The sequence below is a fragment of the Thioclava indica genome (assembly GCF_000714545.1).
Taxonomy (GTDB): Bacteria; Pseudomonadota; Alphaproteobacteria; order Rhodobacterales; family Rhodobacteraceae; genus Thioclava; species Thioclava indica.
In genome coordinates, this window is the sequence record NZ_AUNB01000011.1 from 1 (window position 1) to 86,355 (window position 86,355).

At 58.6% G+C, this 86,355-nt stretch carries 82 protein-coding genes and 3 tRNA genes; 44 read left to right on the forward strand and 41 right to left on the reverse strand.

Features of this window, described 5'->3' with window-relative positions; all coding sequences use genetic code 11:
• The coding region (locus DT23_RS03660; protein ID WP_240473536.1) for a Rossmann-fold NAD(P)-binding domain-containing protein at positions 1-1,020 on the forward strand (1,020 nt) is incomplete at its 5' end.
• Here DT23_RS03660 and DT23_RS03665 read toward each other — a convergent pair.
• From DT23_RS03665 to leuC, 5 genes are all read right to left on the reverse strand, one after another.
• Entirely contained in the window at positions 984-2,144 is a 1,161-nt protein-coding gene (locus DT23_RS03665) for an endonuclease/exonuclease/phosphatase family protein (RefSeq protein ID WP_081846903.1), read from the reverse strand. The two genes, DT23_RS03660 and DT23_RS03665, sit on opposite strands and share 37 nt — an antisense overlap.
• Entirely contained in the window at positions 2,030-2,830 is an 801-nt protein-coding gene (locus DT23_RS03670; protein WP_240473537.1) for a hypothetical protein, read from the reverse strand. Before DT23_RS03670 ends, DT23_RS03665 begins: the two co-directional genes overlap by 115 nt.
• A gap of 296 nt (positions 2,831-3,126) precedes the next feature.
• Positions 3,127-3,645: an HdeD family acid-resistance protein gene (locus DT23_RS03675; protein WP_038128355.1), complete on the reverse strand. Its 519-nt coding sequence runs from the start codon at positions 3,643-3,645 to the stop codon at positions 3,127-3,129.
• A 113-nt stretch (positions 3,646-3,758) separates the two neighbouring features.
• Positions 3,759-4,364 carry a 3-isopropylmalate dehydratase small subunit gene (gene leuD / locus DT23_RS03680; protein ID WP_038128357.1) on the reverse strand — a complete coding sequence of 202 codons (606 nt, stop codon included), beginning with the start codon at positions 4,362-4,364 and terminating at the stop codon, positions 3,759-3,761.
• 10 nt (positions 4,365-4,374) lie between these two features.
• Positions 4,375-5,799 carry a 3-isopropylmalate dehydratase large subunit gene (leuC, locus tag DT23_RS03685; RefSeq protein ID WP_038128359.1) on the reverse strand — a complete coding sequence of 475 codons (1,425 nt, stop codon included), beginning with the start codon at positions 5,797-5,799 and terminating at the stop codon, positions 4,375-4,377.
• Positions 5,800-6,055: 256 nt separating this feature from the next.
• Between leuC and DT23_RS03690 the strand changes: the two genes are divergently transcribed.
• The 8 genes from DT23_RS03690 to DT23_RS03725 all read left to right on the forward strand — a co-directional run bounded on the left by DT23_RS03690 (position 6,056) and on the right by DT23_RS03725 (position 13,805).
• Positions 6,056-7,399 (forward strand): mechanosensitive ion channel family protein, encoded by a 1,344-nt coding sequence (locus DT23_RS03690; protein WP_051697027.1) that lies wholly within the window; start codon positions 6,056-6,058, stop codon positions 7,397-7,399.
• 132 nt (positions 7,400-7,531) lie between these two features.
• Positions 7,532-7,915 (forward strand): ribosome silencing factor, encoded by a 384-nt coding sequence (gene rsfS / locus DT23_RS03695; protein ID WP_038128484.1) that lies wholly within the window; start codon positions 7,532-7,534, stop codon positions 7,913-7,915.
• A 13-nt stretch (positions 7,916-7,928) separates the two neighbouring features.
• A complete protein-coding gene (gene rlmH, locus DT23_RS03700; RefSeq protein WP_038128360.1) occupies positions 7,929-8,396 on the forward strand; it encodes a 23S rRNA (pseudouridine(1915)-N(3))-methyltransferase RlmH in 468 nt (155 codons plus the stop codon).
• Positions 8,397-8,428: 32 nt separating this feature from the next.
• Positions 8,429-9,145 carry a class I SAM-dependent methyltransferase gene (locus DT23_RS03705; RefSeq protein ID WP_051697028.1) on the forward strand — a complete coding sequence of 239 codons (717 nt, stop codon included), beginning with the start codon at positions 8,429-8,431 and terminating at the stop codon, positions 9,143-9,145.
• Between the two features lie 72 nt (positions 9,146-9,217).
• Positions 9,218-10,738: a 2,3-bisphosphoglycerate-independent phosphoglycerate mutase gene (gpmI, locus tag DT23_RS03710; RefSeq protein ID WP_038128362.1), complete on the forward strand. Its 1,521-nt coding sequence runs from the start codon at positions 9,218-9,220 to the stop codon at positions 10,736-10,738.
• On the forward strand, positions 10,735-11,880 hold the full coding sequence (locus DT23_RS03715; protein ID WP_038128364.1) for a murein hydrolase activator EnvC family protein: 1,146 nt from the start codon (positions 10,735-10,737) through the stop codon (positions 11,878-11,880). Before gpmI ends, DT23_RS03715 begins: the two co-directional genes overlap by 4 nt.
• Positions 11,881-11,882: 2 nt before the next feature.
• Entirely contained in the window at positions 11,883-13,289 is a 1,407-nt protein-coding gene (locus DT23_RS03720) for a S41 family peptidase (RefSeq protein ID WP_051697029.1), read from the forward strand.
• A gap of 30 nt (positions 13,290-13,319) precedes the next feature.
• A complete protein-coding gene (locus DT23_RS03725) occupies positions 13,320-13,805 on the forward strand; it encodes an RNA pyrophosphohydrolase (protein WP_038128365.1) in 486 nt (161 codons plus the stop codon).
• Positions 13,806-13,809: 4 nt separating this feature from the next.
• On the opposite strand, the gene nadC is transcribed toward DT23_RS03725, so the two are convergent.
• From nadC to DT23_RS03760, 7 genes are all read right to left on the reverse strand, one after another.
• Positions 13,810-14,646, reverse strand: a complete 837-nt coding sequence (gene nadC, locus DT23_RS03730; RefSeq protein WP_038128366.1) for a carboxylating nicotinate-nucleotide diphosphorylase — start codon at positions 14,644-14,646, stop codon at positions 13,810-13,812.
• Position 14,647: 1 nt separating this feature from the next.
• Positions 14,648-16,198, reverse strand: coding sequence for an L-aspartate oxidase (locus DT23_RS03735; RefSeq protein ID WP_038128369.1), 1,551 nt, complete (start codon positions 16,196-16,198; stop codon positions 14,648-14,650).
• Positions 16,195-17,247 (reverse strand): quinolinate synthase NadA, encoded by a 1,053-nt coding sequence (gene nadA / locus DT23_RS03740; protein WP_038128373.1) that lies wholly within the window; start codon positions 17,245-17,247, stop codon positions 16,195-16,197. The genes DT23_RS03735 and nadA overlap by 4 nt, the downstream gene beginning before the upstream one ends.
• Before the next feature lie 103 nt (positions 17,248-17,350).
• Positions 17,351-18,046 (reverse strand): DNA polymerase III subunit epsilon, encoded by a 696-nt coding sequence (gene dnaQ / locus DT23_RS03745; protein WP_038128374.1) that lies wholly within the window; start codon positions 18,044-18,046, stop codon positions 17,351-17,353.
• On the reverse strand, positions 18,039-18,638 hold the full coding sequence (gene coaE, locus DT23_RS03750; protein WP_038128377.1) for a dephospho-CoA kinase: 600 nt from the start codon (positions 18,636-18,638) through the stop codon (positions 18,039-18,041). Before coaE ends, dnaQ begins: the two co-directional genes overlap by 8 nt.
• On the reverse strand, positions 18,635-19,474 hold the full coding sequence (locus DT23_RS03755; RefSeq protein ID WP_038128380.1) for a shikimate dehydrogenase: 840 nt from the start codon (positions 19,472-19,474) through the stop codon (positions 18,635-18,637). Before DT23_RS03755 ends, coaE begins: the two co-directional genes overlap by 4 nt.
• Complete coding sequence (locus DT23_RS03760; RefSeq protein WP_038128383.1) at positions 19,471-20,064, reverse strand: Maf family protein; 594 nt, start codon at positions 20,062-20,064, stop codon at positions 19,471-19,473. The genes DT23_RS03755 and DT23_RS03760 overlap by 4 nt, the downstream gene beginning before the upstream one ends.
• 400 nt (positions 20,065-20,464) lie before the next feature.
• Here DT23_RS03760 and DT23_RS03765 point away from each other — a divergent pair, with 400 nt between their 5' ends.
• The 7 genes from DT23_RS03765 (at position 20,465) to DT23_RS03795 (ending at position 27,847) form a co-directional block, all read left to right on the forward strand.
• On the forward strand, positions 20,465-20,929 hold the full coding sequence (locus DT23_RS03765) for a CopD family protein (protein WP_038128385.1): 465 nt from the start codon (positions 20,465-20,467) through the stop codon (positions 20,927-20,929).
• Positions 20,930-21,065: 136 nt separating this feature from the next.
• Positions 21,066-22,337, forward strand: coding sequence for a transcription termination factor Rho (rho, locus tag DT23_RS03770; protein WP_038128388.1), 1,272 nt, complete (start codon positions 21,066-21,068; stop codon positions 22,335-22,337).
• Between the two features lie 33 nt (positions 22,338-22,370).
• The gene (gene mnmE / locus DT23_RS03775; protein ID WP_038128389.1) at positions 22,371-23,654 is read left to right on the forward strand and encodes a tRNA uridine-5-carboxymethylaminomethyl(34) synthesis GTPase MnmE; all 1,284 of its coding nucleotides are present in this window, start codon (positions 22,371-22,373) and stop codon (positions 23,652-23,654) included.
• An 11-nt stretch (positions 23,655-23,665) separates the two neighbouring features.
• Positions 23,666-25,528: a tRNA uridine-5-carboxymethylaminomethyl(34) synthesis enzyme MnmG gene (gene mnmG, locus DT23_RS03780; protein WP_038128491.1), complete on the forward strand. Its 1,863-nt coding sequence runs from the start codon at positions 23,666-23,668 to the stop codon at positions 25,526-25,528.
• Positions 25,525-26,151: a 16S rRNA (guanine(527)-N(7))-methyltransferase RsmG gene (gene rsmG, locus DT23_RS03785; RefSeq protein WP_038128391.1), complete on the forward strand. Its 627-nt coding sequence runs from the start codon at positions 25,525-25,527 to the stop codon at positions 26,149-26,151. Before mnmG ends, rsmG begins: the two co-directional genes overlap by 4 nt.
• Complete coding sequence (locus DT23_RS03790) at positions 26,144-26,959, forward strand: ParA family protein (RefSeq protein ID WP_038128392.1); 816 nt, start codon at positions 26,144-26,146, stop codon at positions 26,957-26,959. Before rsmG ends, DT23_RS03790 begins: the two co-directional genes overlap by 8 nt.
• A gap of 3 nt (positions 26,960-26,962) precedes the next feature.
• Entirely contained in the window at positions 26,963-27,847 is an 885-nt protein-coding gene (locus tag DT23_RS03795) for a ParB/RepB/Spo0J family partition protein (protein ID WP_038128393.1), read from the forward strand.
• On the opposite strand, the gene DT23_RS03800 is transcribed toward DT23_RS03795, so the two are convergent.
• The 4 genes from DT23_RS03800 to rph all read right to left on the reverse strand — a co-directional run bounded on the left by DT23_RS03800 (position 27,848) and on the right by rph (position 30,827).
• Positions 27,848-28,204, reverse strand: a complete 357-nt coding sequence (locus DT23_RS03800) for a YbaN family protein (protein ID WP_338064212.1) — start codon at positions 28,202-28,204, stop codon at positions 27,848-27,850.
• Positions 28,201-29,358, reverse strand: a complete 1,158-nt coding sequence (hemW, locus tag DT23_RS03805) for a radical SAM family heme chaperone HemW (RefSeq protein ID WP_038128395.1) — start codon at positions 29,356-29,358, stop codon at positions 28,201-28,203. Before hemW ends, DT23_RS03800 begins: the two co-directional genes overlap by 4 nt.
• A gap of 150 nt (positions 29,359-29,508) precedes the next feature.
• Positions 29,509-30,117, reverse strand: a complete 609-nt coding sequence (rdgB, locus tag DT23_RS03810) for an RdgB/HAM1 family non-canonical purine NTP pyrophosphatase (RefSeq protein WP_038128397.1) — start codon at positions 30,115-30,117, stop codon at positions 29,509-29,511.
• Entirely contained in the window at positions 30,114-30,827 is a 714-nt protein-coding gene (gene rph / locus DT23_RS03815; RefSeq protein ID WP_038128399.1) for a ribonuclease PH, read from the reverse strand. The genes rdgB and rph overlap by 4 nt, the downstream gene beginning before the upstream one ends.
• Before the next feature lie 120 nt (positions 30,828-30,947).
• Between rph and hrcA the strand changes: the two genes are divergently transcribed.
• Together hrcA and DT23_RS03825 are read left to right on the forward strand one after the other, a co-directional pair.
• Complete coding sequence (gene hrcA / locus DT23_RS03820; RefSeq protein WP_038128401.1) at positions 30,948-32,009, forward strand: heat-inducible transcriptional repressor HrcA; 1,062 nt, start codon at positions 30,948-30,950, stop codon at positions 32,007-32,009.
• Between the two features lie 5 nt (positions 32,010-32,014).
• Complete coding sequence (locus DT23_RS03825; RefSeq protein WP_038128496.1) at positions 32,015-32,563, forward strand: nucleotide exchange factor GrpE; 549 nt, start codon at positions 32,015-32,017, stop codon at positions 32,561-32,563.
• Positions 32,564-32,620: 57 nt separating this feature from the next.
• On the opposite strand, the gene mutS is transcribed toward DT23_RS03825, so the two are convergent.
• Positions 32,621-35,266 (reverse strand): DNA mismatch repair protein MutS, encoded by a 2,646-nt coding sequence (gene mutS / locus DT23_RS03830; RefSeq protein WP_038128403.1) that lies wholly within the window; start codon positions 35,264-35,266, stop codon positions 32,621-32,623.
• A 112-nt stretch (positions 35,267-35,378) separates the two neighbouring features.
• On the opposite strand from mutS, the gene DT23_RS03835 reads away from it, so the two are divergent.
• Both DT23_RS03835 and DT23_RS03840 read left to right on the forward strand, forming a co-directional pair.
• A complete protein-coding gene (locus DT23_RS03835) occupies positions 35,379-37,646 on the forward strand; it encodes an NADP-dependent malic enzyme (protein WP_038128404.1) in 2,268 nt (755 codons plus the stop codon).
• Positions 37,647-37,655: 9 nt separating this feature from the next.
• Positions 37,656-38,540 carry a ribokinase gene (locus tag DT23_RS03840; protein ID WP_038128406.1) on the forward strand — a complete coding sequence of 295 codons (885 nt, stop codon included), beginning with the start codon at positions 37,656-37,658 and terminating at the stop codon, positions 38,538-38,540.
• Here DT23_RS03840 and phoB read toward each other — a convergent pair.
• The 10 genes from phoB to tsaD form a co-directional block, all read right to left on the reverse strand.
• Positions 38,525-39,217 (reverse strand): phosphate regulon transcriptional regulator PhoB, encoded by a 693-nt coding sequence (phoB, locus tag DT23_RS03845; RefSeq protein ID WP_038128407.1) that lies wholly within the window; start codon positions 39,215-39,217, stop codon positions 38,525-38,527. The genes DT23_RS03840 and phoB overlap by 16 nt on opposite strands.
• A gap of 1 nt (position 39,218) precedes the next feature.
• Positions 39,219-39,920: a phosphate signaling complex protein PhoU gene (gene phoU, locus DT23_RS03850; protein ID WP_038128408.1), complete on the reverse strand. Its 702-nt coding sequence runs from the start codon at positions 39,918-39,920 to the stop codon at positions 39,219-39,221.
• A 10-nt stretch (positions 39,921-39,930) separates the two neighbouring features.
• Positions 39,931-40,728 carry a phosphate ABC transporter ATP-binding protein PstB gene (pstB, locus tag DT23_RS03855; RefSeq protein ID WP_038128409.1) on the reverse strand — a complete coding sequence of 266 codons (798 nt, stop codon included), beginning with the start codon at positions 40,726-40,728 and terminating at the stop codon, positions 39,931-39,933.
• A gap of 12 nt (positions 40,729-40,740) precedes the next feature.
• Entirely contained in the window at positions 40,741-42,093 is a 1,353-nt protein-coding gene (gene pstA / locus DT23_RS03860; RefSeq protein WP_038128410.1) for a phosphate ABC transporter permease PstA, read from the reverse strand.
• Positions 42,090-43,298 carry a phosphate ABC transporter permease subunit PstC gene (gene pstC, locus DT23_RS03865; protein ID WP_038128411.1) on the reverse strand — a complete coding sequence of 403 codons (1,209 nt, stop codon included), beginning with the start codon at positions 43,296-43,298 and terminating at the stop codon, positions 42,090-42,092. Before pstC ends, pstA begins: the two co-directional genes overlap by 4 nt.
• A gap of 95 nt (positions 43,299-43,393) precedes the next feature.
• Positions 43,394-44,425 carry a substrate-binding domain-containing protein gene (locus DT23_RS03870; RefSeq protein WP_038128412.1) on the reverse strand — a complete coding sequence of 344 codons (1,032 nt, stop codon included), beginning with the start codon at positions 44,423-44,425 and terminating at the stop codon, positions 43,394-43,396.
• Between the two features lie 452 nt (positions 44,426-44,877).
• Positions 44,878-45,300 carry an EVE domain-containing protein gene (locus DT23_RS03875; protein WP_038128413.1) on the reverse strand — a complete coding sequence of 141 codons (423 nt, stop codon included), beginning with the start codon at positions 45,298-45,300 and terminating at the stop codon, positions 44,878-44,880.
• Positions 45,300-45,569, reverse strand: coding sequence for a YciI family protein (locus DT23_RS03880; protein ID WP_038128414.1), 270 nt, complete (start codon positions 45,567-45,569; stop codon positions 45,300-45,302). The genes DT23_RS03875 and DT23_RS03880 overlap by 1 nt, the downstream gene beginning before the upstream one ends.
• Position 45,570: 1 nt before the next feature.
• Positions 45,571-46,527, reverse strand: coding sequence for an NAD(P)H-dependent glycerol-3-phosphate dehydrogenase (locus tag DT23_RS03885; RefSeq protein ID WP_038128417.1), 957 nt, complete (start codon positions 46,525-46,527; stop codon positions 45,571-45,573).
• Entirely contained in the window at positions 46,524-47,618 is a 1,095-nt protein-coding gene (gene tsaD, locus DT23_RS03890) for a tRNA (adenosine(37)-N6)-threonylcarbamoyltransferase complex transferase subunit TsaD (protein ID WP_038128418.1), read from the reverse strand. Before tsaD ends, DT23_RS03885 begins: the two co-directional genes overlap by 4 nt.
• A 79-nt stretch (positions 47,619-47,697) precedes the next feature.
• Between tsaD and DT23_RS03895 the strand changes: the two genes are divergently transcribed.
• From DT23_RS03895 to DT23_RS03910, 4 genes are all read left to right on the forward strand, one after another.
• Positions 47,698-48,420, forward strand: a complete 723-nt coding sequence (locus DT23_RS03895) for a uroporphyrinogen-III synthase (RefSeq protein WP_038128420.1) — start codon at positions 47,698-47,700, stop codon at positions 48,418-48,420.
• A 72-nt stretch (positions 48,421-48,492) separates the two neighbouring features.
• Positions 48,493-49,791 carry a COG4223 family protein gene (locus tag DT23_RS03900; RefSeq protein WP_051697030.1) on the forward strand — a complete coding sequence of 433 codons (1,299 nt, stop codon included), beginning with the start codon at positions 48,493-48,495 and terminating at the stop codon, positions 49,789-49,791.
• A gap of 10 nt (positions 49,792-49,801) precedes the next feature.
• Positions 49,802-51,277 (forward strand): heme biosynthesis protein HemY, encoded by a 1,476-nt coding sequence (locus tag DT23_RS03905; RefSeq protein ID WP_038128499.1) that lies wholly within the window; start codon positions 49,802-49,804, stop codon positions 51,275-51,277.
• An 87-nt stretch (positions 51,278-51,364) separates the two neighbouring features.
• Positions 51,365-51,440: transfer RNA gene (locus DT23_RS03910), tRNA-Thr, on the forward strand.
• Positions 51,441-51,746: 306 nt separating this feature from the next.
• Here DT23_RS03910 and DT23_RS03915 read toward each other — a convergent pair.
• Positions 51,747-51,831 (reverse strand) — tRNA-Leu (locus DT23_RS03915).
• Positions 51,832-51,991: 160 nt separating this feature from the next.
• Between DT23_RS03915 and DT23_RS03920 the strand changes: the two genes are divergently transcribed.
• The 8 genes from DT23_RS03920 to mtgA all read left to right on the forward strand — a co-directional run bounded on the left by DT23_RS03920 (position 51,992) and on the right by mtgA (position 63,350).
• Positions 51,992-52,981 carry a complex I NDUFA9 subunit family protein gene (locus DT23_RS03920; RefSeq protein ID WP_038128501.1) on the forward strand — a complete coding sequence of 330 codons (990 nt, stop codon included), beginning with the start codon at positions 51,992-51,994 and terminating at the stop codon, positions 52,979-52,981.
• Between the two features lie 46 nt (positions 52,982-53,027).
• Complete coding sequence (locus DT23_RS03925) at positions 53,028-53,828, forward strand: undecaprenyl-diphosphate phosphatase (RefSeq protein WP_038128422.1); 801 nt, start codon at positions 53,028-53,030, stop codon at positions 53,826-53,828.
• Positions 53,829-54,043: 215 nt separating this feature from the next.
• Positions 54,044-55,477, forward strand: coding sequence for an NAD(P)-dependent oxidoreductase (locus DT23_RS03930; RefSeq protein ID WP_038128424.1), 1,434 nt, complete (start codon positions 54,044-54,046; stop codon positions 55,475-55,477).
• 39 nt (positions 55,478-55,516) lie between these two features.
• Positions 55,517-56,227, forward strand: coding sequence for a hypothetical protein (locus DT23_RS03935; RefSeq protein ID WP_156023849.1), 711 nt, complete (start codon positions 55,517-55,519; stop codon positions 56,225-56,227).
• A 90-nt stretch (positions 56,228-56,317) separates the two neighbouring features.
• Positions 56,318-60,853 carry a glutamate synthase large subunit gene (gene gltB / locus DT23_RS03940; protein WP_038128430.1) on the forward strand — a complete coding sequence of 1,512 codons (4,536 nt, stop codon included), beginning with the start codon at positions 56,318-56,320 and terminating at the stop codon, positions 60,851-60,853.
• Positions 60,854-60,933: 80 nt separating this feature from the next.
• A complete protein-coding gene (locus DT23_RS03945; RefSeq protein WP_051697031.1) occupies positions 60,934-61,530 on the forward strand; it encodes a DUF1269 domain-containing protein in 597 nt (198 codons plus the stop codon).
• Positions 61,531-61,633: 103 nt separating this feature from the next.
• Positions 61,634-62,575, forward strand: a complete 942-nt coding sequence (locus DT23_RS03950; RefSeq protein ID WP_038128433.1) for a Hint domain-containing protein — start codon at positions 61,634-61,636, stop codon at positions 62,573-62,575.
• 31 nt (positions 62,576-62,606) lie between these two features.
• Positions 62,607-63,350 carry a monofunctional biosynthetic peptidoglycan transglycosylase gene (gene mtgA / locus DT23_RS03955; protein WP_038128436.1) on the forward strand — a complete coding sequence of 248 codons (744 nt, stop codon included), beginning with the start codon at positions 62,607-62,609 and terminating at the stop codon, positions 63,348-63,350.
• Here mtgA and DT23_RS03960 read toward each other — a convergent pair whose 3' ends face one another.
• From DT23_RS03960 to DT23_RS03975, 4 genes are read right to left on the reverse strand one after another with little or no spacing between them, the layout of a single operon-like run.
• Positions 63,351-63,920: a DUF3833 domain-containing protein gene (locus DT23_RS03960; protein WP_038128438.1), complete on the reverse strand. Its 570-nt coding sequence runs from the start codon at positions 63,918-63,920 to the stop codon at positions 63,351-63,353.
• Positions 63,921-63,923: 3 nt separating this feature from the next.
• Entirely contained in the window at positions 63,924-65,087 is a 1,164-nt protein-coding gene (locus tag DT23_RS03965; protein WP_038128506.1) for an SAM-dependent methyltransferase, read from the reverse strand.
• Positions 65,087-65,839, reverse strand: coding sequence for a DUF1365 domain-containing protein (locus DT23_RS03970; RefSeq protein ID WP_038128440.1), 753 nt, complete (start codon positions 65,837-65,839; stop codon positions 65,087-65,089). Before DT23_RS03970 ends, DT23_RS03965 begins: the two co-directional genes overlap by 1 nt.
• Positions 65,836-67,146 carry an NAD(P)/FAD-dependent oxidoreductase gene (locus DT23_RS03975; protein WP_038128443.1) on the reverse strand — a complete coding sequence of 437 codons (1,311 nt, stop codon included), beginning with the start codon at positions 67,144-67,146 and terminating at the stop codon, positions 65,836-65,838. Before DT23_RS03975 ends, DT23_RS03970 begins: the two co-directional genes overlap by 4 nt.
• A 190-nt stretch (positions 67,147-67,336) precedes the next feature.
• Between DT23_RS03975 and DT23_RS03980 the strand changes: the two genes are divergently transcribed.
• The 9 genes from DT23_RS03980 to DT23_RS04020 all read left to right on the forward strand — a co-directional run bounded on the left by DT23_RS03980 (position 67,337) and on the right by DT23_RS04020 (position 73,512).
• Positions 67,337-67,924: a sigma-70 family RNA polymerase sigma factor gene (locus tag DT23_RS03980; RefSeq protein WP_051697032.1), complete on the forward strand. Its 588-nt coding sequence runs from the start codon at positions 67,337-67,339 to the stop codon at positions 67,922-67,924.
• Positions 67,921-68,559, forward strand: coding sequence for a ChrR family anti-sigma-E factor (locus DT23_RS03985; RefSeq protein ID WP_038128446.1), 639 nt, complete (start codon positions 67,921-67,923; stop codon positions 68,557-68,559). The genes DT23_RS03980 and DT23_RS03985 overlap by 4 nt, the downstream gene beginning before the upstream one ends.
• A gap of 182 nt (positions 68,560-68,741) precedes the next feature.
• Entirely contained in the window at positions 68,742-69,356 is a 615-nt protein-coding gene (locus DT23_RS03990) for a ribonuclease D (protein WP_038128509.1), read from the forward strand.
• The gene (locus DT23_RS03995; protein WP_038128448.1) at positions 69,337-70,293 is read left to right on the forward strand and encodes a KpsF/GutQ family sugar-phosphate isomerase; all 957 of its coding nucleotides are present in this window, start codon (positions 69,337-69,339) and stop codon (positions 70,291-70,293) included. Before DT23_RS03990 ends, DT23_RS03995 begins: the two co-directional genes overlap by 20 nt.
• Entirely contained in the window at positions 70,293-70,895 is a 603-nt protein-coding gene (locus DT23_RS04000) for a hypothetical protein (protein WP_038128450.1), read from the forward strand. Before DT23_RS03995 ends, DT23_RS04000 begins: the two co-directional genes overlap by 1 nt.
• 7 nt (positions 70,896-70,902) lie before the next feature.
• Positions 70,903-71,391 carry a lipopolysaccharide transport periplasmic protein LptA gene (gene lptA / locus DT23_RS04005; RefSeq protein ID WP_081846904.1) on the forward strand — a complete coding sequence of 163 codons (489 nt, stop codon included), beginning with the start codon at positions 70,903-70,905 and terminating at the stop codon, positions 71,389-71,391.
• Positions 71,391-72,167 (forward strand): LPS export ABC transporter ATP-binding protein, encoded by a 777-nt coding sequence (gene lptB / locus DT23_RS04010; RefSeq protein WP_051697033.1) that lies wholly within the window; start codon positions 71,391-71,393, stop codon positions 72,165-72,167. Before lptA ends, lptB begins: the two co-directional genes overlap by 1 nt.
• 266 nt (positions 72,168-72,433) lie before the next feature.
• Positions 72,434-73,009 carry a ribosome hibernation-promoting factor, HPF/YfiA family gene (gene hpf / locus DT23_RS04015; protein WP_038128455.1) on the forward strand — a complete coding sequence of 192 codons (576 nt, stop codon included), beginning with the start codon at positions 72,434-72,436 and terminating at the stop codon, positions 73,007-73,009.
• Positions 73,010-73,047: 38 nt separating this feature from the next.
• Positions 73,048-73,512: a PTS sugar transporter subunit IIA gene (locus DT23_RS04020; RefSeq protein WP_038128515.1), complete on the forward strand. Its 465-nt coding sequence runs from the start codon at positions 73,048-73,050 to the stop codon at positions 73,510-73,512.
• A gap of 48 nt (positions 73,513-73,560) precedes the next feature.
• Here DT23_RS04020 and DT23_RS04025 read toward each other — a convergent pair whose 3' ends face one another.
• From DT23_RS04025 to cysQ, 8 genes are all read right to left on the reverse strand, one after another.
• A complete protein-coding gene (locus DT23_RS04025) occupies positions 73,561-74,961 on the reverse strand; it encodes a sulfotransferase family protein (RefSeq protein WP_038128457.1) in 1,401 nt (466 codons plus the stop codon).
• 4 nt (positions 74,962-74,965) lie between these two features.
• A complete protein-coding gene (locus DT23_RS04030) occupies positions 74,966-76,663 on the reverse strand; it encodes a DUF5927 domain-containing protein (protein WP_038128459.1) in 1,698 nt (565 codons plus the stop codon).
• Between the two features lie 12 nt (positions 76,664-76,675).
• On the reverse strand, positions 76,676-77,653 hold the full coding sequence (locus tag DT23_RS04035) for a glycosyltransferase family 2 protein (protein WP_205618211.1): 978 nt from the start codon (positions 77,651-77,653) through the stop codon (positions 76,676-76,678).
• Between the two features lie 186 nt (positions 77,654-77,839).
• On the reverse strand, positions 77,840-78,859 hold the full coding sequence (locus DT23_RS04040; RefSeq protein WP_038128462.1) for a glycosyltransferase family 2 protein: 1,020 nt from the start codon (positions 78,857-78,859) through the stop codon (positions 77,840-77,842).
• A 19-nt stretch (positions 78,860-78,878) separates the two neighbouring features.
• Positions 78,879-79,865 carry a UDP-glucose 4-epimerase GalE gene (galE, locus tag DT23_RS04045; protein WP_038128464.1) on the reverse strand — a complete coding sequence of 329 codons (987 nt, stop codon included), beginning with the start codon at positions 79,863-79,865 and terminating at the stop codon, positions 78,879-78,881.
• A 2-nt stretch (positions 79,866-79,867) separates the two neighbouring features.
• On the reverse strand, positions 79,868-80,761 hold the full coding sequence (gene galU, locus DT23_RS04050; RefSeq protein ID WP_038128466.1) for a UTP--glucose-1-phosphate uridylyltransferase GalU: 894 nt from the start codon (positions 80,759-80,761) through the stop codon (positions 79,868-79,870).
• A 193-nt stretch (positions 80,762-80,954) separates the two neighbouring features.
• Positions 80,955-81,755, reverse strand: coding sequence for a 3-deoxy-manno-octulosonate cytidylyltransferase (gene kdsB / locus DT23_RS04055; RefSeq protein WP_038128468.1), 801 nt, complete (start codon positions 81,753-81,755; stop codon positions 80,955-80,957).
• Positions 81,755-82,552: a 3'(2'),5'-bisphosphate nucleotidase CysQ gene (gene cysQ, locus DT23_RS04060; RefSeq protein WP_038128470.1), complete on the reverse strand. Its 798-nt coding sequence runs from the start codon at positions 82,550-82,552 to the stop codon at positions 81,755-81,757. Before cysQ ends, kdsB begins: the two co-directional genes overlap by 1 nt.
• 128 nt (positions 82,553-82,680) lie before the next feature.
• Here cysQ and DT23_RS04065 point away from each other — a divergent pair, with 128 nt between their 5' ends.
• A complete protein-coding gene (locus DT23_RS04065; RefSeq protein ID WP_038128472.1) occupies positions 82,681-83,502 on the forward strand; it encodes an ABC transporter permease in 822 nt (273 codons plus the stop codon).
• Between the two features lie 37 nt (positions 83,503-83,539).
• Here DT23_RS04065 and DT23_RS04070 read toward each other — a convergent pair whose 3' ends face one another.
• Positions 83,540-84,568, reverse strand: coding sequence for a LacI family DNA-binding transcriptional regulator (locus tag DT23_RS04070; protein WP_038128475.1), 1,029 nt, complete (start codon positions 84,566-84,568; stop codon positions 83,540-83,542).
• 261 nt (positions 84,569-84,829) lie between these two features.
• Here DT23_RS04070 and DT23_RS04075 point away from each other — a divergent pair.
• Positions 84,830-84,906, forward strand: a tRNA-Arg gene (locus DT23_RS04075).
• Positions 84,907-85,208: 302 nt separating this feature from the next.
• Positions 85,209-86,355: helix-turn-helix domain-containing protein (locus DT23_RS04080; protein ID WP_038128478.1), on the forward strand; the 1,147-nt coding region annotated here is incomplete at its 3' end.

Genomic DNA, 86,355 nt, shown 5'->3' on the forward strand with positions numbered 1-86,355 from the left:
CGTCGGCAGGCTTTCGCAGGTGTGAACGCAGATGACTCGCGCATTGCGATGGATCGGCGCATCATGGCGAAAAAGAGCAGACATAGAATGAGGGCGCAAATGAATCGCAGGGTGCTGATCCTGGGAATGGGCGGGCATTTTGGCTCGGTTGCGGCACGCGCATTTCGCGCCGCCGGCTGGAATGTGGATCGCTATCATCGCGGCACTGATATGGCGGTTGCAGCGCGCGGTGTGCGTTGGATCATCAACGCGATGAACCCGCCGAATTACCATGATTGGGCGCATCAGATACCCCAGATCACCAGTCAGGTTTTGTCAGCTGCGCGCGATAGCGGGGCCTCGGTGATGGTGCCCGCAAATGTCTATGTTTACGGTCGCGAGCCCAGTCCGTGGCGCGCCGACACGCCCCATCATCCCTGCTCGCGCAAGGGTCGCATTCGCGCCAAGATGGAAGAACGCTATCGCGAACACGCCGCCGAGGGGCGCTCGGTCGTTTTTCTCCGCGCAGGCGATTTCGTGAACCCGGAATCGCCGGACACCTTGCTGAACCGGGTGGTTCTGAAGAACGTGCGTAAAGGTCGAATCACGGCGATGGGCAAGCCCGAGGCGCAGCGTGTCTATGCCGATCTTGCGGATCTCACCCAGGTCGCTGTGTCGCTGGCCGATACGGCGGATTCCCTGCCCGGTCTGCTGGATCTGGGCTATCCCGGCACGAGGTTCTCGTTTCGCGAAATGGCGGATGAGCTCGCCGGGCAGTTGGGGCGCGAGATCGCGATCAAGCGCTTTCCTTGGACGGCGCTATTGCTGGCCTCGCCGGTCTGGGAATTGGCGCGGGAGTTGCGCGAGATGCGCTATCTCTACGACATGGACCACAGGATTGATGGCACCGATTTTGAGGCGCTTTTCCCCGACTTCGAGCCTAAAACCCTGCAACGTCTGGTGTTTGAGCATCTGTATATGCGCGGCATGAAAGTCGTGCCGGATCATGGTGCCAAGATGTCGACCCAAACAAGCTTGTGACGCGAGGCGCGTTCGGCGGCCTTAGCCAGCGGCGCGCCCGGAGCAGGCCACATGACGCCGGCCCCCGTCACCTGCAAGCGCGCGGATGGTAACACATAATCCACCCGCAAATTGCCCGGCCCGTTGAAATCTGCGGTGTCTTGCGACGGATCCCCCTTGTGATCCGCGTCCGCTGCAAGCTTGCCGCCGTCGCTTTGGGGACTGGCATCTTGTAAGCGCGGATCGCTTAACAGCGCGCGCAACGCGGCGCGCCGACCCTCGCCATCTTGCGGGTCTATATCAAAATCCCCCAACAAAACGAACGGGGCATTGGGTGGGGCTTGTGCCAAATCGCCATCCAGATAGCGTAGCCAAAACGCCGCCTCGTCATGGTTCCGCCAGCCGTTGCGATCCTCTGGCCCGTCAAACACGGGCGGGGTCGCGGCAAAAGCGAACAGATGCAGCGTTTGGCCATCCGGCATGGCAACCGGCACATCCCAATGCCCGACCGAGGACAGCCGTTGCACGGCGAGCGCTTCATTTGAGAGCTGCGCGTTGTTGACCGATGTTTCTGGCAAATCCCGCCATAATAGGGTCGAAAAGTTGTGTGTGTCGGTCGTTAGGATCGGCAAACGCGACACTATCGCCATGCCACCTTGACCCAGAAACCGACCATAGCCTTGGGCATCTCGCGCCTCGCCCAGCGCTCCGTTTCCATCAAGGTCAACACCGCTGGGCAAACCAGCATTCGGTTGGGGCGCGTAAAGATACGGGAAAGGCCGGGCAAGCGTTGCATTGAGCGCCGCAAGCGCTCGCCCGTCGTAATCCCAGTCAATGCCCATCAGCAACAAAACATCGGGATCAACGTGATCAAGAATCTCGCGCACCGCTTTGAGCTGGGGGTCTTTGCCCGCCGAGATATCGCGCAGCAACAACCCCGGCCCTTTGCGACTTAACTCGACATCCCAAGTCGCAACGCGCAGCGTTTCGGCGGAAACCGAAAGCGCGCTTGCAAACAGCGCCGCAACACTCAGGCCGGAGCGAAACCACCGCCTTCTTGCGCGCGCCGCTTTGCTTCGATCATCGTTGCCACCCGCCCCATCGCGATACCGCGCATGAACAGGCTTACGGGAAGAAAGGCCCATGCTGTCACCGTCCAAATCAGCGCATGCGGATTTTCCAGCGTGATCACCGAAATATTCATCGAAATCAGCTTGATTCCCGCAGGGATAAGGAAAGGCAAAAGGAAGCCCAGCGCAACATTAAACCAGGAATCGCGCCGCAGCCTCTCAACAACATCGCCGCCCGCAGTCGGATCAAAAGTCGGCAGATTCACCCAGACATTGAACGTGCCCTTGTCAAGCGGCCAGTTGTGAAGGCGCATGCTGATCACGAAATACACCAGCATGATAATCGTGATGAAATACGACGTCCCGACTGCCGTACGTACAGCCTCAATATGAGTCGGGCTGGAATAGTCTGGCAGCGCCAGCAAGAACAGACGCACAGGGCTGTAAGGCATATCGAGCGCGCGCGCGACCGTTTCGCTAAGCGCCCCTACGAACCGATTGAATGTATCGGGTTCGTATTGCGCATCGATGGCCGTCGACATCACGAAGATCATCAAGAACAGCGCCAAAAACCGAATGCGATTGAACGGCGGCGCATCGCGAAATTCAACAAGCCCCGGATAGACCGATACATATTCGAAGAACGTCAGAGCTGCGGCGAAAAAGGCGACCACGACAATGATCTGAGCTGTATCGACATTGGTATGGGGCAACATCAGCGCAGGGATGCACATCGTAAACCCAATAATTATCGCGCGCAAAAGCGCTCCTAATAGACGTGTAAACACTGTCCTACCCCTTCATCACGAACGGTCCCGATACGATGCCGGGGCCTTGTCTCGTGTGATGTCCACCGATTGTGATGGCGTGCCTCATTCTCGCCATGATTTTGCCCCCATCCCCCAACACTGGCAATCTTTCGTTAACAATAACAAACTGTTTCTGGCATTTTGGGGGAGGAACTGGTGCGGCTTTGCATCAAACTCGGTGCAAAACTGTGGCAGCCTTGGGGGCTTTACCAGATGTGGTTGATCGCTGTAATTGGCCTACTAAGACGCTAGGCGCGCGGGGGGCGCGCGCTTAGACCAAACGCAATCAACCCGATTCCATCAAGCAGAAGCTGCACGCCAAGCAACACGCCGAGCAAGCTTGTGGCAGCACTTTGGAAGTCAGAGAACACCAAGACCCCAATCACAACCGAGGCCAGACCGGTCAACAACAGGATCGGACGCAGCTTGCTTTGGGTCAGTTTGAACCCCATGATCAGCCGCACGATCCCCATGATCAGGAACAGCGCGCCCACCACGAGCGTCAACGAGACCGTGCCCGAAAGCGGATTGGCCAAAAGCCAGACGCCAACCACGATATTGAGCAGCGCAATCACGCCATGCGACAGGCGATGCCCCGCATCAAACGCCTTAAAGAATATCCAAGCCTGCGCGACACCACCAAGCAGGAACAATATGCCGACGAATGTCGTGACGGCCAGCGAGGCCGCAAAGGGATTGGCGAGTGCGAGGATGCCAAACACAGCCACGACTGCACCGGTTACGATCAACAAGGTCGCAGGTTTCATGGTGGACTCCGATCTAGCTATGTCAAATGCCAAACCCTTTTGCGCCTCAACGGTTCCGGCGTCTATGAAAAAGACCGCCCGAAGGCGGCCTTTCCTGTCATGATCTGCGCGACTTAGACCCAAGGGCGCGATTGGGCAGCCTGTGCTTCAAAGCTGTCGATAGCCGATGCCTTGGCCAGCGTCAGACCGATATCGTCCAGCCCTTCGAGCAGGCAGTGCTTCTTGAACGCGTCAACGTCGAAAGGAATGACATCACCTTCCGAGGTCGTGATCTGCTGGTTTTCCAAATCGACGGTCATGCGCGCGTTCGACCCTTTCTCGGCATCCTTCATCAACAGATCGACCTGCTCTTGGGGCAGCACAATCGGCAGCATCCCGTTCTTGAAGCAGTTGTTGAAGAAAATATCCGCGAAAGAGGTCGAGATCACGACCTTGATCCCGAAATCCGCCAGCGCCCACGGCGCATGTTCGCGTGATGAACCACAGCCGAAGTTATCGCCTGCAACCAACACCTGCGCCTCACGATATTGCGGCTTGTTGAGCACAAAATCGGGGTTCTCATTGCCGTTGTCGTCATAGCGCATCTCGGCGAACGCATGCACGCCCAGACCCGAGCGCTTGATCGTTTTCAGGAAGTTTTTCGGAATGATCATATCGGTGTCGATATTGACCAGCGGCATAGGGGCCGCGACCCCGGTGAGTTTTTCAAACTTGTCCATGTCGCTGTCCTTATGCCTCTTCCAGTTCCATCAGCTTGCGCACATCGGTGAGCTTGCCGGTGACCGCCGCTGCCGCCGCCATGGCGGGGCTCATCAGATGGGTGCGGCCATTGCGGCCCTGACGCCCCTCAAAGTTGCGGTTCGAGGTCGATGCGCAACGCTCTCCCGGTGCCAGCTGATCGGGGTTCATCGCAAGGCACATCGAACAACCCGCCATGCGCCATTCAAACCCGGCATCAAGGAAAATCTGGTCCAGTCCTTCTTCCTCGGCCTGCGCGCGCACAAGACCCGAGCCCGGGACGACCATGGCGCGCACGCCATCGGCCAGCTTACGCCCTTTCACCACTTCGGCAGCGGCGCGCAGATCTTCGATGCGGCCGTTGGTACACGAGCCGATGAAAACGACATCAATCGCGATATCTTCCAACTTGGTGCCCGGTTTCAGACCCATATAATCAAGCGAGCGTTGCGCCGCCTCGACCTTGCCGCCTTTGAAATCGGCAGCCGCAGGAACGACGCCCGAGATCGGCAACACGTCTTCGGGCGAGGTGCCCCAGGTCACGACAGGCGCGATGTCTTCACCGCGGATCGTCACGACCTTGTCGAAATGCGCGCCCTCATCGGTGAACAGCGTTTTCCACCAGTTCAGCGCGGCTTCCCATTGCGCACCTTTCGGGGCATGGGCACGACCTTTGACATATTCAAACGTGGTTTCATCCGGCGCGATCAGGCCAGCGCGCGCGCCGCCCTCAATCGCCATGTTGCAGACCGTCATGCGGCCTTCCATGCTCAGCGCGCGGATCGCCTCGCCACAATATTCGATCACATGGCCAGTGCCGCCAGCGGTGCCGGTCGCCCCGATCACCGAAAGCGTGATGTCTTTGGCAGTCACGCCGGGGCGCAGCTTGCCGGTGATTTCCACCTTCATGTTCTTGGATTTCGACTGGATCAGCGTCTGGGTCGCCAGAACGTGCTCCACCTCGGAGGTGCCGATCCCATGTGCCAGCGCGCCAAATGCGCCATGCGTTGCGGTGTGGCTGTCACCGCAAACCACGGTCATGCCGGGCAAGGTCCAGCCCTGTTCCGGCCCGACGATATGCACGATGCCCTGACGCACGTCGGACACAGGGTAGTAATGCACCCCGAAATCGCGCGCGTTCTTGTCGAGCGCGTTGACCTGAATGCGGCTCTCCTCGTTCTCGATCACACCCGATGCACGGTCGGTCGTCGTGGGCACGTTGTGATCGGGCACGGCGATGGTCTTGTCGGGCGCGCGCACAGCACGGCCAGTCATGCGCAGCCCTTCAAAGGCCTGCGGACTGGTCACCTCATGCACGAGGTGGCGATCGATATACAGCAGGCAGGTGCCGTCTTCGTCTTGCGACACGACATGCGCGTCCCAGATTTTATCATAGAGGGTCTTTGGAGCAGACATGGCTCTCACTTTCTTTGGATGGCTATTCGTCGAACATGGGGGCAGGCATGCGTCTGCCTGCAGGCTACCCGATCAAAGTCGGGCCAGCACCGAACGGCTTTCACCGTAGAAACGCTCGCGTAGGCGGGCGCGGTCATCCATGTCAAAAACACGCGTCATGGGCCGTTAAATAGGCGGTTGCGTGCAGGCTGGCAATCAAAAGAGTCGCTTTTGACCTGCTGCGCTGGTCTGATAGCGTGATCACAAAGGAGTGCATGTGGACTTTCTAAGCCCCGACACCGCCAAAACACTGACTGCGCTTTGGGCGCAGGTCACGATTTTCTTCAACTCGATGCTGCTGCCCTCACGGCTCTGGCAATTCGCGATCATCGTGGGCTGCTTTGTGCTGGCCCATCTTGGCCGGATCTGGCTGTCCCCCAAAGTTGATGACTGGGCACGTGGCCGCGACTTGAGCACGCGACGCAAGCGCTGGGTGATCTTGTTTCGCAAGCGGCTGCGCGGGATATTCTTCATTATATTCGCTTGGTCGTCGGTTCTCGTCCTTGATGCCGTCAAGGGGTTCTACTCCTGGCGCTTTTTGGTGGTGCTGGCCGCGACGCTTGTCACCGCTTGGCTTGTGGTTGGCCTGTTTGCGCGCTTGATCCGCAACTCATTCCTGCGCCGCATCGTTAGCTGGGGCGCGTGGGTCTGGGTGACGCTGTATTATTTGGGTTTTTGGGATGATACGGCGCGCGTCCTTGACTCCATCGCCATCGAACTGGGCGGGTTCCGCCTGTCTGCTTTGGCAATTCTCAAGGCGCTGGTGCTGACCACAGCCCTATTATCAATCGCGCGTATCATCACCGGTCAAACCACAGCGCGCCTGCGTCACAACGAAGATATCAGCCCGTCGATGACCGAGCTGGCGATCAAGACGATGCAGGTTCTATTATACGGTGCCGCCGTCTTTATTGGCGTCAAGGCTGTCGGCTTCGACCTCACCGGGTTGGCGTTCTTATCGGGCGCGATTGGCCTAGGCTTGGGCTTCGGGTTGCAAAAAGTCGTCTCTAACCTTGTGTCGGGCGTGATCATCCTGCTCGACAAGTCGATCAAGCCCGGCGACGTGATTAGTCTTGGCGAGACCTTTGGCTGGATCGCCTCACTTGGGGCGCGCTATGTCAGCGTCGTCACCCGAGACGGCAAGGAATACCTAATTCCAAACGAGGATCTGATCACCGGACAGGTCGTCAACTGGTCGCATTCAAACGAGTTCGTGCGCGTCGATCTGGAATTCGGCACCTCCTATCACGATGATCCGCATCTGGTGCGCAAAATCGCGATTGAGGCCGCGCTCTCGGCGGATCGTGTGCTCTCGAACCGTCCCGCAGTGTGCCACATCACAGGCTTTGGCGACAGTTCTGTTGACTATATCTTGCGATTCTGGATTACAGACCCCGTTGAAGGGCTTACAAATGTTCGCGGAGCGGTCTATCTGGCGCTGTGGGATTCGTTTAAGAAAAACGGTATCTCCATTCCTTTCCCGCAACGCGAACTGCGCATGCTCGACGGCTCAACACTGGTTGTGCAGAACAGCCCGCAAAAATCGCAGGGCGAAAATTGAAATCGTGCAGAAGCGATGTTACCTTAGTACTATGGCCTGCGCCGGGGCCGGACTGGCGTGCAACCTTTGGAGGACTATGTCCTGTCTCATCTCTTACGCGTGTCGGGCGACAGCGGCACAAAGGCGGTCGTTATGACAGCCCATACCCTCGGTGCTGACGCGACGAGCGACGAAATTCTTGCGCGCGTCATTTCATCTCTCGAAGATGATAAAGCCGAAGATATCGTCACAATTGATCTGCGTGGCCGCTCTTCTATCGGTGATTACATGGTTATCTGCTCGGGGCGTAGCTCTCGGCAGGTTGGCGCGATCGCTGAAAACCTGTCCGAACGGCTCAAGCAAGATTTTGGCCGCATCTGCAAAGTCGAAGGCAAGGATCAAGGCGATTGGGTTCTGCTCGACAGCGCCGATGTGATTGTTCACGTCTTCCGCCCTGAAGTGCGCGAATTCTACCAGCTTGAAAAGATGTGGATGTCGCCAAGCGTGGATAGCGTCCTGCTTGACGATGACGTCTGATCGCGGCTGATCGATGAAACTCACGATCTGCGCGGTCGGTCGCCTGCGCAAATCCCCCGAGCGCGCGTTGATCGACGACTACCTCTCCCGGTTTGAGAAATCGGGGCGAGGAATGGGCCTTGGCCCCGCGCAACTGATCGAAGTTGAGGATAAAAAAGGCTTGGGCCAAGAGGCCGAAGCGCAGCTTTTATCCCGCGCGATCCCCGATGGTTCCGTGATCGTCACCTTGGATGAGCGCGGCAGCTTGATCTCGTCACCCGAGTTTGCGCAAAAGCTGGGGTCATGGCGTGACAGCGCGCGCGATGTGACATTCGTGATTGGTGGCGCGGATGGCATCGCGCCCGATCTGCGTGCCAAAGCTGATTTCTCGATCTCTTTCGGCAAAATGGTCTGGCCCCATATGCTGGCCCGCGTCATGTTGGCCGAACAAATCTACCGCGCCGGGCAGATTATCGCAGGCACACCTTATCATCGCGCGTAATTTCCACGCCAATTCCCTTAAGGATCAAACAGATGACGCAAATTGACCTGACCGGAATTTCTTCCAAGGCAATTCCGACGCCTGCAATCGCGTTAATCGGCTTTCAACGCACAACGCAAATCAGCCGCAAATCCCGGCTGGCTTGGGAAGCTGGCGACCGTTCAATCCTCAATGCCGAAGCCGAAGCACGGCGCGACGAAATATTCAACGGCGCCTTGTCCGAGGTCTACGAAGAATTCGTGCCCCTGTGTGCGGGGCTGGCCAAGGCCGGACGCACGCCGCGCCACGTCATAGATATCGGCTGCGGTCAGGCGCTTAACGATGTGCTCATGGTCAAGGCCTACGACTCGCGTATCACATTGATTGATATCGAAGAAACCAGTGACCAATATCACCGTTGGAAAGAGAGCGGTGCGGGCTATGCCTCGCTCGCCGCAGCCAAGGCCTTTCTTGAGGATAACGGCGCGCGCGATGTGCAAGCGCTCAATCCGCGCCTTGATACTGACAGTTTGGCGGACGTATCGGGTGACTTAGTTACCAGCCTCATCTCGTGTGGTTTCCACTACCCGATCGGTGAGTATCTGGATCTGATGTTGCAGACGGTCAAATCGGGGGGCGCCGTGATTCTCGACGTGCGACCGTACTATCGTAACAACCCGGACGCGGCGCTGCGCACGTTACTTGCAGAAACAAAGCAAACCGTCATTAGCGATACCCCCAAGCGGCAACGCTTGCTATTCGCCCAGTAAGTCAATGGGCGAGGCGGTTGCTCGTTTCTCGCCAGACGCGTAAACAACATCAACAGCTAGCAGGAGGTGGCGATGAGCAATCCGAAACCGGTGATCTTGTGCATTCTCGACGGTTGGGGTGAACGCCCCGAGACCGAGGGTAACGCCCCAGCGCTGGCCAACACCCCCAATATCGACGCGATCTGGGGTAATGGCACGAAAGCGACGCTGGTCACATTTGGCCCCGATGTCGGTTTGCCAACCGGACAGATGGGCAATTCCGAGGTCGGTCACACCAATATCGGCGCGGGCCGGGTCGTAGCGATGGATTTGGGGCAAATTGATCTGGCGATTGAGGATGGTTCGTTTTTCAAAAACGAAGCAATCCTTAGCTTTATCGACACGCTAAAAGGCACAGACGGTCGCGCGCATCTGATGGGCGTTGTCTCGGATGGTGGCGTGCATGGCCATATCGAACACCTTCTGGCGGCCTGCAAGATGATCTCGGATGCTGGTATTCCGGTGGTCGTTCACGCGATTACCGACGGGCGCGATGTGGCTCCTGATAGCGCGAAACGCTTCATTGATGATCTGGTCGCACGGCTGCCCGAGGGCTGCACGATTGCGACTGTGATCGGGCGTTATTTTGCAATGGATCGCGACAATCGCTGGGATCGGGTCGGGCGCGCCTATGATGCGATGATGAAGGGGGAGGGGGAGCATGCCGCGACTCCTGCCGAGGCCGTGGCCCAAAGCTATGCGCTCAAAGAGATGGACGAATTCATCCAGCCCACGGTGATCGGCGATTACGCCGGGGCCAAGGATGGCGATGGTCTGTTCTGCCTCAACTTCCGGGCCGATCGCGCGCGCGAAATTCTCGCCGCCATTGGCGCGCCCGATTTTGACAGGTTTGACACGGGCAAGCGCCCGAAACTGGCGGCGATGCTGGGCATGGTGCAATATTCCGAGGCCCATAACGCCTATATGAGCGTCGCCTATCCCAAGCGCGAACTGGTTAACACGCTGGGCGAATGGGTGGCCAAACAGGGCAAAACCCAGTTTCACATCGCCGAAACCGAGAAATACCCCCATGTCACCTTCTTCCTGAATGGCGGGCGCGAAGAACCTTGGCAGGGCGAAGATCGCTTCATGCCAAAATCGCCGAAAGTGGCGACCTATGACATGCAGCCGGAAATGAGCGCGCCCGAAGTGACCGAGCATCTCATCGGCGCGATTGAGGCCGGTTACGACCTGATCATCGTGAACTACGCCAATGGCGATATGGTCGGTCACACCGGCTCGCTTGAGGCGGCGATGGCGGCTTGCGAAGAGGTGGATCGCGACATTGGCCGCGTCGTTGAGGCGCTGAACAAGGCGGGCGGTGCGATGATCATCACCGCCGATCACGGCAATTGCGAAACCATGATCGACCCGGTAACCGGCGGGCCGCATACGGCACACACGACCAATCTTGTGCCCGTGGCGCTGGTGGGTGGACCAAAAGGCGCCAAGCTGCACAAGGGACGGCTGGCTGATCTTGCGCCAAGCCTGCTAGAGCTGATGGGCCTGCCGATTCCGCCCGAAATGACCGGAAAGAGCCTGATCGAAACGTGATACGCGCCGCTCTTCTTGCCACTTTCCTGCTGACGGGCGCAGCCGCGCAGGCCGAAACTGCGGCCGACACGGCCATGTCCGCCGCCAGCGATCTGCGCAAGGCGATTACGGCGCTGGATGACGCAAACACCAAAGCCGACCGCGTGGGCGCGTTGACCAAAACGATCTCGGCCTATGAGGTTGGCTTGGGCGCGCTGCGTGACGGGCTGCGCCGGGCGGCGATCCGCGAAAATGAAATCAAACAAGGCTTTGATGCGAAGCGCGAGGAACTGGGCAGCTTGCTGGCTGTGATGTCGACGATGCAGCAATCAGATGGCCCGCTTTTGCTGCTGCACCCCTCGGGGCCGGAAGGGTCTGCGCGCTCGGGGATGGTGCTATCGTCGGTCGCGCCTGCGCTGCAACAAGAAGCGGAAGGTCTGCGCAAACAGCTTGATGAGATCGCTACCTTACGGAAATTGCAGGAAAATGCGCGCTCGGTGCTCGAACAGGGCATGACCTCGGTCACGCAAGCGCGCACGGCGCTGTCTGACGCGATATCTGAACGCACAAAGCTGCCTCAACGTTATCTTGAGGAACCCGAAGAGCTGCGCAAACTGGTCAACAGCGCCGATACGCTGGAAGGGTTCGCCACCGGCCTCAGCGGGATGGAAACCGATATCGGCCCGCCGATGGATGACTTCGCGGGCGCCGAAGGCACGCTGAAACTGCCGGTGATCGGTTCGCTGCTGCGCCATTTCAACGAAACCGATGCGGCAGGCATCAAACGTCCCGGGCTTGTGATCGCGACGGCCCCCGCAGCGCTGGTCACCACGCCCTGGCCTGCGACGATCAGATATCGTGGGCCATTGCTTGACTACGGAAATGTGATGGTGCTTGAGCCAGCGGAAGGATATCTTCTGGTTCTAGCAGGGCTGGGAACAGTCTATGGTGAGACGGGAGATGTGCTTCAAAAGGGGGCACCGATAGGTTTAATGGGCGGAATAGCGCCGGGAGCAAAGGAATTCGGCAAAGAATTCGTGCAAGCGGCGCAAGACGGCGGTAGCGCAGGGCAAAGCGCCACGCTTTATTTAGAGCTGCGAAAGGGCGACACGCCCGTGGACCCGGCCCCGTGGTTCACCCAGACGAAAGGCGACAAAGGTTGAGTATGAAAAAGTTCATGATGGCCGCGCTCGGCGGCACGTTAGCAGGCGCCGTTCTTTCGACACAGGTGGCTGCGCCGCTGATGGCGCAAGAGGCAAAGAAACCCGATTCAGTTTATCAACAACTGGATCTGTTTGGCGATATCTTCGAGAAAATCCGCGAGGATTACGTCGAGCCCGTCGATTCCAAGAAGCTGATTGAAGCCGCGATCAACGGCATGCTCAGCTCGCTCGACCCCCATTCCAGCTACCTGCCGCCCAATGATTTCTCTGATATGCGCGTGCAAACGCGCGGCTCGTTTGGTGGTCTCGGGATCGAGGTGACGCAGGAAGACGGTTTCGTCAAAGTCGTCTCGCCAATGGATGGCACGCCAGCCGCTGAAGCCGGGATCAAATCGGGTGATTTCATTACAGCCGTCGATGGCGAGTCTTTGATGGGCCTGCCCCTTGATGAAGCCGTGGACAAAATGCGCGGGCCGGTCGGTTCGGAAATCAAGATCACCATCGTGCGCGAAGGTGAAAAAGAGCCCTTCGACGTCACGCTGACCCGCGACACGATCAAGCTGACCGCCGTTAAGGGCCGTCACGATGGCGATACGGTGATCTTGCGGGTCACGACCTTTAACGACCAGACCTATGCGAACCTCGAATCCTCGATCAAAGAGCAGGTCAAGGAAATTGGCGGGATGGATAAGGTCGATGGGTTTATCGTCGATCTGCGAAATAACCCCGGTGGCTTGCTGACGCAGGCGATCAAGGTTTCGGATGCCTTCCTCGACAAAGGGGAAATCGTTTCGACCCGTGGCCGCAATCCGCAAGACAGTGAGCGCTTCAACGCAACGCCCGGCGATCTGGCGGATGGCAAGCCGGTTGTCGTGCTGATCAATGGCGGCTCTGCCTCAGCCTCGGAAATCGTGACGGGCGCGCTGCAAGACCATCACCGCGCCATCGTCGTGGGGACCAAAAGCTTCGGCAAAGGCTCGGTTCAGACGGTGATGCCGATCAAGGGCGAGGGTGCGATGCGCCTCACCACGGCGCGCTATTACACGCCCTCGGGTCGCTCGATCCAAAGCCTTGGGATTTCGCCCAATGTCGTCGTACCCCAGCTTGATACGCCGCAGGAAGATGAGGCCGCCAAAGACGATGCGCCGAAACGCAAAGTGACGTCGGAAGCAGATCTGAAGGGCGCGATCACCAATGACTCGATGACGGAAGACGAAAAGAAACAGGCTTTGGACGAACGCACCAAAGCTGGCGAGGCCGCCAAGCGCCGCCTCGAAGATTTCCAGATGTCTTACGCCGTTGATCTGATCCAAGGGCTTTCAGCGCTGTCTTCGGATCAGCAAGCAGATCAGCCAACGCAAAAGGCCGAAGCGACCCCTGCGAAAAAAGATGACACCAAGAAGAACTAAAGGAGAGGGGCCTTCGGGCCCCTTTTTCATATGACCCCAGAAGAAATTTCCAAACTTCCCTATCGTCGCAATGTCGGTGTGGTGCTGCTCAACTCGCAAGGCCGCGTCTTTGCCGGGCAGCGTATCGACAACCCCGGCCCCGCTTGGCAGATGCCGCAAGGCGGGATCGACAAGGGCGAGAAGCCCCGTGAAGCCGCGTTGCGCGAGCTGGAAGAAGAAACCGGAGTCACACCCGATCTTGTCGAACTGGTGGCCAAGACTTCGAAATGGATCAGCTACGAACTGCCCCACGATCTGGTGCCCAAAATTTGGAACGGGCGCTGGCGCGGGCAAGAGCAGAAATGGTTTCTCTATCGGTTCAACGGTCGTGACGATCAGGTCAAAATCGACACAGAACACGCCGAATTTTCGGTCTGGCAATGGATGAAATTTGACGAGCTGATCGACAAGATTGTGCCCTTCAAGCGCCACGTCTACGAATCCGTGCGCACCGAATTCAGGGACTATCTTCGCTAAAACCCTAGAAATCGAGTCCAAGATCAAGCGTTTGCGCCGAATGTGTCAGCGCGCCTGCCGAAATGTAATCGACGCCGGTCGCTGCAACCTCTGCGATCCGCTCCAGCTTCATGTTCCCCGAGGCTTCCAGCGTGGCGCGCCCCGCATTCAACGCGACCGCAGCGCGCAGCTCATCGCTGGTCATGTTATCCAGCAAGATCACATCCGCACCGCCGATATGCAGCGCCTCCTCCATCTGGCGCAGCGTATCCACTTCTAGCTCAATGCGCATCATGTGGCTGCGCGCCGCTTTCGCCGCCTCGAGCACCTGACGCACGCCACCTGCTGCCGCGATGTGATTGTCTTTGATCAGGATCGCATCCGACAGCCCGTAGCGATGATTGAAGCCGCCGCCATGGCTTACCGCCGCCTTTTCCAGCACCCGCAGGCCCGGCGTCGTCTTGCGGGTGCAGGTGACTCGCGCCTTGGTCCCCTTGGTTTGCGCCACGAATGCAGCCGTTTTCGTCGCAACACCACTCAGCCGGCCCGCGAAATTCAGCGCGACACGTTCGCCCATCAAGATCGACGCGGCCAATCCCTCAATCGTCATCAGCGTGTCGCCGGGCTTACACGCGGTTCCATCCGCCACGAGCACCTGCACCCGCAGCGCCGGATCAACCAACCGAAACGCCAGTGCGGCCACCTGCATTCCCGAAACGATGCCGTCTTCACGCGCATTCAGCCGCGCCGCATAGGTCTTGCCCGCCGGGATCACCGCCTTGGTGGTCGCGTCACCCATCGGCGAGAGATCCTCGATCAACGCAGCGCGCACAATCGGTTCAATCAACAACTCGGGCAGCATATCAATCCTCCAAAGCACGGGCGCGAATTTGCAGCGCCTCTTGCAGCGTCATTTTGGTTCTTTGGGCCATATTAGGGTCTGAGTCTGGGAAATCTGACCGAAAATGCCCACCCCGGCTTTCCTCGCGCGCCAGCGCCGCCGCCGCGATCAAAGTCGCGGTCGCCGTCATATTGCGCATCGTTTCGGTGCAAGCATGCGCCTCGACATCAGCAATGACACGCAGCGCCGATTTCAGCCCCGCCGCATCGCGCACCACGCCAACCCCATCGGTCATCGCGTGGCGCAGGCGCATCAGTTGCTCTTCGTTTACCGAGATATTGCCTTCGGAAAACTCGGGCGAGACCTCTTCGGCATCCTCAGTGTCACCCAATGCAGCCTCAATTCCCAGAGCGCAGATGCGCGCATAAACGAGCGCCTCAAGCAACCCGTTTGAGGCCAGCCTGTTCGCCCCATGCAGACCAGTTGAGGACGCCTCACCGCAGACCCAAAGTCGATCCAACGAACTTTGGCCCATCTCATCCGTATCAATCCCGCCCATGTGATAATGCGCGGCGGGGGCTACGGGAATGGGCTGTGAAACAGGGTCTATTCCGGCGCGTTTGCACGATTCCGCAACGGCCGGAAACCGGGTCAAAACCTCTGCGCCCAGCGCCGCGCGGGTATCGAGTGCAGGCTCGCGACCCGCCTGACGTTCAAGATACACGGCGCGGGCCACGATGTCGCGTGGCGCCAATTCTGCATCGGGATGCACGGCCAGCATAAACCGTTCACCCGCGATGTTGATCAGCGTCGCGCCTTCGCCGCGTAAAGCCTCGGTTGCCAGCGGGGCGGGGTCCTCACCGCTCGCAATTGCGGTCGGGTGAAACTGCACGAATTCGGGATCCGCGATACGCGCACCAGCCCGCGCCGCCATACCGATCACCTGCCCGCGAATACGCGGCGGATTGGTCGTCACGGCAAACAACCCGCCAGAGCCGCCGCCTGCCAGTAACACAGCGGGACTGCGGATCAACGTAGCGCCCGAGGGCGCATAGGCGCGCTCAATCCACACGCCGGTGACCGTGCCGTCCTTGACCTCAAGCCCTTGGGCTAGAACCCCCTCAAGCACTTGAATCGAAGGTGATTTCCGCACCGCACCGATTAGCGTCTGCATGATTTCGCGACCGGCCTGATCGCCCTTGACCCGCACCACGCGAGCCTGAGAATGCGCCGCCTCGCGCGACATCACATAGCCGCCCTCCGCGTCGCGATCAAAGGGCGTGCCAAGATTGGTCAGCTCCAGAATATGCTGGCGCGCCTCGTCAGTGACCAGTCGCGCGATCTCGGGCGATACCGTGCCCGCGCCTGCCGTGACCGTGTCGCGCGCATGGGCCTCGGCGGTGTCGCCCGCAGCCATTGCCGCGGCCACACCACCTTGCGCCCAAGCCGAAGACGCCCCTTCGCCCAGTGTCTCAGGCGAAATCACCAGAACCGGACGCGGCGCGAGTTTTAGCGCGGCATACAGCGCACCAAGCCCGGCGCCGACGATGATGATGCGATTGGTTTCGATCACTTGGCCAAAGCCTGCGAAAGCTCAATCATCCGCTCAACGGCGATTTTCGCCTTGGCGGCGATCTGGGGGTCGACCTCAACCGCCTCGGTGCCGGTATGCAGCGACCACAGGATTTTCTCGAGCGTGATCTTCTTCATATAGGGACACATGTTGCACGGCCCGGTGAAATCGACCTCGGGCAGGGCATCGGCGATGTTTGAGGCCATTGAGCATTCGGTAACCAACATCGCGCTGCCCGGCATTTCGCGCGTCACGTAGTCTATAATCCCCGACGTCGAGCCCGAGAAATCCGACACAGCCACCACATCAGGCGGGCATTCGGGATGCGCGATGATGCGGGTATCGGAATTGAGCGCGCGGAAAGCGTTAATATCGTCCTTGGTATATTGCTCATGCACGATGCAGGAACCTTCCCACCAGACGACCTTTTTCTGCGGCACCTCATTGGCGACATTCTGCGCAAGATATTGATCTGGCGTCATAATTACCACATCGCTATCCATTTCTGCAACGATCTGGGCCGCATTGGAAGAGGTGCAGCAAATGTCCGAGGCCGCCTTCACCTCGGCGGTGGTGTTAACGTAGCTCACGACCGGCGCGCCGGGATATTTCGCGCGCATCTCGGCGATCCCCTCGGCGGTGATCGATTCCGCGAGAGAGCAGCCCGCTTTGACATCGGGGATCAGCACAGTCTTGGCGGGGTTCAGGATTTTCGACGTTTCGGCCATGAAATGCACACCGCATTGCACGATGGTATCGGCCTGAACCTTGGTCGCCTCAATGGCCAATTGCAGGCTATCACCCACAACATCTGCCACGCCGTGGTAGATTTCCGGCGTCATATAGTTATGCGCAAGGATCACCGCGTTCTTCTCGCGCTTCAGCTTGTTGATGGCGCGGATGTAGGGCGCGTAACGTGCGAAGTCAGGAAGCGGAACGACCCGATCCATCTTGGCGTGGATATCGCGCATCTCCTCGGCCAGATCCATCGAGGGCGCAAGATCATAGATCTCGGCCAAAGTGGCACGCATCGTGGTCAGGTCCAGCATGGGTATCCTCCCTCAAGCTCGAAACAGGTCTTGGATGTAGGCACAGTTAACGCAAGGTTAAATGGGAAACACGGCGAAACCTGCGCAAAACACTGGTTTCCGCCTATTCAAACCGCTTCCAGATCGCGTTTTCGCCGATTTTAGCGACGAAAGCGGCGTGTGCTTCGGCTTCTTCGGCGCTAAGCAGGGGCGGTAAGGGCGTGGGGCGCGGTTGCGGACGCCAGTTGCTAGTTTGAGCGCCTTTGTCCTTGTTATCGCTGGCAAGTTGCAGGCCAAAGCCAGGCTGGCGACCACCGATCAGTTCAAGATAGACCTCGGCCAAAATTTCACTATCAAGCAATGCGCCGTGCAGCGTACGCGACGAATTGTCGATATTGAAACGCCGACACAGCGCATCAAGCGAAGCGGGCGAACCGGGAAATTTGCGCCGCGCGATGGCCAGCGTATCAAGCGCGCGCTCGTTCGCGATCAGCTCCATCTTTGCCCAGCTTAGCTCGGCGTTGAGGAATTTCATGTCAAATTTGGCGTTATGGATAACCAATTTTGATTCCGGGCCGATGAAATTAAGGAAATCTAATCCGATCTCGGCAAACCTGGGTTTGTCGGACAGGAAGTCATCACCCAGCCCGTGCACCTCGAACGCCGATTGCGGCATCTTGCGCTCGGGGTTGATGTATTGGTGATAGGTGCGGCCCGTCGGCATGTGGTTGAACAGCTCAATCGCGCCGATCTCGACAATGCGGTCGCCTTCACCCGGCTCAAAACCCGTGGTTTCGGTATCGAGAACGATTTCACGCATCGCGGGTCTCCCTGATCTGCGCAATCAGGTGTCGCACATCTGCGTGGGTTTGCTCAAGACTTTGGGTTTCGATGACATAGGTGGCGCGCGCGCGTTTTTGCGCATCGGGCATCTGGCGGGAAAGAATGAGATCAAGCTGAGCGTCGGTTATACCGGGGCGATCCAGAACACGAGCGCGTTGAATCTCGGGCGGGGCAGTGACCACAAGCGTTGCATCGCAGGCTTGATCGGCCCCGGTTTCAAACAAAAGCGGGATGTCGAGTAGGATCAGATCCGCGTTGGGATGGGCTGCAACAAAGGCCTTGCGCGATTGCGTCGTCAGCGGATGAACGATGGATTCAAGGCGGTTTAGAGCCTGTTTGTCTTGTGCAAGGCGCGTTTTGAGCACGTCGCGGCTTACTGCACCGTCACGAATTGCTTCGGGAAAGACTGCGGCGATTGGGGCGACGGCCGCTCCGTCTTTGGCGTAAAGATCATGCACGCAGGCGTCGGCATCCCAAACCGGCACGCCCTCTGCGGCGAACATCGCGGCGGTTGTGGATTTACCCATGCCGATCGAGCCCGTTAGGCCAAGCAAGAAGGGCCTAGTCATGCGTTCAAGACCGCTTCGCGCAACCCGTCGGTGACTTCGGGTCGATGGCCGAACCAGCGCTCAAAACCGGGCACCGCCTGATGGAGCAACATGCCCAATCCATCGACGATGGTACACCCGGCATCTTCCGCCTCTGTCAGGAACTTCGTTTTCAGTGGCGTATAAACAAGATCGCAACAGGTCGCGCCGGGGGTGAGGGCATCGAGTGGCACGCGAAATTCTTGTTTTCCGGTCATGCCAAGCGAAGTCGTGTTGACGATAGTCGTCGCGCCCTCAATCATATTACCGGCCTGCACCCAATCGTAAACGACGATGCGCGCACCAAATTCGGCACGCAGGGCATCAGCGCGCGCGCGGGTGCGGTTTGAAATGCGGATTTCAGGGGCGCCAGTTTCCAAAAGAGACGCCACGATAGCACGCGCAGCGCCACCCGCACCGAACACGGCTGCTGACCCGCTGCTTGCATTCCAACCCGGCGCATATTGCTTAAGGTTGGAGATAAATCCGTAACCGTCTGTATTATCGGCATGAATTTTACCGTCTTGGCGGAAGATCAGCGTATTCGCAGCGCCGATAAGCGCGGCACGGTCTGAAATCACATCGGCTATTTCAAGCGCGCGGATCTTATGCGGGATCGTCACGTTCACGCCAACGAAACCCGCCTTTGGCAGGGTGCGCAGGACGGTTTCAAGATCATCGGGTGCGACGTCTAGGGGCACATAATGACCGCGAACGCCGTATTGCTGAAACCAATGACGGAACAGGGCTGGCGAGCGCGAATGCGCGATGGGCGAGCCGATCACGCCTGCAATCGGTATTCTGGGATGATCGCTCATGTGCTCAGCTCTCCTCGTGCGCGTAGCCAGTTGAGAAATTCCATTAAGGGTAGTCCCAGAACAGCAAAATAGTCGCCTTCGACGCGAGAGAAAAGCCGCACGCCTTCTTCTTCGAGTTTGTAGCATCCGACCGCATGACGGATGCTGTCCCAATTGCGCGTAACATAGGCGTCGATGAACGGCTCGGTAAGCGGGTGCATAGTGAGGCGCACCTCTGCGACATGGCGCCAAAGCGGCTTGCCATCCCGGATCGCGACCAAGGCAGATAGCAGCTTGTGAGTCTGACCCGACAGCGCACGCAGCTGAGCGCGAGCGTCATCCGGTGTTTCAGGCTTGGCAAATATCTCACCTTTAAGGTCAAGCACTTGATCGGCGCCAAGGACGAGTTTTCCGGGCGCTTTGCCAGAGATCTTGGCCGCTTTCATTTCCGCCAGAAGGTCCGCAACGTCACGCGGATGCGCCGCCTCGGCTTGCAAGCCGTGACGGATCGCGTCTTCGTCAATACGGGCGGGTAATGCTGTGACATCCAGTCCGGCGTTGCGCAAAAGCTGCGCGCGGATCTCGGAAGCGGAGGCGAGGAGGATGTTCATAGCTGTGTGGATAACCCGATGTAGAACCCTAGGGATGGATCTGGGCATAACTGGCTTTGATGGATTTCTCCACCATCTCGTGGCGTTCCACGGTTGATCCACGAAAGTTGTCCACCTGTGGAACCCAAGATCGCGGGGATGTGCGCAAACGCCGCGACTGTGGTTTCATCCCAAGAGTTATCCACAGAAACGCTTGTAAGATATATCATTAATATTTAACTATATCATATAGTTACGTTTTTCTTGCTAAGAATTACGCAGAGACTTATCCCATCAGGATCAGCTGTGGAAAACCCCTTAACAAACTGTTAATCCACATAGTCCACAGGGCCTACATCATCATCATCTTTTCAATATCTATATTTATTTATTAAGAAGAGACCTGTGACCTGGAGGTAAAATGACCGATTTCCTGAGCAACTGGTATCCGTGGATCAAGGCTTTGCATGTGATGTCTATCATCACTTGGATGGCAGGTCTGTTCTATCTACCAAGACTGTATGTCTATCATGTTGAAGGGCTGAAGAAGCAGGGCGTCGTGCATGGCTCTGACATGGATAAGCTATTTCAGCACCAAGAGCGCCTGTTGCTTAAGGCGATTATGAACCCCTCGATGATTGCGAGCTGGCTGTTTGGGCTGATGTTGGTTTTCACGCCGGGGATCGTGGATTGGTCAAGTATCTGGCCTTGGACCAAGGCGGCGGCCGTGCTGGGGATGACGTGGTTTCACATGTGGTGCGCCAAAGAGCGCAAAGCGCTTGCGAGCGGCAGTAGCGTGAAAACCGGGCGGCAATACCGGATGATGAACGAGGTGCCGACGGTGTTTATGATCGTGATCGTGCTGTCGGTGATCGTGAAATTCTAAGTTTCATTGACTTTGGATGGGCTGGGGCGTATCTGGCGAATAAGCCCCGGCCGTCCTGGTCGATTGGTTCTTCTGCATGACATGATATGAAGCCCCGCCGGTTTTGCCCTGCGTGGGTTTGCACGACAGGTGAAATATGACCGAGACCCGCCTCAATCTTTTTGATCTCAAAGCGAAAAGCCCGAAAGAGCTGTTATCGCTGGCCGAAGAATGGGACGTCGAAAACGCCTCGACGATGCGCAAGGGCGAGATGATGTTCTCGATCCTCAAAGAGCATGCCGAGGATGATTGGGTCATCGGCGGCGATGGCGTGTTGGAGGTTTTGCAAGACGGGTTTGGTTTCCTGCGCTCGACCGAGGCGAACTATCTGCCGGGCCCGGATGATATTTATGTTTCGCCCGAGATGATCCGCCAATACAGCTTGCGTACGGGGGACACCGTTGAGGGCGTGATCCGCGCACCCGGCGAGAATGAGCGGTATTTCGCACTGACCACGGTTGAGAAAATCAACTTCGAAGAGCCGGAAAAAGCGCGTCATAAGGTGGCGTTTGACAACCTCACGCCGCTTTATCCCGATGAGCGTTTCAAGCTGGAAATCGAAGATCCGACGATCAAAGACCGCTCGGCCCGGATCATCGATCTGGTTGCGCCGATCGGTAAAGGCCAGCGTGCGTTGATCGTGGCTCCGCCGCGCACGGGTAAAACCGTGTTGCTGCAAAATATCGCCAATTCGATCGAAACGAACCACCCGGAATGCTATTTGATCGTGCTTTTGATCGACGAGCGGCCCGAAGAGGTGACGGATATGCAGCGGTCTGTGAAAGGAGAGGTTGTGTCCTCGACCTTTGACGAACCCGCTACGCGCCACGTTGCGGTATCGGAAATGGTGATCGAAAAGGCCAAGCGTCTGGTCGAACACAAGCGCGACGTCGTGATCTTGCTTGATTCGATCACCCGACTGGGACGCGCGTTCAACACCGTTGTGCCAAGCTCGGGCAAGGTGCTGACCGGTGGTGTGGATGCAAACGCTTTGCAGCGCCCGAAACGCTTCTTTGGCGCTGCGCGGAATATCGAAGAGGGTGGCTCTCTGACGATCATTGCGACCGCGCTGATCGATACCGGCTCGCGGATGGATGAGGTGATCTTTGAGGAATTCAAAGGTACGGGTAACTCGGAAATCGTTTTGGATCGCAAAGTGTCTGACAAGCGCGTCTTCCCGGCAATGGATATCTTGAAATCCGGCACCCGCAAAGAAGAGCTGCTGGTTGATCAGAAAGATCTGCAAAAGACCTATCTGTTGCGGCGTATTCTGAACCCGATGGGCACCACGGATGCGGTTGAGTTCCTGGTTTCGAAACTCAAGCAGACCAAAACCAATTCCGAATTCTTCGACTCGATGAACGGCTGACGCTGATTTGTCGTTTTCCCTCAGGGGGTTACGATGGACACGATCTTTGCTTTAGCAACCGCGCGTGGCAAGGCGGGGATTGCGGTGATCCGTATATCGGGGCCGCAAGCCTTTGCCGCAGCCAGTGCTTTGGCGGGCGATTTACCACAATCACGGGTCGCCGGCCTGCGCAAATTGCGGCTTGGCGCGGACGAATTGGACGAAGCGCTTGTGCTGTGCTTCGGGCATGGCGCGAGCTTTACCGGCGAGGATGTCGCGGAACTCCATATCCATGGAGCGATTGCGACGGTTAGCGCGGTGCTAGACGCATTGGGTCAACAACCGGGTTTGCGTTTGGCCGAGCCGGGTGAATTTACCAGACGGGCTATGGAAAACGAGCGGCTTGATTTGTCGCAGGTCGAAGGTCTGTCCGACCTGATTGAGGCGGAAACCGAGGCGCAGCGTAAGCAAGCGTTGAAAGTGCTGTCTGGTGCGGTCGGGGATTGCGTCGAGGCTTGGCGTTCGGATCTGGTGCGGGCGGCGGCCTTGATCGAGGCGACGATTGATTTCGCGGATGAAGAAGTGCCCGTAGATGTCGCGCCGGAAGTCACAGCGTTGATTGATCGGGTGGCTGCTGGGCTTAGCGATGAGTTGCGTCGCATCGATGCGGCAGAGCGGGTTCGCGAGGGGTTTGAGGTTGCCATTGTCGGGCGCCCGAACGCAGGAAAATCGACGCTTTTGAACGCTTTGGCCGGTCGTGAGGCGGCGATTACCTCAGAAATCGCGGGCACCACGCGCGATGTGATCGAGTTGCGGATGGATATCGCGGGTTTGGCGGTGACGTTGCTTGATACTGCGGGGCTGCGCGAAACCGAGGATACCGTTGAGGCGATTGGCGTCGCGCGCGCGTTGCAGCGCGCAGGCCAATCCGACTTACGGGTGTTCCTGTTGGACGGAGGCGAGGTGCCGCTGATTGCGCCGGAACCTGATGATATCATCGTTCATGGCAAGGCCGATCTTGGTTCCGTAGAGGGGTTCGCGGTGTCGGGAAAGACGGGGCTTGGTCTTGATCGTTTGATTGCGGAAATAGCCGAGCGACTGTCAGAGCGGGCAGCAGGTGCTGGCATAATGACGCGCGAACGCCACCGTCATGGGATTCGCGTTGCATTTGAGGCTTTGGAATCGGCGCGAGATGAGGTATTGCGCGGGTCTGAACGCAGTGAGTTGGCGGCGGAATCACTCCGACAAGCTGTATGGGCGTTGGAATCTTTGCTTGGCCGCGTGGATGTCGAGCATCTTCTGGATGAGATATTCTCCAGTTTCTGCATCGGAAAGTAGGAGTGTTTCACGTGAAACATTACGATGTCATTGTGATTGGCGGCGGACACGCCGGAACTGAGGCGGCGCATGCGGCTGCTCGTATGGGTGTGCAATGTGCGCTGGTGACGTTGCGCGCGGATGCCCTTGGAGTGATGTCGTGCAATCCGGCGATTGGTGGCTTGGGTAAGGGCCACTTGGTACGCGAGATTGATGCGCTGGACGGAGTGATGGGGCAGGCGGCGGATCGTGCGGGTATCCAGTTTCGCCTCCTTAATCGGCGTAAGGGTCCGGCAGTGCAGGGCCCGCGCGCTCAAGCGGATCGTGCGTTGTATAGACGCGCCATTGGTGAATTGACGGCGGCCCAGCCGAATTTAACGGTGATTGAGGGCGAGGTTGCCGATCTTATGATCAAGGGCGGACGCGTCGGAGGCGTTGTTCTAGCAGACGGTTCCGAGATCGGCGGAAATGCAGCGATCCTTACCTCTGGCACGTTCTTGAACGGCGTTATTCATATCGGCGATCAGCGTCAGCCGGGCGGTCGGATCGGGGACAAGCCGTCGCGCGCATTAGCCGAGCGCTTGAAGGCGCTGGGACTGCCGCTGGGTCGGTTGAAAACCGGAACGCCACCGCGTTTGGATGGAAAAACGATTGCTTGGGACCGGCTAGAGAGTCAGCCTGGCGATGACGACCCAACGATGTTTTCGTTCCTGAACCGCAGACCTTTCGTTCGTCAGATTTCTTGCGGGATCACGCATACGAATGAACAAACGCATGATATTATTAGAGAAAATCTAGAGAAATCGGCGATGTACGGCGGTCACATAGAAGGCGTTGGGCCGCGCTATTGTCCTTCGATTGAGGATAAAATCGTTCGATTTTCGGATAAGACGTCACATCAGATCTTCCTTGAGCCGGAGGGGCTTGAGGACGATACGGTTTATCCAAACGGGATTTCGACTTCGCTGCCCGAGGCGGTTCAAGAGGCTTATGTTCACTCGATCTACGGGTTAGAGCAGGCACGAATTTTGCAGCCGGGCTACGCGATCGAGTATGATTATGTCGATCCGCGCGCGCTGGATCTGACATTGCAGTTGCGCGATGTGCCGGGGCTTTATCTTGCCGGGCAGATTAACGGAACAACCGGATATGAAGAGGCCGCCGCGCAGGGGCTGGCGGCGGGTTTGAATGCAGCGTTGGCTGTGCGGGAGCAGGAGCCAGCGCATTTTAGCCGGACGAACAGCTACATTGGCGTGATGATCGATGATTTGGTGACGCGCGGGGTGACTGAGCCCTATCGCATGTTCACCTCGCGCGCCGAGTTCAGGCTCTCGTTGCGCGCAGATAATGCCGATCAGCGGTTGACGCCCTTCGGGCTTTCGCTGGGTTGCGTTGGCGCGGCGCGTCAGGATGTGTTTGCGCGCAAGATGGAGGCCCTCGACGTCGGCCGCGCCCAGATGGAGGCGGTTGTGCTAAGCCCAACCGAGGCGCAGGCGAAGGGGTTTCGCGTTACGCAAGACGGCACGAGACGCAGTGCGCTACAGCTATTGGCGTTCCCGGATATCACAATGGATCAGCTTCAAGACGCGATTCCGGACTTGTCGAGTATCCCGTCCGAGATTTGTGATCAGCTTGCCAAGGACGCGCTTTACGCCAATTACACGGCCCGGCAAGAACGGGATGCTGCCCTGATCAAGCGCGATGAAGGTTGGCTTCTACCGGCGGATTTCGATTACGGGGCACTTGTTGGGCTTTCGAATGAGCTAAAGCTAAAGCTGCAAGCGGCGCGGCCTCAGACGTTGGGGCAGGCGGCGCGGGTTGATGGGGTGACGCCAGCGGCTTTGACGCTTTTGCTAGCCAAGCTTCGCCAGAGCAAAAAGGACAAGATCGCATGAGCAATGCGTCCGCGCAGTTTCAGGCGGATTTTGATGTTTCACGTGAAACATTGGAGCACCTCCAGACGCTCGAGGTATTGTTGAGGAAATGGAACAAGGCGATCAATTTGGTTTCCGCGGCAACCCTGTCAGAGGTCTGGACGCGCCATTTTGCCGATTCGGCCCAGATTTTTGCGTTGGCGCCGGAAAATACGCTGCACTGGGCTGATTTGGGCTCAGGTGCGGGGTTTCCGGGCTTGGTGATCGCGATTCTTGCGAAGGAAAAGCAACCTGATCTGGCGGTTACCCTTGTCGAATCGGATCACCGCAAGTCGGCGTTTCTACTTACCGCCGTCCGAGAGCTCGGACTTAAGGCCGATGTGATAGCTGAGAGAATCGAGGAAACAGAAAACCTTGACTGTGATGTTCTGAGCGCACGCGCATTGGCACCACTCTCGAAATTGCTAGAGTTTTCTGGCCGTCATCTGGCTGATCGAGGCGTTGCACTTTTCCCAAAAGGGGCGCGTTGGGAAGAAGAGGTTGCGAGTGCTCGGGAAAACTGGTCCTTTGATTTGCAGGTTTTACCAAGCCGATCTGATCCCAGCGGCGTCATTCTGAAAATTTCCGGAGCAAAGCGTGTCTGATCCAATTCGCGCAAGCGATCCTCGCATTATCGCCATTGCAAATCAGAAGGGCGGGGTAGGCAAGACGACCACCGCGATTAACCTTGCGGCTGCGTTGGCAGAAAAGGGCGAAAAGGTTCTGTTGATCGACCTGGATCCGCAGGGGAACGCGTCGACAGGTTTGGGGATCGAAGCCGATGATCGCGATGTCAGCACATACGAATTGCTGCTTGAAGACGCGCCGATTGCCTCGGTTATTCGCGCGACAGATGTCGAAAATCTTTTCCTTTGTCCAGCGACGACCGACCTGTCTTCAGCGGATATGGAGCTGGTTTCAACCGAAAAACGCAGCTTCCTTTTGCATGATGCACTACGACATACAGACATAGACCCCTATGCCTTCACCTATATATTGATTGACTGCCCGCCGTCGCTTAGCCTTTTAACGATCAATGCAATGGTTGCGGCGCATTCGGTGCTTGTTCCGCTGCAGGCCGAATTTTTCGCGCTTGAGGGGCTTTCGCAGCTTATGTTGACGATTCGCGAGATCCGACAAAGTGCCAATCGCTCGCTACGGATCGAAGGTGTCGTTCTGACGATGTATGATGTGCGCAACAACCTGTCACAGCAGGTAGAGGCGGATGCGCGCGCGACCTTGGGCGAGGTGGTGTTTCGCACGATGATTCCGCGAAATGTGCGCGTTTCAGAGGCGCCATCTTACGCGATGTCGGTGCTAGGGTATGATAGCGCTTCGCGCGGGGCGGCTGCATATCGGGCGCTTGGCGAGGAATTGATTACGCGCCATCAGGCGACGAAAAAAGGGGGCTGAGACATGGCCGAAAAGCGAAGTGAGCGTCGTGGGCTGGGGCGTGGTCTGTCTGCCTTGATGGCGGATGTCGACTTGAATCCGGCCGTGTCCGATGATGCGCCGCGCCGCGCCGAGCAATTCATTCCGATCGAGCGGTTGGAGCCGAACCCGGACCAGCCGCGCCGTGACTTTGAGCCTAGCGCTTTGGAGGAATTGTCTGCCTCGATCCGAGAAAAGGGCGTCATCCAGCCGCTTATTGTGCGCCAGCACCCTTCGAAAGCTGATCATTACGAAATTGTCGCCGGTGAGCGACGTTGGCGCGCGTCGCAGATGGCGCGCCTGCACGAATTGCCGGTCATTGTTCGCGACTTCAACGACACCGAAGTGCTTGAAGTTGCGATCATCGAGAACATTCAGCGCGCCGAGCTGAACCCGCTAGAAGAGGCACAGGCGTATCGCCAATTGATGGATCGCTTTGGTCATACGCAAGAAAAACTGGCCGAGGCGCTGTCGAAAAGCCGGAGCCATATCGCAAACCTGATGCGACTTTTGCAGCTTCCCGACGAGGTGCGCGACCTGTTGCGCGAGGGTAAGCTGACAGCCGGGCATGCACGCGCGATGATCACGGCGGATGACCCTGTCGGGTTGGCGCGGCAAGCGGTGGCGAAATCGCTTTCGGTTCGTGATGTCGAACGTCTGGCGAAAAAACCTGAGAAGGGCGCGAAGCCTGCGCGTCCGAAGCCTCAAAAAGATGCCGATACGCGCGCCCTCGAAGGCGATCTTTCCGCTACAATTGGTATGAAAGTGAATATCGACCACAATGACGTGGGGTCTGGAAAGTTGATCGTCAGCTATAGCGATCTCGATGAACTGGATCGTTTGTGTCAGTTGTTGAGCCGCGGTAGCTGATCAACTATTGGGGCGCGTCCAGATAAAGATTGAAACAGCGATGAGTGTGGCGGCCTGAATCGCGAGCAGTTTTGCAGGCAAGCCGATAATCACCGAGAACCCAAAGGCAATCGCGATTGAGATCGACGCCGCGATTTTCGCGCGTTTTGAGATCGCGCGGTGGTCTTGCCAGTCCTGAATGGCCGTGCCGAATCGTGGATGCGTGATAAGCCAGTTATGCAAGCGGTCCGAGGATTTTGCGAAAAAAAACGCTGCAAGCAGCATCAGGGGGACGGTCGGTACCAATGGAACGATCGCGCCGATCAGGCCGATCGACAACGAAAGCAGGCCGAGAGTCAGCCACAGTAAGCGGATCACGGCATCAGCTCGCGGATGATGGCATTCAGCACGGGGCGACCCTGTTCAGTGGCGCGAATTCGACCCTCTTCCAGCGTAATCATGCCAATATCCCGTAGGTAAGCGATTGAGGGCGGCGCAAGTTCAGCGCCCGCAAGAGTAGCATATCTGTTCACGTCGAGCCCTTCCGTCAACCGCATGGCAAAAAGAAGATACTCGATTGCTTGCTCGCTGTCGCTGAGACGTTCGCGCGCGCCCTCACCGGTGCCGCGCTTGGCGACCTGTTCCAGCCAGAGGGCAGGGGATTTGGGCGTATCGGTCGCGTGGCGATGCCCATTCAGGGTTAAGCGTCCATGCGCGCCGGGGCCGATCCCAAGATAGTCGCCGTAGCGCCAGTAAATCAGGTTGTGACGACTTTCCGAGCCAAGGCGCGCGTGGTTGGACACCTCATAGGCGGGCAGCCCGCCCTGGTCACAGATTTCTTGCGTCATGAGATACATATCGGCGGCGTTATCGTCGATGGGGAGACCGGGAAGCTTGCCCATGTCATGACGCGCGCCGAATACCGTGCCGGGCTCAATCGTCAGCTGGTAAAGAGACAGATGATCCGCCGCCATGCTGAGCGCCTCGGTCAACTCGGCACGCCATTGATCGGTGCTTTGATGCTGGCGGGCATAGATCAGATCAAAGCTGACGCGATCAAACGTGTTGCGGGCGATATCGAAGGCACGGCGTCCTTCATCGGCGCTATGCATTCGGCCAAGTCGGCGCAAATCATCATCGTTAAGCGCCTGCATTCCCATTGAGACACGGTTCACACCCGCCTCAAAAAAGGCTCTAAACCGCCCGGATTCGATACTTGTGGGGTTCGCTTCGAGAGTGATCTCGGGATCGTTGACCATCGGCCATGTCGCGCGAATACGCTCGATGATCGCCGCTACAAGATCGGGGTTCATCAGCGAGGGCGTGCCGCCGCCGAAAAAGATGGTGTGGAGCGTGCGGCCTTGGGTTTCGCGGCCCAAGCGGTCAATTTCGGATAGGTAGGCGCGCTCCCATTGAGATTGGTCAATTTCGCCCGCGACATGAGAGTTAAAGTCGCAATAGGGGCATTTGGCGGCGCAGAATGGCCAATGAAGATAGAGGCCGAAACCGCCGTTGCGCCAGTCCTCAGTCATCCTTTGAAGACCGTGGCTTCAATCTCGATCTTCATCGCCGGATTGACGTGTCGGGAGAAGAAGCTCCCGCCACCCTGAACCACAGCGCGAGAGTAGCCAAGCTTTGGCTCATAGGGGGACGAGCCAGAGATCAGGCGGCGCTGCGTCATCTCAATCCTCAAACACTTTTACAAATTGGCGAAACGCATCGGCGCGATGCGAGATTTGGTTTTTCTCATCTGCGTCCATCTCGGCAAAGGTGATGTCGTAACCGTCGGGCTGGAACATCGGGTCATAGCCGTGGCCGAGTTTGCCCCGCATCGGCCAAACTAACTGCCCTTCGACTTTGCCTGCGAAGACCTCATCATGGCCATCGGGCCAAGCAAGCACGAGGGTGGAGCGGAATCGCGCTGTGCGCGGGGCCGGGGCGTTAATCTCATCGCAGGCTTTCCACGTCTTTTCCATCGCCATCGTAAAGTCGCGACCGGTCGGCGTGGTGGCCCAATCGGCGGTGAACACGCCAGGTGCGCCATTTAGACAATCCACCTCGATGCCGGAATCATCGGCCAGCGCAGGCAGCCCGGTCGCCTTCGCGGCGGCGTGTGCCTTAATGCGGGCATTGCCGACAAACGTGCTTTCGGTTTCTTCGGGCTCGGGAAGGTTCATCTCCTTGGCCCCGACAACCTCAATACCGAAAGGCGCGAGAATAGAGACGATTTCTTCGAGTTTTCCCGCATTATGCGTGGCCACCAGAAGCTTGGTGTCGGTAAATTTCCTCATCCGATTGCCGCTTTCTGCGCCTCGACCAATTGTGCGACGCCAGCCTCGGCCATATCGAGCAGCTTGTTCATTTGATCTCGCGAGAAGGTGGCGCCCTCGGCAGACATTTGCACTTCGATCAGCTTTCCCGCGCCGGTCATGATAAAATTGCCATCGGTGCCCGCTTCGCTATCCTCGGCATAATCCAGATCGGCGACGGGCTGGCCCGCGTAAATGCCACAGCTGATCGCGGCGACATGATCGAGCAGCGGATCAGAGGTGCAGGCACCCGATTTCATCAACTTGTTCGCCGCCAGACGCAGCGCAACCCAACCTCCGGTGATCGAGGCGCAACGGGTGCCGCCATCGGCTTGGATGACGTCACAATCCACGACGATCTGGCGCTCTCCCAGAGCCGAACGATCCACGCCAGCGCGCAAAGCCCGCCCGATCAGACGCTGGATTTCTACGGTGCGCCCGCCTTGTTTACCTGCTGCGGCCTCACGCCGATTGCGCGTGTTTGTTGCACGCGGCAGCATGCCGTATTCGGCGGTGACCCACCCAAGCCCCGAGCCCTTGAGGAAAGACGGCGCGCGATCCTCGATAGAGGCGGTGCACAGAACATGCGTGTCGCCCATTTTGATCAGACACGACCCCTCGGCGTGTTTTGTCACACCTGTTTCGATTGAAATCGTGCGAAGGTCGCTTAACTCTCTGCCAGAAGGGCGCATCTTTGAATCCTCTCAACTGATTTGATTCCATTTGATCCGCGGGGGGCTACGATGCAACCCCGAAAGCTGAGATTGACGTTCGGCCTCACGCAGCTTTAATTCACTTGGAGGCGCGCTGAGATGACTGTTAAGAATGATGTTCTGGCCGAGATGAATGACCGCTCCCGCGAGGTGTTCCGTCGGGTGGTTGAGGGGTATTTGTCCTCGGGCGATCCGGTTGGTTCACGCACGCTGACCCAGCAGATGAGCGAAAAGCTGTCACCCGCGACCATTCGAAACGTGATGCAGGATCTCGAATTTCTCGGGTTGTTGGATAGTCCGCATGTGTCGGCGGGGCGCATCCCGACGCAGATGGGGCTGCGAATGTTTGTGGATGGCGTGATGGAGCTGAGCCATCTGGACAATTCGGACCGCGCGGCGCTTGAGGCGACGATGGGGGCGAATTCCGGTGATGTAGGGTCTATTTTGGGCCGCGTCTCTAGCGCGCTTTCTGGAATGACCCAGGGTGCGAGCCTTGTTTTGGCCCCCAAGCAAGAAGCCCCGATCCGACATATCGAATTCGTCTCGCTTGCGGTGGATCGGGCTTTAGTGGTTCTTGTCTTTGCTGACGGGCAGGTTGAAAATCGCGTCTTCACGCCGCCCATCGGACAAACACCGTCTTCGATGCGTGAAGCCGCGAATTTCCTCAATGCGATGGCCGAAGGCCGCACCTTGTCGGAATTGCGTGCCCATATCTTGCATGAAGTCGCCAATCGCCGGCAGGAAATTGATTCGCTGGCAGCCGAACTGATTGATAACGGATTGGCCGCTTGGGAGGATAAGGGCGAGCGCTCAGAGCGATTGATCGTGCGCGGGCGGGCGAATTTACTGGGTGAAGAGGTCGATCTGGATCGAATCCGGACCCTGTTCGACGATCTGGAACGCAAGCGCGACATCGCGGAATTCCTCAATCTGGCCGAAGATGGCGAGGGTGTGCGCATTTTTATTGGCTCTGAGAATAAACTTTTTTCGCTTTCGGGTTCCTCTTTGGTGGTCTCTCCTTATATGAACGCTGACCGTAAGATCATCGGTGCGGTGGGCGTGATTGGGCCGACGCGGCTAAATTACGGGCGGATCGTACCGATTGTGGATTATACAGCGCAGCTGGTCGGGCGGTTGATTTCCGGCCAGAGCAAGGGATGAATGGCATGAGCGATAAGAAAGACGAGTTTGCCGAAGATCAGGCCCATGTGGATGACTCGTTTGAAGACATCATGGCCGAGAACGTTGATGAGATGGAGCAGTTGCGCGCCGAGCGTGACGAGTTCCGTGATCGATTCATGCGCGCTTTGGCCGATGCTGAGAACGCGCGTAAGCGGGCTGATAAAGAGCGGCAGGAGGCCTCGAATTACGGCGGCTCGCGTTTGGCGCGCGATATGCTGCCGGTGTTTGATGCGTTGCAGCGCGCCCTAGAGGCGGTGACGGCAGAACAGCGCGCCCAAGCGGGTCCGGTGCTTGAAGGGATCGAGTTGACGCAGCGCGAGCTGATCAACGTCTTCGCGCGTCACGGGATTACGTCAATTGTGCCCCAGATCGGGGATCGTTTTGATCCTCAGCTGCACGAAGCCATGTTTGAAGCGCCCGTTGCGGGCACCAAGGCGGGCGATATCATTCAGGTCATGGAGCACGGCTTCATGATCCACGACCGGCTGTTGCGACCGGCGAAAGTCGGTGTGAGTTCAACGCCGAAATCCTGATAGCATAGCTGGGGGCATCATGCCCCCAGTTAGCTGTCCGATTGTCAAAAGCTCAGATCAATCCGTGAGGAGTGCGCGCAATTCATAAAGCGCGTTCAACGCTTCTTTTGGCGACATCTCATCCGGCGCGAAGGACTTCAGCGCGTCTTCCAGCTCTGAGTTGCCAGCGGGCTTTGGGCTGGGTTGCGGCGTGTTAGAGACTGAAAACAACGGTAGATCATCGATCACGGCCTGTTTCTTGCCGCCGTTTTCGCGCTCGCCCTTTTCCAGAGCATCCAGAACGACACGGGCACGTTCGACAACCGAGTTTGGCAGACCTGCTAGGCGCGCAACTTGAACGCCATATGACCGATCCGCCGCGCCTTTGCGTACCTCATGCAGGAAAATCACCTCGCCATCCCACTCTTTGACCGTGACGGTTGCGTTTTCGACGCCGTCGAGTTTGGCCGAAAGCGCGGTCATTTCGTGGTAATGGGTCGCGAAAAGCGCACGGCAGCGGTTGCTGGCGTGTAGATGCTCCATCACGGCCCAGGCGATCGACAGCCCGTCATAAGTGGCCGTGCCGCGCCCGATCTCGTCTAGAATTACCAAGGCGCGATCATCGGCCTGATTGAGGATCGCAGCGGTTTCGACCATCTCGACCATGAAGGTCGAACGCCCGCGCGCGAGATCATCCGCAGCGCCAACGCGTGAGAAAAGCTGTGAAACAATGCCGATATGGGCGCTTTTTGCGGGGACGAAACTGCCGGCTTGCGCGAGCAGGGCGATCAAGGCGTTCTGGCGCAGGAAAGTCGATTTGCCGGCCATGTTCGGGCCGGTGAGCAACCAAATTGCGGGGGTCGTTCCGCTGGTCAGGTCGCAGTCATTGGCGATGAACGGCTCGCCCGATCTTTTAAGCGCGGCTTCGACGACGGGGTGACGCCCGCCTGAAATCTCAAAGGCGCGGCTGTCATCAACTTTCGGTTCGGTCCAGTTGTCGTTTCGCGCCAAAGTCGCAAATGCGGTGGCAAGGTCGATTTCTGCCAGCCCGCGTGAGGCTTCTCCGATGGGGCCGGATTGATCAAGAATTGCATTTTTTAAGGTGGTATAGAGCCGTTTTTCGATTTCTAGCGCGTGATTTCCGGCGTTCAGAATGCGGGTTTCCAGCTCGCTCAGCTCTACGGTCGTGAAGCGCACCTGATTGGCGGTCGTTTGGCGGTGAATAAATCGTTCCGAGAGCGGCGGGGCGAGCATCTTTTCAGCATGTGTCGCCGTCGTTTCGATGAAATACCCCAGCACGTTGTTATGCTTGATCTTGAGGGCAGAGATGCCCGTCGCTTCGATATACTCGGCCTGCATCTTGGCGATCACGCTGCGGCCTTCGTCGCGTAACTGGCGGGTGCGGTCGAGGTCTTCATCATAGCCAGCCGCGATAAAGCCGCCATCGCGGGCCAATAGAGGCGGCTCTGCGATCAGTGCTGCATCCAGAAGGGCGACCAGATCTTCGTGACCGATCAGCGCGCGCGCAGCCGTTTTGAGCAAATCGGGGGCGTCGGTTTGCTCTAGCGCCTCGGCAATGCGCCCGGCTTGCTCAAGCCCGTTGCGGATCGCTGTCATGTCTCGCGGGCCGCCGCGATCTAACGCGAGGCGCGACAAAGCGCGATCCATATCGGGGCAGCGTTTGAGATCTGCGCGCAGATCATCGCTAAACCGCGATTGTTCGAGCAGAAACCGAACCGCATCATGGCGGGCGTGAATTTCAGGCAGGTTGCGCGAAGGCGCGGATAAGCGACGCTCCAGCAGGCGCGCGCCCCCAGCGGTCACGCTGCGGTCGATGGCGTGCAGAAGCGATCCGTCGCGCCCGCCGGACAGGGCTTGCGTCAGCTCCAGATTGCGCCGGGTTGCGGCGTCAATCTGAACCGCTCCGGCGCCATCTTCGTGCACGGGACGGCGCAGGAGTGGCAGTTTACCCTTCTGCGTGATGTTGAGGTAATCGACGATCGCCCCCATCGCGGCCATTTCTGCGCGCGAAAATGTGCCGAACGCTTCAAGCGAGCCAATCGCATACAGATCAAGCAGGCGCTTTTCAGCGGCCTGACTGTCGAAACTAGCGCGAGATAGCGGCGTCAAAGCAGCCCGCATATCAGAGACTATATCAGCGCAATCTTGCTCTTTTGCCTCGCTAACGAGCACCTCACGCGGGGCAAGTCGCGCCAGTTCCGGCCCAAGCCGTGTCAGCGGGCAGGTCATCACGCGAAACTCGCCGGTCGAAATATCGACCCAGGCCAGCGCGCCCGCATCGCGCACTTCGGCCCATGCAGCAAGGAAGTTATGGCGGCGCGCCTCAAGCAGGCTTTCTTCGGTCAGGGTTCCGGGGGTGACTAGGCGCACAACATCGCGCTTCACCACCGATTTCGCGCCACGTTTCTTCGCCTCGGCAGGATTTTCAAGCTGCTCGGCAATCGCGACACGAAAGCCTTTGCGGATCAGCGTTAGCAAGTATCCCTCGGCGGCATGAACGGGAACGCCACACATCGGAATGTCTTCGTCGTTGTGTTTGCCGCGCTTGGTCAACGCGATATCAAGCGCAGCGGCCGCATCGACTGCGTCCTTAAAGAACATCTCGTAAAAATCGCCCATACGATAGAACAACAGCGCGCCCGGATTGGCCGCCTTGATCCCAAGATACTGTTCCATCATCGGCGTTACGGTCGGATTGGCCATGTGCCCCCCATTTCCTGTCGCGCGACCCTACAAAACCCCGGATTCGGGCGCAATTCCATTGAGCGTGAGAAAGCCGGGCGTTATGACGGATAGGCCTGTAGGAGGAGCGCCCATGCCCAGCAAGACCCGTATCACCCCTGAAGAGGCGCTTGCCTATCACCTTGAACCGCGTCCGGGGAAATATGACATCGTCGCATCGACCGCGATGACCTCGCAGCGCGATCTGTCGCTGGCCTATTCTCCCGGTGTGGCGGTGCCGGTTGAGGCAATCGCGGCGAACCCCGAGCTGGCCTATGATTACACGGTCAAGGGCAACATGGTTGCGGTGATCACCAACGGTTCGGCGATTTTGGGGCTGGGCAATCTTGGGGCGCTGGCATCAAAGCCGGTGATGGAAGGCAAGGCGGTTCTTTTCAAGCGCTTCGCCGACGTCAACGCGATTGATATTGAACTTGATACCGAGGACGCCGACGAAATCATCAACGCGGTTAAGCTGATGGGGCCGACCTTCGGAGGCATTAACCTTGAGGATATCAAGGCGCCGGAATGTTTCATCATCGAGCAGCGTCTCAAAGAGATGATGGATATCCCGGTGTTTCATGACGATCAGCACGGCACGGCGGTGATTTGTGCCGCAGGCTTGATCAACGCACTAGAGCTATCGGGCAAGAAGATCGAGGATTGCAAAATCGTGCTGAACGGCGCGGGGGCGGCAGGGATTGCCTGTCTCGAGCTGATCAAAACGATGGGTGCCAAGCATGACAATTGTATCATGTGCGACACCAAAGGGGTGATCTATCAAGGTCGCACCGAAGGCATGAACCAGTGGAAATCGGCCCATGCGGCGATGACCGATGCGCGCAGCCTTGAAGAGGCGATGAAGGATGCGGACGTGTTCCTTGGCGTTTCGGCTAAGGGTGCTGTCACGCCGGAAATGGTGGCGGTGATGGCCGATAATCCGGTGATTTTCGCAATGGCCAATCCCGATCCCGAAATCACCCCGGAAGAGGCGCATGCTGTGCGCCCGGATGCAATCGTGGCCACGGGGCGCAGTGATTATCCCAATCAAGTCAATAACGTGCTGGGTTTCCCCTATCTGTTCCGGGGTGCTCTGGATATTCACGCCCGCGCTATTAACGATGAGATGAAAATCGCCTGCGCGCGCGCCTTGGCTGAGCTTGCGCGCGAAGATGTGCCCGACGAGGTCGCGATGGCCTATGGCCGTAAACTGAGTTTCGGGCGCGATTATATCATTCCGACGCCATTCGATCCGCGTTTGATCCATGTGATCCCTCCGGCGGTGGCGCAGGCTGGGATGGATACAGGCGTCGCGCGGCGTCCGATCATCGACATGGAGGGTTACGCGCAAAGCCTCAAGGCGCGGATGGATCCGACCGCCTCGATCTTGCAGGGCATTCATTCGCGTGCGCGCCAAGCCCAAGCGAAGATGATTTTTGCTGAAGGCGACGATAGCCGCGTCTTGCGTGCGGCGGTTGCTTATCAGCGTGCCGGTATGGGGCAGGCGCTGGTGGTTGGGCGCGAGCAGGATGTAAAGGAACGGCTGGAAGCGGCGGGTCTGGGCGATGCTTATCGCGAGCTTCGCGTGGTGAATGCGGGCAATTCCAAGCATATCGAAAGCTACAAGGACTATCTTTACGAACGGTTGCAGCGTCAGGGCGTGGATCGCGAAGATGCGCATAAACTTGCGACGCGCGACCGCCATGTGTTTGCTGCGCTGATGCTGGTTCATGGCCATGGCGATGGGCTGGTAACGGGGGCGACCCGCAAATCGGCACATGTGCTTGAGCTGATTAACAAGGTGATCGACGCCAAGCCCTCGGATGGGGCGGTCGGGATCACCGCGGTGCTAAACAAAGGACGCGTGGTGCTGATCGGCGATACGTTGGTTCATGAATGGCCCGACGAAAACGATCTGGCCGATATCGCAACCTCGGGGGCGCAGGTGGCGCGCGGGCTCGGGCTTGAACCGCGCGCGGCGTTTTGTTCGTTCTCGACCTTTGGCTATCCTGTGTCCGAGCGCGCGACCAAGATGCATCGCGCGGCGAAAGTGTTGGATCAACGTGGGGTCGATTTCGAATATGATGGCGAGATGACCGTCGATGTCGCGCTGAACATGGACCAGATGGCGAATTACCCGTTCTGCCGTCTGACCGGCCCGGCCAATATTCTGGTGGTGCCGGCGCGACATTCGGCGTCGATTTCGATCAAGCTGATGCAAGAGATGGCGGGGGCGACCGTAATCGGGCCGATCCTGACTGGGATTTCGCAAGCGGTACAGCTCTGCCCAACGTCATCGACGGTGAATGACATCCTCAATATGGCAGCCTTGGCGTCTTGTCGGTTGGGGCAAGCGAAATAAGGCGGGGTGATGATCTATAATCTTGGTTCGATCAATGCTGATCACGTCTATCGCTTGGCGCATTTACCCGCCCCGGGCGAGACGTTAGCGGCGCAGACCTATGCGGTCGGGCTGGGCGGCAAGGGCGCGAATCAGTCGGTTGCGATTGCGCGGGCGGGTGGCTCGGTGCGCCATATCGGGGCGATTGGGCCGGATGGGCGTTGGATGGTTGATCGGTTGGCAGCGGCAGGTGTGGATTGTAGCGCCGTGGCCGACGCTGATGCTGCGTCAGGTCATGCGATCATCAACGTTGATGACGCGGGCGAAAACGCCATCGTCATCTATCCCGGCGCGAACCGTGCGCTGGGTGCGGACCATGTGAGACAGGCATTGGCACAGGCCGGAGCAGGTGACACGCTGATCTTGCAAAACGAGACTGCTTGTCAGGTAGAGGCGGCTCGTTTTGCGCAGGAACAGGGTCTTTTTGTCGTATATTCCGCCGCCCCGTTTGAAGCCGAAGCCGTGCGTGCGGTACTGCCTTATCTCTCGCTTTTGATCGTTAATGAGGTTGAGGCCGCGCAACTTTGTTCCGAGATGAACGGCACACTGGCCGATCTGCCGGTTGAAAATGTGCTGGTCACGCTCGGTGCGAAGGGCGCGGCTTGGTACGACACCGCGCGCGGCCATGAGATCCGTGTTGCGGGGTTTCCCGTGAAGGCCGTTGATACCACCGGCGCGGGGGATACTTACGCAGGCTATCTTGTTGCCGCGCTGGCCGAGGGTCTGGCGGTGAAGGAGGCAATGCGACTGGCGGGTGCGGCTGCTGCGATCAAGGTCACACGTCCCGGCACTGCCGATGTGATACCAACGCGCGTCGAAGTTGATGATTTTCTGGCAAGTCAGCCCAGCGAATAGCCCGTGCCGCGCACCGTGCGCACCGGATCAAGCCCGCCATGCGTCATCAGTGCTTTGCGCAAACGCCCGACATGCACGTCAATTGTGCGCGTATCGACGTAAATGTCGCGCCCCCACACTCGATCCAGCAATTGATCGCGAGTCCAGACTCGGCCCGGTTTCTCCATCAGGGTTGAGAGGAGGCGGAACTCAGTTGGCCCTAATTTCAATGGCTTACCGTCGCGAAACACGCGATGTTCTTCGGAATCGAGCATGATATCGTCGTAAGTCAGCCGCTCTCCCATCGTCGCAGGGCGCGTTCGACGCAGCTGGGTGCGCACGCGCGCCATCAGCTCGACCACAGAGTACGGTTTTACTACATAATCATCCGCGCCCGTTTCGAGCCCGCGCACCCGATCCACCTCTTCCGAGCGGGCAGACAGCATGATGATCGGGATGTGCCGGGTGGCGTTGTTCGATTTCACACGTCGACAAATCTCGATACCCGACACGTTGGGTAGCATCCAGTCGAGCACGATGAGGTCGGGCTTTTCCTCGGCGACCATCAGCAGGGCCTCGTCGCCGTTTTCGGCCATAACAACGCGAAAGCCTTCGGCGTCGAGGTTATAGAACAGGACTTCGCGCTGGGCGGATTCGTCCTCGACCACCAGAACACAGGGCTGTTGCGCGGGTGCCATGTCAGGCCTCCGTTTCGATGACGCTGGAAGATTTCGGGCGGCTGTCATCGGGCAGCTCGCCAGTGACAAGGTAGATCACCTGCTCGGCGATCGAGGTCGCATGATCGCCCATCCGCTCGATATTCTTGGCGATAAAATGCAGGTGCATGCAGGGCGTGATGTTACGCGGGTCTTCCAGCATATAGGTCAGGAATTCGCGAAACAGCGCGTTATACATCTGATCGACTTCCAGATCGCGTTGGCGCACATCGCGGGCAAGCTCAACGTCGCGCTGGATGTAACTGTCGAGCGCGTCTTTGAGCATCGATTCGGTCGCTTGCGCCATCCGGCGGATCGCGGCGGGCGTGCCGCTGATCGGGGGGGTATCGAGCAGAACCTTAGAGCGCTTGGCGATATTTTTGGCGTAATCCCCGACCCGTTCCAGGCTGGCAGAGATCTTGATGACCGACAGCGCAACCCGCAGATCGCGTGCGGCGGGGGCGCGCAGGGCGATCAGGCGCGCAGCCTCTTCGTTGATCTTTTCCTCAAGCTCATCAACGGCGCGATCCCGCAAGCGCACAGCCTTTGCCAGCTCGGCATCGCGTGTTTCTAACGCCTTGGCGCTATTGAGAATTTGTTCTTCAACGATGCCGCCCATCTTGACGACGAGGGCCTGAACGGCCTCTAGGTCGCGGTCGAATGCGGAGAGAATATGGTCGCTCATGCCTGCCTCCTTAGCCGATCCGGCCGGTGATATAGCTTTCGGTCCGGGGGTCGGTGGGGTTTGTGAAAATCTTGTCGGTATCGTCATACTCCACCAGATTACCGAGGTGGAAGAAGGCCGTTTTCTGACTTACACGGGCGGCCTGCTGCATGGAGTGGGTCACGATCACGACCGAGAAATTGGTCCGCAACTCGTCAATCAGTTCTTCGACCTGCGCTGTGGCAATCGGGTCGAGCGCCGAGCAAGGTTCATCCATCAACAGCACTTCGGGCGAGGTGGCGATGGCGCGCGCGATGCACAGGCGCTGCTGCTGGCCGCCCGAAAGCCCGGTGCCCGGCGCGGTCAGGCGGTCTTTCACCTCATTCCACAGGGCGGCTTTGCGCAGCGAGGCTTCGACAACCTCGTCCAATTCGGTACGATTGCGCGTCAGGCCGTGGATTTTCGGGCCATAAGCGACATTATCATAGATCGACTTCGGGAAAGGGTTGGGTTTTTGAAACACCATCCCGACCTTGGCGCGCAACTGCACCGGATCGACGCGGCGATCATAGATATCTTCGCTATCCAGCAAAATCTCACCCTGCACGCGACAGATATCGATCGTGTCGTTCATCCGGTTAAGGCAGCGTAGAAAGGTAGATTTGCCGCAGCCAGAAGGGCCGATGAACGCGGTCACGGTCTTGTCGAGGATGTCGACATCGACATCCTTGATTGCGTGGCTTTCGCCGTAATAGACCTGCACGTTGCGCGCGGTGATCTTGTTGTCGGTGGCGTTCACAGCTCTCTCCGTCAATGTCATGTCGTTCATGGCTGCGTCTCCTTACCAGCGGCGCTCGAATTTGCGGCGCAAAATGATCGCGATGATGTTCATGCTCAGCAGAAAAACCAGCAAGATGATGATACCGCCCCAGGCGCGTTCGTAAAATGCCGGGTCGGCGCGTTTGGCCCATTCGTATATTTGGGCGGGCATGGCCGAGTTGGGCGAGACGAACCCGTCGACGAACCCGTCGGGCGTGTTGGTCGCGACATAGCCGACCATGCCGATCAGCAGTAGCGGCGCGGTTTCACCAAGCGCTTGTGCGAGCCCGATGATCGTTCCGGTCAGGATGCCGGGCATTGCCAGCGGCAGGACGTGGTGGAACACCGATTGCATCTTGGAGGCCCCGACCCCAAGCGCCGCATCGCGGATCGAGGGCGGCACGGCCTTAAGCGCGGCGCGGGTCGAGATGATGATCGTGGGCAGCGTCATCAGTGTCAGCACCAGACCACCTACCAGCGGAGCGGATTGTGGCAGATGGGCGAATTGGATGAAGACGGACAGGCCGAGGATCCCGAACACGATAGAGGGCACCGCGGCGAGGTTGGAGATGTTCACCTCGATCAGGTCGGTAAAGCGGTTTTTCGCAGCGAATTCCTCAAGATAGATCGAGGCCGCAACGCCGATGGGCAAAGCCAGCGCGAGAACGACCAGCATCATGTAGAACGACCCCAGCATCGACACACCGATCCCGGCCTGTTCCGCGCGCGAATCCGAGGCATCGGCGCCAAAGATGAAGGCGCTGTTGAAGCCCTTATGGATCACCCCGGCCTCGCGCAACGCATCTGTCAGATCGAGCTGGGCGACGCTGATATTCTTGTCTTGCGCGATATCGGCGCGCTTCACCCGGCCCTTCAAGTAGCCATCGACGCGCGAGGAGGCGAGGATCTTGAAATCAATCGTCTGGCCGATCAGCGAAGGATCGGCGAGCACACGATCACGCACCTGCGAGGCGGCCGAGGCTGAAATCAGGTTCTTCAGCTCTTTCGCTTTGCTCAAATCCGTCTCTATTCCCGCCTTTTTTACGACATCCAGCAACCCGTTCTGAATGAGCGGGGCATAGGTAAAGGTCGTGGCTTTCTTGAGATCAGCGAGATCACGGTTGCCCTTTTTGTCGATCTTGGCCGGATCCAGATAGACCGGCACATTGATGAAGGTCTGTTGAAAGGCCGAGCTTCCGTTCATCACGATTGTCGAAAGCAGCAACACGAGAAAGGCGATACCGATGCCGATTGCACCGATGCCCATCGCTTTGAAACGACTTTCCGAAGCGTTGCGGCGTTTCGTGCGCGCATCAACCGCATGCAGAGAGCGGCTTGTCGGTTTGTGCGGTGCGGAATGGGTCGCGTCACTCATTCGTATTGCTCCCGATATTTGCGCACGATCCAGAGCGCGAAGATGTTAAGACCCAGCGTGATGACAAAGAGCGTCATAGCCAGCGAAAAAGCCACCAGCGCCTCGGGGGAGGCGAAATCGGCGTCCCCGGTCAACTGGCTGACGATCTTGGCGGTTACGGTGGTCATCGCGTCAAACGGGTTGAGCGAAAGCCTTGCCGCAGCGCCTGCGCCAAGCACGACGATCATCGTCTCGCCAATCGCGCGCGAGGCCGCGAGCAGAATGGCCCCGACGATGCCGGGTAGGGCGGCTGGCAAGATCACCTGCTTGATGGTTTCCGATTTCGTGGCGCCCAGACCGTAAGACCCATCACGCAGGCTTTGCGGCACGGCGTTGATGATGTCATCCGATAGCGAGGATACGAAGGGGATCAGCATGATGCCCATCACCAACCCTGCGGTCATAACTGCGGTGCCGGCATGCATCCAGCCATTCTCGGCAATTGCTGCCGTCGGGCCGTTCGGGCCGAAGATCGACATCAGGAACGGGCCGACGGTGAGCAGGGCGAACAGACCGTAGACGATGGTGGGGATCCCGGCGAGAATTTCGAGCAGCGGCTTGATCGCGCTGCGCACTGGATGCGAGGCATATTCCGACAGATAAACGGCCGCATAAAGACCAATCGGCACCGCGACCAGCAACGCGATAAACGAGATATAGAGCGTGCCCCAAAGCAGCGGCAGCATACCCAGCTCGGATCCGCCGCCAAAGCTTGGCGTCCAGTTCAGGCCGAAGAAGAACTCTTTGATCGGGTAAAGATTGAAGAACTCGACCGTATTGAAAATAAGCGACAAAACGATGCCGACCGTAGTGAGGATCGCGACGCTCGCTGCCGCAATCAGCAGGCCACGCACCCCCGTTTCGACGGCATTGCGTGCGCGAAACTCGGGGCTGACCAGACGCAGGCTAAGGGCGAGGCCGATCAATGTCGCGAGAAGCGTTGCCACAGTCAGGATCATGCCAGTGGCATTCAGGGCGAGCAGCAGAACGAACAGTACCAAGGCGGGGAGAAAGGCGGACATCGCAACAAGCGCGCCCGCGTAGGATGGCAGGGAGTGGAGCCGTCGGCGGTCTCCGTCCACCGAACTAAGCGCCCGCGACCGCCCCATCACAAAGCCCGCACCTGTCAGCGCCAGCACGATTACGAAGATCCAGAAAACAGGCATATGCCTCGCCTTTGTCTTGGAAAAGGTCCTAAAAGGGCGGTGGGGGCGACGGAATATGCCGCCCCCGAAGCCGCGTCATGAAACGCGGATCCTGATTATTGCATCGTGGTTTCGTTTGCCACGGCGTCTTGCGTCTGGGCCAGTTCCGGGTCCGAAACGAGACCGTATTGCGCCAGCGGGCCGTCAGAGCCGGCCATGTCGTCAGAGACGAAGAACTCGGCATACTCTTTCAGGCCGGGGATCTCGCCGATATGCGCTTTCTTGACGTAGAAGTAGAGCGGGCGCGAAACCGGGTAGCTGCCATCGGCGATGGTCGCGGTCGAGGGCGCGATGCCCGACATGGTCGCGACTTTAAGCTTGTCGGTATTGTTTTCGTAGAACGCCAGACCGAAGACACCAACGCCATCCGGGTTAGAGGCGATCCGCGCAAGGGTTTCGGTGTAGTCGCCGTCGATATCCACAGCCTTGCCGTCGGTGCGCACTTTCATGCAAGCTTTCGAGGCGGCTTTGTCGTCCATGCCTTCGGCCTTGTAGGCTTCGAACGCGCCGGTGGCTTCGCAGCCAGCTTCGAGGACTTTCTCTTCAAAGACTTCACGGGTTCCGTGCTTGGTGCCGGGGATAAACGCCATGATGTCGGCATCGGGAAGGTTCGCGTTAAATTCGTTCCATTTGCCGTAGGTGTTGTCGACGAGCTTGCCGTCTTTCATCACTTTCGCGCCAAGCGCGTTATACAGGTCGGCGGGTTCGAAGGCGGTGAAGGCCGGGCCATCTTTTTGGCTGGCGAAGACGATGCCATCATAGCCGATGCGGACTTCCATGATGTCTTTCACGCCGTTTTCAGCGCAGGTGGCGATTTCTTTGTCTTTGATTTTGCGCGAGGCGTTGGCGATGTCGATCGAGTTCTCGCCCACACCTTCGCAGAAGCGCTTGAGGCCAGACGAAGACCCGCCCGATTCCACCACCGGGGTCGGGAAGTCGAAGTTTTCACCGAAGGCTTCGGCAACGATCGAGGCATAGGGCAGCACGGTCGAGGAGCCAGCGATCTGGATATTGTCGCGGGCCAGAGCTGCGGTGCCGGAAGCTGCAAGCAGGGCAATCGCCGAGGCGGTGAGGGTGACGGATTTCATGTGTTACTCCCAGTGTTCAGTTGCGGGCCTTCGCGGCCTTGCTGGCGTCGTATTGGGCTTGCGTGACGCTTATGCGAAGGGAATGTAACAGTTGCGTGACAATGTTCGCGGATGTGAGCACGGCGCAGGGGGTGGGGCCGCTCAGCCAAAGATTTAGCGTGGAGTTTCAGTTGTTTACTGATGAAAAAAGGTCTCTATGACGCACGGAATGTGATTACGCAGAGAGATGGTTAATCAAATATTGATGTTAAGTGTTTGTAATTGCTTGCATTTTAATGAAAGCAACCTTGCGCTTGGCGGTGTTTTTGCGTAAACCTATCTCACCGGCCAGGATGGCCAGATCCGATATACAGTTTCACGTGTGGTGCGTTACGGGAGCACGTGGGTGGCAGAGGGTTCTGGTAGGGGTGCCGGAACCCTCTTTGTCTTTTCAAAGGGGGCGTATCTAATTCCTACTCGGGATCGACGCCGCCCAGATCGCAGACGATCTTCCATTCTTTCTCGGTCACAGGCTGCACTGAAAGCCGCATTGAAGTCACCAGCGACATTTCCGTCAAACGCGGATCATCTTTGACCTCGGCCAGCGTAACAGGGCGCTTGAACGGTTTGACCGCCTTGATATCAACGCAATCCCAGCGCGGATCATCGGTGGTGCTATCAGGATGGCTGAGCGCACAAACCTCGACAATGCCGACGACCTCTTTGCCGATATTGGAGTGATAGAAGAACGCGCGATCCCCGATTTTCATTTCACGCATGTTGTTGCGCGCCAGATAATTGCGGATTCCGTCCCATTCCTCACCAGCCTCGCCTTTGGCGACCTGCTGATCCCATGACCATTTGTTGGGTTCGGATTTGAACAGCCAGTAACGCATCAGCCCACTACCTTCTTCCATTCCTGAATACTGACATCGGCGAATAGTCCGGCCTTGGCGTAGGGGTCATTCGTGGCCCACTCGCGCGCGGCGTCAAGGCTGTCGAGCGCGAGGATCACTAACGAGCCACACATCTCGCCCGCCTCAATAAACGGCCCGGCCATAAACACCACGCCCGTTTCGGCGATATAGGCCAGATGAGCGTCGCGGTTATCCTTGCGGATTTGGATCGCGCCGGGTTTGTCGCGGCAGATCAGGGCAAAATACATATCATTCCTCCTTCAAAGGTCGTGCGAGCAATGCCTCGACGGCCTCGGGCACGCTGATTTTCTGTTCCGTCAAGGCCGTGACCATGGTAGCAATAGGCATCTCGATATCGCGGCTTTGCGCCAGTTTAGACACTGCTTTGGCTGTGGCGACCCCTTCAACCGTAATTGCGGGATCAAAGGGTTCGTTGGCGCCAAGTGCATGACCAAGTTTGAAGTTGCGCGATTGGGTTGAGGTGCAGGTCAGCACAAGATCGCCGAACCCCGATAGACCCGAAAGCGTTTCAGCGCGCGCGCCCAGCGTTGTTGCAATGCGCAGCATTTCGGCAAAGCCGCGCGTCATTAGCGCGGCACGTGCAGAATCGCCCAAGCCTGCGCCAATCACCGTTCCCGCCGCGATAGCGTAGACATTTTTAAGCGCGCCACCCAGTTCCGCGCCAATCGTATCGGTCGTGCGGTAAAGACGCAGGTTTGGCGTTGAAAGCGTAGCTTGCAGGCTTTCGGAGTGATCGGCGCAGGCCAGCGTCAGCGCTGTCGGCAAACCGCGCGCAATATCGGCAGCAAAGCTGGGACCGGTCAGAACGGCAGCGCGCGCGCCGGGGCAATGGGCGTGGATCAGGCCGGTTGACCCTTGGCCTGTGGCAATGTCGATCCCTTTTGAGCACGAGACCAGTGTTTTGCCGGAAAGCGCTTTGGCGTGAGCGTTTAGAAAACCACCCATTCGTTGCATCGGCATCGCGAGAAGCAGAGTATCCGCGCCGAAGGCATCGTTCAAATCCGCCGTGATAGAGACGTTTTTCGGCAGATTGACGCCCGGCAACCGTCGCGCATTGCTGTGCGATACCTGCATCTGCTGCGCATGCATTTCATCGCGCGCCCAAAGCGTCACGGGGCCATTTTCAGCAAGGCTGACGGCAAGTGCAGTGCCAAAGGCACCCGCGCCGAGAACGGCAATACTCATGCTTTGGCTCCTTTTTTGCCTGATCCCAAAAGGGCAGGTGACGTCTGATCCAGCGGCCAGCGTGGGCGTGCTGCAAGATCCATCCCGTCGCGCGCACCTGCACGAAAGCGCTCAATCCCCGCATAGGCGATCATTGCTGCATTATCGGTGCAAAGGCGCAAGGGCGGCGCGAGGAATTCCGCGTCAAACTCTACGCAAACAGTCTCTAAGCTGGCACGAATGGCCTTATTTGCCGCGACGCCTCCGGCGACGGCCAATGCGGGGCGCTTTGGTGCATATGCGAGATAATCTTGCAACGCCCGGCGTGACTTTTCCGCCAGAACATCTGCCACAGCCGCCTGAAACGAAGCGCAGAGATCGGCGCGTTGGGCGCGCGGCAGGCCGTCATGCTGGGCGATAATCTTGTCGCGCGCGCGCAAGACAGCCGTCTTGAGGCCGGAAAAGGACATATCACAGCCCGCTCTGTCGAGAAGCGGGCGCGGCAGAGAGATCGATTTGGGATCGCCCTTGGTGGCCTCGAGCTCAACTGCGGGGCCTCCGGGCTGGGGCAAGGCCAAAAGCTTGGCAACCTTGTCAAAGGCTTCGCCGGGGGCATCATCGATGGTGCCACCAAGACGGGTGAAGTCTCCGGGGCCCTTCGCGATCAAAAACTGGCAATGACCGCCTGAAACAAGCAGCATCAGATACGGAAAATCTAACCCATCGGTCAGGCGCGGCGTCAGCGCATGGCCGGCCAAATGGTTCACGCCAATCAGCGGCAGCCCGGCCCCCGCCGCAAGCCCCTTGGCGCACATCACCCCCGACATCACGCCGCCAATCAGCCCCGGCCCGGCAGTGACCGCGATCCCATCCAGCGCGTCCAGCCCGATCCCGGCTTGCTCCAGCGCCTCTTCGACGCAAAGATCCAGCTTTTCGGCATGCGCGCGCGCGGCTATTTCGGGAACGACGCCACCAAATGGCGCGTGCAACTCGGTTTGGCCCGCGACGACGGAGGACAGGATTTCATTTCCCTCGGGCGTGCTGCGTACCACGGCGGCGGCGGTGTCGTCGCAGCTTGACTCGAGTCCAAGGAATGTAAGCGTCTGTGTCATCAGGGCCGATGTTGCTTGAGCGTTGCTTCGCAGGTAACACCGGGGAAGGGTCCACACAATCCCGAGGCGCATTTGGCAGATGGGTGAGCGTATCGAAAAACCGATTCTGCTGCTGACGCGGCCGCGTGCGAGCTCCGAGGCGTTTGCGCGCCAGTTTCACGCGCGGTTTGGGGCTGATTGGCCGGTGATCATCTCGCCATTGCTTGAGATTGCGCCCTTGGATGCGACAATTCCTCCTGCTGACGCGCTGATCTTTACCTCACAACATGGTGTGAGCGCTTTTGCCGCGCGCGAGAACGCAGACGGGCGCATTGCCTATTGCGTTGGCGCGCGCACGGCGCAGGCGGCGCAAGCGGCGGGGTTCAAGGCGATCGCGGGCGAGGGGGGCGCAGAGGCGCTTGTGCCGGTGATTGCTGGCGAGCATCGAGGGGGCAGTTTGCTGCATGCGCGCGGCGAAGAGGTGGCGTTCGATGTCGCCAAAGCGCTTAATTTGGCTGGAATAGAGACGAAAACGGTCATTTTGTACCGTCAAAGATCTTTGCCACTCTCCGCAGAAGCGATCACCACACTTGAAGGTAAGGCGAGCGTGCTCGTTCCGCTTTTTTCACCCAATAGCGCGCGCGCATTTCAAGCGGCATTGCCTGAAACCCATACGCCTCTATTCATTGCGGCGATCAGTGCAGCGGTGGCGAAAAGCTGTCTTCCGGCAGCCCATAATCGCATCGACGTGGCGCCTTCGCCGGATGCGAATGGGGTGCTGGAAGCCTTATCCTCTTTGCTGCGCGCGCAAATGGCGGGTTGAGCCGGGGGCGGCACCTCTCTAGATTGATGGAATAACGCGAAATTTCGGCGCGAATCTTGGAGGGCGTGGCCAATGGCAAAACCGAGAACCCGGAAACCGAAATCCGAGGATCTGCCAAATGATATCGTTGAAGACGCTGAAGTTTCGGGCGTAGATCCAAAAGTCGACGTGAGCGAAGATACTCAGCCAGCGGGCAAGGATGAAACCGAGGTGGTGCTTGATAGCGCGGACACGGTGGCAGCTTCTGATGACTCTGTCGTGGCGGATGAGCCAATCATCACGCAAGATCCCGTTGATCCGCCTGAGGCCAGTGATGACGCCGTTGCCGAGACGGCAGATACCCCTCCAGAGGATCCACTAACTGAAGACGCGCCCACGGAAGACACGCCCAAGCCAGAGCCGGTGGTGCAGCCGCAAACCGTCACAGTGAAACGCGGGGGTTTCATGCCGCTATTGCTGGGTGGCGTCATTGCCGCGGTGGTCGGTGCGGGCGCTGCGATTTACACGCTCCCCAAGCTGCCGCCGCAATTTGCCGCATGGTTCCCTGCCGCGCCCGATAATGGGGCCAGCGCCGAACTGGAGGCCAAGCTCAGCGCGCAATCGGATAAGATCGACGCGCTTAGTTCGGAACTGGCGGAAATGAAATCGGCGCAACCGCCAGCGCCCGATTTGTCGGGTGTCCAAGGCGCGTTGGATCAGATCGGTTCAGAGGCGCGGGCGAATAAGGCGGCTTTGGATGCGCTCAAGGAACAAGTCTCGGGCTTGTCGGCGTCTGGATCTGCTTCGGATGCAACAGCGCAAGCGCAGATCGAGGCGGCTGCGAAGGCCGCGCAAGAGCGCATTGATCAGGCCGAGCAACAGGCAAAGCAGTTGCAAGATCAGTCTCAAACAGCGGCCAAGGCTGCGATGGCGCAAGCGGCCAGCGCGCGGATGAAAGCGGCACTTGATGCCGGCGCTCCGCTTGATCCGGCGCGGGCCGATTTGCAGGCGGCGGGCGTAACAATTCCGGCGGCGCTGAGTGGCGATGTGCCTTCGTTGCAATCTCTGCAAGCCAGCTTTCCCGAGGCTGCGCGGGCCGCTTTGGCGGCAGCACGCAAGGCGGATAGTGGTGCAAGCATCGGTGATAAGCTGGGGGCGTTTTTGCTGACCCAGACCGGCGCGCGGTCTTTGACGCCGCAAGAGGGTGATGGTCCGGATGCGGTGCTGTCGCGCGCTCAGGGCGATGTGAATACGGGTGATTTGGCAGCGGCCTTGACCGAGATCGCGAAATTGCCCGAAGCGGCGCAACCTGCATTGGCCGATTGGTCTGCGCAGGCGCAGGCACGGGTCGCGGCGCTGGATGCGGCCGGCCAGCTTGGCCAGAATCAATGAGGAGCCGCAGATGATCTGGACGTTTATTAAAGTCGCCCTTTTTCTTGTTATCGTGGCTGCGGCGACGCTTGGGGCCTCGCATCTCGCGGATATGTCGGGCGGTTTGCGGATTTCGACGCTTGGAATGGAATTCACGCTTGGCCCGTTGCAGGCGCTGATTGCGGCGATTCTGCTGTTTGTCGCGATCTGGCTTGTGATCCGGATTGTCGGGTTTTTGGTGGCGTTCTTGCGCTTTATCTCGGGCGATGAAACCGCCATTAGCCGCTATTTTGATCGCAACCGTGAGCGCAAGGGCTACGAGGCGCTGGCTGAGGGCATGATGGCAGCGGCGGCAGGCGAAGGACGGCTCGCGCTGTCCAAAGCGGCCAAAGCCGAGCGGTATTTGCAACGCCCCGAACTGACCAATCTGCTTACGGCGCAGGCGGCCGAGGAAATGGGCGACACCAAGAAGGCGAGCGAAGTTTACAAACGCTTGCTGAGCGATGATCGCACCCGTTTTGTAGGTGTGCGCGGTCTGATGCGCCAAAAGCTGGAAGAGGGCGACACCGATACTGCGCTGGAGCTGGCCAAAAAGGCTTATACGCTCAAGCCGGGTCATCGTGAGGTGCAGAATACGCTTCTCAAGCTGCAAACCGAAAAAGGGGATTGGAAGGGTGCGCGGGGCGTGCTGCAATCCAAGCTGCGCCAAGGCGAGCTGCCGCGTGATGTCTTTAAGAGGCGCGATGCCGTGATGGCGCTGCAAGAGGCCAAAGGCGTGATGGCCGAGGGTGCCAGCGTCGAGGCCCGCGAGGCTGCGATTGCGGCAGCAAAGTCATCACCCGATTTGATTCCCGCAGTTGTGATGGCTGCACGGTCTTACATCGAAAAGGGCAAGCCGCGCGCTGCCGAGCGTCTTTTGCGAAAGGCTTGGGGGGCGCAACCCCATCCCGATCTGGCGTCGGCCTATGCCGAGATCGCGCCCGATGAGGAGCCTGCAAAACGCCTCAAGCGGTTTGATAAATTGTTGGTGACGCGTCCCGAGCATGAAGAAACCCGTCTTCTCAAAGCCGAGTTGAACATCGCCGCCGAAGATTTCCCCGCCGCCCGTCGCGCGCTGGGCGATCTGCCTGAAACCCATCCGACCGCGCGTGTTCTTGCGATCATGGCGGCGGTCGAGCGGGGCGAAGGCGCGGATGATGCTGTCGTGCGGGGTTGGTTGACGCGCGCGCTGACGGCTCCGCGTGGACCGCAATGGTGCTGCGACAATTGCCAAAACATCCAGTCCGAGTGGACTCCGGTGTGTGACAATTGCGGTGGGTTTGACACGTTGAGCTGGCGTGAAACGACGCAGCAGGCAGCGCCTTTGCCGCATGGTGCCGAGATGCTGCCGCTGATCGTGGGCAAGCCCGAACCTGTGGTGGAGCCGGAAAAAGAGGTCGTTGACGCCGAAGTGGTTGAGCCCAGCGAGACGGTCGATGCCACAGAGGAAAAACCGGCAGCGATCTGACGCATTTTTGGGCTACACATCCGAGCGCGCCCATGCTAATCGCCCGCTAACGGGGCAAATCGCCTATGGCATTTTGCTCATAAGGTCGCCGCACTAGCTCAGTTGGTAGAGCACATCATTCGTAATGATGGGGTCGGGGGTTCGAATCCCTCGTGCGGCACCACTTCTTCTTGTTTTTGCTGATCTACCAAGTGGTTTTTATCCACTGTGGCTGAGCCTCGCCTCGTTTTAAGGCGGACAATACCGCGAATGAGCAGTGCATCCGTTCTTGCGGCTAGGCGATTGCAAGGCAATCGGCGCGAGAGCGGGCATTCTGACAGAAATAGGGACAGTCGCGGCCGTCGCAGCGCCTCTATGAGGGGTGCGATATCGCTGTGCCCATCATCGGCTAAGCGGTGGATGAAAGCCTGGCCCAAGAACAACAAAAGCCGCCCAACATATTCATGTCGCGCGGCTTTTTGATGGTCTTTGGTGCCCAGGAGAGGACTCGAACCTCCACGCCTTGCGGCACACGGACCTGAACCGTGCGCGTCTACCAATTCCGCCACCTGGGCAGGTGTCGTGAAGCGCGATTTACAGAGCGGCGCAGGTGCTGTCAACGGGGCGCAGCACGAATTATTGTGAGACCGGCATGTTCGTCGCCTTTAGTCTTGTTCCTGTGGGGGCGAGGCGGTAATCAGTAAGTCAATTCTTTGCAAGGAAAGGCCTATGCGCATGTCCAAGCTGGTCACGATCTACGGCGGTTCGGGGTTTGTCGGGCGGTATATTGCGCGCAGGCTCGCAAAAGAGGGCTGGCGCATCCGGGTTGCCGTTCGCCGTCCGAATGAGGCGCTTTTCGTCAAGCCTTACGGTGCCGTGGGGCAGGTTGAACCCATTTTGTGCAACATTCGCGACGAAGACAGCGTGCGCGCCGCGATGATCGGGGCCGACGCGGTCGTCAATTGCGTCGGCATCCTCGTGAACGAAGGCAAGAACAAGTTTGATTCGGTTCAGACGGCGGGCGCTGCGAACGTGGCTCGCATCGCGTCTGAGCAGGGCATTGCAAGACTGGTGCAGATTTCCGCAATCGGCGCGGATAGCGACAGCCCAAGTGCCTATGCCCGCAGCAAGGCTGCTGGCGAAGCTGCTGTGCTAGAGGCTTATCCGAATGCCGTGATTCTGCGCCCGTCGATTATCTTTGGCAGTGAAGACGGGTTCTTCAACAAATTCGCCGCGATGGCGCGGTTCACACCAGCCGTGCCGATCACTGGCGGCGACACGAAATTCCAGCCGGTTTATGTCGATGACGTCGCCAAGGTTGCGGCGATGGCGGCAAGCGGCGACGTCGCGCCCGGAATCTATGAGCTGGGTGGCCCCGATGTCGAAACCTTCCACGATCTGGTCAAGAAAATGCTTGGCGTAATCAATCGCCGCCGCTTTGTGGCCTCGCTGCCGTTCTGGCTCGCGGGCCTTATGGGAGGCGTGTTCGATCTGGTGCAGACGGTAACGGGCGGGTTGATCGTCAACCGTATCCTGACGCGCGATCAGGTGAAAAACCTGCGCGCTGATAATGTCGTGGCCGAGGGTGCCAAAGGATTCGCCGATCTGGGCATTACGCCAACCGCGATGGGTGCGATCCTACCCGACTACCTGTGGCGCTTTCGCCCCGACGGACAGTATGACGCGATCAAAGCCTCGGCGAAAAATCTGCATAAGTCTTTGTGATTAGGCGCCGTTTGCGCACCCGACCCCTTAGCAAAGGCTACTCAGATTGACTTATTTCAACGACGTCCTGCTTGGCGTGATCGAAGGCATCACCGAATTCCTTCCGATTTCCAGCACCGGGCATTTGTTGCTGGCCGAGCATTGGCTCGGGGCGCGCTCGGACACCTATAATATCGTTATCCAGGCCGGCGCGATCTTGGCGGTGACGCTGATCTATTGGCGCCGTATCGTTGAATTGCTGACCAACTGGCGCGACCCGGACAACCGCGACTATCTGGCGAAGCTGACGGTGGCCTTTCTGATCACCGCCGTGCTGGGGTTGATCGTGAAGAAGCTGGGGTTCGAACTGCCGACGACGATCCAGCCGATTGCCTGGGCGTTGGTAATTGGCGGCTTCTGGATGATCGCCGCCGAGCGGTTTGCCGAAAATCAGCCGGATCGCAGCGTTATTCTGTGGCGCGTCGCAATTGCTGTCGGCTTGGCGCAGATCGTCGCGGGGGTTTTCCCCGGCACCTCGCGCTCTGCCGCGACGATTTTTGCCGCGATGCTACTGGGCACCTCGAACCGAGGCGCGGCGACGGAATTTGCGTTTCTCGTCGGTATTCCGACGATGTATGCGGCGAGTGGTTATGAGTTGCTTAAGCAAGCCACAAGCGGCGGCGGCGCACATGCAGAAAACTGGACGTCGATGGGCATTGCCTTTGCCGTTTCCACAGTGACAGCCTTTATCGCCGTAAAGTGGCTGCTGGGGTTCATCCAGACGCATCGCTTTACGGCCTTCGCGATCTACCGCATCCTTTTCGGCGGGCTTCTGCTGGGACTGTCTGCGATGGGCCTTTTAGGCTGAGGTGAGCGAATCAGCTTTATAGAGGAGGTCATGCGTTGATTTCCTCGCCTAATTCTAATTTAGGTAATCTTTGCTGACCTAAAATTTACGAAATTTGCAGCAAGAGTTGCGTGGAACTCGAATTATTTCGTATTTAAGTCAGCATTGCTTACTTTTATTGCTCTGCGAACCAGTGTAGCAAGTCTTACCCACAGTATTCTTAGGGAGACGCCGACATGGCCAAGCAGCCGATGCTCAAGTTCGTGAAAACGGCGAAAGAGATGCCTCAAAAACGCGACGCGGACGTGCGCTCGCATGATTTTGACGAAATCTATCGCGAATTCGCGGCGGAAAAGGCAGCCGAGCAAGCAAGTCGGTGCAGCCAATGTGGCGTGCCCTATTGCCAATCGCATTGTCCCTTGCACAACAACATCCCCGACTGGTTGCGCCTGACCGCTGAGGGCCGGTTGCAAGAGGCTTACGAACTGAGCCAAGCCACCAACACCTTCCCGGAAATCTGCGGCCGTATCTGCCCGCAAGATCGCCTGTGTGAGGGCAATTGCGTGATTGAGCAGTCAGGCCATGGCACCGTCACCATCGGCGCGGTTGAAAAATACATCACCGACACCGCCTTCGATATGGGCTGGGTCAAGCCGATCAAACCGCTGAACGATCGTGCGGAATCGGTGGCGATCATCGGCGCTGGTCCCGGCGGGCTGTCGGCGGCGGATGTGCTGCGCCGCGCTGGCGTGCAGGTCACGGTTTATGACCGCTATGACCGCGCGGGCGGCCTGCTGACCTATGGCATTCCCGGCTTCAAGCTGGAAAAAGATATCGTCATGCAGCGCGTGCAGCAGCTTGAAGACGGTGGCGTCGAGTTTGTGATGAACTGCAATGTCGGCACCGATATCTCGTTTGATGCGATCCGGGGCAAGCATGATGCGATTCTGGTTGCGGCGGGCGTTTATAAAACGCGCGAGTTGACGGATCCGGGCGCGGATGCTGATGGAATCGTGCGTGCGATTGATTTCCTGACGGTGTCGAACAAGAAAAGCTTTGGCGATGATGTTCCCGAGTTTGAAGACGGCACGCTGAACGCCGAAGGCAAGCGCGTGGTTGTCATTGGTGGTGGCGATACCGCGATGGACTGCGTGCGCACGGCGATCCGTCAGGGCGCCACTTCGGTGAAATGTCTCTATCGTCGCGACCGTGCCAACATGCCCGGCAGCCAGCGCGAAGTGCAAAACGCCGAGGAAGAAGGCGTCGAGTTCGTCTGGCTTGCGGCACCCGCAGGCTTCTCTGGCAATCCGGTGGCTTCGGTCTCGGTACAGCAGATGCGTTTGGGCGCGCCCGATGCGTCCGGTCGTCAAAGCCCCGAAAAGATCGAAGGCGGCATCTATGATGAGCCGGCCGATCTGGTGATCAAGGCGCTTGGTTTTGAACCCGAGAACCTGCCCGAGCAATGGGATGCGGCCGAGCTGGAAACGACCCGCTGGGGCACCGTCAAGGCCGAGTTTGGCACCCATGCGACGTCAATCCCTGGCGTCTACGCAGTGGGCGATATCGTGCGCGGGGCAAGCCTTGTGGTTTGGGCGATCCGCGACGGGCGTGAGGCAGGGACCGAAATCCTGCGCTATCTCGAGAATGTAGCGGCTGTCGCGGCAGAATGATCGCACCGCGACGACGTTTCCAAAAGGGCTGAGATAATAATGAACAAGGGCGCAATTTTTTGGGCAATCTGTGGGGGGCTACTGGCCGCCCTGCCTGCGCATGCGGCCAATTTCATCCCGCCCCAAGGCTGCGAAGTTTACATGACCGCACAGCTTCACAACTGTCAGGTTGCTAATTTCTACACCTGTGCGGCGGATGATGCGGGCGAACAATGGGTGTCATATGCCGATGGCGAGGGCACTTATTTCCTCAGCCACATCGATAGCGAAACCCGCTGGATCGAGGCCTATTCGCTGGACACCGGCGAGATTGATCTGCTTGATCAGGCCGCGTCCAAAGATAACGCGTCGTTTAGCGATTTGTTGGCCTCGGGGCGCGATGATTATGACTTCATCACGCGTAATAACTTCGCCCAAACCCAGCGCTATGTGGGGGTTGATACGCTGACGGGCGAAAACGTTACGATTGATGGCGTGCCGCTGGAAAAAAGCAGCTTTAATCTCAGCGCATATGATGTGCAGGGGCAAAAGCTGTCTACGCGCAAAGGCGTGCAATACATCAGCCGGAAGTACCGGATTTTTCTGAGCGGGCCGGAAAGTTACGAAAACGCCTCGGGTGAAAAGCAGTCTTTCGACGACACTCCTGCGCGGTTTGATTTTCCCGGCGATCCGGGTTTTTCCACCGAAACGCCTGAATATGACTGCGATATGATGATGACGGGGATTTCCCCTGAGGGCGGGCTCGGATGAGCGCCGCCCAAACCTTGCCGAGCGCCGCCAAACGTTGGTGCGCCGATCTAGACGCCACAGGTTTAACGCTTTCTCCGAAGGAGGCCGGACATGACGAAATATGATGAATCCTGGGTTGCAGCCCAAGAAGCCAAACGCCAGTGGATGCATGAGAATTCACTGTGGAAAGAAGACGACGAAAAGGCCTCTTGTGGTGTTGGTCTTGTGGTCGCCATCGACGGTAAGCCCTCGCGCAAGGTTGTCGAAAACGGCATCGACGCGCTGAAAGCAATCTGGCATCGCGGTGCTGTGGATGCCGATGGCAAGACTGGTGACGGCGCAGGCATCCATGTGCAAATCCCCGCCCCGTTCTTTTACGACCAGATCCGGCGCACCGGGCATGAACCCGATATGGAAAAGATGGTCGCTGTCGGGCAGGTCTTTTTGCCGCGTACCGATTTTGGCGCGCAGGAGCGCTGCCGCACGATCGTGGAATCCGAAGTGCTGCGGATGGGGCATTACATTTACGGCTGGCGCCACGTTCCGGTGAATACGGCTGTGCTGGGGGAAAAGGCGAACTCGACGCGTCCCGAGATTGAGCAGATCCTGATCCGCAACGACAAGGATATCGACCAGGAACAGTTCGAGCGCGAGCTGTACATCATTCGTCGTCGCATCGAGAAGGCCGCGGTCGCTGCCCAGATCGCGGGCCTTTACATCTGCTCGCTGAGCTGCCGCTCGATCATTTACAAAGGCATGATGCTGGCCGAGCAGGTCGCCGAATTCTATCCCGACCTGAAAGACGAACGGTTTGAATCGGCCTTCGCGATCTATCACCAGCGCTATTCCACCAACACCTTCCCGCAATGGTGGCTGGCCCAGCCCTTCCGGATGCTCGCCCATAACGGCGAGATCAACACGATCAAGGGCAACATCAACTGGATGAAAAGCCATGAGATCCGCATGGCCTCGACCGCCTTTGGCGAGAGCGCCGAGGATATCAAGCCGATCATCCCCGCCGGCGCGTCGGATTCCGGTGCGCTGGATGCGGTGTTTGAACTGATGGTGCGTTCGGGCCGCACCGCGCCGATGGTGAAAACCATGCTGGTGCCCGAGCCGTGGTCAAATGACGAAACCATGCCGCAAGCGTTGCAAGATATGTATGCCTATTCCAACGCCGTGATCGAGCCTTGGGATGGTCCCGCCGCCCTCGCGATGACGGATGGCCGCTGGGTTTGCGGCGGTCTGGATCGCAACGGCTTGCGCCCGCTGCGCTATGTCATCACCGGCGATGGCGTGCTGATTGCAGGCTCTGAGGCCGGAATGGTTCCGATTGACGAGTCGATGGTCGTTGAAAAGGGCGCGCTTGGTCCGGGCCAGATGATTGCGGTCGATATGGCCAATGGTAAGCTTTATCATGACGCGGAACTGAAAGATAAATTGGCCCATGCGCAGCCCTTCTCGGAATGGGTCAGCAAGGTCACCGATCTGAACGAACAGTTGCGCGACGTGCCCGAAGCCCCGAAATTCGAGGGTGCCGAACTGCGCAAACGCCAGATCGCGGCGGGCTATTCGGTCGAAGAGATCGAACAAATCCTCGCGCCGATGGCCGAAGATGGCAAAGAGGCGATTGCCTCGATGGGCGATGACACGCCGCCTGCGGTGCTGTCCAAACAATACCGCCCGCTAAGCCATTTCTTCCGGCAAAACTTTAGCCAAGTTACCAACCCGCCGATTGACAGCTTGCGCGAAAATCGGGTGATGAGCCTGAAAACGCGTTTCGGTAACCTCAAGAACGTGCTCGATGAGGACAGCTCGCAAACCGAGATCTGGATTCTTGATACGCCGTTTCTCGCCAATTCCGAATTCGACGCGATGCTGGATCAGTTTGGCGAACAGGTCACCGTGATCGACTGCACTTTCGCGTCGGGCGGCAATCAGGAGACGCTGCATGACGGGCTGACCCGCATCCGCAATGAGGCCGAGGACGCCGTGCGCTCGGGTGCGCTGCATCTGGTGCTGACCGACGAAGGCCAAGACCCCGACAAAGTCGCGATGCCGATGATTTTGGCGACCTCTGCCGTTCATAGCTGGCTGACCAAGAAGGGCCTGCGCACATTTTGTTCGATCAACGTGCGCGCCGCCGAATGTATTGACCCGCATTATTTCGCAGTGCTGATCGGGTCGGGGGCGACCACGGTTAACGCCTATCTGGCCGAGGATACGATTGCAGACCGGATCGCGCGCGGCTTGATCGAGGGAAGCCTTGTCGATGCGATGCGTCGCTATCGCGATGCGATCAATTCGGGGCTTCTCAAAATCATGTCGAAGATGGGCATTTCGGTGCTGTCCTCGTATCGCGGTGGTCTCAACTTTGAGGCGGTGGGTCTGAGCCGTGCGATGGTCGCGGAATATTTCCCCGGCATGCACTCGCGCATTTCCGGCATCGGTCTGCACGGCATTCAGCACAAGCTGGAACAAGTCCACGCCAAAGGCTGGAAGGGCGGGCAAGACGTGCTGCCAATCGGCGGGTTGTATAAATCGCGCCGCACGGGGGAGACCCACGCTTGGGGCGCGCAGACGATGCATATGCTGCAAACGGCGTGCAACCGCGCCAGTTATGATCTGTGGAAGCAGTATTCCGCGATGATGCGGGCCAATCCGCCGATCCATATTCGCGACATGCTCGACATCAAGTCGCTGGGCAAGCCGGTGCCAATCGAAGAGGTGGAAAGCATCACCTCAATCCGCAAGCGGTTCGTGACGCCGGGGATGTCGCTGGGGGCGCTCTCGCCCGAGGCGCACAAACTGCTCAACGTCGCGATGAACCGGATCGGTGCGAAATCCGATAGCGGTGAGGGTGGCGAAGATCCGGCGCATTTCGTGCCCGAACCCAATGGCGACAACCCGTCGGCCAAGATCAAACAGGTGGCATCGGGGCGTTTCGGCGTGACCGCCGAATACCTGAACCACTGTGAAGAGCTGGAGATCAAGGTCGCGCAAGGGGCAAAACCGGGAGAGGGTGGCCAGCTTCCGGGCATGAAGGTCACCGACCTGATCGCGCGGCTGCGGCACTCGACCAAGGGCGTGACGCTGATCTCGCCACCGCCGCACCACGACATCTACTCGATCGAAGACCTCGCGCAGTTGATCTACGATCTCAAGCAGATCAACCCGCGCTGCAAGGTGACGGTCAAGCTGGTGGCGTCCTCGGGCGTTGGCACGATTGCCGCTGGCGTGGCCAAGGCCAAGGCCGACGTGATCCTGATTTCGGGGCACAATGGCGGCACGGGGGCCTCGCCTGCGACCTCGATCAAATACGCCGGTCTGCCGTGGGAAATGGGCCTGACCGAGGCGCATCAGGTTCTTGCGATGAACAACCTGCGTGAACGTGTGACCTTGCGCACCGATGGCGGTTTGCGCACGGGGCGTGATATCGTGATGGCGGCGATGATGGGGGCCGAGGAATACGGCATCGGCACCGCCGCGCTGATCGCGATGGGCTGCATCATGGTGCGCCAGTGCCAGTCGAACACCTGCCCGGTGGGCGTGTGTACGCAAGACCCCGAACTGCGCGCCAAGTTCACCGGTTCGGCGGATAAGGTCGTGAACCTCATCACCTTCTACGCGCAGGAAGTGCGGGAACTGCTTGCCTCGATTGGCGCGCGCAGCTTGGATGAGGTGATCGGGCGCGCTGATTTGCTGACGCAGGTCAGCCGTGGCTCGGCGCATCTGGATGATCTTGACCTGAACCCGCTGCTGATCACTGTCGATGGCTGGGATAAGATCGTTTACGACCGTTCCAAGCCGCGCAACTGGGTGCCCGACACGCTGGACGCCGAGATTATCCGCGACGGTGCGCGTTTCTTCGAAGAAGGCGAGAAGATGCAGCTGAGCTATGCTGTGCGCAACACGCTGCGCACTATCGGCACGCGCGCCTCGAGCCATATCGTCAAGAATTTCGGGATGCGCAACGCGCTGCAGCCCGATCATCTGACGGTCAAGCTGACCGGATCGTGTGGTCAGTCCTTGGGGGCATTTGCGGCACCGGGTCTCAAGATCGAAGTGTCGGGCGATGCCAATGACTACGTCGGCAAGGGTCTGTCGGGTGGCACGATTGTGGTGCGCCCGCCGATGACCAGCCCGCTTGTGGCGTCTGAAAACACGATCATCGGCAACACGGTGCTTTATGGCGCGACCGACGGGCATCTGTTTGCCGCAGGGCGCGCGGGTGAACGCTTTGGCGTGCGTAACTCGGGGGCCAAAGTGGTGATCGAGGGCTGCGGATCGAACGGCTGTGAATATATGACCGGTGGGGTTGCGGTGATTTTGGGCTCGATCGGGCCGAATTTCGGCGCGGGGATGACGGGCGGTATGGCCTATCTTTATGATCCCGATGGCGCGGCTGAGGATCTGATGAACCTCGAAAGCCTTGTCACCTGCGGCTTGGGTCATCCCTATTGGGAAGCCCAACTCAAAGGCCTGATCGAGCGTCACGTCGAGGAAACCGGTTCGCGCAAAGCGGCAGATATTTTGCAGCATTGGGAGAGCGAAAAGGCCAACTTCCTGCAGGTCTGTCCGAAAGAGATGCTCATTCATCTGTCGCATCCGCTTACCGATGAACCGCAGGCGATGCCGGCAGAGTAAGGGAACCCTTACGCAAACCAGACGTTTTAGAAGGGCGGGGCCAAGGGTCTCGCCCTTTTTATCTGTTTGGAGGTTGCCCGATGTCCGAGTTGCTAGTGATTGCCCGCGAAACCGAAGAGGCGGCGCTTGAGTTGCGCGATACTCTGCAAGATCTGCAGAAACAGGGTCTGTTTCGCGCCGAGGATATCGTTGTCGTGACGCGCGAAGACGATGGGGCCGTGCGCTTGCATCAAATGAGAAACACCACCGCGATGGGGGCGATTGGCGGTGCGGTCTGGGGCGGTTTGCTGGGGCTGGTGTTTATGTCGCCAGTGATCGGGGCCGCGATTGGCGCAGGCACCGGGGCGGTTGCCGGACATGCCACAGATTTAGGGATCAACGACGACTTCATGCGCGATGCGGGAACCAATCTGCCCAAAGGCGGCGCGGCGGTGTTCACGCTGATCCCCAAGGAGGGCGCAGAACCGCTGATGGCGCAGCTTAAAACGCTAGGCCACACCGACGCCACTGTTATGCGCGCCGATCTGCATCCCGATTTCCGCGATCGCCTTGCCGCGACGCTAGCCGCTGGTGGTGCGACGACCCTTATTGGCGAAGACCTGACTGAGGGCGCGGCTGGCGCTCGGACAAACATTGTCGGCGGGTCGGTCAATCCAGAGACAGACGCGAAACCGTGACCGTATGAGGTGGCCCTGGGCCGCGTCTGCCTCAATTCTGCCGTAATCTTTGTGCTTTTTGGAAACAATTAAAAGGCAATAAATACGAGCAGCAGGCCCAACAATGGCGACATATTACGACCAATTCTACCAACTCGACCCGGGAAATCCCCCTGACGCAGGTGAGGTATTCGATCCTTCGACTCTAAGCCTGAACGACTATAATAACGACGATCGGATCTCGCCGACGACGAGCCAGTGGGATATTTGGCGCGGTCGGTACGACACGGTTGATGGTCAGCGGCTCACCGGCGTTTGGCGCGGGGATACGATCACCATCGAAAAGGCGAATGGTGACCAGATCACGATCACCGGAGACACGTTCTATCTCGCCGATGGCCGGACCTACTTCACCCCGACTGACGGAACGATCCTGCATGACGGCGCGACCTTCGTCAGTTCCACCTATGTCACGTCAAGTACCTATGCCCCGGTCGGAGATCTGGGACCGGAGTGTTTCGTCGCCGGCACGCTGATCACAACGCCTCGGGGCGAGGTGCCGGTGGAATGGCTGCGCGCGGGCGATCTGGTCGAGACTCTTGACGCCGGGCCGCAGCCGCTGATCTGGACGGGTGGCCGGCAGGTCGCTGGCCGTGGTGCTTACGCGCCTGTGCGATTTGAGGCCGGCGTGTTGGGCAACCGCCGCCCGCTTCTGGTCTCGCAGCAGCACCGGATGATGCTGAGCGGCTGGCGCGCAGAGCTGGCTTGCGGCGCGCCCGAGGTGCTGGTTGCGGCAAAACATCTGGTCAATGGTAGCTCCGTGCGGATCGTCGAGATGCCGCGTCTGCGCTATGTGCACCTGTTGCTTGACGCCCATCACGTTCTGACCGCCGAGGGTGCCCCATGCGAAAGCCTGTTTCCCGGTGAAATGATCCTGGATGAGGATCGTGCGATTCACGGTGAAATCCGCGATGCATGGGGGGCGCATCGCAGCGATGCCATCGAGAGCATGGTAACCGCGCGACAGGTTGCGCGCGGCTCGGAAGTTTCGCTTTTGGCGGCTTGACCACCCCCATGCGAGCGTGACTTATACGCCCATGGCGAAAACGAGAAAATCGAAAAAGAAGACCCGTCGGGGCAGTGCCACCTCGGGTCTGATGGCAGGCATGACCGCGCCATTCCGGCTGGTGCTGAAATGGCTGGGTCGTGCCGCATTGGTGGTGGTCGCGATCTATTTGGCGCTGATCGTGGTCTATAAATTCGTCAATCCGCCAACTGATTACTACATGTGGTCCGAACGGCACCGCCTTGGCGCGGTTGATCAGCAATGGGTCGCGATGGATGATATCGCTCCCGTCATGGCACGCTCGGTTGTTGCCGCAGAGGATGCAAATTTCTGCAATCATTGGGGCTTTGACATGCATGCGATCCGCTCTGCGATTGACGATGGTGCCAATAGAGGCGCATCGACGATCAGCCAGCAGGTCGTGAAAAACGTTTTCCTCTGGCAGGGGCGTAGCTGGATTCGCAAGGCGATGGAGGCCGCGTTGACCCCGGCGGTCGAGGCAATCTGGTCCAAGCGGCGCATCCTTGAGGTCTATCTCAATGTCGCGGAATTTGATGAGGGCGCTTTTGGTGTCGATGCCGCTGCGTTTCGTTATTTCCGCACTTCGCCGGACAAGCTGACAGCCCGGCAGGCGGCCTTGATCGCAGCGGTTCTACCCGATCCCAAAGGGCGTTCGGCGGCAAAGCCTTCGGCGTTTGTGCAGCGCAGAGCACGCGCGATTATCGACGGCGCGGCGACAATCAAGAATGATGGCCGCGCCGCGTGTTTCGAGTGATCACTCGGCGGGCTGAGTATCGGACACGCGGCGCATCACCGCGAACAGCTCGGCCACTTTGATCCCGAATTTGCGCATCTGCGAGCGGTTTAGCAGCGTGCCATCGGGCATCTGGTAAATCCAGTCGGTCACATCCAGAACATGCCCGCCCGCATCCTCGGGCAGGCGCAGCTTGTAATGCATCTCAAGCGCATTGCCCCGTTGGTTCATCGTAGCCACGCCTTCGATATCATCTGCGGTCGAACTGATCGTGCCATCCTCGGCAAACCGGATCTTCCAGGCCCGGCTTTGGGTTCGACCTGAGGCGTAATCAAACTCCTCGTTAATCACGCCGCCTTCATTGGTGAAGCTGCCGACCATCATCGCGCGAAACCGCGATGTGACGCGCCCGGTGGGGCCGTAGATCATGCCATGCGCCTCGACCGGCCCCTCAAAGGCCTGACGAATGTCGAAGCTTGGGCTTTCGCTGGCATAATCGGATAGGCGCTGCGCCGGGAAGCTGAAAAACACCTGCCGGATCAGCAGCGCTGCAAGAATAAGAACGGCTATCGCCAAGAGGAGCTTGATCATCGCTCACGCCCTCGCATGGACAAGTTGGACCTGCACCACATCGGTGTGGTCGACGGCAAAGGCCGCTGCGCAGGCTTCAAGATAATAGAGCCAGCCGCGCAGGAAATCGGGACCATAGCCCATCTGCGCAGCCCGCTCGGCGCGCTCTTTCAGACGCGCGGCCCACTGTCGGCAGGTCTCGGCGTAATCTTGGCCGAAACCAAAGCTTTCCTTCACCATCAGCCCCGCACGGGCCGCCTGATCGCGGATGACGCTATCAGACAGCAACATGCCGCCCGGAAAGGTGTATTGGCGGATGAAATCAGACGTCTTGCGATAGGTTGGAAAGTAGGAATCAGACACTGTTATGGCCTGAATTACCGCTGATCCGCCTTCGGAGAGGCGATCCTTCAGCGTTGAGAAATAGGTCGGCCAGTAGCGTTCGCCGACCGCCTCGATCATCTCAATCGATACGATATGATCGAATTTTCCGGGCGTATGGCGGTAGTCTTGCAGCCGGATATCCGCGCGGCCATCAAGGCGCGCATCGGCATAGCCCTTCTGACTTGGCGAGATCGTGATTCCGGTCACGTCACGCCCTTGCTCCGCCGCGCGCTCTGCGAAATGGCCCCAACCGCAGCCGATTTCCAGCACGCGTTCACCGTCACCAAGCGAATCGAGAATACGGTCTAACTTGCGGTTTTGCGCGCGATGCAAATCCTGATCGCCGGGCGCAAACAAGGCGGAAGAATAGCTCATCCCCTCATCCAGCCAGATCTGGTAGAACTCGTTTCCAACATCGTAATGCGCGCGGATATTGCGCGACGATCCCCGCAACGAGTTGGCGCGCATCAGGCGGTCAATGATTTTGAAACGCAGGTTCGACCAGAAACCAGCATAGGCGTAACTATCCGCAATCGAAAGGTTTTTCAGCGCGATCGTCAGCAACCCCTCAATAGACGGCGTGTCCCACATGCCCGCAACATACGCCTCACCCAGACCGACATCGCCGCGCGCAGCCATCATCACGACCGCTTGCCAGTCGCGAATGATCATTTCGGCATGGGGCGCGCCGCGACCGAAATGACGGGTCTCGCCATCGGGCAAGCGAAGGGAGAGCGTCCCGTGCTCAATCTTCTCGCAGGTATCCAGAAACTCTTTACGAATCCGGTTGGTGAAAAAGGGCATCATCGCGAGATCTCCTTATGTGGTGGGGCGGGGTGCGGACGGTAAGCGGCCCCTTTGAGTTTCAGGCGCAGGGCTTGCCAGTAGATCAGGGCAATCGTGCGGATCGGGGTAAACGGGCGACGCAGGGCAACGACGATCAAATCGCGCGAACGGAGCGGCTTGCGTGTTGTGATCAACGTCGCAGTCACGCCCTCATTGCCGTTCTCATGCGCGATGCGGATCGCGATTTTCGTGTCTGTGATATCGAACCGAAACTGGTAATCGCCCGCGATGTCCTGAAACGGTGAGACGTGAAAGATTTTACGGCTTTCGATCTTCGTTTGCGCCGTAATAGGGTCGAAATCTGCGGTTGCGCAGAGGTAGGAATGACGGTCGCCAAAGGTATTGTTGACCTCGGCAATCACCGCGCGCAAATGATCCTGCGCGTCAAAGGACAGCCAGAAATTCACCGGATTGAAGCCAGAACCGAAGATGCGCGGCTGGGTCAGAAGACGTAGCGAATGTGGTGCAGGCGCACCGGCCTCGACCAGCTTGCATCGCGCCCATGTAGCGCCCTCTCCCTGACCACGGACACCGCCGTAATCCCGGTCACGCAGCACGGCGAGATTGCGACCTTTGCGCGAAAACAAGCGCGGCCAAGGCCCATCGGATTCGGGATCAATCAGCACATAATCCACGTGGTAGCGAAACCCGTGGGAAATCGCGCCGCGCCGCGCGTGTCCGGTCGTTCCGGGGCAAAATTCGGCGTTCATGCGGACACCAGATCAAGGATGGGCTGGAATTGGGCGTTTTGGTTGATTGCGCGCGCAACGCGCACCGCCGAAGCAAACCCGTCCTCGTGAAAGCCGTGACGCAGCCAGGCACCCGCATACCACGTCCGATTTAGACCCTGAATCGCCGCAATATCGCCCTGCGCCTTCAAAGCCGCGCGATCAAAGACCGGATGCCAGAACACCTCATGATCGTAGATCGCCTCTTGCGCGATTTCGGCCTCGGGGTTGAGCGTGACGAAAAGCGGGTCGTTATGCGGAATGTTTTGCAGCTTGTTCATCCAATAGGTCACGCCCAAACGCGTCTCGTTCTGGCATTGCGAGGCCTGATAGGTCCAGCTTGACCAACAGGCGCGCCGCCGCGGCATCTGCCGTTCGTCGCGGTGTAGGTAGACATCATTGGGCTGGTAGCGGATCGCGCCTAGCGCAGCAGTTTCCAGCGCGGTTGGCTGGGCCAGCAGGCGAAGCGCTTGATCGGAATGGGTCGCGATGATCACCTGATCGAACGTGTCAGGCAGCGCATTTTTCGCGGAAATAGTGACGTTTTGGGCGCCGCGCTGCACGGATGTCACCGGCGTGCCGACACGGAACTCAACGCCTCGCACGCTCAGAGCCGCCTCAAGCCGTTTGACATATTCAATCGAGCCGCCGGAAACGGTCCACCATTGGTGTTGCCCTGTGGCCGACAAAAGCGCGTGGTTTTCAAAGAACCGCATCAGGCTGCGCGCCGGAAACGCCCCGATTTCAGTGGCGGGCGTGGACCAGATCGCGCCGCAGATCGGCAGCAGGTAGTAGCGGCGAAACCAGTCGCCCATGTTAAGCGCATCCATCAACGCGTCGATGGTCATGTCATCGTTTTGGGCCATCTCGACGGCACGCGCATTGAATTTCGCGATGTCGGCGATCATCCGGTAGAAACCGGGACGCGCGAAGTTACTCTTTTGAGCGACCAATCCGCGCAAATCGCGCAGCGCATATTCGATGCGGCCCTGATCAATGCTGACGCCAAAGCTCATGTCCGATCGCTCGACCGGCACTTCAAGCTCGGCAAACATCCGCGTCAGATGCGGATAGTTGGCGTAGTTGAACACGATAAAGCCCGTATCAACGGGTTGATCGCCCTGGCGTCCGGCAAGGATGGTGCGGGAATGACCGCCCAAACGGCTTTCCGACTCGTAGATCGTTACGCGGTTGTGCGGTGCAAGTTGCCAGGCTGCGGCCAGCCCGGAAATGCCCGACCCGATGATGGCGATGCGTTGCGCTCTCGGATGCGGTGCGTCGAAGGACATATCTTTACTCCCAATCACTTGAACAGGTAACGACGGGTGCTAGCATTTGGATCAGAAGTTTTTTTCGACGCCGAGTGATCCGGGTGTTAAAACGACGCGTAGTCTGGTCATGATAGAAGCCCTGACCATAGACTCCGAGACGAAAACGCCCCTGCCGCACGGCTTGCGGCCGGGCTATGCTGGGAAGAGTATGAACGACAGCGGTGCGTCAAGCGAACAGATAAGCCAAGGTTGCGAGCAGACCGACTGGTTGGTGGCCGTGCGCGAGCATCGCGACAAGGCGGCCTTCGGGCGGTTGTATGACCACTTCACCCCGCGTCTCAAAGGGATGTTGATCCGGTCTGGCATGTCCGGCGCCGCTGCTGAGGATGTGGTGCAGGACGTGATGCTGACGATCTGGCGTAAGGCGCATCTGTATGACGAGGGGCGGGCGCGGGCCTCGGCATGGATCTACCGGATTGCGCGCAATCGCCAGATTGATGTGATCCGCCGCCGTCCGCGCCCCGTACCTGATGAGATGATTGTCGAGGCAGAAAGCCGTGAGGCCCATGACGCGGATGCGATGGTCAGCTTGGAACAAGAGGCCGTGCAATTGCGCGAAGCCCTTGCAACGCTGCCACAATCGCAACGCGAGATTGTTGAACGCGCCTATGTCGGCGAGTTGACACAGGCGGAAATACGAGAGGCGACCGGCCTTGCCTTGGGAACCATTAAGTCACGAATTCGGCTAGCACTGGAGAAGTTACGGCACGAATTGAAAGATCTGAGGGACGAATGAAACAGATTACGCATCATCTGCCAGAGTGGTTGATCCGGTCTTATGCTGCCGGAAGCCTTGGTCATGCGTTTTCGCTCGTCGTGGCGACGCATGTCAGTCAGTGCGACGAATGCCGCGCGCGGCTTGAGGCCGAAGAAGCCGCAGGCGGTGTTGTTCTAGAGGGGCTTGAGGCCGTTGATACATCTGACGATCTGCGTGCGCGGGTATTTGACGGGCTTGATGAAGATATCGCCCCCGAAGCTCCTGCGCCCCAGCGAACCGGCATCTATCCCGGCGCGTTAATTGCCGAGATGGGTTCAGATCAGCCGCGTTGGCGGTCTTTGGGAGGCGGAATTCGCCAAGCCATCTTGAGCGAGGACAAACAGGGCTCGGCGCGTTTGCTGTATATTCCGCAGGGGATGGCGGTGCCCGATCACACGCATGGTGGCTTGGAGCTGACCTTGGTATTGCAAGGCTCGTTCCACGACGAGACGGGTGAATTTGGCGTCGGCGATGTCGAAGTGGCCGAGGATGATCTGGATCACACCCCGACTGCAGGCATGGGTGAGGCCTGTATTTGTCTTGCTGCGACCGATGCACCGCTGCAATTCAAGGGGCTTTTGCCGCGCCTGTTGCAGCCGATTTTCCGCATCTAACGCGGCTGCGCAAATCCACAGTTTTCAAGGCCCGCCATGCGTGACAGTCATGGCGGGTCTTTGCATTTTCTCCTCGTTTTAGCCCCGAAACAATGGGTGCGCTTACGCAGATCATCTCGCGCGTTGGCAAGGGGGGCACAAAACGCTTATATGCCTGTCATAACGACCAAAAAGGACACGCCGTGGCGATCCATCTGCATGAGAACGACTTGCCGGACGGGCTTAACCTGGGGCCGGTCGTAGCGATTGATACCGAAACGATGGGGCTTGATCCGCGCCGGGATCGGCTGTGTCTGGTTCAGCTATCCTCGGGCGACGGCAACGCGCATCTGGTCAAGATCGCCAAGGGCCAGACAGAGGCGCCGCGCCTGTGTGCGATGCTCGCTGATCCACACACCGAAAAGCTGTTTCACTTCGCGCGCTTTGATCTGGCCGCTTTGTATCATGCGTTTGGCGTTGTGACGCAGCCGGTGTTTTGCACCAAGATCGCCTCTAAGATGGTGCGCACGTTCACGGATCGTCATGGTCTAAAAGTGCTACTGCATGAAATCGTAGGAGTTGATATCTCCAAACAGCAACAAAGCTCGGATTGGGGGGCGGTCACGTTGAGCGCCGCGCAAAAAGACTACGCGGCAAGTGATGTGCTGTATCTTCACAAGCTGCGAGAGGAACTGGAGCGCCGCCTGATCCGCGAAGATCGCCGCGCTTTGGCGCAGTCTTGTTTCGATTTTCTGCCTGCGCGTGCGCAGCTTGATTTACTAGGATGGGAGGAACCCAATGACATCTTCCACCACTGATTATAGCGCCACGGCGCGCCGCGTGATCGCGATTGAAATCGCGGGCATGACGGCATTGGCCGACAGTCTAAATGGCGAATTTTCCCGCGCGGTCGAGATGATCCTCGCCACCAAGGGCCGCGTGATCGTCTCGGGTATGGGGAAGTCGGGGCATATCGGGCGCAAGATTGCCGCGACTTTGGCATCGACCGGGACGCCCGCGCATTTCGTCCACCCCGCCGAGGCAAGCCACGGCGATCTGGGCATGATCACGCAAACCGATCTGGCGCTGGTGCTGTCCAATTCCGGTGAAACGCCTGAACTGGCCGATCTGATCGCGCATACGCGGCGGTTTTCGATCCCGATGATCGGGGTAGCCAGCCGGCCTGGCTCTACGCTGCTGAAACAGGCCGATCTGGCGCTGGTGCTGCCTCAAGCCGAAGAGGCCTGCGGCACGGGCGTGGTGCCTACCACCTCGACGACGATGACGCTGGCGCTGGGCGATGCGCTGGCCGTGGCGCTGATGGAGCATCGCCACTTCACAGCCGAGCATTTCCGCACCTTCCACCCCGGTGGCAAGCTGGGGGCGCGTCTGGCCAAGGTTTCGGACCTGATGCATACCGATCTGCCGCTGGTGCCCGAGCCAACACCGATGTCCGAAGCGCTGCTGGTGATGAGCCAGAAGGGCTTTGGCGTGATCGGCGCGATGGATGCGCGGGGCCACCTGACCGGTATCGTCACCGATGGCGATTTGCGCCGCCATATGAATGGGCTGCTAGAGCACACCGTCGCCGAGGTGATGACCGCCGCGCCGCGCACCATCACTCCGGATCAACTGGCCGAGGCCGCCGTGGCGCAGATGAACGAACGCAAAATCACCAGCCTATTCGTCGTCGAGAACGCGCGCCCCGTGGGCTTTATCCAGATCCACGATTGCCTGCGCGCCGGGATCGTCTGATGGAGTATGACAACAGCCATTCGCAACTGGTGGGCTGGGCCAAGATCGTCCTGCCGCTGAGTGCGCTTGTTCTGTTGTCGACGTTGTTTTTGTTTTCCAACCGGATCGACCCCAGCGCGGCCATTCCCTATGCGCAGGTTGATGTCGAAAAACTTGCGCGCGAATCTGCGCTGACCCGGCCTGAATTTTCCAGCGTAACGCAGGACGGCGGGACGCTGACCGTGACGGCTGAACAGGCGCGCCCCGAACCCGAAAATGGCGCTGGCGCATCGGCGCAGCAGTTGATTGCCAAACTGACCGCCAAAGACGGGCTCGTGACCGATCTGAGCGCGAAACAGGGTCGTTTCAACACAGCCGCAGGAGAGATCACCTTGCAAGGCTCGGTCGCAATGCAGACCTCGCAGGGCTATCATATGACGTCGGATCTGATCGAAATGCAGACCGATCGCAGCAAGATCGTCTCGCCCGGTCCGATCCAAGGGGACGCGCCGTTTGGCTCGCTTGAGGCAGGTTCTATGACAATGACCGCGCCCAAACCGGGCGGCGATGACGATCTGGTTTTCAACAAGGGTGTGAAGCTGATATATCAGCCAAAGCAATGAGGGTGTGATGCGAAGCCTTGCGAGTGTTCTAAGCTTGAGTGCGATCCTGCTGATCCCCGCGATCGCGCAGGCCCAACAGGTGACGTTTGGTGGTATGCGCGCCGATACCAAAGCCCCGGTAGAGGTCACGGCCGATCAGCTTAACGTCAATCAGCAAAGCGGCAAGGCGGTGTTCAGCGGCAATGTGCTGGTGGGCCAAGGCACGATGCGACTCATGGCCGCGCAGGTCGAGGTGCAATACGCAGAAAACGACCGCACGAAAATCTCGCAGTTGGTTGCAACTGGCGGCGTCACACTGGTGTCAGAAACCGAGGCCGCCGAGGCCCGGCAGGCTGTCTATGATGTGCCCGCCGGAACCGTTGTGCTAAGTGGCAACGTGCTGTTGACCCAAGGCGATAACGTGATGTCGGGCAATCGGCTGAACGTTGATCTCAGCACCGGGACAGGGCAGATGGACGGACGCGTGCGCACGATCCTCAAGCCCGGAAATCAGTGATGGACGCCCAGACCGAAAATCGCGGCGGGCCGACTCCGGTAATGCAGGACACGGACGGCCTGCATGTGCGCGGCTTGCGCAAAAGCTATCGCCGTCGTCCTGTGATTCGCGATGTCTCGCTGGACGTTTCGCGCGGTGAGGTGGTGGCGCTGCTTGGGCCGAACGGCTCGGGTAAGACGACATGTTTCTACAATATCGCCGGATTGATCCGCCCCGATGCCGGTCAGGTCATGCTGGATGGGCGCGATGTGACGGGTCTGCCGATGTATCGCCGTGCCCGGTTGGGCATTGGCTATTTGCCGCAGGAAGCCTCGATTTTTCGCGGGCTTACGGTTGAGCAGAACATCATGGCGGTGCTGGAAATCGCTGTTGCCGACCCGCATGTTCGTCGCGAACGGCTAGAGGAACTGCTGGGCGACTTCTCTATCGGGCATCTGCGTCAGGCCCCCGCGATGGCGCTGTCGGGTGGTGAGCGGCGGCGCTGTGAAATCGCGCGCTGTCTGGCAGCAGATCCGAAATACCTGCTGCTCGATGAACCCTTCGCGGGCGTCGATCCAATCGCGGTTTCGGAAATCCGCGCCTTGGTGTCGCAACTGAAAGATCGCGGCATCGGCGTGCTGATCACCGATCATAACGTGCGCGAAACGCTCGAAATTGTCGAACGCGCCTATATTTTGCATGATGGCAAGGTGCTGATGTCGGGCACGACCGAGGAAGTCGTGCAGGATGAAAATGTGCGCCGGGTCTATCTGGGCCAGAATTTCCGCATACTTTGATAGCTGCGTGAGCGAACTGTTCAAATCCATCGCAGGTCAACCGTTGACACCCCGCCCGTTCCGTCCCCAAATATACTTACATGCGTGATTGTCGCCCCCACCTCCAGCGCACGTCCGCCGAGCCCAACTCGGTTCGCGTCCGCGCTTGGCCAAAGCGTCGCGGTGGTAAGGGTGTGATCTGCATTTTCCCCAGGGAATTTAACCGGCTCGCAATCTGTCCGTGTCACGGTCAGGCGGCGCGGCCTAATGCGTGAAGGAGAAAATCCATGCGGTACCAGATCACTGGCAAGCAAATCGATATTGGCGAGGCGCTACAGTCTCATGTCAAATCCGAACTGGCCGAGACGATCGACAAATATATGCAGCGGCCGACTGATGCGACGATCACCTTCTCAAAGAACGCACATGAATTTATTTGCGAATCGACGGTGCACCTGTCCACGGGCCTGACCGCATCGGCTAAGGGTCACGCGACCGAGATTTACGCAGCCTTCGATAGCTGCCGCGAGAAAATGGGCAAACAACTGCGCCGCCATAAGCGTCGGCTCAAGGATCATCAACGCGATCGGGTGGAACCGGTTGAATTCGGGGCGGCAGGGCTGTATGTGCTCGCCGCAGAGCAAGAGGACGAAGCGGGCGAGGCGGCCAATGTCGCACCGGTGATCGTGGCAGAGATGGAGTCGAAGGTACCCACTTTGTCAGTCGGTGAGGCAGTGATGCAGATGGAGCTTTCCGACGCGCCGTTGCTTGTCTTCCGGAATGAGAAACATGGCGGGGTCAATGTCGTGCATCGTCGCGACGACGGCAATATTGGCTGGATCGACCCGCGCAACAGCAAATGAGCGTTTCCCAAACGGGCAGCGCGGAAAAGACGGGTTATATGGATCTATCGAGGTTGCTCAAGCCTGGCGCGGTTAAGGTGCTGTCCAATGTGACAAGCAAGAAGCGCCTTTTTCAGGATCTCGGCGATATCGCGTCGACGAGCTATGGGCTTGACGCTGCACAGACCGTGGATGCGTTGCAGGAGCGTGAAAGCCTAGGGCCGACGGGTGTCGGTCACGGGGTGGCGCTTCCGCATGCCCGTCTTAACGCGCTGGATGAGGTAGTGGGCGTGTTCTTGCGGCTCGAAAAGCCGCTCGATTTCGACGCGGTGGATCGGCTGCCGGTGGATCTGGTCTTTGCGTTGTTTGCACCCAAGGATTCGGGTGTGGAGCATCTCAAGGCGCTGGCTTTGGTGTCGCGCACGATGCGGGATGCTGAAACCTGCGAAAAGCTGCGCGCCAATTCCGATCCTTCGGCGCTGCATGCCGTCCTGACCGAGGCGCAGGGCCGTCAAGCTGCCTGACACTTATTGTCTACCAAAATCAAAGCGCGCCTTCCGGGGCGCGCTTTTTCAGGTCTGCTTCCAGTCGCCAAAACCGAATTGCATGAAGTCGCGCGGATAACATTCCCGCGCCGCCGCCTCGAGATCGGGCGTCCAATAATCGGTAAGCTTGAGGGCCGCTACATCTGCCTCTGTGGCGTCAAATGCGGGCGCATCTTCAACGCCAACACATTGCGCCAGATAATCCAGATCCAGCGCGATACGCTCTTCGCGCACCAAAAGATCAGGCAGCGCAAATTGCGCCATGCCTTGCAGCAGCGCCGATTGCGTCGCCCAAAGCGCATTGACCGGTAGGCTTGTCTGATTGGCGATATTGGCCTTGAGCCAGCCCATGAATCCGATCAGTGCCTCGGCGTGGCGATCCGCCGCCAGCGTCTGCCCTTCGGCCGGAATCGCCAGCTTGTAGCTTTTGCGCAGCACGGCGCGGGTCTCAAGCATATTGTCCCATTCCAGCACGGCGGCAAAGGCGAGATGGGCGCGCATCAACGGGTGACGCAGCACGCTAAAGCTACGATGGCCAGTGTGACGTCGCTTCCATTGGCGCAGGGTCTTTTGCGAAAACCTCTCTTCCAGCCCGCCGATCTTGCCCAGCCACGCCCGGATCGGTGCGTCCATCGCGGGGCGCATCGGCATATATAATAGCCCCGCCTCTTTGCAGGCGATGAAACCGGGCACGCCGGGGCCGCGGCGGGGTTCGAAATTGGGCGTGCGTGACAGGTTGAACCGGTCAAGCCGGGCCAGAGACGCCTCCATCCCCGGAAAATTCGACACTTTCGCCTCAAGCGGTTCGGGGTTTTGCACCTTAAGGCTGTCGGGCATCGCATCAAGCCGCCCGTCAATGCCCAGCCAATCCGCAAGCCCGTTAATTACCTCGACCGATTGCGCATCTTCATAGTCGATATAAAACGCGGTCTGACCCGATTTTTGCAGCGCGTTCATCAGCGCGATCTGAAAGCCCTGAAACTCCTCAAGATGGGTCTCGAACTCGGCGGCTTCAAAACGCGCCTTGCCGGGTTTGCGGTGCTTGGCATCGCCCAGTTTCCACTGCCCCGTGGCTTGCGCAATCTTGAGGCTGACATAGCTTTCGATGGGATTGCGGGTCAGCACGATCTTGGCGCATTTCGGATCGTCCAGAAACTTCGACAGCATCCGCGGGTCGTGGTCGTGGAAATAGCGGCAGCCGTTCAGCCCGTCGCTTTGCTTGATCGCCTTCCAGAGCACCATCGGGTCGCTGTCGCGCAAGGTTTGGGTGACGCCCAGCAAGTCCTTGCGGTTGGGGTAGCCGATCAACACCGGATTGAACGCCTCGCCGTGGCACGTCACACCGGGCAAGGCGTTGAGCGCCGCCTCAAGCAAGTTAGAGCCGGTGCGCATTTCCGCAAATATCACGAATGTTTCGAATTTTGCCATCGGTTCACTTCACCAGATAGGGACGGCCACGCCGTGTCGAGGATTGGCGCGCGCCTTCATCCAAGGGGAAATCCCCCATCACCAGCGGCTGCATCCCCTGATTTTTGAGGTTTTGCAGAAACTGGCCAAAGCCTGCGAGGTCCACCATTTGCGGCGCTTCAGTCAGGCGGCGGGTGCTGCGGGGGGAGATCTCGTCGATGATGGTTTGCAAGGGCTCCATCGGGTTTTCGATGAACTCGGCAATCGACCAGATCCGCACGCGCGCCTTCACATACATCGAGCGCAGGATATGCAGGTGCTCCAGCTCGCGTCTTTGCAGCCGCGCAGCTTCACGCCGGATCGTTGCGAAATTTTCATTCATCCGCGAGAGTGGCAGCGCCCAAGCGCCGGAAATAACGGAAATCTGTGCGTTCGGGTCGGTTGCGGTGAACCAGTTATTGTCCTGATTGTCGCGGGGGCTGAACATGAAACACTGCCGTTCGCCGCGCGAATTCCAGATCACATTTGTCAGGAAAGCGCGCGGGTTGTAGTCACGCATGACCGCGCTATCGGTCAGGCAACCGTTGAACATCTCTTCGCCACCGGCAAATTCGGCACGTTCAGGCGCGAATAGATGGCCATGCACCCGCGCCCCGACATATTTTGCAAGCCAGCCGTCGAAATTTTCGAACAGGTCGGAAAACCCGTGGAATATCGAATAGGGCGCCGAGGTCTTGCCGTTCTCATGGTCCTTCTTGGGAAAGCGGCTTTGCATGTATAGGCCCGGCCGCCCTTTGGTGCGCCGCTCGATGGATTTTGAGAACAGCCGGTCGATCTTGGCAGGGTTCGGCTCCGCCATCACCGAGCTGCCATTTCCGGGCGCGAGGAAGGTCGAATAAAGACGATCCGCCTTGGGCCAGACCTTGCGCGCGACAAAGCAATCCGATCGGCGCAAAAGTTGCAAATGATCGTCGTAGAAAATATGCGGTTTGCCCTGAAAGTCGAACTTGGTCAGCGTCAGAGAGCGGCTTTCGACCGACGTCGCGTAAAGCCGCGTCAGCGTTTGAAAATAGCTCTCATCGGGGATCCAGACGCGCTTGAAGTAACGGTCATACACGTCGCGATCGGGATCTTGCAAAATCGCGCTCAGCGTCTGGCGCGTCAGGCACCACCATTGGCTGCCCAGATGGGGCACCATGCCATCAGGAATGCGCCGCTTGAACTTAACGCGACGCTGCAATTCGACATAGCGGTCAAACAAGCGACGCTGCTTTTTCCACGAGAACGGGAAGCGCAACGTAAAGCGCTCCATATCAATTCCACCGACGGTCCAACCGACCTCGGTCGTGGTCACGCTTTCGATGAAATCGGTATAGGGACGCGCCGCAAGATAGTCGGTCAACTCGCTGAGCGGGCGCAGTGGCAGGCACGAACCGGACGCCAGATAAACGTGCCGAACTTCGCGGTGGCGTTCCAACATCTGCTCGGATGCGGATTGCGCGGCGGCGACCAGAGACCACGTTCCCCACTCGCATTTATAGCGGCGCGAGAACGAGATATCCTCAAGATCGGCAAGACTACGGCCCAAGGCGGAATAGTCATGCTCACTGACGCGCGCATCGACATGGATCACCACAGGCGCACCGCTGGTCGCCCAATAGCGCGCAACTTGCGCCGCGCGATCCAGCGCCGTGTGGCACATCATGATGAAACCGACCGTCACTTGCGCCGTCCCCTACGCCCAATTGCCCTTAGACATCAGCCCGAGAATTTCGAGCTGTCGCCAGTTGATATACTTTTCCGACCATTTACACCACAAATCGGGTTGCTTGCCGATGGTTTGCGCATAGGCGCGATATTCCCGCGAGCCTGCGTAATGCTGGCCGCGATCCAGCTCTTCCTCGACCTTTTCGGTCAGAGGCGACAGGAATTTCGCATGCATCAAGCAGCCTGACACCATCTCACCGCCGCTGGTGTCGTAAGTGTGGTTCAAACCGCGCGGCAAAAGCGTGTGGGTCGAAGAGGTGTAGACGAACCCCCGCTCCCATTTCACCAGCGGAATTTTGTTCAGTGACGGCGCGGCTTTCGGCTCCTCGGCAAAGAAAACGCGCGCGCGCGGGCCACCCTGAATCCACAGATTGTGCATCTTCTGATTGCGCGAGATCATGTAATTGCCGGCGTCAAACCAACAGGCGCGCTCAAATGGGTTTTGCCCCTCGACGTAGGGCACCGCATCAATCGGGCCTTTGGGATACATATCGAGCAGCATCGCGGGAAAGGACCGGATGCCGTAAGTATCGAGCCAATCGGTCAGCGCATCGATCGGGCGGGTGTCGCTGAACGGGTAGACGAAGAACTCGTCAGGGTCGATCGTCAGCGTCCAATGCCCGGTGCCGTATTTGCGCAGCAGATGGTTGAGCCAATCCATCCCGAAGTTGGCCGCCTTATAGGACGCCCCGGTGACCCAAACCGAGCAATCCTCTTGCTCGGCCAGATAGTCGCGTGTCCCGTCATCCGAGCCATTGTCCACGAACAGGAAATGACGAATGCCCATGTTGCGGTAATAGCGCAGGAAATAGGGCAGGCGAATGCGTTCGTTGCGCAGCGTGACAAAGACCAGAATATCGTCAGGAGCGATTTTTCCGGTGCGATCCGCAACAGCCCCGATTTCGCGTCTTTTGCGAAAGGCGCGAATCTGGCGAAATCTGCGCATTCGACGCAGTTGTATCAGCTCCCTCGATCCCAAAGCCTATCCCTTCTGCCGCACTCATGTCTTTTCGCCGAAATTGGTTTCCGGTCAGTTAATTGTTTCCCATTTTGCACGTTATCCGCACATGCGTCATGAGAAAATCATGCCAAGATTACGCATAAGTTCCGCTTGCGTAAACTGCTGGCAGTATTAGGTCCAGTCGCCACGGCTCATCACGCCATGATCAACCAGACAGTCTGGCCCTGTATAGCGCGCCGAGTGATCACAAGACAGGTCCGGATCGCCGCTAATCGCATCATAATAGGCGTTGTAGCGGTCGCGATGGGTGAAATGCTCGCCCCGCTCTTTTTCCTCGCGCGCGCGTTGCAGGGCACCATCGAGAAACTTGGAGTGTAGCAAAGCTCCGGTTGGTAAGCCGCCGCGCGCATCAAACCCGCGATTGAGCGTGCGCGGCAGCACCACATGGGTCGAGCTGACATAGGCGTAGCGCCAATTCCATTTAACCAGCGGCACTTTATGCAGATGCGGGGCGTGGTCTGGGCGTTCGGTAAAAAACACCCGCTTACGCGGCCCACCCCGGATCGAGATATTGCCAAAACGCGGCTGATATTCCCAAGTATAGCCTTGGGTGTCAAACAGCGGCAAAGCCTGCGTCGGATCATCGCCCGTCGTCGAACGCGCGCTGGAAAGCGGCCCATCGGGATACATATCCAGCATCATCGCGGCCATCGCCGGTGCACCGCGCGCATCCAGCCAATCGGTCAGTGCGGGCAGCGGCCGTGCCTCGCAATCAGGGTAAACCAGCAGCTCATCGGCATCGACAGTGACGCACCAGTGACCGCGCCCATAGCACATCAGCAGCCAGTTCAGCCAATCCATCCCAAAGCGCGCTTCGCGGTAACTGCGCTGCGTGCTCCAGAGCGAAACATCGGGCTGGGTGCGCAGCAACTCTACCGTGTCATCGGTGCTGTCATTCTCGACGATCAGAAAATGGCGCACGCCCAATTGCCGGTAATGCTGCAGAAAATAGGGCAGGCGCTGCGCCTCGTTGCGCATGGTGGCGAATAGCAGAATGTCACCGCGCGCGATCTGGCCGGTTTGGTTCAACCGCGCGCGCAATCCATGGCGACTACGCAACGCACGCCACAACAATTGCCGCCGCTTGAGGCGCAACCGATAAGCCGCGCGCCAACCTGTGTCTTCGCTCATACCAGACCCTTTCAGGGGGTCAGTATTCATACTCTGGCGCTTGATGCCAGCGCCACGCATCCGCGATCATCGTCGCCATGTCCGAGCGTTGCGGTGCCCAGCCCAAATCGGACAGCGCGCGTCGCGAACCCGATACCAGCGAGGCCGCATCACCGGCACGGCGCTCACCCTCGACAATCGGCACATCGCGATTGGTTACGCTGCGCGAGGCGTCGATCACTTCGCGCACCGAAAATCCTTTGCCAGAGCCAAGACAGAACACGGCGTTGCCCTTATCCTGTTCCAGCCAGCGCAGCCCCAAAACATGCGCATCCACAAGATCGCAGACATGCACATAGTCACGCACGCAGGTGCCATCGGGCGTCGGGTAATCTGACCCAAACACCGTCAGTGCCGCCCGCTTGCCATCAATCGCGTCCAGCATCAGCGGAATCAGATGGGTTTCAGGCACATGCTGCTCGCCCACCTCGCCATCGGGATCAGCGCCTGCGACGTTGAAATAGCGAAAGATCACTGAGTGAAGCCCGTGGCTCGCCCCGAAATCGCGCAGCATATCCTCGATTGCGCGTTTCGAGCCGCCATAGGCGTTGATCGGGCGTTGCGGCGTGTCCTCGTTCAAAACGACGCCATCCTGATCGCCATAGGTCGCGCAAGTCGATGAAAAGACGAAATGTTTGCAATCTGCCGCAATCGTCGCCTCGATCAGGTTGAGGGCGTTATTGACGTTTTGCGACCAATATTTCGCCGGGTTCGACATCGACTCGCCGACAAGGCTGAGAGCGGCGAAATGCATCACGGCGATGGGCTTATATTGCGTGAACACCTCATCAAGGCGCGCGCGATCCGCCAGATCACCCTCTTCAAGCGGGCCGTATTTGACCGCCTGTTTCCAGCCGGTCGAAAAATTGTCGAAACAAACCGGCACATAGCCTGCTTTGCTCAAGGCTTTGCAAGCATGCGCGCCGATATAGCCCGCACCCCCGGTGACCAGAACATGCTTGGGCATCGCTACTCGGCCGCCTGACGCATCGACATCAGGTCAGTCAGATAGTCACTGAATTCGTCTTTCAGATCGGGGCGTTGCAGACCGAAGGCAACCGTGGCCTGCAAGAAGCCCGCCTTGGTGCCGCAATCATACCGCTGGCCGCGGAAGCGATAGCCATAGACCGGGTTTCCATCAGAGATCTCTTGGGCGATCGCATCGGTCAACTGAATCTCACCACCGGCACCGGATTTCAGCTTGTTCAGGTTCTGCATGATCTTCGGCGTCAGAATATAACGCCCGATCACAGCAAGGTTTGAGGGCGCATCTTCGGGGGCGGGCTTTTCGACCATGCCCTTAACCTTGACGGTCGCGCCATCTTCGCTTTCGCAATCCAATACGCCGTAAGACGAGGTTTTCTCGCGCGGGACTTCCATTGCAGCCACGATGTTGCCCCCGGTCTCGTCATAGGCCTCCATCATTTGCTGGAGGCAGGGCTTTTCGGCGGCGATCACGTCATCGGTCAGGATGACGGCAAAGGGCTCGTTATGGACAAGGCGGCGCGCGCACCAAACAGCGTGGCCCAGACCCAGCGGCTTGTTCTGGCGTACATAGGCGATGGCGCCGGATTCCATATTCGTGGACTTCAGCTCTTGCAGCAGTTCATCTTTGTTTTTCTTGCGCAGAGCGGTTTCCAGCTCGGGCGCGTCATCAAAGTAATCCTCAAGCGCAGATTTCCCGCGCGAGGTCACGAAGATGAACTCTTTGATGCCCGCCGCGCGCGCCTCGTCGATTGCGTATTGAATGAGCGGACGATCCACCAACGTCAAAATTTCTTTCGGGATCGATTTGGTTGCGGGCAAGAAGCGCGTTCCAAGGCCAGCAACCGGAAAGATCGCCTTCGTAACCTTGTTTTTCATTGGGCACCTATAAGTTGAATCCGAGTGGCCGAAGCCAATTCTCAAAGCATTGTGGCGGTAATTGTCGCGGGTCACAAGCATGCTGCACGAGTGTGCGCGGCATGCTTGCCGTTTATCGCCTATTTAAATGTCAGATGCGCGAATTCCGGTCATTTTCTGTGAAAATAGTCCAAGCGTTGCAGGTTCGACGCGATCAGGGCAGTTTCATCTCCGCCATCATAGCCTGCAGGCGCGGCACATCGGAGGGGTTGTTCAACTCCCAGAACTGTCGCCCACGTGCCTCGACCTCGACGCATAAAACTGCGCGCCCGTTTTCCAGAAAACGTAACTGTTCCAGACCTTCCAGCTCTTCAAGCGGCCCAACGTGCCATTCGGGATATTGCGCTAGAATATCGGGGCGATAGGCGTAGACGCCAACGTGATGAAACACGGGGGTCGGGTCGTGGGGCAGGTAGCTTCCAGCGGTGTAGGGAATCACCTCCTTGGAAAAATAGAGACCCCGGTTGCCCGCCCCGAACACCGCCGTGGTGCCGCCGACGCGACCGTGATGGCGATCTTCGCGCAGACTGGCGAGCATCTCGCCCTCGCAGCGCAACACCGGGGTGGCCAGCTCGGCCCAAGCGTTTGCGCGCAGCCCGGCCACCAGATCTTCGATGAACCATGCGGGGGTCAGCGGCGCATCGCCCTGCAAATTGACCACGATCTCGTAAGTATCGCCCAGCTTCGCCGCCGCCTCGGCGCAGCGCTCGGTCCCGTTGCGGCAGTTTTCCGAGGTCATCACGACCTCGGCCCCAAAAGCCTGCGCGGCGTCGCGAATGCGCGCATCATCTGTCGCCACGACGACGCGATCCACGCCCGTCACGTCCATCGCGGCCTCCCAGCTACGCTGGATCAGGGTCTTGGCGGTGCCCGTCGCACCAGTCAGTTCGACCAGCGGCTTGCCGGGATAGCGGCTTGACGCATAGCGCGCCGGAATAACGATCAGAACGGACATTATTTCACCAATAGAACGCCAGGAGCATAGGCGATGAAGAACGGGTTTTCGAAGCCGGCTTTGCCGTAGGTGAAGGGGGTATGATCGTCAAAGCGTACCACTTGGCCCCCCGCGCCGCGCAACACCGCATCGCCCGCTGCGGTATCCCATTCCATCGTGCGACCAAGGCGCGGATAGAGATCCGCCTCTCCGGTGGCGACCAGACAGAATTTCAACGACGAGCCCGCCGATTTCAGGTCTGCCACCGCATATTGCCCGATATAGTCATCGGTGGCCTGATCGCGATGCGATTTTGACGCGACAACCATCAGCGCGCGATTGTCAGGCACCGAAACCGAGATCGGCTCTTGCTTGCCCGGCGTTGCCTTGTCGAAATCCGGCCCGGTTTCCTCAATCGAGCGACCATCGGGCAGCGTGTAAAACAATCGCCCCTTCGCGGGCGCATAGACGATGCCGCGCAACGGCTTGCCGTCCTCGACATAGGCGATGTTGACGGTGAAATCGCCGCGACGTTTGACGAATTCCTTTGTGCCATCAAGGGGATCAACGATCAGGAATGTCGAAACCGACTGCGCGTGCGAGGCCGCCTGTTCTTCGGTGACCAGCGCCATGTCGGGAAATTCCGCGCGCAATCCGGCTGAAATCAACGCATCTGCTGCCTCATCGGCCTCGGTGACCGGCGAGTTGTCAGACTTAGATTTCACCTCAAATTCGGGCGCATTGTAGATTTCCATGATCTTGTCGCCCGCTTCGAGTGCCAAGCGGCGCATCACGCGTGTCAGATGTTCGAAATCCATCACATCTCCGTTTCGGCCCAATTCTGGCCCAATTGCTATGGTTATCCACCTCCCTTATGATGCGCGGTCAAGGGAACGACAAGGTTTCTAGCTTAGAGTGTCGGCGCAGGCAGCCAGGATGGCAGAACATGTTTAAGGCAGATCGCAGCAATTCCACGATCGGATCGACCTTCAGCCTGCTGGAGCTGATTTATCATGCGACCGTGCGGCATCTGCGTAAGTCGCATGGCAATGCGCTGCTTGGGTTGCTTATGAATATGTTCCAGACCGTGCTTTTGGTCATCACGTTTTACATCATGTTTGGCGTTTTGGGGCTGCGCGGCAACGCGATTCGCGGGGATTTCCTGCTTTATGTCATGAGCGGGATTTTCCTGTTCATGACGCATACCAAGGCCATGGGTGCGGTGTTCGGGGCTGAAGGGCCGACCTCGGCCATGATGAAACACGCGCCAATGACGACCGCGATCTCTATTTCCTCCGCCGCGCTGGGCTCGCTTTATATCCAGTTGTTGTCGATGTTCGTGGTGCTGTTCATCTATCATGTCGCCTTTCACCCGATTGAAATTTACAATTGGGTCGGCGCGATGGCGATGGTGTTGCTGTCATGGTTTACGGGCGCGGCCATCGGATTGGTCTTACTTGCGGCAAAACCATGGGCCCCTGACGTCGTTAGCATTGTTCATCAGGTCTATTCGCGCGCGAATATGATCGCCTCTGGCAAGATGTTCCTTGCGAATAATCTGCCGCACAAGATGCTGGTGCTGTTTGACTGGAATCCGCTGTTTCACACGATTGATCAGGCGCGCGGCTATGTTTTCATCAACTACAACCCGCATTTCTCGAACTGGGAATACCCGCTGTATCTGGGTTTGGCCCTAGTGATGATCGGTTTGATGGGTGAGTTCTACACGCGCCAATATGCTTCGCTAAGCTGGGGTGCGAAACGCTAAGGCTTATCGCGGAATGCCTTGAGCTATCCGTGGTTTCTTAGGGTTTTCGGATCGTGTCGCCCAATTGCAGCACGGGCTCCATTTCAATCACCTCGCCAGTGGCTTGACCGCCTTGCGAGCGCTCGGCCACGATCTGGGCCGCTTTGCGCCCAATTTTGCCCCGACACGCGTCCATCGTGGCAAGCCGCTGCGAGAAGCCGTCCAACAAATCAAGCCCGTTGAACCCCGCAAGTCCGATCTGATTGGGCACATCCAAGCCATGATCGCGGCAATATAACAGTCCGCCAGCGCCAACCATGTCGTTGGAATAATAAATGAAATCCAAGTTCGGGTTGCGTTTCAACAGGGCTTCCGTCATCTCGCGCCCCTTTGCCAAGGCAGAGCCGCCCGAGTAAAATTCGGCATCGGCCAAGGCGATCCCGGCTTTCGCCAGCCCCTCCTTAAACCCTTCAAGCCGCTTACGCGCGCGGTGATCCTCGGGCATTTTTGTGCCGATAAAGCCGATCTGGCGATAGCCCGCTGCAATGATCGCCTCGGCCATATGCAGCCCGGCGCGGCGATGCGAAATGCCCACTACGCTATCAATCCCCTCACCATCGACATCCATGATCTCGACCACCGGAATATCGGTATTTAGCAACATCGCGCGCGCAGCATCGGTATGCTCAAGCCCGGCAATGATCACCCCGGACGGACGCCATGACAACATCTCGTACAGCACCTGTTCCTCTTTCTCAGGGGAGTAATTGGTGACACCGACAACAGGTTGCAGCCCGGTATCTTCCAGCTCGTCCGAGATATTTGACAGCACTTTGGGAAACACGAGGTTGGACAGCGACGGTATGATTACCGCCACCAGATTGACCCGCTGCGAGGCCAGCGCGCCCGCGATTTTGTTGGGTACATAGCCAAGCGTTTTCGCCGCTTTCAACACCCTTTCGCGGGTCGCATCTGACACGTCACCGCGATTGCGCAAAACCCGGCTAACCGTCATCTCCGAGACGCCCGAGGCTTCGGAGACATCGCGCAAAGTCAGGGGGCGGCGGAGATCATGAGGGCGGGTCACGCAAACATCCTTTGATGGTGTTATTCTTGTTAGCGCCAAACATTTCCCTTGCGCAAGCGAATGATGCGCGCCATGTTAGCGGTAACAGGGGCGGAGAGCTTCGGCCAATCCGCCTTCTGCTGTCACTCGACCCGCGCGCATATATCGCACGCGGGACGGGTACCAAAAGGGGAAGCAGTGGGCCAACACGCTTCCCCTTTTCGGTTTCGAGCCCCTCACGCACTTGCACGATCGCCGCTTTGACGCCATCAAGGGCCGCGTGGTCCCGTGGCTCAACTGGATAGAGCAGCCCCCTCCTAAGGGGCAGGTTGCAGGTTCGAATCCTGCCGGGGTCACCACTTTTCGTATTTATATCAGATGCTTGCGCGCCTATGGTGCGCGCATCATGCAGTTTACTGCAGGATTTTCCGGCGGTTTTCGGTGCGGGATCGAGAGCATCCCGTACAAAGTCCGTACAGTCGGATCGGGTCGTTTCTGATTCAGCTGGGAGATGGGCAAAGAAAAACCTCGGTCCGGCGGCAACCGAAACCGAGGCAAATTCAAAAGCAGGCACGAAATTCTGCTTCCCTAAATATAGCGCATCGAACCGCCCTGTCGCAACGAAAATCCTGTGGGGTGACCTTGCCCATGGGAGGTCCGCATGACACATGTGTTGACGCACCGCGGCCTGCCGGACGGGATGACCCGATGGGACCTCTACGGCCTCCTGGTGAAGGCGGCGAAGCATTTCGGCCTGACCGATACAACGCTCAAGTACTTGCGCTTCGCGATCTCCAAGACGCAGGATCAAGACTATGCCGCAGGCAGGATCTGTGCCCTGTGGCCCTCGGTCTCGGAAACCGCATCGCAGCTGGATGCGGACCCGCGCCAGATTGCGCGGACCGAAGCCCGACTTGCAGAGCTGGGCTTCATCGTGAAATCCAGTGCAGCACGTTGCCGACGGTATGGTGTCAGGTCGGAGAACGTCATCCGCTATGCTTTCGGCATCAACCTCGCCCCGCTCGTGGACCGGGCTCGCGAGATCGAAACCGCCGCGCGGAAGGCCTGCTTCGAGAAGGAAGAGGCCAAGCGCCTGCGCCTTCATATCCCCAAACTGCTAGAACGGGTTCGCACCTCCGGGGACGCCTCCGCCGAAGAGGCCGCGGAAGTGATCCTGCCATCTCGTCGCCCTTCCCGCATCTGGCGTTACGCACGGTTGAAGGAGATCGCCGACGCTTTGGAGGCGTTGATCGAGACACTCGCCGAGGCGCCTGTGGCAGTGGAAATGTCCGACCGGTGCGACGCGGATGTCGCACCCAGGGAAAGTATAAAAGCATATTCAAAAAGAAGTAGCGGTAGGCAACCCGAACTTCGGCTGACCCCTGCGCAGTTCTGCATTCTCGCCAGCCCCGGCTTCGAAGACGCGGTGAAGATATACGCCCCTCTAGGCGCGCCACCAGATTGGCGCACGATCTCTGCTGCGGCGAAGGACTGGGCTCAAGTTCGGGGTATCCCAGCGGGCCTCTGGCAGAGGCAGGTCGACTGCCTCGGCTCAGAGAAGGCCGCCGTTTGTTTGCTGGTTGCAGACCGGAATGCGGAGAGAGAGGGCAGCGCACATCACGTCGATGATATGCGACGCGCGTTCCTCGGCCTGGCTCGGAATACCGCCGCGCGCGGCTCTGCGCTTCAAGGATTGATTGGAGAACTCCAGGGGCTTCAGCGTCAATTGCGCGCCGCTGGTAAGAGGTCGGACGGCGCCGACCAAGTACCGCGGAGTGGTGGTGAGATCGCCTCCCATACGGCAGGGG

Coding starts and splice junctions, on each gene's coding strand:
- galU (WP_038128466.1), bottom strand. CDS start 80,761: ATGAAAAACAAGGTTACGAAGGCGATCTTTCCGGTTGCTGGCCTTGGA.
- DT23_RS03935 (WP_156023849.1), top strand. CDS start 55,517: ATGAACAAGGGCGCAATTTTTTGGGCAATCTGTGGGGGGCTACTGGCC.
- DT23_RS03945 (WP_051697031.1), top strand. CDS start 60,934: ATGTCCGAGTTGCTAGTGATTGCCCGCGAAACCGAAGAGGCGGCGCTT.
- DT23_RS03880 (WP_038128414.1), bottom strand. CDS start 45,569: ATGTATTTTGCCCTGATCTGCCGCGACAAACCCGGCGCGATCCAAATC.
- DT23_RS04025 (WP_038128457.1), bottom strand. CDS start 74,961: ATGGCAAAATTCGAAACATTCGTGATATTTGCGGAAATGCGCACCGGC.
- DT23_RS04040 (WP_038128462.1), bottom strand. CDS start 78,859: ATGAGCGAAGACACAGGTTGGCGCGCGGCTTATCGGTTGCGCCTCAAG.
- leuC (WP_038128359.1), bottom strand. CDS start 5,799: ATGTCTGCTCCAAAGACCCTCTATGATAAAATCTGGGACGCGCATGTC.
- pstA (WP_038128410.1), bottom strand. CDS start 42,093: ATGAGTGACGCGACCCATTCCGCACCGCACAAACCGACAAGCCGCTCT.
- gltB (WP_038128430.1), top strand. CDS start 56,318: ATGACGAAATATGATGAATCCTGGGTTGCAGCCCAAGAAGCCAAACGC.
- DT23_RS03835 (WP_038128404.1), top strand. CDS start 35,379: ATGCCCAGCAAGACCCGTATCACCCCTGAAGAGGCGCTTGCCTATCAC.
- DT23_RS03930 (WP_038128424.1), top strand. CDS start 54,044: ATGGCCAAGCAGCCGATGCTCAAGTTCGTGAAAACGGCGAAAGAGATG.
- galE (WP_038128464.1), bottom strand. CDS start 79,865: ATGCCCAAGCATGTTCTGGTCACCGGGGGTGCGGGCTATATCGGCGCG.
- rdgB (WP_038128397.1), bottom strand. CDS start 30,117: ATGAGGAAATTTACCGACACCAAGCTTCTGGTGGCCACGCATAATGCG.
- DT23_RS04035 (WP_205618211.1), bottom strand. CDS start 77,653: ATGCGCAGATTTCGCCAGATTCGCGCCTTTCGCAAAAGACGCGAAATC.
- DT23_RS03985 (WP_038128446.1), top strand. CDS start 67,921: ATGAAACAGATTACGCATCATCTGCCAGAGTGGTTGATCCGGTCTTAT.
- DT23_RS03720 (WP_051697029.1), top strand. CDS start 11,883: ATGAAAAAGTTCATGATGGCCGCGCTCGGCGGCACGTTAGCAGGCGCC.
- mnmE (WP_038128389.1), top strand. CDS start 22,371: ATGGACACGATCTTTGCTTTAGCAACCGCGCGTGGCAAGGCGGGGATT.
- rsfS (WP_038128484.1), top strand. CDS start 7,532: ATGACAGCCCATACCCTCGGTGCTGACGCGACGAGCGACGAAATTCTT.
- mtgA (WP_038128436.1), top strand. CDS start 62,607: ATGGCGAAAACGAGAAAATCGAAAAAGAAGACCCGTCGGGGCAGTGCC.
- DT23_RS03885 (WP_038128417.1), bottom strand. CDS start 46,527: ATGAGTATTGCCGTTCTCGGCGCGGGTGCCTTTGGCACTGCACTTGCC.
- DT23_RS03665 (WP_081846903.1), bottom strand. CDS start 2,144: ATGGGCCTTTCTTCCCGTAAGCCTGTTCATGCGCGGTATCGCGATGGG.
- DT23_RS03950 (WP_038128433.1), top strand. CDS start 61,634: ATGGCGACATATTACGACCAATTCTACCAACTCGACCCGGGAAATCCC.
- cysQ (WP_038128470.1), bottom strand. CDS start 82,552: ATGGATTTCGAACATCTGACACGCGTGATGCGCCGCTTGGCACTCGAA.
- DT23_RS03960 (WP_038128438.1), bottom strand. CDS start 63,920: ATGATCAAGCTCCTCTTGGCGATAGCCGTTCTTATTCTTGCAGCGCTG.
- DT23_RS03900 (WP_051697030.1), top strand. CDS start 48,493: ATGGCAAAACCGAGAACCCGGAAACCGAAATCCGAGGATCTGCCAAAT.
- lptA (WP_081846904.1), top strand. CDS start 70,903: ATGCGAAGCCTTGCGAGTGTTCTAAGCTTGAGTGCGATCCTGCTGATC.
- phoU (WP_038128408.1), bottom strand. CDS start 39,920: ATGAGCGACCATATTCTCTCCGCATTCGACCGCGACCTAGAGGCCGTT.
- pstB (WP_038128409.1), bottom strand. CDS start 40,728: ATGAACGACATGACATTGACGGAGAGAGCTGTGAACGCCACCGACAAC.
- phoB (WP_038128407.1), bottom strand. CDS start 39,217: ATGGCACCCGCGCAACAGCCCTGTGTTCTGGTGGTCGAGGACGAATCC.
- DT23_RS03825 (WP_038128496.1), top strand. CDS start 32,015: ATGAGCGATAAGAAAGACGAGTTTGCCGAAGATCAGGCCCATGTGGAT.
- DT23_RS03980 (WP_051697032.1), top strand. CDS start 67,337: ATGAACGACAGCGGTGCGTCAAGCGAACAGATAAGCCAAGGTTGCGAG.
- DT23_RS03840 (WP_038128406.1), top strand. CDS start 37,656: ATGATCTATAATCTTGGTTCGATCAATGCTGATCACGTCTATCGCTTG.
- tsaD (WP_038128418.1), bottom strand. CDS start 47,618: ATGACACAGACGCTTACATTCCTTGGACTCGAGTCAAGCTGCGACGAC.
- mutS (WP_038128403.1), bottom strand. CDS start 35,266: ATGGCCAATCCGACCGTAACGCCGATGATGGAACAGTATCTTGGGATC.
- DT23_RS03920 (WP_038128501.1), top strand. CDS start 51,992: ATGTCCAAGCTGGTCACGATCTACGGCGGTTCGGGGTTTGTCGGGCGG.
- rlmH (WP_038128360.1), top strand. CDS start 7,929: ATGAAACTCACGATCTGCGCGGTCGGTCGCCTGCGCAAATCCCCCGAG.
- DT23_RS03795 (WP_038128393.1), top strand. CDS start 26,963: ATGGCCGAAAAGCGAAGTGAGCGTCGTGGGCTGGGGCGTGGTCTGTCT.
- DT23_RS03765 (WP_038128385.1), top strand. CDS start 20,465: ATGACCGATTTCCTGAGCAACTGGTATCCGTGGATCAAGGCTTTGCAT.
- kdsB (WP_038128468.1), bottom strand. CDS start 81,755: ATGTCCGTTCTGATCGTTATTCCGGCGCGCTATGCGTCAAGCCGCTAT.
- DT23_RS03975 (WP_038128443.1), bottom strand. CDS start 67,146: ATGTCCTTCGACGCACCGCATCCGAGAGCGCAACGCATCGCCATCATC.
- DT23_RS03895 (WP_038128420.1), top strand. CDS start 47,698: ATGGGTGAGCGTATCGAAAAACCGATTCTGCTGCTGACGCGGCCGCGT.
- DT23_RS04020 (WP_038128515.1), top strand. CDS start 73,048: ATGGATCTATCGAGGTTGCTCAAGCCTGGCGCGGTTAAGGTGCTGTCC.
- hrcA (WP_038128401.1), top strand. CDS start 30,948: ATGACTGTTAAGAATGATGTTCTGGCCGAGATGAATGACCGCTCCCGC.
- DT23_RS03755 (WP_038128380.1), bottom strand. CDS start 19,474: ATGAGCGATCATCCCAGAATACCGATTGCAGGCGTGATCGGCTCGCCC.
- rsmG (WP_038128391.1), top strand. CDS start 25,525: ATGAGCAATGCGTCCGCGCAGTTTCAGGCGGATTTTGATGTTTCACGT.
- dnaQ (WP_038128374.1), bottom strand. CDS start 18,046: ATGCGTGAAATCGTTCTCGATACCGAAACCACGGGTTTTGAGCCGGGT.
- DT23_RS03725 (WP_038128365.1), top strand. CDS start 13,320: ATGACCCCAGAAGAAATTTCCAAACTTCCCTATCGTCGCAATGTCGGT.
- pstC (WP_038128411.1), bottom strand. CDS start 43,298: ATGCCTGTTTTCTGGATCTTCGTAATCGTGCTGGCGCTGACAGGTGCG.
- rph (WP_038128399.1), bottom strand. CDS start 30,827: ATGCGCCCTTCTGGCAGAGAGTTAAGCGACCTTCGCACGATTTCAATC.
- hemW (WP_038128395.1), bottom strand. CDS start 29,358: ATGACTGAGGACTGGCGCAACGGCGGTTTCGGCCTCTATCTTCATTGG.
- DT23_RS03970 (WP_038128440.1), bottom strand. CDS start 65,839: ATGAACGCCGAATTTTGCCCCGGAACGACCGGACACGCGCGGCGCGGC.
- DT23_RS03965 (WP_038128506.1), bottom strand. CDS start 65,087: ATGCCCTTTTTCACCAACCGGATTCGTAAAGAGTTTCTGGATACCTGC.
- nadC (WP_038128366.1), bottom strand. CDS start 14,646: ATGCTGCCCGAGTTGTTGATTGAACCGATTGTGCGCGCTGCGTTGATC.
- nadA (WP_038128373.1), bottom strand. CDS start 17,247: ATGCTGGACCTGACCACGATGCGTGCCACTTTGGCCGAGATCTATGAT.
- gpmI (WP_038128362.1), top strand. CDS start 9,218: ATGAGCAATCCGAAACCGGTGATCTTGTGCATTCTCGACGGTTGGGGT.
- DT23_RS03995 (WP_038128448.1), top strand. CDS start 69,337: ATGACATCTTCCACCACTGATTATAGCGCCACGGCGCGCCGCGTGATC.
- DT23_RS03675 (WP_038128355.1), bottom strand. CDS start 3,645: ATGAAACCTGCGACCTTGTTGATCGTAACCGGTGCAGTCGTGGCTGTG.
- rho (WP_038128388.1), top strand. CDS start 21,066: ATGACCGAGACCCGCCTCAATCTTTTTGATCTCAAAGCGAAAAGCCCG.
- coaE (WP_038128377.1), bottom strand. CDS start 18,638: ATGACTAGGCCCTTCTTGCTTGGCCTAACGGGCTCGATCGGCATGGGT.
- DT23_RS04065 (WP_038128472.1), top strand. CDS start 82,681: ATGTTTAAGGCAGATCGCAGCAATTCCACGATCGGATCGACCTTCAGC.
- DT23_RS03705 (WP_051697028.1), top strand. CDS start 8,429: ATGACGCAAATTGACCTGACCGGAATTTCTTCCAAGGCAATTCCGACG.
- hpf (WP_038128455.1), top strand. CDS start 72,434: ATGCGGTACCAGATCACTGGCAAGCAAATCGATATTGGCGAGGCGCTA.
- DT23_RS04000 (WP_038128450.1), top strand. CDS start 70,293: ATGGAGTATGACAACAGCCATTCGCAACTGGTGGGCTGGGCCAAGATC.
- DT23_RS03875 (WP_038128413.1), bottom strand. CDS start 45,300: ATGCGTTACTGGCTGTTCAAATCCGAACCCAACAAATGGTCATGGGAT.
- DT23_RS03870 (WP_038128412.1), bottom strand. CDS start 44,425: ATGAAATCCGTCACCCTCACCGCCTCGGCGATTGCCCTGCTTGCAGCT.
- lptB (WP_051697033.1), top strand. CDS start 71,391: ATGGACGCCCAGACCGAAAATCGCGGCGGGCCGACTCCGGTAATGCAG.
- DT23_RS03760 (WP_038128383.1), bottom strand. CDS start 20,064: ATGAACATCCTCCTCGCCTCCGCTTCCGAGATCCGCGCGCAGCTTTTG.
- leuD (WP_038128357.1), bottom strand. CDS start 4,364: ATGGACAAGTTTGAAAAACTCACCGGGGTCGCGGCCCCTATGCCGCTG.
- DT23_RS03905 (WP_038128499.1), top strand. CDS start 49,802: ATGATCTGGACGTTTATTAAAGTCGCCCTTTTTCTTGTTATCGTGGCT.